The sequence below is a fragment of the Aeromicrobium camelliae genome, assembly GCF_003850045.1.
Classification (GTDB): Bacteria; Actinomycetota; Actinomycetes; order Propionibacteriales; family Nocardioidaceae; genus Aeromicrobium; species Aeromicrobium camelliae.
This window is the reverse complement of the sequence record NZ_RQJX01000003.1, coordinates 109,213-220,083: the sequence shown is the minus strand read 5'-3', so window position 1 is coordinate 220,083 and position 110,871 is coordinate 109,213. Positions and strand designations below refer to the sequence as shown.

114 protein-coding genes, 1 pseudogene and 1 riboswitch (2 of these 116 cut by a window edge) are annotated in these 110,871 nt (G+C 70.0%); of the genes and pseudogenes, 66 read left to right on the top strand and 49 right to left on the bottom strand.

Translation table 11 applies throughout. The features are described from left to right. Positions 1 to 1,628 carry the 3' portion of a transglycosylase domain-containing protein gene (locus EHW97_RS15480; RefSeq protein WP_208001865.1) on the top strand. Its footprint begins 508 nt before the window's first position, so the window shows 1,628 of its 2,136 coding nt (coding positions 509-2,136); the start codon falls outside the window, past its left edge; the stop codon is at positions 1,626 to 1,628. Between the two features lie 703 nt (positions 1,629 to 2,331). Here EHW97_RS15480 and EHW97_RS04055 read toward each other — a convergent pair. Both EHW97_RS04055 and EHW97_RS04050 read right to left on the bottom strand, forming a co-directional pair. Next, complete coding sequence (locus EHW97_RS04055) at positions 2,332 to 3,363, bottom strand: alanine racemase (protein WP_124235874.1); 1,032 nt, start codon at positions 3,361 to 3,363, stop codon at positions 2,332 to 2,334. Positions 3,364 to 3,374: 11 nt separating this feature from the next. Beyond that, the gene (locus tag EHW97_RS04050; protein WP_243696297.1) at positions 3,375 to 4,496 is read right to left on the bottom strand and encodes a lipid II:glycine glycyltransferase FemX; all 1,122 of its coding nucleotides are present in this window, start codon (positions 4,494 to 4,496) and stop codon (positions 3,375 to 3,377) included. Between the two features lie 92 nt (positions 4,497 to 4,588). Between EHW97_RS04050 and EHW97_RS04045 the strand changes: the two genes are divergently transcribed. Further along, the gene (locus tag EHW97_RS04045) at positions 4,589 to 5,482 is read left to right on the top strand and encodes a siderophore-interacting protein (RefSeq protein WP_124235873.1); all 894 of its coding nucleotides are present in this window, start codon (positions 4,589 to 4,591) and stop codon (positions 5,480 to 5,482) included. Here the strand turns inward: EHW97_RS04045 and EHW97_RS04040 are convergent. From EHW97_RS04040 to EHW97_RS04025, 4 genes are all read right to left on the bottom strand, one after another. After that, a complete protein-coding gene (locus tag EHW97_RS04040) occupies positions 5,461 to 6,423 on the bottom strand; it encodes a DUF368 domain-containing protein (RefSeq protein WP_124235872.1) in 963 nt (320 codons plus the stop codon). The two genes, EHW97_RS04045 and EHW97_RS04040, sit on opposite strands and share 22 nt — an antisense overlap. 93 nt (positions 6,424 to 6,516) lie before the next feature. Next, on the bottom strand, positions 6,517 to 9,129 hold the full coding sequence (locus tag EHW97_RS04035; protein WP_124235871.1) for an immunoglobulin-like domain-containing protein: 2,613 nt from the start codon (positions 9,127 to 9,129) through the stop codon (positions 6,517 to 6,519). A 118-nt stretch (positions 9,130 to 9,247) separates the two neighbouring features. Continuing rightward, positions 9,248 to 10,066 carry a siderophore-interacting protein gene (locus tag EHW97_RS04030; RefSeq protein WP_124235870.1) on the bottom strand — a complete coding sequence of 273 codons (819 nt, stop codon included), beginning with the start codon at positions 10,064 to 10,066 and terminating at the stop codon, positions 9,248 to 9,250. A gap of 51 nt (positions 10,067 to 10,117) precedes the next feature. Next, the gene (locus EHW97_RS04025) at positions 10,118 to 10,570 is read right to left on the bottom strand and encodes an HNH endonuclease (RefSeq protein ID WP_124235869.1); all 453 of its coding nucleotides are present in this window, start codon (positions 10,568 to 10,570) and stop codon (positions 10,118 to 10,120) included. A 129-nt stretch (positions 10,571 to 10,699) separates the two neighbouring features. On the opposite strand from EHW97_RS04025, the gene EHW97_RS04020 reads away from it, so the two are divergent. The 9 genes from EHW97_RS04020 to EHW97_RS03980 all read left to right on the top strand — a co-directional run bounded on the left by EHW97_RS04020 (position 10,700) and on the right by EHW97_RS03980 (position 19,850). After that, positions 10,700 to 11,776 (top strand): aldo/keto reductase, encoded by a 1,077-nt coding sequence (locus tag EHW97_RS04020; protein ID WP_124235868.1) that lies wholly within the window; start codon positions 10,700 to 10,702, stop codon positions 11,774 to 11,776. A 427-nt stretch (positions 11,777 to 12,203) separates the two neighbouring features. Beyond that, positions 12,204 to 12,968, top strand: a complete 765-nt coding sequence (locus EHW97_RS04015) for an ABC transporter ATP-binding protein (protein ID WP_124235867.1) — start codon at positions 12,204 to 12,206, stop codon at positions 12,966 to 12,968. Between the two features lies 1 nt (position 12,969). Then, positions 12,970 to 15,522 (top strand): ABC transporter permease, encoded by a 2,553-nt coding sequence (locus tag EHW97_RS04010; protein WP_124235866.1) that lies wholly within the window; start codon positions 12,970 to 12,972, stop codon positions 15,520 to 15,522. Positions 15,523 to 15,717: 195 nt separating this feature from the next. Next, a complete protein-coding gene (gene rpsF, locus EHW97_RS04005) occupies positions 15,718 to 16,008 on the top strand; it encodes a 30S ribosomal protein S6 (RefSeq protein WP_208001872.1) in 291 nt (96 codons plus the stop codon). 97 nt (positions 16,009 to 16,105) lie between these two features. Further along, the gene (locus EHW97_RS04000; RefSeq protein WP_124235864.1) at positions 16,106 to 16,636 is read left to right on the top strand and encodes a single-stranded DNA-binding protein; all 531 of its coding nucleotides are present in this window, start codon (positions 16,106 to 16,108) and stop codon (positions 16,634 to 16,636) included. Positions 16,637 to 16,672: 36 nt separating this feature from the next. Beyond that, on the top strand, positions 16,673 to 16,909 hold the full coding sequence (gene rpsR / locus EHW97_RS03995) for a 30S ribosomal protein S18 (protein WP_067861076.1): 237 nt from the start codon (positions 16,673 to 16,675) through the stop codon (positions 16,907 to 16,909). Between the two features lie 16 nt (positions 16,910 to 16,925). Continuing rightward, entirely contained in the window at positions 16,926 to 17,372 is a 447-nt protein-coding gene (gene rplI / locus EHW97_RS03990; protein WP_124235863.1) for a 50S ribosomal protein L9, read from the top strand. 55 nt (positions 17,373 to 17,427) lie between these two features. Beyond that, complete coding sequence (locus EHW97_RS03985) at positions 17,428 to 19,065, top strand: ABC transporter substrate-binding protein (RefSeq protein WP_124235862.1); 1,638 nt, start codon at positions 17,428 to 17,430, stop codon at positions 19,063 to 19,065. Next, a complete protein-coding gene (locus EHW97_RS03980; RefSeq protein ID WP_124235861.1) occupies positions 19,065 to 19,850 on the top strand; it encodes a siderophore-interacting protein in 786 nt (261 codons plus the stop codon). The genes EHW97_RS03985 and EHW97_RS03980 overlap by 1 nt, the downstream gene beginning before the upstream one ends. 198 nt (positions 19,851 to 20,048) lie before the next feature. On the opposite strand, the gene EHW97_RS03975 is transcribed toward EHW97_RS03980, so the two are convergent. Continuing rightward, complete coding sequence (locus tag EHW97_RS03975; protein WP_124235860.1) at positions 20,049 to 21,353, bottom strand: MATE family efflux transporter; 1,305 nt, start codon at positions 21,351 to 21,353, stop codon at positions 20,049 to 20,051. A gap of 442 nt (positions 21,354 to 21,795) precedes the next feature. Between EHW97_RS03975 and dnaB the strand changes: the two genes are divergently transcribed. Then, entirely contained in the window at positions 21,796 to 23,133 is a 1,338-nt protein-coding gene (dnaB, locus tag EHW97_RS03970; RefSeq protein ID WP_124235898.1) for a replicative DNA helicase, read from the top strand. 51 nt (positions 23,134 to 23,184) lie between these two features. Here dnaB and EHW97_RS15260 read toward each other — a convergent pair whose 3' ends face one another. Beyond that, entirely contained in the window at positions 23,185 to 23,358 is a 174-nt protein-coding gene (locus tag EHW97_RS15260; protein WP_166367381.1) for a hypothetical protein, read from the bottom strand. Positions 23,359 to 23,396: 38 nt separating this feature from the next. Between EHW97_RS15260 and EHW97_RS03965 the strand changes: the two genes are divergently transcribed. Beyond that, positions 23,397 to 24,254, top strand: coding sequence for a GlxA family transcriptional regulator (locus tag EHW97_RS03965; RefSeq protein ID WP_124235859.1), 858 nt, complete (start codon positions 23,397 to 23,399; stop codon positions 24,252 to 24,254). On the opposite strand, the gene EHW97_RS03960 is transcribed toward EHW97_RS03965, so the two are convergent. Beyond that, on the bottom strand, positions 24,251 to 24,865 hold the full coding sequence (locus EHW97_RS03960; protein ID WP_124235858.1) for a TetR/AcrR family transcriptional regulator: 615 nt from the start codon (positions 24,863 to 24,865) through the stop codon (positions 24,251 to 24,253). The two genes, EHW97_RS03965 and EHW97_RS03960, sit on opposite strands and share 4 nt — an antisense overlap. An 86-nt stretch (positions 24,866 to 24,951) precedes the next feature. On the opposite strand from EHW97_RS03960, the gene EHW97_RS03955 reads away from it, so the two are divergent. The 3 genes from EHW97_RS03955 (at position 24,952) to EHW97_RS03945 (ending at position 28,557) form a co-directional block, all read left to right on the top strand. Next, positions 24,952 to 27,288 carry an MMPL family transporter gene (locus EHW97_RS03955; protein ID WP_124235857.1) on the top strand — a complete coding sequence of 779 codons (2,337 nt, stop codon included), beginning with the start codon at positions 24,952 to 24,954 and terminating at the stop codon, positions 27,286 to 27,288. A 122-nt stretch (positions 27,289 to 27,410) separates the two neighbouring features. Continuing rightward, the gene (locus EHW97_RS03950; protein WP_124235856.1) at positions 27,411 to 28,043 is read left to right on the top strand and encodes a LysE family translocator; all 633 of its coding nucleotides are present in this window, start codon (positions 27,411 to 27,413) and stop codon (positions 28,041 to 28,043) included. 73 nt (positions 28,044 to 28,116) lie between these two features. After that, positions 28,117 to 28,557: a methyltransferase family protein gene (locus tag EHW97_RS03945; protein WP_208001864.1), complete on the top strand. Its 441-nt coding sequence runs from the start codon at positions 28,117 to 28,119 to the stop codon at positions 28,555 to 28,557. A gap of 100 nt (positions 28,558 to 28,657) precedes the next feature. Here EHW97_RS03945 and EHW97_RS15940 read toward each other — a convergent pair whose 3' ends face one another. After that, a complete protein-coding gene (locus EHW97_RS15940) occupies positions 28,658 to 28,774 on the bottom strand; it encodes an LPXTG cell wall anchor domain-containing protein (protein ID WP_366077192.1) in 117 nt (38 codons plus the stop codon). Here EHW97_RS15940 and EHW97_RS03940 point away from each other — a divergent pair. Next, positions 28,759 to 29,310 carry a DUF7507 domain-containing protein gene (locus tag EHW97_RS03940; protein WP_424922778.1) on the top strand — a complete coding sequence of 184 codons (552 nt, stop codon included), beginning with the start codon at positions 28,759 to 28,761 and terminating at the stop codon, positions 29,308 to 29,310. The two genes, EHW97_RS15940 and EHW97_RS03940, sit on opposite strands and share 16 nt — an antisense overlap. Positions 29,311 to 29,395: 85 nt before the next feature. On the opposite strand, the gene EHW97_RS15670 is transcribed toward EHW97_RS03940, so the two are convergent. Then, positions 29,396 to 30,178 carry a LuxR C-terminal-related transcriptional regulator gene (locus EHW97_RS15670; protein WP_243696295.1) on the bottom strand — a complete coding sequence of 261 codons (783 nt, stop codon included), beginning with the start codon at positions 30,176 to 30,178 and terminating at the stop codon, positions 29,396 to 29,398. A gap of 81 nt (positions 30,179 to 30,259) precedes the next feature. Between EHW97_RS15670 and EHW97_RS03930 the strand changes: the two genes are divergently transcribed. From EHW97_RS03930 to EHW97_RS03910, 5 genes are read left to right on the top strand one after another with little or no spacing between them, the layout of a single operon-like run. After that, positions 30,260 to 31,804: an AMP-binding protein gene (locus EHW97_RS03930; protein ID WP_124235853.1), complete on the top strand. Its 1,545-nt coding sequence runs from the start codon at positions 30,260 to 30,262 to the stop codon at positions 31,802 to 31,804. Positions 31,805 to 31,853: 49 nt separating this feature from the next. After that, the gene (locus EHW97_RS03925) at positions 31,854 to 33,944 is read left to right on the top strand and encodes a RecQ family ATP-dependent DNA helicase (protein ID WP_124235852.1); all 2,091 of its coding nucleotides are present in this window, start codon (positions 31,854 to 31,856) and stop codon (positions 33,942 to 33,944) included. Positions 33,945 to 33,950: 6 nt separating this feature from the next. Continuing rightward, positions 33,951 to 34,496, top strand: coding sequence for a hypothetical protein (locus EHW97_RS03920; RefSeq protein WP_124235851.1), 546 nt, complete (start codon positions 33,951 to 33,953; stop codon positions 34,494 to 34,496). A 7-nt stretch (positions 34,497 to 34,503) separates the two neighbouring features. After that, positions 34,504 to 35,109 (top strand): ABC transporter ATP-binding protein, encoded by a 606-nt coding sequence (locus tag EHW97_RS03915; protein WP_124235850.1) that lies wholly within the window; start codon positions 34,504 to 34,506, stop codon positions 35,107 to 35,109. Then, positions 35,106 to 36,491, top strand: coding sequence for a hypothetical protein (locus EHW97_RS03910; RefSeq protein ID WP_124235849.1), 1,386 nt, complete (start codon positions 35,106 to 35,108; stop codon positions 36,489 to 36,491). The genes EHW97_RS03915 and EHW97_RS03910 overlap by 4 nt, the downstream gene beginning before the upstream one ends. 1 nt (position 36,492) lies before the next feature. Here EHW97_RS03910 and EHW97_RS03905 read toward each other — a convergent pair whose 3' ends face one another. After that, complete coding sequence (locus EHW97_RS03905) at positions 36,493 to 37,092, bottom strand: TetR/AcrR family transcriptional regulator (RefSeq protein ID WP_124235848.1); 600 nt, start codon at positions 37,090 to 37,092, stop codon at positions 36,493 to 36,495. Positions 37,093 to 37,183: 91 nt separating this feature from the next. On the opposite strand from EHW97_RS03905, the gene EHW97_RS03900 reads away from it, so the two are divergent. Genes EHW97_RS03900 through EHW97_RS03890 form a run of 3 tightly spaced genes read left to right on the top strand, consistent with a single transcriptional unit; the run spans position 37,184 to position 40,666 of the window. Continuing rightward, positions 37,184 to 38,845 carry a class I adenylate-forming enzyme family protein gene (locus EHW97_RS03900; protein ID WP_208001863.1) on the top strand — a complete coding sequence of 554 codons (1,662 nt, stop codon included), beginning with the start codon at positions 37,184 to 37,186 and terminating at the stop codon, positions 38,843 to 38,845. 25 nt (positions 38,846 to 38,870) lie between these two features. Further along, positions 38,871 to 40,196 (top strand): MFS transporter, encoded by a 1,326-nt coding sequence (locus tag EHW97_RS03895; RefSeq protein ID WP_124235846.1) that lies wholly within the window; start codon positions 38,871 to 38,873, stop codon positions 40,194 to 40,196. Then, the gene (locus EHW97_RS03890; protein ID WP_243696294.1) at positions 40,193 to 40,666 is read left to right on the top strand and encodes an LbetaH domain-containing protein; all 474 of its coding nucleotides are present in this window, start codon (positions 40,193 to 40,195) and stop codon (positions 40,664 to 40,666) included. Before EHW97_RS03895 ends, EHW97_RS03890 begins: the two co-directional genes overlap by 4 nt. A 116-nt stretch (positions 40,667 to 40,782) precedes the next feature. Here EHW97_RS03890 and EHW97_RS03885 read toward each other — a convergent pair whose 3' ends face one another. The 3 genes from EHW97_RS03885 to EHW97_RS03875 are packed head-to-tail and all read right to left on the bottom strand — an operon-like array spanning position 40,783 to position 42,865. After that, positions 40,783 to 41,373 carry a DUF998 domain-containing protein gene (locus EHW97_RS03885; protein WP_124235845.1) on the bottom strand — a complete coding sequence of 197 codons (591 nt, stop codon included), beginning with the start codon at positions 41,371 to 41,373 and terminating at the stop codon, positions 40,783 to 40,785. Continuing rightward, a complete protein-coding gene (locus EHW97_RS03880; protein ID WP_124235844.1) occupies positions 41,364 to 42,134 on the bottom strand; it encodes an ABC transporter permease in 771 nt (256 codons plus the stop codon). The genes EHW97_RS03885 and EHW97_RS03880 overlap by 10 nt, the downstream gene beginning before the upstream one ends. After that, the gene (locus tag EHW97_RS03875; RefSeq protein WP_124235843.1) at positions 42,131 to 42,865 is read right to left on the bottom strand and encodes an ABC transporter ATP-binding protein; all 735 of its coding nucleotides are present in this window, start codon (positions 42,863 to 42,865) and stop codon (positions 42,131 to 42,133) included. The genes EHW97_RS03880 and EHW97_RS03875 overlap by 4 nt, the downstream gene beginning before the upstream one ends. Before the next feature lie 110 nt (positions 42,866 to 42,975). Between EHW97_RS03875 and EHW97_RS03870 the strand changes: the two genes are divergently transcribed. From EHW97_RS03870 to EHW97_RS03855, 4 genes are all read left to right on the top strand, one after another. Then, positions 42,976 to 44,073, top strand: coding sequence for a sensor histidine kinase (locus tag EHW97_RS03870; RefSeq protein ID WP_124235842.1), 1,098 nt, complete (start codon positions 42,976 to 42,978; stop codon positions 44,071 to 44,073). Then, positions 44,070 to 44,714, top strand: coding sequence for a response regulator (locus EHW97_RS03865; protein ID WP_124235841.1), 645 nt, complete (start codon positions 44,070 to 44,072; stop codon positions 44,712 to 44,714). The genes EHW97_RS03870 and EHW97_RS03865 overlap by 4 nt, the downstream gene beginning before the upstream one ends. A 135-nt stretch (positions 44,715 to 44,849) precedes the next feature. After that, on the top strand, positions 44,850 to 45,440 hold the full coding sequence (locus EHW97_RS03860; RefSeq protein WP_166367380.1) for a TetR/AcrR family transcriptional regulator: 591 nt from the start codon (positions 44,850 to 44,852) through the stop codon (positions 45,438 to 45,440). Between the two features lies 1 nt (position 45,441). Beyond that, positions 45,442 to 47,118 carry an FAD-binding dehydrogenase gene (locus EHW97_RS03855; protein WP_124235839.1) on the top strand — a complete coding sequence of 559 codons (1,677 nt, stop codon included), beginning with the start codon at positions 45,442 to 45,444 and terminating at the stop codon, positions 47,116 to 47,118. 107 nt (positions 47,119 to 47,225) lie between these two features. On the opposite strand, the gene EHW97_RS03850 is transcribed toward EHW97_RS03855, so the two are convergent. After that, positions 47,226 to 47,885, bottom strand: coding sequence for a PaaX family transcriptional regulator C-terminal domain-containing protein (locus tag EHW97_RS03850; protein WP_166367379.1), 660 nt, complete (start codon positions 47,883 to 47,885; stop codon positions 47,226 to 47,228). Between EHW97_RS03850 and EHW97_RS03845 the strand changes: the two genes are divergently transcribed. The 5 genes from EHW97_RS03845 (at position 47,884) to EHW97_RS03825 (ending at position 51,930) form a co-directional block, all read left to right on the top strand. After that, positions 47,884 to 48,282, top strand: coding sequence for an AMP-binding enzyme (locus EHW97_RS03845; protein ID WP_208001862.1), 399 nt, complete (start codon positions 47,884 to 47,886; stop codon positions 48,280 to 48,282). The genes EHW97_RS03850 and EHW97_RS03845 overlap by 2 nt on opposite strands. A 131-nt stretch (positions 48,283 to 48,413) precedes the next feature. Then, positions 48,414 to 48,920, top strand: a complete 507-nt coding sequence (locus EHW97_RS03840) for a hypothetical protein (RefSeq protein WP_124235836.1) — start codon at positions 48,414 to 48,416, stop codon at positions 48,918 to 48,920. A 72-nt stretch (positions 48,921 to 48,992) separates the two neighbouring features. Then, positions 48,993 to 49,682 (top strand): YcnI family copper-binding membrane protein, encoded by a 690-nt coding sequence (locus EHW97_RS03835; protein WP_124235835.1) that lies wholly within the window; start codon positions 48,993 to 48,995, stop codon positions 49,680 to 49,682. Beyond that, positions 49,679 to 51,301 carry a copper resistance CopC/CopD family protein gene (locus EHW97_RS03830; protein ID WP_124235834.1) on the top strand — a complete coding sequence of 541 codons (1,623 nt, stop codon included), beginning with the start codon at positions 49,679 to 49,681 and terminating at the stop codon, positions 51,299 to 51,301. The genes EHW97_RS03835 and EHW97_RS03830 overlap by 4 nt, the downstream gene beginning before the upstream one ends. Then, positions 51,298 to 51,930, top strand: a complete 633-nt coding sequence (locus EHW97_RS03825) for a DUF1775 domain-containing protein (protein WP_124235833.1) — start codon at positions 51,298 to 51,300, stop codon at positions 51,928 to 51,930. Before EHW97_RS03830 ends, EHW97_RS03825 begins: the two co-directional genes overlap by 4 nt. On the opposite strand, the gene EHW97_RS03820 is transcribed toward EHW97_RS03825, so the two are convergent. Then, positions 51,869 to 52,633 (bottom strand): MFS transporter, encoded by a 765-nt coding sequence (locus tag EHW97_RS03820; RefSeq protein ID WP_124235832.1) that lies wholly within the window; start codon positions 52,631 to 52,633, stop codon positions 51,869 to 51,871. The two genes, EHW97_RS03825 and EHW97_RS03820, sit on opposite strands and share 62 nt — an antisense overlap. Before the next feature lie 43 nt (positions 52,634 to 52,676). Here EHW97_RS03820 and EHW97_RS03815 point away from each other — a divergent pair, with 43 nt between their 5' ends. From EHW97_RS03815 to EHW97_RS03805, 3 genes are all read left to right on the top strand, one after another. Then, positions 52,677 to 53,495 carry a GTP pyrophosphokinase gene (locus EHW97_RS03815; RefSeq protein ID WP_243696293.1) on the top strand — a complete coding sequence of 273 codons (819 nt, stop codon included), beginning with the start codon at positions 52,677 to 52,679 and terminating at the stop codon, positions 53,493 to 53,495. Positions 53,496 to 53,650: 155 nt separating this feature from the next. Next, a complete protein-coding gene (locus EHW97_RS03810) occupies positions 53,651 to 54,193 on the top strand; it encodes a GNAT family N-acetyltransferase (RefSeq protein ID WP_124235831.1) in 543 nt (180 codons plus the stop codon). 39 nt (positions 54,194 to 54,232) lie between these two features. Continuing rightward, positions 54,233 to 54,892, top strand: coding sequence for a VOC family protein (locus EHW97_RS03805; protein ID WP_124235830.1), 660 nt, complete (start codon positions 54,233 to 54,235; stop codon positions 54,890 to 54,892). 4 nt (positions 54,893 to 54,896) lie between these two features. Here the strand turns inward: EHW97_RS03805 and EHW97_RS03800 are convergent, their stop codons facing one another. Continuing rightward, a complete protein-coding gene (locus EHW97_RS03800; protein WP_124235829.1) occupies positions 54,897 to 55,559 on the bottom strand; it encodes a type 1 glutamine amidotransferase domain-containing protein in 663 nt (220 codons plus the stop codon). A gap of 107 nt (positions 55,560 to 55,666) precedes the next feature. Between EHW97_RS03800 and EHW97_RS15250 the strand changes: the two genes are divergently transcribed. The 3 genes from EHW97_RS15250 to EHW97_RS03790 are packed head-to-tail and all read left to right on the top strand — an operon-like array spanning position 55,667 to position 57,887. Next, positions 55,667 to 55,840 (top strand): hypothetical protein, encoded by a 174-nt coding sequence (locus EHW97_RS15250; protein WP_166367378.1) that lies wholly within the window; start codon positions 55,667 to 55,669, stop codon positions 55,838 to 55,840. A gap of 38 nt (positions 55,841 to 55,878) precedes the next feature. Continuing rightward, positions 55,879 to 56,706, top strand: coding sequence for an alpha/beta fold hydrolase (locus EHW97_RS03795; protein WP_243696292.1), 828 nt, complete (start codon positions 55,879 to 55,881; stop codon positions 56,704 to 56,706). Further along, the gene (locus tag EHW97_RS03790; RefSeq protein ID WP_124235828.1) at positions 56,703 to 57,887 is read left to right on the top strand and encodes a PP2C family protein-serine/threonine phosphatase; all 1,185 of its coding nucleotides are present in this window, start codon (positions 56,703 to 56,705) and stop codon (positions 57,885 to 57,887) included. Before EHW97_RS03795 ends, EHW97_RS03790 begins: the two co-directional genes overlap by 4 nt. A 26-nt stretch (positions 57,888 to 57,913) precedes the next feature. On the opposite strand, the gene EHW97_RS03785 is transcribed toward EHW97_RS03790, so the two are convergent. Genes EHW97_RS03785 through EHW97_RS03770 form a run of 4 tightly spaced genes read right to left on the bottom strand, consistent with a single transcriptional unit; the run spans position 57,914 to position 61,759 of the window. After that, positions 57,914 to 59,413 (bottom strand): multicopper oxidase family protein, encoded by a 1,500-nt coding sequence (locus tag EHW97_RS03785; RefSeq protein WP_124235827.1) that lies wholly within the window; start codon positions 59,411 to 59,413, stop codon positions 57,914 to 57,916. Between the two features lie 40 nt (positions 59,414 to 59,453). Continuing rightward, positions 59,454 to 60,680 (bottom strand): MFS transporter, encoded by a 1,227-nt coding sequence (locus EHW97_RS03780; RefSeq protein WP_166367377.1) that lies wholly within the window; start codon positions 60,678 to 60,680, stop codon positions 59,454 to 59,456. Beyond that, positions 60,677 to 61,198 carry an ArsR/SmtB family transcription factor gene (locus EHW97_RS03775; protein ID WP_124235825.1) on the bottom strand — a complete coding sequence of 174 codons (522 nt, stop codon included), beginning with the start codon at positions 61,196 to 61,198 and terminating at the stop codon, positions 60,677 to 60,679. The genes EHW97_RS03780 and EHW97_RS03775 overlap by 4 nt, the downstream gene beginning before the upstream one ends. Positions 61,199 to 61,234: 36 nt before the next feature. After that, positions 61,235 to 61,759 carry a P-loop NTPase family protein gene (locus tag EHW97_RS03770; RefSeq protein WP_124235824.1) on the bottom strand — a complete coding sequence of 175 codons (525 nt, stop codon included), beginning with the start codon at positions 61,757 to 61,759 and terminating at the stop codon, positions 61,235 to 61,237. A 54-nt stretch (positions 61,760 to 61,813) separates the two neighbouring features. Between EHW97_RS03770 and EHW97_RS03765 the strand changes: the two genes are divergently transcribed. Next, the gene (locus EHW97_RS03765; protein WP_243696291.1) at positions 61,814 to 62,500 is read left to right on the top strand and encodes a DedA family protein; all 687 of its coding nucleotides are present in this window, start codon (positions 61,814 to 61,816) and stop codon (positions 62,498 to 62,500) included. A gap of 19 nt (positions 62,501 to 62,519) precedes the next feature. Here EHW97_RS03765 and EHW97_RS03760 read toward each other — a convergent pair whose 3' ends face one another. The 3 genes from EHW97_RS03760 to EHW97_RS03750 all read right to left on the bottom strand — a co-directional run bounded on the left by EHW97_RS03760 (position 62,520) and on the right by EHW97_RS03750 (position 65,697). Further along, positions 62,520 to 63,107 carry a TetR/AcrR family transcriptional regulator gene (locus tag EHW97_RS03760; RefSeq protein WP_208001860.1) on the bottom strand — a complete coding sequence of 196 codons (588 nt, stop codon included), beginning with the start codon at positions 63,105 to 63,107 and terminating at the stop codon, positions 62,520 to 62,522. 80 nt (positions 63,108 to 63,187) lie between these two features. Further along, positions 63,188 to 64,795, bottom strand: coding sequence for a class I adenylate-forming enzyme family protein (locus EHW97_RS03755; protein ID WP_124235823.1), 1,608 nt, complete (start codon positions 64,793 to 64,795; stop codon positions 63,188 to 63,190). Continuing rightward, positions 64,792 to 65,697, bottom strand: a complete 906-nt coding sequence (locus EHW97_RS03750; RefSeq protein ID WP_124235822.1) for a crotonase/enoyl-CoA hydratase family protein — start codon at positions 65,695 to 65,697, stop codon at positions 64,792 to 64,794. The genes EHW97_RS03755 and EHW97_RS03750 overlap by 4 nt, the downstream gene beginning before the upstream one ends. A gap of 144 nt (positions 65,698 to 65,841) precedes the next feature. Here EHW97_RS03750 and EHW97_RS03745 point away from each other — a divergent pair, with 144 nt between their 5' ends. Beyond that, positions 65,842 to 67,290, top strand: a complete 1,449-nt coding sequence (locus EHW97_RS03745) for an NAD-dependent succinate-semialdehyde dehydrogenase (protein ID WP_124235821.1) — start codon at positions 65,842 to 65,844, stop codon at positions 67,288 to 67,290. A gap of 6 nt (positions 67,291 to 67,296) precedes the next feature. Here EHW97_RS03745 and EHW97_RS03740 read toward each other — a convergent pair whose 3' ends face one another. From EHW97_RS03740 to EHW97_RS03730, 3 genes are read right to left on the bottom strand one after another with little or no spacing between them, the layout of a single operon-like run. Next, entirely contained in the window at positions 67,297 to 67,842 is a 546-nt protein-coding gene (locus tag EHW97_RS03740) for a dihydrofolate reductase family protein (RefSeq protein WP_124235820.1), read from the bottom strand. Positions 67,843 to 67,849: 7 nt separating this feature from the next. After that, positions 67,850 to 68,407, bottom strand: a complete 558-nt coding sequence (locus EHW97_RS03735) for an NYN domain-containing protein (RefSeq protein WP_124235819.1) — start codon at positions 68,405 to 68,407, stop codon at positions 67,850 to 67,852. 59 nt (positions 68,408 to 68,466) lie between these two features. After that, complete coding sequence (locus tag EHW97_RS03730; RefSeq protein WP_124235818.1) at positions 68,467 to 68,946, bottom strand: DUF6194 family protein; 480 nt, start codon at positions 68,944 to 68,946, stop codon at positions 68,467 to 68,469. A 41-nt stretch (positions 68,947 to 68,987) separates the two neighbouring features. Between EHW97_RS03730 and EHW97_RS03725 the strand changes: the two genes are divergently transcribed. Then, positions 68,988 to 69,755: a MerR family transcriptional regulator gene (locus EHW97_RS03725; protein ID WP_208001858.1), complete on the top strand. Its 768-nt coding sequence runs from the start codon at positions 68,988 to 68,990 to the stop codon at positions 69,753 to 69,755. Here the strand turns inward: EHW97_RS03725 and EHW97_RS03720 are convergent. The 6 genes from EHW97_RS03720 to EHW97_RS03695 all read right to left on the bottom strand — a co-directional run bounded on the left by EHW97_RS03720 (position 69,727) and on the right by EHW97_RS03695 (position 75,029). Next, positions 69,727 to 71,655, bottom strand: a complete 1,929-nt coding sequence (locus tag EHW97_RS03720; RefSeq protein ID WP_124235816.1) for an ABC transporter ATP-binding protein — start codon at positions 71,653 to 71,655, stop codon at positions 69,727 to 69,729. The two genes, EHW97_RS03725 and EHW97_RS03720, sit on opposite strands and share 29 nt — an antisense overlap. After that, entirely contained in the window at positions 71,652 to 71,870 is a 219-nt protein-coding gene (locus EHW97_RS03715) for a hypothetical protein (RefSeq protein ID WP_124235815.1), read from the bottom strand. The genes EHW97_RS03720 and EHW97_RS03715 overlap by 4 nt, the downstream gene beginning before the upstream one ends. Positions 71,871 to 71,910: 40 nt before the next feature. Then, the gene (locus EHW97_RS03710; RefSeq protein WP_124235814.1) at positions 71,911 to 72,222 is read right to left on the bottom strand and encodes a YbaY family lipoprotein; all 312 of its coding nucleotides are present in this window, start codon (positions 72,220 to 72,222) and stop codon (positions 71,911 to 71,913) included. Positions 72,223 to 72,284: 62 nt separating this feature from the next. Then, entirely contained in the window at positions 72,285 to 74,471 is a 2,187-nt protein-coding gene (locus tag EHW97_RS03705) for a heavy metal translocating P-type ATPase (RefSeq protein WP_124235813.1), read from the bottom strand. 5 nt (positions 74,472 to 74,476) lie between these two features. Then, on the bottom strand, positions 74,477 to 74,713 hold the full coding sequence (locus EHW97_RS03700) for a heavy-metal-associated domain-containing protein (protein ID WP_124235812.1): 237 nt from the start codon (positions 74,711 to 74,713) through the stop codon (positions 74,477 to 74,479). A 16-nt stretch (positions 74,714 to 74,729) separates the two neighbouring features. Then, complete coding sequence (locus tag EHW97_RS03695) at positions 74,730 to 75,029, bottom strand: metal-sensitive transcriptional regulator (RefSeq protein WP_121792571.1); 300 nt, start codon at positions 75,027 to 75,029, stop codon at positions 74,730 to 74,732. A gap of 78 nt (positions 75,030 to 75,107) precedes the next feature. On the opposite strand from EHW97_RS03695, the gene EHW97_RS03690 reads away from it, so the two are divergent. Both EHW97_RS03690 and serA read left to right on the top strand, forming a co-directional pair. Beyond that, positions 75,108 to 75,530, top strand: coding sequence for a PaaI family thioesterase (locus EHW97_RS03690; RefSeq protein WP_124235811.1), 423 nt, complete (start codon positions 75,108 to 75,110; stop codon positions 75,528 to 75,530). A gap of 141 nt (positions 75,531 to 75,671) precedes the next feature. Next, a riboswitch (ZMP/ZTP riboswitch) is annotated at positions 75,672 to 75,760 on the top strand. Between the two features lie 54 nt (positions 75,761 to 75,814). Then, positions 75,815 to 77,059 carry a phosphoglycerate dehydrogenase gene (serA, locus tag EHW97_RS03685; protein ID WP_243696290.1) on the top strand — a complete coding sequence of 415 codons (1,245 nt, stop codon included), beginning with the start codon at positions 75,815 to 75,817 and terminating at the stop codon, positions 77,057 to 77,059. A 212-nt stretch (positions 77,060 to 77,271) separates the two neighbouring features. On the opposite strand, the gene EHW97_RS03680 is transcribed toward serA, so the two are convergent. Next, the gene (locus EHW97_RS03680; protein WP_124235810.1) at positions 77,272 to 78,075 is read right to left on the bottom strand and encodes an NAD-dependent protein deacetylase; all 804 of its coding nucleotides are present in this window, start codon (positions 78,073 to 78,075) and stop codon (positions 77,272 to 77,274) included. A 22-nt stretch (positions 78,076 to 78,097) separates the two neighbouring features. After that, the gene (locus tag EHW97_RS03675) at positions 78,098 to 78,625 is read right to left on the bottom strand and encodes a DUF1697 domain-containing protein (RefSeq protein ID WP_124235809.1); all 528 of its coding nucleotides are present in this window, start codon (positions 78,623 to 78,625) and stop codon (positions 78,098 to 78,100) included. Between the two features lie 118 nt (positions 78,626 to 78,743). Here EHW97_RS03675 and EHW97_RS15245 point away from each other — a divergent pair, with 118 nt between their 5' ends. After that, complete coding sequence (locus EHW97_RS15245; protein WP_166367376.1) at positions 78,744 to 78,899, top strand: DUF6131 family protein; 156 nt, start codon at positions 78,744 to 78,746, stop codon at positions 78,897 to 78,899. Positions 78,900 to 78,967: 68 nt separating this feature from the next. On the opposite strand, the gene EHW97_RS03670 is transcribed toward EHW97_RS15245, so the two are convergent. Together EHW97_RS03670 and EHW97_RS03665 are read right to left on the bottom strand one after the other, a co-directional pair. Next, a complete protein-coding gene (locus EHW97_RS03670; protein ID WP_124235808.1) occupies positions 78,968 to 80,989 on the bottom strand; it encodes an NADPH-dependent 2,4-dienoyl-CoA reductase in 2,022 nt (673 codons plus the stop codon). Beyond that, complete coding sequence (locus EHW97_RS03665) at positions 80,986 to 81,399, bottom strand: nuclear transport factor 2 family protein (protein WP_124235807.1); 414 nt, start codon at positions 81,397 to 81,399, stop codon at positions 80,986 to 80,988. Before EHW97_RS03665 ends, EHW97_RS03670 begins: the two co-directional genes overlap by 4 nt. Positions 81,400 to 81,446: 47 nt before the next feature. Between EHW97_RS03665 and EHW97_RS03660 the strand changes: the two genes are divergently transcribed. Next, positions 81,447 to 81,689: an SCO4848 family membrane protein gene (locus tag EHW97_RS03660; RefSeq protein WP_208001857.1), complete on the top strand. Its 243-nt coding sequence runs from the start codon at positions 81,447 to 81,449 to the stop codon at positions 81,687 to 81,689. Here the strand turns inward: EHW97_RS03660 and EHW97_RS03655 are convergent. From EHW97_RS03655 to EHW97_RS03630, 7 genes and pseudogenes are all read right to left on the bottom strand, one after another. After that, a complete protein-coding gene (locus EHW97_RS03655; protein WP_124235805.1) occupies positions 81,662 to 82,201 on the bottom strand; it encodes a PadR family transcriptional regulator in 540 nt (179 codons plus the stop codon). The genes EHW97_RS03660 and EHW97_RS03655 overlap by 28 nt on opposite strands. A 91-nt stretch (positions 82,202 to 82,292) precedes the next feature. After that, a complete protein-coding gene (locus tag EHW97_RS03650; protein WP_124235804.1) occupies positions 82,293 to 83,030 on the bottom strand; it encodes an inositol monophosphatase family protein in 738 nt (245 codons plus the stop codon). Further along, positions 83,027 to 84,082, bottom strand: a complete 1,056-nt coding sequence (locus tag EHW97_RS03645) for an NAD(P)-binding domain-containing protein (protein ID WP_124235803.1) — start codon at positions 84,080 to 84,082, stop codon at positions 83,027 to 83,029. The genes EHW97_RS03650 and EHW97_RS03645 overlap by 4 nt, the downstream gene beginning before the upstream one ends. Positions 84,083 to 84,162: 80 nt before the next feature. Continuing rightward, positions 84,163 to 84,990 (bottom strand): alpha/beta fold hydrolase, encoded by an 828-nt coding sequence (locus EHW97_RS03640; protein ID WP_124235802.1) that lies wholly within the window; start codon positions 84,988 to 84,990, stop codon positions 84,163 to 84,165. Positions 84,991 to 85,049: 59 nt separating this feature from the next. Then, positions 85,050 to 85,409, bottom strand: a complete 360-nt coding sequence (locus tag EHW97_RS15665) for a hypothetical protein (RefSeq protein ID WP_243696289.1) — start codon at positions 85,407 to 85,409, stop codon at positions 85,050 to 85,052. A gap of 41 nt (positions 85,410 to 85,450) precedes the next feature. Beyond that, positions 85,451 to 85,897 (bottom strand): annotated as a pseudogene (locus EHW97_RS15935) (class I SAM-dependent methyltransferase); the annotation flags it as partial. Between the two features lie 111 nt (positions 85,898 to 86,008). Next, positions 86,009 to 86,590 carry a TetR/AcrR family transcriptional regulator gene (locus EHW97_RS03630; protein WP_166367375.1) on the bottom strand — a complete coding sequence of 194 codons (582 nt, stop codon included), beginning with the start codon at positions 86,588 to 86,590 and terminating at the stop codon, positions 86,009 to 86,011. A gap of 65 nt (positions 86,591 to 86,655) precedes the next feature. On the opposite strand from EHW97_RS03630, the gene EHW97_RS03625 reads away from it, so the two are divergent. The 5 genes from EHW97_RS03625 (at position 86,656) to EHW97_RS03605 (ending at position 91,613) form a co-directional block, all read left to right on the top strand. Further along, complete coding sequence (locus tag EHW97_RS03625) at positions 86,656 to 87,807, top strand: SGNH/GDSL hydrolase family protein (protein WP_124235799.1); 1,152 nt, start codon at positions 86,656 to 86,658, stop codon at positions 87,805 to 87,807. Between the two features lie 44 nt (positions 87,808 to 87,851). Further along, positions 87,852 to 89,018, top strand: coding sequence for a CaiB/BaiF CoA transferase family protein (locus tag EHW97_RS03620; RefSeq protein WP_124235798.1), 1,167 nt, complete (start codon positions 87,852 to 87,854; stop codon positions 89,016 to 89,018). Positions 89,019 to 89,028: 10 nt separating this feature from the next. After that, positions 89,029 to 90,171 carry an acyl-CoA dehydrogenase family protein gene (locus EHW97_RS03615; protein WP_124235797.1) on the top strand — a complete coding sequence of 381 codons (1,143 nt, stop codon included), beginning with the start codon at positions 89,029 to 89,031 and terminating at the stop codon, positions 90,169 to 90,171. A gap of 36 nt (positions 90,172 to 90,207) precedes the next feature. Next, positions 90,208 to 91,206 (top strand): alpha/beta hydrolase, encoded by a 999-nt coding sequence (locus EHW97_RS03610; protein WP_124235796.1) that lies wholly within the window; start codon positions 90,208 to 90,210, stop codon positions 91,204 to 91,206. Between the two features lie 74 nt (positions 91,207 to 91,280). Beyond that, positions 91,281 to 91,613: a hypothetical protein gene (locus EHW97_RS03605; protein WP_124235795.1), complete on the top strand. Its 333-nt coding sequence runs from the start codon at positions 91,281 to 91,283 to the stop codon at positions 91,611 to 91,613. A 2-nt stretch (positions 91,614 to 91,615) separates the two neighbouring features. Here the strand turns inward: EHW97_RS03605 and EHW97_RS03600 are convergent, their stop codons facing one another. Beyond that, positions 91,616 to 92,059: a MarR family winged helix-turn-helix transcriptional regulator gene (locus EHW97_RS03600; protein ID WP_124235794.1), complete on the bottom strand. Its 444-nt coding sequence runs from the start codon at positions 92,057 to 92,059 to the stop codon at positions 91,616 to 91,618. Between the two features lie 41 nt (positions 92,060 to 92,100). Beyond that, positions 92,101 to 93,408: a UDP-glucose dehydrogenase family protein gene (locus EHW97_RS03595; protein ID WP_124235793.1), complete on the bottom strand. Its 1,308-nt coding sequence runs from the start codon at positions 93,406 to 93,408 to the stop codon at positions 92,101 to 92,103. A 162-nt stretch (positions 93,409 to 93,570) separates the two neighbouring features. Between EHW97_RS03595 and EHW97_RS03590 the strand changes: the two genes are divergently transcribed. The 11 genes from EHW97_RS03590 to EHW97_RS03540 are packed head-to-tail and all read left to right on the top strand — an operon-like array spanning position 93,571 to position 104,507. After that, positions 93,571 to 94,557 carry a substrate-binding domain-containing protein gene (locus EHW97_RS03590; protein WP_124235792.1) on the top strand — a complete coding sequence of 329 codons (987 nt, stop codon included), beginning with the start codon at positions 93,571 to 93,573 and terminating at the stop codon, positions 94,555 to 94,557. Positions 94,558 to 94,602: 45 nt separating this feature from the next. After that, positions 94,603 to 96,108: a sugar ABC transporter ATP-binding protein gene (locus EHW97_RS03585; protein ID WP_124235791.1), complete on the top strand. Its 1,506-nt coding sequence runs from the start codon at positions 94,603 to 94,605 to the stop codon at positions 96,106 to 96,108. Positions 96,109 to 96,135: 27 nt separating this feature from the next. Continuing rightward, positions 96,136 to 97,137 carry an ABC transporter permease gene (locus EHW97_RS03580; RefSeq protein WP_124235790.1) on the top strand — a complete coding sequence of 334 codons (1,002 nt, stop codon included), beginning with the start codon at positions 96,136 to 96,138 and terminating at the stop codon, positions 97,135 to 97,137. A 20-nt stretch (positions 97,138 to 97,157) separates the two neighbouring features. Then, positions 97,158 to 98,231: a zinc-dependent alcohol dehydrogenase family protein gene (locus EHW97_RS03575; protein ID WP_124235789.1), complete on the top strand. Its 1,074-nt coding sequence runs from the start codon at positions 97,158 to 97,160 to the stop codon at positions 98,229 to 98,231. Continuing rightward, positions 98,228 to 99,460: a DUF4380 domain-containing protein gene (locus tag EHW97_RS03570; protein WP_208001856.1), complete on the top strand. Its 1,233-nt coding sequence runs from the start codon at positions 98,228 to 98,230 to the stop codon at positions 99,458 to 99,460. Before EHW97_RS03575 ends, EHW97_RS03570 begins: the two co-directional genes overlap by 4 nt. Continuing rightward, positions 99,457 to 100,188, top strand: coding sequence for an SDR family NAD(P)-dependent oxidoreductase (locus tag EHW97_RS03565; RefSeq protein WP_124235788.1), 732 nt, complete (start codon positions 99,457 to 99,459; stop codon positions 100,186 to 100,188). The genes EHW97_RS03570 and EHW97_RS03565 overlap by 4 nt, the downstream gene beginning before the upstream one ends. A 25-nt stretch (positions 100,189 to 100,213) precedes the next feature. Next, the gene (locus EHW97_RS03560) at positions 100,214 to 100,930 is read left to right on the top strand and encodes a FadR/GntR family transcriptional regulator (protein WP_243696288.1); all 717 of its coding nucleotides are present in this window, start codon (positions 100,214 to 100,216) and stop codon (positions 100,928 to 100,930) included. After that, positions 100,930 to 102,078, top strand: a complete 1,149-nt coding sequence (dgoD, locus tag EHW97_RS03555; protein WP_124235787.1) for a galactonate dehydratase — start codon at positions 100,930 to 100,932, stop codon at positions 102,076 to 102,078. Before EHW97_RS03560 ends, dgoD begins: the two co-directional genes overlap by 1 nt. Positions 102,079 to 102,106: 28 nt before the next feature. Beyond that, positions 102,107 to 102,727, top strand: a complete 621-nt coding sequence (locus tag EHW97_RS03550; protein ID WP_124235786.1) for a bifunctional 4-hydroxy-2-oxoglutarate aldolase/2-dehydro-3-deoxy-phosphogluconate aldolase — start codon at positions 102,107 to 102,109, stop codon at positions 102,725 to 102,727. Next, positions 102,724 to 103,650 (top strand): sugar kinase, encoded by a 927-nt coding sequence (locus tag EHW97_RS03545; protein WP_124235785.1) that lies wholly within the window; start codon positions 102,724 to 102,726, stop codon positions 103,648 to 103,650. Before EHW97_RS03550 ends, EHW97_RS03545 begins: the two co-directional genes overlap by 4 nt. Further along, positions 103,647 to 104,507 (top strand): SMP-30/gluconolactonase/LRE family protein, encoded by an 861-nt coding sequence (locus tag EHW97_RS03540; RefSeq protein WP_124235784.1) that lies wholly within the window; start codon positions 103,647 to 103,649, stop codon positions 104,505 to 104,507. Before EHW97_RS03545 ends, EHW97_RS03540 begins: the two co-directional genes overlap by 4 nt. Here the strand turns inward: EHW97_RS03540 and EHW97_RS03535 are convergent, their stop codons facing one another. Further along, the gene (locus EHW97_RS03535) at positions 104,508 to 105,809 is read right to left on the bottom strand and encodes a sugar nucleotide-binding protein (RefSeq protein ID WP_124235783.1); all 1,302 of its coding nucleotides are present in this window, start codon (positions 105,807 to 105,809) and stop codon (positions 104,508 to 104,510) included. It abuts the gene before it with no gap. Next, positions 105,809 to 106,807 carry a dTDP-glucose 4,6-dehydratase gene (rfbB, locus tag EHW97_RS03530; protein WP_124235782.1) on the bottom strand — a complete coding sequence of 333 codons (999 nt, stop codon included), beginning with the start codon at positions 106,805 to 106,807 and terminating at the stop codon, positions 105,809 to 105,811. The genes EHW97_RS03535 and rfbB overlap by 1 nt, the downstream gene beginning before the upstream one ends. Before the next feature lie 151 nt (positions 106,808 to 106,958). Here rfbB and rfbA point away from each other — a divergent pair, with 151 nt between their 5' ends. The 3 genes from rfbA to EHW97_RS03515 all read left to right on the top strand — a co-directional run. Beyond that, positions 106,959 to 107,819, top strand: a complete 861-nt coding sequence (gene rfbA, locus EHW97_RS03525) for a glucose-1-phosphate thymidylyltransferase RfbA (protein ID WP_124235781.1) — start codon at positions 106,959 to 106,961, stop codon at positions 107,817 to 107,819. A gap of 352 nt (positions 107,820 to 108,171) precedes the next feature. Further along, positions 108,172 to 110,109 carry a LuxR C-terminal-related transcriptional regulator gene (locus tag EHW97_RS03520; protein ID WP_166367374.1) on the top strand — a complete coding sequence of 646 codons (1,938 nt, stop codon included), beginning with the start codon at positions 108,172 to 108,174 and terminating at the stop codon, positions 110,107 to 110,109. A 173-nt stretch (positions 110,110 to 110,282) separates the two neighbouring features. After that, a protein-coding gene (locus tag EHW97_RS03515) for a TRAP transporter substrate-binding protein (RefSeq protein ID WP_124235779.1) crosses the window boundary here: on the top strand, positions 110,283 to 110,871 show its 5' portion. Its footprint extends 458 nt past the window's final position; 589 of the gene's 1,047 nt are visible here — the first part of the coding sequence; it begins with the start codon at positions 110,283 to 110,285; its stop codon lies off the right edge, out of view.

Below are 110,871 nucleotides of genomic sequence, written 5' to 3'. Positions count from 1 at the left end.
AGATCGACAACCAGCGCAGTAAGGAGGAGATCCTCGAGGGGTACCTCAACACGATCTACTTCGGCAACGGCGCCTACGGCGTCGAGGTCGCCGCCAACAACTACTTCAACAAGCCCGCCGCGGAGTTGACCGTGCAGGAGGCCGCGTACCTCGCCACGGTCATCAACAGCCCCTCCTACTACGACCCCTACACCGAGGGCGCGACCGAACGCATCCTCCCGCGCTACCAGTACGTCATCGACGGCATGGTCAAGGCGGGCTCGCTGTCTGCCGAGGAGGCCGCGCAGTACAAGGAGGCGCTGCCGGCGTTCGCACCCAAGCAGGACCAGAACAAGTTCCAGGGCCCCAACGGTTATCTGCTCGAGCTCGTGCAACGGCACATGGAGCAGTTGCAGTTCACCGACTACGAGATCAACGGTGGCGGTTTGAAGATCGTCACCACGTTCGACAAGTCGATGCAGGACGCCGCCATCGCAGCCGTCGACCAAGTCCGTCCCGCGGGACTCGATGAGCTGAACGAGGCTCTCGTGTCCGTCGAGCCGGGGACGGGTGCGGTCCGGGCGATGTACGGCGGCCCGGACTACCTGCAGAAGCAGTTCAACTGGGCTGTCCGGGGCACGCAGCCGGGCTCGACGTTCAAGGCGTTCGCGGTCGTCGCGGCGCTGGAGAACGGTTACAGCCTGCAGACCCGGCTCAACGGCAACTCGCCACTGCAGATCGGCAACGACACGATCGTCAACCAGGGTGACAGCGGTGGTCAGTCGTACGGCTACATCTCCCTGCGACAGGCGACGGCCAACTCGGTCAACACGGCGTTCGTGGACCTGACCGACCAGATGGAGGACGGCCCGCAGAAGATCCTCGACGCCGCCGGCCGCGCGGGCATCCCGCAGTCGACCCTCGACACGATCAACCCGGTCATCGGCGTGTCGCTCGGCTACGAGAACGTGGCACCTGTGGACATGGCGAACGGTTTCGCCACGCTCGCGGCCGGGGGTAAGCGTGCCGAGTGGTACGTGATCGAATCGGTGACCGATTCGAACGGCCAGCCGCAGCACCAGCACAGCCCGAACGTCAAGCAGACGATCGCGCCTGACGTCGCTGGTGACACCGTCGATGCCCTCCAGGCCGTCGTGCAGAACGGGTCGGGTACGCGTGCCCGTACCCAGTGCCCGACCGCCGGCAAGACGGGTACCGCGACTGCGACCGACGCGAACGGACAGAACGAGCGGGTGTCGTCCTCGTGGTTCATCGGCATGACACCGAAGCTCGTCACCGCGGTGATGTTCAACCGTGAGCCGGGCAACGGCCAGCTGCGCGGCTACCTGAACCCGTTCTTCGGTGGCACGTACCCGGCGCAGACGTTCCAGGCCTACCAGCGCCAGGTGATCGACCCCTCGGACTGCGGGGAGTTCCCCGAGCCGGGCAACATCCGGGCCGAGCTGGGAACGGTTTACACGCCGCCTCCGCCGCCCCCCGAGCCCGAGCCCGAACCCACCCCGGAGCCCGAGCCGACGCCCGAGCCGGAGCCGAGCCCGACGCCGGAACCGACTCAGCCGACTGAGCCGGACGAGCCGGAGGAGCCGACCGAGCCGACCGCGTCTCCTCCGACCGGGATCTTCGACTGACCCATAGGTGGTCGAGTAGGCCCGAGGGACGAGGGCCGTATCGAGACCAGTCGAGGTGACGTGGTCTCGATACGTCGGTCGTTGAGCGACCCCCTACTCGACCACCTATGGCGCGGTGAGCGACGTGGTCCCGCAATGTCTGCGGGAGCTCCGGCCTAGACCCGGGTCAGGTGGTCGAGCAGTGGCGAGCGCCTCATAGCTGGTCGAGTAGTGGCGAGTTCTGCGAGCCGCGTATCGAGACCAGGTGAGGTGGCGTGGTCTCGATACGTCGGTCGTTGAGCGACCTCCTACTCGACCACCTATGGCGCGGTGAGCGAGGTGGTCCCGCAATGTCTGCGGGAGCTCCGGCCTACACCCGGGTCAGGTGGTCGAGCAGTGGCGACGTGGTCTCGATACGTCGGTCGCTGAGCGACCTCCTACTCGACCATCTATGGCGCGGTGAGCGAGGTGGTCCCGCAGTGCCTGCGGGAGCTCCGGCCTAGACCCGGGTCAGGTGGTCGAGCAGTGGCGACCTCCTGCTCGACCACCTACGGCGGGTGGGCGACGTGGTTCCGAAATGTCTGCGGGAGCTGCGGCTGACACCTGGGTTAGGTGGTCGAGTAGGCCCGAGGAACGAGGGCCGTATCGAGACCAGTGACGTCACGTGGACTCGATACGGCTCCGCAGAGCTCCGCCTACTCGACCGCCTATCGCGTGAGGTGCGTCAGACGCGGAGGATGCGGTCGAAGCTGGCGATGGTGAAGCGGACCGCGACCGGGACCGTCTCGCCGACCTCGGGTGGCGTCACATCCGCGGGCAGGAACACCATGCTCGCCTGCATGTGCGGCGGTTCGGCGAACCAGCGCTGCTTGCCGGCGATCGTGAACGGCGACAGCGCGAGGCCCGCGGCGGCGAGGCCGCCCTTCGCGAGCGACTTGCCGCGCTCGACCGGGCTCGCGACCGCTCGCGGTGCCTCCAGGCCCACGCCATGACTCGTCCCGCCGGCGATGACCAGCACGTGGCCGTCGCGGGGCATCGGCCGCTGGCGGTAGCCGATCCGCTCACCGCGCACGACCGGGTGCCGGTCCAGCACGGTGGCGCGCACATCGAGGGCCCCGAGATCACCCAGCCACAGTGCGGTGCCGATGCGCGGCCGCACGCTCAGGTGCGGGCGGCGTTCGCGCAGGGTGACGAGTTCGGCCGGGGTGAGGTGCGAGACGTACAAGGTCAGCGTGTCGAGCTGCGACGTCTCGAGTACCGCGGCCCACTCCTCGGCCTCAGTCAGGTTGCCGCCGGCCATCGGCAAGTGGATCGCGAACCCCTCGAGCGTGAGATCGCCGAGAGCAGCGACGGCCGGCGCGAGCTCGTGTCGATCGAGTCCGTGCCGCGCCATCGAGGTCTCACCCTCGAGCACGATGCGCGTGCCCGGATGATCGGCAGCGAGGCGGGCGACGTCGTCGACCCGGCCGACGGTGTGGATGACGCGGGGGTCGTGGACGACGTCGGACGTGAACGGCCGCCACGGGGTCAGCACCATGACGTCGCCGTCGAAGCGGGCGAGAGCCTCAGGCACCTCGTCGTACGTGCCGACCGCGACGGTGTCGAGGTCGAGCGCGCGCGCCTCGCCGGCGAGGAGGTCACGCCCGAGGCCGTACCCGTTGCCCTTGATCACCGGGACGATGCCCGGTGTGGCATCGACGGTGCGGCGCACGTGGTCGAGCCAGCGGGAGCTGTGCAGATGCAGGTCGAATGCCATGGTCGCCTCCTTCAGCCGCGGCGCTTGAGGTAGGCCGTGAAACCGGCGTACAGCGCGCGATTCAGCGGCAGGTCCCACTCGCCGAGGTACTCCACAGCTTCCCCGCCCGTGCCGACCTTGAACCGGATGAGGCCGACATGCGGATCGTCCTCATCGAGGGTCTCGGTGATGCCGCGCATGTCGTAGACCGTGGCGCCTGCGTCCCGGGCGTCGCGCATCATCTGCCACTGCACGGCGTTGGACCCGCGCACCTCGCGCTTCGCCGAGGTGGACGCGCCGTAGGAGTACCAGGCGTGCGTCCCGACCTGGACGAGCGTGGTCGCCGCGACCAGGTCGCCCTCGTGATGAGCGAGGTACAGGCGCAGCCGCTCGGCGCCCTCGGCGGTCAGGGCGTCCCACATGGTCTCGAAGTAGCTCAGGGGGCGAGGAGTGAAGCCGTCGCGCTCGGCGGTCTCGCGGTACACCTCGTGGAAGGCGGCGAGGTCGTGGCGTTCACCGTGCGTGACGACGACGCCGGCCTTGTCGGCCTTGCGGATGTTGCGGCGCCACTGCTGGTTCATGGCGGCGAGCAGGTCGTCCTCGGATCGGCCGGCCAGGCGGATCTGGAAGTTGTACTTCGGCTGCCCGGCCGAGAATCCGCCGTCGGTCGACAGCTCACGCCAGCCGAGGGCGCGGAGCCGGTCGGCGACGGCGAGGGCGTCCGCGTCGCTGTGGTCTGCGGGCACGTCACCGAGGCGCGAGAGCACCGGGTCGGCCAGCGCCGACTTGATCGTGTCGGCGTTCCAGCGGCGGGTCACCACCGGCGGTCCCATGCGGATCCCGAAGGCGCCGGCGGACTTCAGGTGGGAGGCCATCGGCGTGAGCCACTGGTCGAGGTCGTCGCTCGTCCAGTCCAGGGACGGGCCCTCGGGCAGGTACGCCAGGTAGCGCCGCACCTTGGGCAGCTGCCGGTACAGCACCAGGCCGGCGCCGACGAGTTCATCACCGCGGAACCAGCCGAGGGATTCGCCGCGCCACTCGCTCTTGACGGTGGCCCAGGCGGGGGTCTGCAAGAAGCTGACGGAGTCACGCCCCGCCACGAAGGCGAGGTGCTCGGCGGTCGAGATCGGTCGGACCTGCAGGGGAGACTTCACCCGTCCGAGGCTACCGGCCCCTCGTGGCAGGCTGCCCCCGGAGCGAGACGCGCCCTTGAAGTCGCCAGGTGATGTCGCTTAGCCTTACCTAAGTGAGCTCCTATCGCGCGATCGTCCGCGGCCGACGCCAGCTGACCCCGCACCTCGTCACCGTGACCCTCGGGGGGCTGGACGGCTGGGCCTCGACCGGCATCCCTGACGAGTACGTGCGCATCTTCATCCCGCAGCCGGGCACCGAGCTCGTGCTGCCCGAGGTGAGTGAGAAGCGGGGCTGGACCTTCCCCGACGGTGTCGTGCCGCCGCAGCCGCGCGTCTACACGATCTCCGACCACCGGATCGTCGACGGCGACGTCCAGGTCGACCTCGACATCGCGCTGCATGAGGTCGGCATCGGATCGGACTGGGCGCGCACGTGCGAACCGGGCGATGAGGTCGGCATGATCGACCCGCACGGGTTGTACAAGCCGGCCGCCGAGGCTCGCCACCAACTGCTCGTCTGTGACATCACCGGCCTGCCGGCGCTCGCCCGGATCCTGCGCGGTCTCGACGAGGAATACCGCGTCGAGGCGCACGTCGTGCTCACCGACGGCGCCGACCGCATCGCACTGCCCAGTGCCGCCGACGTCTCGACGACGTGGGAGATCGTCGCCGACGAGACCCGGGTGGGTGACGCTCTGCGCCGTGCCGTCTGCGACCGCGACCTTCCCGCGTCCGCCGGCGACGCAGGCTTCTACGTCTGGTTCGCGGGCGAGGCGGCCGCGAGCCGTGCCGTCCGCAAGCGGCTGCGGCGCGATCTCGGCTGGCCGCAGAGCGACTTCTACACGTGCGGTTACTGGCAGTTCGACGCCGAGGCGTGGAACGCGCGCTACGCCGAGGTCGCCGAGACCGTGACCGCAGAGGCGATCGCCGCCTACGAGCGCGCCAACGGCGACGACGGCGTCTACCTCGACCAGCTCGAGGAGATCTACGAGCGCGTCGGGCTCTGATCCGGCTGCTCGGCCGCTGAGCCGGTGGGCAGCGACGCGGTCCCGGTCGCCAGCCGGCGGCGGACGAGCGCCGACTCGACCACGAGCAACACGAGGACGGCGAGTGCTCCCGCGGCGAACAGCATCAACGGCCGGGCTACGTCGGTCGGCGCTTCGAGTCCGCCGCTGTCGGACTGCCAGGGCCACAGCGCGCGCAGGGAGCCGGCCATGAGGCCGGTGGCCACGGCGAGGGTGATCCCGCGTCGGTGCCGCAGCAGCCAGCGCAGCACCTGGACGAAGGCACTCAACCCGAGCATCGCGCCGACCGCGAAGGTGGCCAGGTAGACCAGATCCCGCTCGTTCACCGCGTTCAGCGTGGGCTCGTACAGCCCGAGGGTGAGCAGAATGAAGGAACCGGAAACGCCGGGAAGCACGAGCGCGCAGATCGCCACCGCAGCCGCCGCCGCCACCATCCACAGTGCGGGGTCATCGTGTGAGAGCGAGGGGAGTCCGGTCAGGACGAACGCCACGATCGCCGCGACTGCGGCACGGATCCACTCCCTCGCTCCCCAGCGGTGGCCCACCATGCGTGCCGGCACCAGAAGCGAGACGAGAATCAGGCCGCTGAAGAACGCGCGGGACTCGACCGGGTGCTCGTCGACGAGCGGGGCGACGACCCGCGCAGCGGCCACCACAGCGATCACCATGCCGGCGCCGACCGGGAGCATCACGGACCAGGGGACCTGGGTGAAGTGGCGGCGAGCCTCCCCGGTGCCGCGGCCTCGGACCGGGTCGAGGACGAGGTGCATCAGACCGCGCACGACGTTGCCCGCGCCGTCGATCAACGTCTCGTACACCCCCACGATGAGCGCGATCGTTCCGCCGCTCACGCCGGGAATGATCTCGGCGATGCCGATGAGGGCGCCGCGGACAGCGTCGACGAGGCGGGGGATGGCACGCATAGAACGCGACGCTAGCAAGGCTGCGCGAGAGAGCGGCCGAACACGACGACGGGCGGTGGGTACGCGCACACGCACCCACCGCCCGTCCGAGCGTCAGGCCAGGCGACGGCCCGCGAGACGCGTCGCGCCCGCGGTCACCGCGCCGGCGAGCAGCAGTACGGCGCCGAGCGGGACGAGCGCGGACGACAGCTCCGCACCGGTGCTCGGAAGAGCGCCCTTCACGTTCGCCGCGGCACTCGCCGTCACGACCGTGATCCACTGCGCCCCGATGAGCTCACCGCGGCTGTCGTAGATCGCGAGCTGGTGACGACCGGCATCGACGTCCGCGGGGATCGTGACGCGGATCGTCCCGTCCGCCGCCACGAGATGCGTGCCCAGGTGGCGGGGAGCGGAGAACAGCCAGGCGTGGACTCGTTGGCCGGCGTACTGCTCGCCGACCTCGACGGTGATCGTCGAGCCGGCCACGACCGTCGCCGGCGCGGAGACCGAACCGCGCGGAGCGTCCGCACCCGGTGCGCTGGGAACCTGCGGGGCACCCGGCTCACCTCCGGGCGTTCCGGGCGGGGTCGGTCCGCCGCCGGGAGCCGGATCGGCGCCCGGCTCCACGACCTCGACGGTCCGCTCGACCGTCGCGACGTTGCCCGCCTCGTCGGCGGCCCGGTACGTGAGCCGGTAACTGCCGATCCGATCGGTGTCGACCTCGCCTTCGACCGTCACCGCATCCAGCGTGAGATCGTCGCACAGATCGCTGATCGTCACCCCGGCTATCGGATCGAACGCAGTGCCCACCTCGACCCGGTTCTCGCCGGGGAGACCGATCTCGGGCGCCTCGTCGTCCTTCACCAGCTCGACCGCGTCGATGACGGTGCCGTCGTCCACCCGCCGGGTCGTCGTGGTGAGGGAGCACTCCGCGACCGCGACGTTGGCGATGGTCGGGGTGCGGCTCTGGTCCCATGCGCTGACCCAGGACGCGTTCTGGTTGGGCGTCGCGTAGTACTTGCTGCCGCTGGAGGAGTTGCCCGTGATGTAGAGGACTTCGTCCTCGCTCGGGCGCACGACCTCGGCGCCGTCGGCGTTAGCCTCCTCGGCCTCCGGGACAGTCGGCGTCGTCCCGTTCATGAGGAAGCTGCGGGCGTAGCTGTGGTCGTGCCCGGCGAGCACCATGTCGATGTCGAGTTCGCTGATGATCGGCGCGAGCGCGGCACGTCGTTCCGCCAGACCCGAGCTGGTCGAGTGCGGGCCCACGCTGAAGATCGAGTGGTGGAACGTCAGGATCGTCCAGTGCGCACGCTCGCCCTGCGCGGCGATCGTCTCGCGGAGGAACCGCTCGTGCGTCGCGTAATCGGTGGAGTTGCTGTTGATGTTGAGGTGCAGCACACCGTTGTGCAGGAACCAGTAGTTGCCGCCGGCCGCGTCGAGGTCTGAGACATTCGGCAGGTTGAAGTGCTGGTGGTACAGCGGTGAACCGACGTCGTGGTTGCCGAGCGTGGTGGCGGTGGCCTGCGTGGACATCTGGGTGGGGGCGAGGAGGTGGCGGTACTCGTCGAGGTTGCTGGCGGTCTCGACCTGGTCGCCGGCCGAGAGCAGGAACTGCGACTCGGGGAAGAAGCGGTCGGCCGCGTCGAGTGCCTCCGCCCAGCCTTGGGCATCGCGCTCGGCGTTGCCCGACGATCCGATCTGCGGGTCACCCACGAAGGTGAACTCGTGCTCGAGGTCGTCGCTGTAGGTCTGGAACGTGCGGATCTCGGACCAGCCACCCGCTTCGCTGCCGACCCGGTAGCTGTAGGCCGTCGCCGGCGCGAGTTCGGTGAGGGTGGCGTGGAAGTACGCGTTCACACCGTCGAGCGAGACGCCCGTCTCGGTGGGTGTGACGACCCGAGCATCGGCGGGCATCGTGCCGTCCGACGACGCCGAGGCCGGCGCGATCTGGACGACCTCCGGCTGGCCGGTGTCGGAGAACCAGGACAGGTTGCGCTGGGTCTGATCACTGCCGACTCCGAGCATCACCGAGGTCGGGCCGGTCGCCTCGGGGGTCTCCTCGAGCGTGATCGACGGGACGTCGAGGTACAGGTCCGAGCTCGACGCGCGGCCGTTGTGCAGCTCGACCGCGATGGTGTTGCTGCCGGGCACGAGGACCGACGAGGGCGCGGTGAACTCGGCGAGGATCGGCGCGGCCTGGTTGGAGCCGCCGTACTGCATGTTCTCGGTGATGCCGTCGTCGTGGAAGCCGGCGACCCGCGTGCCGTTCACGTAGACCGTGGCGGCGTCGTCGTAGCGGACCGATCCGCGAAGGACACCCGCCTCGGCGAGGGTCTGGGCGTCGACGTCCACCGTCGTGCGGAAGAAGAAGGTCGGGACGTTCGTCGTCCCCTGACCTTCGATGTACTGGTTGAGCAGCACGTCGGGGAGGAATCCGCCGTCGAGCGGTACCCGCTCGCCGCCCTTGGCGCCGAAGCTGCCCGACCCGGTCTTCCAGGCGCTGTCATCGAAGCCGGGCGCGGCCCAGCTGGTGCGATCCGCGGTACCCGCGGCCGGATCGGTGTTGTCGTCCAGGTAGCGCCACTGGGTCGTACCGCTGCTGACGAGCGTGACGGGCTCGGCGGCAGCAGCGGCGGTCGTGGTCGCCGCGGTCAGCGCTGCGACGGCGGCCATGACCATCGCCGACGCCGACGCCAGCAGGCGCCGTCGAGGGGGGAGCGTTCTCATCGTGTCCGAAGTCCTTCGCTGGTGCGAACAGGGTCGCGAGCAACGTAGGAAGGCGACGCGACGGCACCGTGGCCGATGGGTCAACGGGGAGCGGCTCGACGGTGAATGAGCGGCGGACTCAGGCGACGCGGAGGTGCTTCGGCAGTTTCCAGTAGCTGCAGAAGCTGATGCGATCCGCCGGCGTCCCGCGGGAGACCAGATCGCGGCGCGCGCCGGACACGAGGCCCTGCTCGCCGGCGAGGAAGGCGTGACCCGTCGTCTCGGTTCCCAGCACCGTGCGCAACAGTGCATGACCGGGGATCTCGTGCTCGCCACGGACGACGTAACGGACCTCCACGCCGTCCGGGCCGTCGAGCTCGAGTCGGTCGTCCGGACCCGGCACCTCGCACCACGCGACGCCCCGTGCGTGCGCGGGGAGGGAGCCGAGGATGCCGCTGACGGCCGGGAGTCCGGTCTCGTCGGCGACGAGGAGGACGTCGTCGACCCCGCGTTCGGGGTTGAAACCGATGCCTTCGTCGATGATCGCCACGCGGTCGCCCGGGGAACAGTGGGTCGCCCAGGCGGCAGCCGACGACCGGGGATCGTCCGTCGGTCCGTGCACGACGAAGTCGATGTCGATCTCCGGGCCGGCAGCGCCTCCGGCGCGGTAGGCGCGCACGGTGTAGTTGCGCATGAGGGGGCGGTCGCTCATCGTCAGGAACCGCAGGTACCCGAGCGTCTCGTTGGCCTTCGGCGGAATCCGATCCAGTGCCGCGACATCACCGGTCGGGAGGAACAGCCGGAACCATTGGTCGAACCCCATCGGACGGAAACGGTCCGCATCGCGGCCCCCCAGGGTCACTCGCAGGAAATGAGGGCTGACGAGGTAGCTTCCACGCACCTCGAGGTGCAGCAGTTCGCGCTGTCGGGGTTTGACCATCGCGCTCGCGTGGGCCATGCCTGCCTCCTTCGGGTCGCTCCCGATCGTAGGTGAGGCTGCCCTAACTTGTCACCCCTGTGAGGTCATCGCCACGTTCGAGTGGCGCAGTGGTTCACGCGGCACGACGAGCAGCACCATGCCCGCCTCCTCCGGGGTACGGTCCGCCTTGCGGTGGTTACAGCGAAGGCAGGCGGCGACCGCGTTCTCCCAGGTCAGCGTGCCGCCTCGTGACCGGGGCACGATGTGATCGACCGTCTCAGCGCGTCCGCCGCAGTACGCGCAGCGTTGCTGATCGCGCGCCTTGATCGCGCTCTTGGTGCACAGCCGGCCAGGGCGGTGAAGCCATTTGGCCACGACGTACCGGACCAACCGCAGCACCCGTGGCCGGGGGAACGGACCGAAGCTGCCGTCGTCGGCTTCCTCGATGACGGCGACCTCGCGCACCAGCATCTTGATGGCGTGCCGCAGGGACACGCGTTGCAGCGGCTCATAACTCGCGTTGAGCACCAGGACATCGCCCATCTGCGTTCCCTTTCCGGTACGAAGCGTAGCCGCTTACACCACGAAACGGCTGCGATCGTGCGTAGAACAGGCGAACTACCCCGCTCGCGACCCGCGCGGGCGACCCGCGGGCGTCCTAGGCTCGGGGACATGAGCGATGAGGTCTGGTACTCCGATCCCGTTCCCGAGACGCACCGTCCGTGGCAGGCCGCCGAGGACCGGTACACCCGCTGGCCGTACCGGCGAGTGGGTCGATCGGGCTTGCTGCTGCCGCCCATCTCCCTCGGCCTCTGGTACAACTTCGGCGACAACCGCACCTTCGACGACCAGCGCGCCGTCCTGCGGCACGCCTTCGATCTGGGCATCACCCACTTCGACCTCGCCAACAACTACGGCCCGCCCTACGGCAGCGCGGAGGAGAACTTCGGCCGGATGATGCGCGGAGATTTCAAGCCGTACCGCGACGAGCTGGTGATCTCCACCAAGGCCGGCTGGGACATGTGGCCGGGTCCGTACGGATTCCTCGGCTCGCGCAAGTACCTGCTGTCCAGCCTCGACGCCTCGCTGCAGCGCATGAGCCTGGACTACGTCGACATCTTCTACTCCCACCGAGCCGACTCGGGCACCCCCGTCGAGGAGACCATCGGCGCGATCGACACCGCGATCCGTCAAGGCAAGGCGCTGTACGGCGGCATCTCGTCGTACTCGCCGGAACGCACCCGCCGCGCCGCGCAGATCGCCCGGGAACTCGGGACGCCGCTCGTCATCCACCAGCCCGCGTACTCGATGGTCAACCGCTGGGTCGAGGACGAACTGCTCGACACGCTCGAGGACGTGGGCATGGGGTCGATCGCCTTCACTGTGCTCGCTCAGGGGCTGCTCAGCGACCGGTACCTCGGCGATGACGCGGTGGAACGCGCCACGGAACGGCCGTCCTTCGACGAGAGCGTCGTCGAGCGGACGCAGGACCGGCTCCGCGGGCTGGCCGAGATCGCCCGCGACCGCGGCCAATCGCTCGCGCAGATGGCGATCTCCTGGGTGCTGCGACCAGGAGCGGCCACGTCCGCGCTCGTCGGCGCCTCACGCCCCGAGCAGCTGGACGAGAACGTCGCGGCCGTCGAGCGCACCGATTTCACCGACGACGAACTCGCGCGCATCGACGAGCTCGTCGGCCACGGCGGCGACGACGACATCGACCTCTGGAACACCTCCACCGTCATCGAGTGATCGGGAAAGGCGGTCGAGTAGGCGGAGCTCGCGGAGGCCGTGGAGCCATCGCAGGAGGGGCGTAGTCGCGTCGAGTCGTCGGTGGTCGAGTAGGCGGAGCTTGCGGAGCCGTATCGAGACCACGCTTGCGTGACGTGGTCTCGATACGCTCCCTCGTTCCTCGGTCGGTACTCGACCAGCTAAGCCCGCCGGGCTCGGCTCGGTTGCCGGGTGTAGGTGGTCGAGTAGGGAGGTCGCTCAGCGGAGGCCATGGAGCCATCGCAGGAGGGGCGTAGCCGCGATGGAGCGAGACCACGCTTGCGTGAGGTGGACTCGATACGCTCCCTCGTTCCTCGCCGCTAGTCGACCAGCTACCCGGTTCGCGTCAGGGGGTGATCAGGGATTCTCCTGAGTGACGGATGTCCCCTGGCATTCCTACGCTGAGAACATGACTGATGCCACCGTGGCCGCGCGCGCCCGTGACCTCGTGAAGACCTACGGCAAAGACGATGCCGAGGTCCATGCCCTTGATGGAGTCTCCCTCGACGTGATGGCGGGGGAGTTCACCGCCGTGATGGGCCCCTCGGGCTCGGGCAAGTCGACGCTCATGCACTGCATGGCCGCGCTCGACGCGCCCAGCGCCGGGTCCGTGGTCATCGGTGACACTGAGCTCGCGCAGCTCAAGGACAAGGAGCTCACGCGCCTGCGTCGCGACCGCGTCGGCTTCGTCTTCCAGGCCTTCAACCTCGTGCCGACCCTGACCGCCGAGGAGAACATCCTCCTGCCGCTCTCGATCGCCGGCCGCAAGCCCGACCCCGACTGGTACCAGCAGGTCATCGACGCGGTCGGCCTCGCCGACCGCCTCAAGCACCGGCCGAACGAGATGTCGGGTGGTCAGCAGCAGCGGGTGGCCTGCGCCCGTGCGCTCGTGGGACGCCCGTCGATCGTCTTCGCCGACGAGCCCACCGGCAACCTCGACAGCACGTCCGGCGCCGAGGTGCTGTCGTTCCTGCGCCGCAGCGTCGACGAGTTCGGTCAGACGATCGTCATGGTGACGCATGACCCGGTCGCCGCCTCCTACACCGACCGCGTCGTGTTCCTCGCCGACGGCAAGGTCGTCGACGAGCTGCGCAAGCCCACGGCCGAGACGGTCCTCGAGCACATGACCGCGCTGCAGCAGCGCGCCATGAGCACGTCCCCGCAGGAGCACTGAGATGCTCAAAGTCACGCTGCGGAACCTCGCGGCGCGGAAGCTGCGACTGATACTCAGCGCCTTCGCGATCGTCCTCGGCGTCGCGTTCGTCGCCGGGTCGCTCGTGTTCACCGACACGATGGGCAAGAGCTTCGACAACATCGTCTACGGCACCGTCTCGGACGCCAACGTGCGGTTCGAGTCGGACGGTCAGGCCGGGCTGGAGATGGAGTCGGTCAACCTCGACGCGCGCTCCCTGCCCGCCTCCCTCGTCGACGAGGTGGCGAACGTCGACGGCGTCGAGCGCGCCGACGGCAACGTCGAGGGTCAGGGGCTGTTCGTCGTCAAGGAGAACGGGTCGCTGCTCGGCGGGACCGGTGCGCCCACGCTGACGTTCAACTGGAACGACGCCCCCAACTCCGCCGGCGACCAGATCGCGACGATCAGCTCGGGCAAGATCCCGGAGGGACCCGACGAGGTCGTCATGGACGAGCGTTCGGCCGAGAACGCCGGCTACGAGGTTGGTGACACCGTCTCGATGCTGACCGCCGGACCGGAGCCGCAGCTCGAGGCGAAGCTCGTCGGCATCGTCGAATTCGCCGGCGGCGGTCTGGCCGGCGCCACCCTCGTCATGTTCGACACGCCGCGCACCCAGCAGCTCTTCCTCGGCGGCCAGGACGCCTACACGACGATCTCCGTGGCCGGCGAGCCCGGCGTCAGCGAACAGCAGCTCGTCGATCGCATCACGCCGCTGCTGCCGGACGGCGTCGAGGCCGTCACGGGGGCGAAGCTCGCCGAGGAGAGCAAGTCGCTCATCAACACCGTGCTCGGCTTCCTCAACACCTTCCTGCTGGTGTTCGCGGCGATCGCGCTGGTGGTGGGCACGTTCCTCATCGTCAACACGTTCTCGATCCTCGTCGCGCAGCGCAGCCGGGAACTGGCCCTCCTGCGTGCGATGGGCGCCTCCCGCCGACAGGTGACCCGCTCGGTGCTGACTGAGGCGTTCGTGGTCGGCGTGCTCGGCTCCACGCTCGGACTCGCGCTCGGGTTCGGGCTCGCGGCGGTGCTCAAGGCGATCTTCGGGCAGTTCGGTCTCGACCTGAGCGGGACGGCCCTCGTGTTCTCGCCGCGGACGGTGATCGTCTCCTACGTCGTCGGCATCCTCGTCACGATGGTCGCCGCGTGGTTCCCCGCCCGACGGGCCGCCAAGGTGCCACCGGTCGCGGCGATGCGTGACGAGGTCGCGCTGCCCGAGGGCACGATCCGTAAGCGGTTGGTCGTCGGCGTGGTGCTCGCGCTGCTAGGCGCGGCCCTGATGGCGATCGGTCTGTTCACGGACGTCGCGCGCGGCCCGGCCTGGTTGGGCGCCGGCATCTTCCTGGTGTTGATGGCCGTCGCGATGACCAGTCCGGTCACGGCGCTGCCGGTGCTCGCGCTCGCCGGCGTGATCAACCGGTCCCTCTTCGGCACCGTGGGCCAGCTCGCCACCGAGAACGCCCGGCGCAATCCGCGACGCACCGCGGCCACCGCGTCGGCGCTCATGATCGGACTCGCGCTGGTCACGACGATGTCGGTCCTCGGGTCCTCCATCAACCGTTCGATCGACGCCGGTGTGGACGAGCAGTTCACCACCGACTTCCTCGTCTCCAACGCGATCGGTCAGCCGTTCTCGACCACCGTCGCTGAGGAGGTGGCGAAGGTGCCGGGGGTCGAGGAGGTCTCGGTTGCGCAGACGGTCGTGTTCGGGGTCGAGGACCGCAACGTCTACGCCTCGGCGGTGAATCCCGCCACCCTGGCGCGGATCTTCGATCTGACCTACGAATCGGGACGCGCCCCGGAGTCGACCGCCGAGATCGCCTTCAACGAATCGATGGCAGAGCAGCTGGGTGTCAGCACGGGCGACGAGATCGAGCTGGAGTTCCCCGGCACCACACTGCCGGCGACGGTGAGCGGCGTCTACGCCGACACGTACGTCGTCGGACCGGCCACGGTGCTCGTGCAGCTCGTCGACGAAGCGGGCCTGAAGCGCGCTGACTCCTCCCTGGCGGTCAACGCTGAACCGGGCCGCGACCTCGACACCGTGGGAGCCGCCATCGAGGAGGCCATCGCGGACGTCCCGACCGTCACCGTGCAGAACAAGGCGGACTTCGCCGAGGCCCAGCGGGCGCAGGTCAACCAGCTGCTCTACCTCATCTACGCGCTGCTCGGCCTGGCGATCGTCATCGCGGTGCTCGGCATCGTGAATACGCTGTCGCTCAGCGTCATCGAGCGGACGCGCGAGGTCGGACTACTGCGCGCCGTGGGACTGTCGCGTCGCCAGCTGCGGCGGATGGTCCGGTTGGAGTCCATCGCCATCGCGATCCTCGGCGCCCTGCTAGGAATCGGCGCGGGCCTGCTGTTCGGGGTCTCGCTGCGCAGCGCCTTCAGCGAGGAGGGCATCACGCACCTGAGCATCCCGTGGGTGCAGCTGGTGGTGTTCGTCGCGATCGCAGCCGTCGTCGGCATCCTCGCGGCGGTCGCCCCGGCGTGGCGCGCCTCCCGGCTCAACGTCCTGAGGGCCATCGCCACCGAGTGAGACGAGTTCCGCCAGCGGCGCCCGGTCGGCATCACCCGACCGGTCGCCGCTGGCGTTCCGGCCGCCCGGAAACTGCCGGATTGGCCGTGGATTCGGCTCATCGGCTAGACTCAGGGGGTTGCCCACCGAGGGCGACGACTCTCCTGTTGCGGAAGGCCCGCAACCGCTCAGACCGAAGGAGACCCCGCAGTGGCACTGCGCAAGTACGAAGTCATGGTCATTCTCGACCCCGATCTGGATGAGCGCACCGTCGCTCCCAGCCTCGACACCTACCTCAACGTGGTCCGTCAGGACGGCGGCACGGTGGACAACGTCGACATCTGGGGCCGTCGCCGTCTCGCCTACGAGATCAACAAGAAGTCCGAGGGCATCTACGCCGTCGTCGACCTCAGCGCCGAGCCGGCCACGGTCAAGGAGCTCGACCGTCAGCTCTCGCTGAACGAGTCGGTCGTCCGCATCAAGGTCACGCGTCCCGACGCCAAGTGACCGGCTGAGCCGGCGGTGTGGATGATCGGGTACCGATCGTCGTCGCCGTACGGTTCACTGGAGTCAGACACCACTTCCTGCGAAAGGCTTGTGCCCCATGGCTGGCGAAACCGTCATCACCGTCATCGGCAACCTCACCGACGACCCCGAACTGAAGTTCACTCCGTCGGGGGCTGCCGTCGCCAACTTCACGGTGGCCTCGACGCCGCGCGTCTTCGATCGTCAGAGCAACGAGTGGAAGGACGGCGACGCGCTGTTCATCCGCTGCGCCGCGTGGCGCCAGCTCGGTGAGAACGTCGCGGGCTCGTTGCAGAAGGGTCAGCGCGTGATCGTCACCGGCGCGTTGCGGATCCGCAACTTCGAGCGCCAGGACGGCTCGCGCGGCACGAGCGTGGAGATCAACGTCGACGAGGTCGGTCCGTCGCTGCGGTACGCCACGGCGCAGGTCCAGCGCACGCAGCGCTCGGACAATGCCGGCGGCTTCGGTGGCGGCGGTGGCCAGGGTGGTTTCGGCGGCGCGCCCCAGCAGGGCGGCGGCCAGGCCAACCCGTGGGCCACGCAGCCCGGCCAGCAGGGTGGAGCTGACGCGTGGGGCGGTGGCCAGGCCACCGACGAGCCCCCCTTCTAATCCCTCACTCTCAGATCAGTTCATTTCAGGAGCATCATGGCTAAGCCAGTTGTCCGGAAGCCGAAGAAGAAGAGCAACCCGCTCGCGGCCGCCGGCGTCACCACCATCGATTACAAGGACACCGCGCTGCTGCGCAAGTTCATCTCGGACCGCGGCAAGATCCGCGCGCGCCGCGTCACCGGTGTCTCCGTCCAGGAGCAGCGTCAGATCGCCAAGGCCATCAAGAACGCCCGCGAGATGGCTCTCCTGCCCTACACGTCCAGCGGTCGCTGAGCGAAGGAGTAGCGAGATGAAGCTCATCCTCACGCACGAGGTCAGCAACCTCGGTGCCCCCGGCGACATCGTCGAGGTCAAGGGCGGGTACGCCCGTAACTTCCTGCTGCCGCGCAACTACGCCATCGTCTGGACCAAGGGCGCTGCCAAGCAGGTCGAGTCGATCAAGGCCGCCCGCGAGGCGCGCGCCGTCCACGACCTCGAGACCGCCCGTGGCATCAAGGGCACGCTCGAGGCCAAGCCGATCAACGTGCAGGTCAACGCCGGCCAGGGCGGGCGCCTCTTCGGCGCCGTCACCGTCTCCGACATCGCCGCGGCGATGGAGGCTGCCGGCGCGTCGGTCGACAAGCGTCGTATCGAGGTCGGCAACCCGATCAAGTCGCTCGGCACGCATCAGGTCACGGTCCGCGTTCACCCCGAGGTGACCGCGTCCGTCACGCTGAACGTCGTCGCCGCGAAGTGACCCATGACGCCGCCGTGACCTCCTGCGAGGTCACGGCGGCGTCGTCGTTTCCACCATGATCAAGCGTTCCTTCGCTCTCGTTCTCGCCACGGTCCTCCTCGCGGCGGGCTGCAGCACGCCCGAGCCCGAGCCCGTCCCGCGCCCTGACGGCGTACAGTTCAGCGACCTTCGCAGCGCCGACGCCGCAGAGCTGCGTGACGGAGGAACGCTCACCCTCGCCGCGGCCGGCTGGCCCACCTCGTTCAATCCGTGGACGAGCGAAGGAGCCGCCACCGACACCGCGGCCGACCTCCTCGCACCGACTCTCGGTTCGGCCGTTCGTCCCACCGAGGAGGGCGACTGGGAGACCGACCCTGACTACGCCGAGTCAGTGGAGATCGTCGCCGACGATCCGCTGACCGTCGAGGTGCGACTCAACCCCGACGCGGTATGGCAGGACGGCACGCCCATCGGCGCCGCCGATCTCGCAGCCTTCGTCGAGGCGGTCCGCAATCCCGCGACCGCGGCCGTCGCCCATCCGGCGTACGAGCTCGTGCAGGAGGTCCGACCCGGTGCCGACGACACGAGTTACCAGGTCGTCTTCTCTCGTCCGACCGCCGACTGGCCGGCGGCCGTCTACCCGCCGTTGCCCCAGTCGGTGAGCAAGGATCCGCAGCTGTTCGCCGGCGGTTTCGCGGAGACAGCCGTGCCGGCGAACGGTCCGTTCGTGGTCGACCGGATCGACCGGGCGACCGGCACGATCGAGCTGTCCCGGAACCCGCGCTGGTGGGGCCAGACCCCGCTGCTCGAGCGCATCGTATGGCGCGTGGCTGAGCCAGAGGTGCTCGCCGAGGCGTATGACGCTGACGAAGTCGACGGTTTGCTGCCCGAGGCCGCCATCGGCGCCGACGTCGACGACACCGACCGGCGTTATGCCGTCGACACCTCGTGGGTTCAGCTCACACTCAACGGCGGCCGCGGCCCCTTGAGCGATCCCGCAGTACGGCAAGCCGTCGCCGCGGCGGTGGATCGACCGGCGATCGCCGACGCGATGGCCGAGGCCAGCGGTGGTGCCACCGAGGCCATGGGCTCGACCGTGCTGCTCCCGGGCCAGCGCGGCGCCGCCGCCGCCGCGCCGAAGCGTGACGTGCAGCAGGCCGCGGCGCTGCTGGACGGTGCCGGCTGGGCGGAGGGTGAGGACGGTGTCCGCGCCCGCGACGGCCAGCAGCTGGAGTTGAGGTTCCCCGTACCCGAGGGCGACGTCGAGGGGGCGGACCGCGCCGATCTCGTCGCTGAGCAACTGGCGGAGGTCGGGATCTCGGTCCGAGTCGAGGACGTGCCGGCGGAGGACTTCCAGGAGTCCGTGGTGGTCCCGCTCGCCTTCGACATCGTCGGTTTCGCGTGGGACGCCTCGGCATTCCCGATCGAGGAGGCGACGGCGCGGCTCACGCCGGCCGATTCCAACCGCAACTTCACCGGGATCGCCACCGAGCCGGTCACCCGTGCGTTCGAGGCGGCCCGGGGCGAGCTGAACGACGAGCGCTTCATCGAGGCGGTGAACGCCGCCGACGCCGCAGCAGCCGAGCAGGCGTCCATCATCGCGCTCGCACCCGTCCCGGCGGTCATGGTCCTCGACCCTGCGGTCCGCAATCTCGGTCCGAGTACCTTCGCTCCCGTGGATTGGACGATCGTGGGCTTCGAGGCGGAGGACTGATGGCACGGACGCGGCGCGAAGCCGTGGGCTGGTCCACCGTGCTGCGCGAGTTGCGGGTCGTCCGGGTCAGCGACGTGAGCCCCGCGATGCGACGGGTGACCCTGACCGGTGAGCAGCTCGCCGGCTTCGAGGTCGAGGGCGGCCAGCTGCCCGAGTTCCGCAGCGAAGGGTTCGATGACCACGTCAAGCTGCTGGTACCGATCGAGGGCAGCGAGCGTCCGCCGCTGCCCGTCCAGGGTCCGGACCGGCTCGAATGGGGCGCCGCCGGCGGTCGTCCGGTCGCGAAGGACTACACCCCGCGCCGCTACGACCCCGCGACCCTCGAGCTCGATCTCGACTTCGTGCGGCACGGCGTCGGCTTCGCGTCCGGCTGGGCCGAGCGCGTCCGACCGGGTGACCCCGCCTGGATCGTGGGCCCGACTCGGTCGCTGCTGTTGCCGCAGGGTCAGGACTGGATGCTCGTCGCCGGCGACGAGACCGCGCTGCCGGCGATCGGCCGTCTCCTCGAGGAGTGGCCCGAGGGGTGGCGCGGCCAGGTCGTCGTGGAACTCACCGACCCCGCCCACGAGCAGGACCTCGTGCCACCGCCGGGTGTCGAGATCCAGTGGACCGTGGGGCCGGAGGCCTGGATCGAAGCGGTTCGCAAGCTCGACTGGTGGCCCGGCGAGGTGTTCTGCTGGGTGGCCGGCGAGACCCGCACGATCCGTCAGGTTCGCGACTTTCTCAAGAACGAGCGCGACGTCGCCCGCGACTGCCTCGACGTCACCGGCTACTGGCGCCGCTGACCCACCGATCGCCCGGCCCCGAACCCCCGTCCCGACAGAACCCCGCGTCCCGACAGCGCCCCTCACCGCGAGTGGCGCAGAATGGGGCCGATCCGGCCCGAAACGCCCCCATAGTGCGCCAGTCGATCACCACTTTGCGCCAGTCGGGGGAGTTCAGGGGGAGCCGGTGAAGCTCTCGCCCACTGATCGTCTGGAGCGTCAGCGGGCGCTGCCGAGGACCATCCACGCCTCGCCGCGCTGGCGCCACCACAGGGTCGCGCCGCGCGCGGCGATGAAGAGACCGTAGGCGAGCCACAGCCAGGTGAAGGAGACCCCGAGCCAGCCGACGACGAGGGCGGCGGGTGCGTAGAGCGCCAGCACGACCAGCCCGGCCCAGGCGAGGAACACGCCGTCACCGGCCCCGATCAGCACCCCGTCGAGCACGAACACGAGTCCGGACAACGGCTGGATCGCCGCGACGACGAGCAGCGTGGGAACGACCGTGGACAGCACCGCCTCGTCGGACGTGAAACCCCGGGCGACGAGCGGCGACGCCGCCGCGAGCACCAGGCCGAAGAGCGCGCCCGCGCCGACGCCCCACCCGATCATCCGCCGGGTCAGGGCACGCGTGCCGGCGGCATCGGACGCGCCGAGCGTACGGCCGGTGAGCGTCTGGCCGGCGATGGCGAGCGCGTCGAGAGCGAACGCGAGCAGCGAGACGACGGTCGTGGCGATCTGGTGTGCGGCGAGGGGTGCGTCGCCGAGGCTGGCGGCGACGACGGTCGCGAGCACGAGTGAGGCGCGCAGCGTCAGGGTGCGGACCAGCAACGGGACGCCGTCGGTGGCGGCAGTGATGACCTCGGCGAGCCGTGGCGCCACGGAGGCTTGCTGCGCCCGGGCCCGGCGGACGACGATCCCGCACAGCCAGATCGCGGCGAGCCACTGGGCGAGCACCAAGCCGAGTGCGGCACCGGCGAGCCCGGCGCCCATGCCGTACACGAAGGTCACCGTCAGCACGACATTGACGAGGTTCGCCACGATCATCGCGACGAGCGGGGTGCGAAGATCCAGCAGGCCGCGAAGGGCGCCGGTGGCGGCGAGTACGAGCAGCATCGCGGGGACCGAGGCTGCCGCGACGACGAGATACTCGTGGGCGAGGTCGGCCACCTCAGCCGAGCTGGAGAGCGCGGTCGCGAGCGGCCGCGCGGCGAGCGCGAGGACCGCGGTCAACGCCACGCCCAGCAGCGCCGCGAGCCACACACCTCCCACGGCGCTCTCGAGTGCGCGCCGGTCGTCGCCCGCGCCCTGATAGCGCGCGACGGTGGCGGTGCTGCCGTAGGCGAGGAAGATGCACAGGCCCACGACGGTGGTGAGGACGGTCGAGGCGGCCGCGAGTCCCGCGAGCTCGGCGCGGCCGAGGTGGCCGACGATCGCGGTGTCGGCGACCAGCATGAGCGGTTCGCTGACGAGCGCAGCGAAGGCCGGCACGGAGATGGCCACGATCCGGCGGTCGACGTCTTTCACAGGCAGCCGTCAACGATGGGGAAAACGCTCATCGTAGAGCAGTCTAGACCCCGCTGTCACGCGGTTTCGGACAACTGGTCCTGGGGATGAAATTCCTCGGTGACTTTCTTCGGTCCACATCGTGTGAGTCACGTTTGCGCAGGTCAGAGAGCACCTGTGGGGAAGCGCGGCCGGATGTCCACAGAGAAATCCACGGTGTGTGCACACGCTCCTCGGCGTTTCTCCACACATTCGGCCGGGTCGTCCACACCCCCTGTGGACAACGAGCTGGAACCGGGGTGCTCGCGGGGCCTAACGTGGCTCGCCGGAGGGTCGCGCCGAACTGACAGTAGGCATCCGTACGGTAGTCCGCGAGACCACGAGGAGGGAGTCACCGGTGAGCGTCGCCGACCTGTACGAGGAGCCGCAGCCCGAGGGGGCCGGCAGCGTTCCTCCACAGGACATGGCTGCCGAACAGAGCGTGCTCGGCGCGATGCTCATGAGCAAGAACGCGATCGACCCGGCGTCCGACGTCCTCGAGGCCCGCGACTTCTACCGGCCCGCCCACGAGCTCATCTTCGAGACGATCGTCGATCTCGCGAACCGGGGCGAACCGGCCGATGCCATCACCGTCGCCGCCGAGTTGCAACGCCGCGGCGAGATCGCCCGCGTGGGCGGAGCGACGTACCTGCACGACCTCGTGGCCTCGGTGCCGATCGCGGCCAATGTCGACTACTACGCGCAGATCGTCCACGAGAAGGCGGTGCTGCGCCGGCTCGTCGAGGTCGGTCAGCGCATCGCTCAGCTCGGCCACAGCGGCCAAGGCGAGCTGAGCGAGATCGTCGACCGCGCCCAGGCTGAGGTGCTCGACGTCGACGGCTCCACCAAGGGCGAGGACTACAACCTGCTCTCGGCCCTCATGACCGACACGATCGACGAGATCGAGCAGATCCAGAATCGCGACGGCGACGTCTCGGGCGTCCTCAGCGGTTTCCCCGACCTCGATCGCCTCACCACCGGTTTCCGCCCCGGCCAGATGATCGTCGTCGCGGCCCGGCCCGGTGTCGGCAAGTCCACGCTCGGGCTCGACTTCGTGCGTCAGGCCGCGATCCGCGACAACGTCCCGTGCGCCATCTTCTCGTTGGAGATGACGGGTGCCGAGATCGCCATGCGTCTGCTCTCGGCCGAGGCGAAGGTCGCCATCCACCATATGCGCGGTGGCGGCATGTCCAACCGCGACTGGGACGCCATCGGCCGCACCCTGCTGACCGTCCAGTCCGCGCCGATCGTCATCGACGACTCGCCCAACATGACGATGCCCGACATCCGCTCCAAGGCGCGCCGGATCAAGAAGGAGCACGGCCTCGGCCTCATCGTGCTCGACTACCTGCAGCTGATGACCTCGGGCAAGCGCGTCGAGAACCGTCAGGTGGAGGTCTCGGAGTTCAGCCGTCAGATCAAGCTGCTGGCCAAGGAGCTCGAGGTCCCGGTCATCGCGATCAGCCAGCTGAACCGTGGCTCGGAGCAGCGCACCGACAAGACGCCCCAGTTGTCCGACCTGCGTGAGTCCGGCTCGATCGAGCAGGACGCCGACATCGTCATGTTGCTCAACCGACCCGATGCGCACGGCGCTGGCGAGTCCGAGCGGCCGGGCGAGGCCGACATCATCGTGGCCAAGAACCGTTCCGGTCCGGTCAACAAGGTCGCTGTGTCGTTCCAGGGCCACTACTCGCGCTTCACGCCGATGGCTCGTGAGCCCGAGGCTCCCGCGGGCGGCGCCGCGGCGGGCGACTTCTTCTGAGCTACCGCTGCGGCGTCCTCCTGCCGGCCGGCGCCCCTCACTGCGCTGAGGTCAGGAAGCAGCGGCCTTGAGCTGCTCGACGAGCTTGTCGGCGGACTTGCGGTTCTTCTTGCCGTCCAGCAGTGCCTTGGGCCGCTCGGGTGCGGTATCCACGTGCAGTTCCACCTGCGAACCGGAGCCGCTGGGCGTGATCCTCACGCGGCCGTCGAGCTCCCAGCTGAGCATGGGCTTGCGGGTGAGGAACGCGATCTCGAGTCGACTTCATCACGTGTGCCGCCCGCCCGGGCCGCGTGCGAGGGACGAGCGGCTTCGACATCCTCGTCGAGCACTGCCTCGATGCGGCCGAGGGCGCCGATCTGGTTGCCGTGGCGGCGACGCAGGACTACCGCGAGGAACAGCCCGAGATCTCCGAGGCGTTGCGGGCCGCGCGCCGAGCCGGTGCCACGATTCTCGCCTCGTGCTCGGGGGCCTTCGCCCTCGGTCACGCCGGGCTGCTCGACGGCCGCCGCTGCACCACGCACTGGCGCTACGGTGACGAACTCGCCGCCCGGTTCCCCGAAGCCGAGGTCGACGTCTCGGTGCTCTACGTCGAGGACGACAACATCATCACCGGTGCCGGGTCGGCGGCGGGGATCGACGCCAACCTGCACGTGATGCGCCGCGAATTCGGCGCGGCGACCGCAGCGACGGCGGCTCGCCGCATCGTCATGCCACCGCACCGCGGCGGAGGACAGGCCCAGTTCGTCCCCAGCCCCATCCGCGCGGAGGACTGCGAGGCGCTCGGCGACGTGCTGCAGTGGGCGCGCGATCGTCTCGAGCAACCGCTCACCGTGGCCGAGCTCGCGCGCGTTGCGCAGATGTCTGAGCGCACCTTCGCCCGGCGATTCCGCGACGAGACCGGGACGACGCCGCTGCAGTGGCTGACCGCCGAGCGGATCGCCCGCGCCGAGCAGCTGCTCGAGCAGACCCGGCTCTCGGTCGAGGAGATCGCCCGGCGGTGCGGGTTCGGCCACGCCGCGACCCTGCGGCACCACTTCAGCGCGCTGCGAGGCACGAGCCCGGTGGCCTACCGCCGTCAGTTCACCTGCGTGCCCGAGCTGGCGAGCGAGCCGGTCGCCTAGCCCGACATCGGACCGCGGCGTTCCTCCGCGACACCGAACCGTTCGTAATCGTCACGCGTCAGTGGGGGCAGCGGAGGCCCCTCCGGTGTGAGTGATGGCATGACGAGTGCGAGGTACCGTCGCCGCACGGTGGGTGACGAGACCGGCGAGGTGAGCCCGAGCACCAGCATCCGCAGGACCCAGAACAAGTCGACCGGCTCGAGGTCGCGGCGCAGCACGCCCTCCTCCTGGCCGTCGCGAATCAGCTCCAAGAATCGCTCGGCGAGCGTTTCGAGTGCCTCGTCGGTGACTTGCGGAAGCTCGATCGCGGTGAACACCGCTGCGTACCGGCCGATGACGGCGATCAACTGTTCGGCCACGTCGACGAGATCGACCTGATCGGCCGCGGCGGCCCGGTCGATGATCGGCCCGATCTCGTCGTTGAAGATCTGCGTGAACGCAGCGCCTTCCAGTGCGGCCCGATTCGGGAAGTGCCGGTAGAGCGTCGCGATCCCCACGCCCGCGGTTGCGGCGATCTGCTCGAGGGAGGGGGCGCCCTGTCCCTTCCACAGCTGGCGCGTCGCCTCGACGATCCGCTCGGCGTTCGCGCGGCTATCGCGGCGCTGTGACATGACTCTCCTGCCGAAGACGTGAAGGTTCTTGCACCACCATTCTACGATGTGAGAGTTGTCTATCACTTCACCCTGAGGAGACGCTGGTGTCCACGCTCTTGTACCGGCTCGGCAAGTTCGCCTTCGCGCATCCGTTCCGTGTCATCGGGGCCTGGGTCCTGCTGCTCGCCGTGATCGGCGGATCGCTCGCCCTCAACACCCCGCGGATGAGTTCGGAGATGCGCATCAGCGATGTGCCGGCGCAGGACGTGATCGACCAGTTGGCCACCGACCTCCCCGAGGCCGCGGGCGGGCAGGGCGCGATCGTCTTCGAGGCACCCGAGGGCCGGAACTTCTACGACGACCAGCAGGCTGCAGCGGCGCTCGCCGAAGCGGCGATGAACGTGTACGACAACGATTCGGTCGTCGACCCCGCAGAACTGGCCGCGTCGGCCGACCCGCAGGCCGCGGCGGCGCAGGCGGCCGAGCAGGTGCAACAGGTGCAGCAGGCGCTCCAGGCTCGGGAAGCCGGGATGGAACTCGAGCAGCCGCTGCCGCTGGTCGCCGGCACGGGACCGCAGGCACAGCCCGTTCCGGGCATGGTGATCGCGCCCGACGGCTCCGTCGCGATGCTGCAGTTCCAGTTCACCGAGCAGACCTTCGACCTCCCCACCGGCACGATCGACGACGTCCTGGAGGCCGCGGAAGAACCCACGGAAGCGGCCGACATCAGCGTCCTGCCCGGCGGATCGCTGCAGGAGCTTCCCGAGGTCGTCGGCATCGGTGAGGTCATCGGCCTCGGCGTCGCGGCCGTCGTCCTCTTCGTGACCCTCGGATCGCTCGTGGCCGCCGGTCTGCCGCTGCTCACCGCGATCGTCGGTGTCGGCACCGGCGTCGGTGGTGCCTTCGCGCTCGCGCACTTCTACCAGCTCAACTCGATCTCCCTCGTGCTCGGCCTCATGCTCGGCCTCGCGGTGGGAATCGACTACGCCCTCTTCATCGTCAACCGCCAACGGCATCTGGTGATGCGCTCAGGACTGAGCGCCCACGAGGCCGCCGGTCGTGCGGTCGGCACTGCCGGCAGCGCCGTGTTCTTCGCCGGCACCACTGTCGTCATCGCGTTGCTCGCGCTGCTCGTCATCGGCATCAGCTTGCTGGGCAGCATGGCGGTCATCGCGGCCGCGACCGTCGCCATCGCGGTGCTCGTCGCGCTGACACTCCTGCCGGCGCTGCTCGGACTCGTCGGCGAGCGCATCGTGTCCAGCAAGGCGCGCGAGCGGTACTCGGTGAACATGGCCGACGAGAACGATCACAAGACCGCTCGCCGCTGGGCCGGTTTCGTCACCAAGAACCGCTTCGTCGTCGCGCTCGGCGTCGTCGCCATCACCCTCGTCGCCGCGATCCCCGCGCTCGACATGCGCCTCGGCCTGCCGTCGGGCGAGAACTACAACGAGGGCACGGTGCAGCGCGAGAGCTACGAGGCGACGGCCGACGCGTTCGGCGAGGGCTCGAACGGCCCGCTGCTCGTGGTGCTCTCCTCGACCGGCGAGGCACCCGTCGACCAGCAGGCCGTCGGCGCGGTGCTGCAGGACATCAGCGGCAACGAGGACGTCGCCTCGGCGGCGGCCGCGGGGATGAGCGAGGACGGCCGGACCGTCATCGTCTCGGTCGTGCCCGAGGGCGGACCGACCGACCCGAGCACCGAGACGCTCGTCCACGACCTGCGCGACGCCTCGCAGAGCTACGCCGACCAGTACGGCCTCGACCTCGGCATCACCGGTCAGACCGCCATGGGCATCGACATCGCGGAGAAGATGTCCGACGTCATGCCGATCTACCTCGCGATCGTGCTCGTGCTGTCGATCATCGTGCTCACCCTCGTGTTCCGCTCGATCCTCGTGCCGCTCAAGGCCACGGCCGGCTTCCTGCTGACGATTCTCGCCACGCTGGGTGTGACGACCGCGGTGTTCCAGTGGGGGTGGGTCAACCAGCTCTTCGGTCTCGACTCCACCGGTCCGGTCCTCGCGCTCGCCCCGATCCTGGTGACCGGCATCGCCTACGGTCTCGCGATGGACTACCAGGTGTTCCTGGTGTCGTCGATGCGCGAGTCGTGGGTGCACGGCCACCGCGGCACCGACTCGGTCGTCGACGGCTTCTCGCACTCCAGCCGTGTGGTGGTCGCGGCGGCGATCATCATGATCTCGGTGTTCGGCGGGTTCATCTTCAATGGCGACCCGATGATCAAGCAGCTCGGCTTCGCCCTCGCGATCGCCATCGCGATCGACGCCTTCCTGGTCCGCATGACGTTGGTGCCGGCGTTGATGGCGATGTTCGGTGATCGCGCCTGGCGTCTTCCGCGGTGGCTCGACCGGCTGCTGCCCGACCTCGACGTCGAGGGCGACAAGCTCCTTCAGCGCCTCGGCGAGAAGCAGTCCCAGCAGTGATGACGAGACTGCCCCCGCTCGGCCTTCCGAGCGGGGGCAGTCCCGCTTCCTGGCGGCGACGCCTGGGCGACGGTGCGCACGATCCGGTGACGCCGCAGGGATGAGCGGCGTATCGTCGGCGCATGATCCCGGTCGACAACCTGCTGGCGTTCGCGCTCGCCTCGGTGCTCCTCATCGTGATCCCCGGGCCGAGTGTCCTCTTCGTCGTCGGGCGTTCCCTGGCCTACGGGCGGCGGGCCGCCGTGCTCAGCGTCGTCGGCAACGCCCTGGGCACCGTGCCCGCGGTCGTCGCGGTGGCGTGCGGGGTCGGCGCCGTCGTCGCCTCGTCCGTCGTCGCCTTCACGATCATCAAGATCGCCGGAGCGGTGTATCTGGTGTGGCTCGGCATCCAGGCGATCCGTTCGCGCGAGGCTCACCTGCCGTCGGTGGAGCGAGCGCCCGCGTCCGACTGGGCGTTGCTCCGACAGGGGATGATCGTCGGCCTGACCAACCCGAAGATCATCGCGTTCTTCGTGGCCGTCCTTCCGCAGTTCGTCGAACCGTCAGCGGGGCCGGTGTGGGCGCAGTTGTTGCTGCTCGGGCTGGTCTTCCAGGTCATCGCGCTCGTCTGCGACAGCACGTGGGGCCTGGCGGCGGGCACCGCCCGGCTCTGGTTCGCTCGCTCGCCGCATCGCCTCAGCACCCTGTCCGGCGCGGGTGGCGTCATGATGATCGGCCTCGGCGGCACTCTCGCCCTGTCGGGCTCGAAGAGCTGAGCACCCTCCGGCGCCCCGCCGCGGCCGGCCTCCCGGACTACCGTGAAGGCACCCCTACCGATAGAGGTGACTCGTGACTCGACCGATTCCCCCCGCCGCTCTCGCCGCGGGTGCTGCCGCCGCCCAGGCGCTGATGACACGGGGCCGCGCCACCACACGCGGTTCGCGAGTGCTGGGTGCGGCCATCGCCGCACCGTCGGTGTACTTCCTCGCCGGAGCGGTTCAGCGTTTTCGACGCGCCGGTACCACCGTCGACCCGCGCGCCGGGGCTCGCGCCAACTCCCTCGTGACGACCGGCCCGAGCGCCCGATCGCGCCATCCCATGTACGTCGGGATGACCGGCCTTCTCCTCGCTCACGCCGCAGCACGCCGGTCGGCTGCCGCGGTACTTCCGGCGGCAATGTTCGTGGCCTGGGTCGATCGGGTGCAGATCCCGATGGAGGAGGGGCACCTCGCCGACCGGTTCGGGCACGAGTTCGAGGCGTACGCGAGTTCGGTCCGGTGCTGGATCTGACCAGTCAGCGGCTGTCGCCTCGGCCGTCCGCTGCCCCGGAACGGGACTGCCCCCGCTCTCAAGGGGGAGAGAGCGGGGGCAGTCGGTGGGGTGAGGTGGGTTAGACCTCGTTCTCTTCGCGGCGTCGTGCCAGGACCAGGGCGGTCAGGCCGGCGGCGACCAGGAGCGCAGCTCCGAGGCCGACGATCGGTCCGACCGGCGATCCGGTCTTGGGCAGGTCGCCCTTGGCGAGCCAGGCGAACGGGGCGCAGGCGGTCGCCTCGGCCGTCAGGGGTCGGTCAGGTGGCGACCTACTCGTTCGAGGTGCGCAACACCGGCAACGTGACCATCACGGACGCCACCGTGGAGGAGGTCGAGTTCTCCGGTGCCGGGGACCTCTCGCAGGTCACCTGCCCGACCTCGGCCGAGTCTCTGCTCCCGGGTGACTCCGTGGTCTGCACCGCCACCTACACCGTGGTCGCCGAGGATCTCGCCTCCGGCGAGCTGAGCAACACCGCCACGGCCACCGGCGGACTGCCCGGTGGTGGAACGGTCACCTCGGACCCGTCGACGGCATCGGTGGACACCAACCCGCCGGCGCCGGTCCCGGCCCCGGGCGACGACCAGGGCACCGACACCCCGGCCGCGGCGGCGAAGGGTGATCTTCCGGACACCGGCTCGCATGCCGGAGCCATCGTCGCGCTCGGCGCCGCCCTGATGGCCGCCGCCGGATTGACGATGCTCGTCGCGACACGACGCCGCGAAGAGGTCTGACCCACCTCAGCGTCACTGCCCCCGTTCTCCCTCCTCGCGAGGGAGGGCGGGGGCAGCGTCGTCTCGTGGCAGGAGGGGAGGGGGGTCAGGGCAGGAGGCCGGCGCGACGAGCCTGCACGACGACCTCGAAGCGGCTCGACGCATCCAGTTTGGCGAGCAGGCTCTTGACGTGGTCCTTGACCGTGTAGACGCCGATGTCGAGCCTCTCGGCGATGGCGCGGTTGCTCAGGCCGCCGGCCAGCAGCGCGAGGACGTCCTGTTCGCGGCCGGTCAGGTGCACCGGCACGGTGTCATCCGGGGCTTGCTCGGTGAGCAGGTCGGCCGCCCGCAGGACGGCGGACCGCAGTTCCTCGTCGTCGAGCCGGGCGGCGAGCAGCCGCAGCTCGGCGTGCGCGTCACGCGCCTTCGACCGCCAGGTCTGCTCCGCGTCCTCGCTCACGAGCTCCTGCTCCAAGGCGCGAGCCTCGTGCGTCACTGCATCGAGCACGCGGTCCATCTGCGACTGCGCCGTCCGCAGCGCCGCGTACAGCACCGCGACCGGCCGGCGACCGACGATGACCGGGACCGCCGCCATGGCGCGCAGGCCCTCGGCCCGGATGATGGCATCGTATTTGTGGGTGATCAGCGGCGTGCGCACGTAGTCGTGGAACGCCAACGACCGCTGTTGCGCGACCACGCGGCCGCCGAGCCCGTGCCCGAGGTCCAACCGCACTCCGCGCAGCGGACCGACGACGCCCCCGTCGAAGTGACGCAGTGTCACTCCCGCCTCGTGCACCCTGCCGCCGAACGCCAAGCTCACATCGGTCGCGCGGCGCACGCGCGACAGCGCCGCGTCGACGCGCGGCGCGATCGGGTCCGCGGACGTCACCCCCCTCATCGGAGGGTGGCCGGAGGAGTGTGTCACAGAGCACAGTGTGACCGACCCGTCCACGCCGCTCAAGGAGCATCGATGACCACGACCACCGTCGACGCGACGATCGAACGATGGCTCGCCACGTACGACGCACCCGACGCCGACGTCGCCTTCCTCCTGTGCGACCGGCACGACCCGCAGACGGTCGCCTTCACGTTCGTCGCGCCCGACCTCAGCACCCGCGACATGACCTACGGCGAACTCGCGGAGCAGTCCCGTCGCCTCGCCACCGTCCTCGCCGAGCGCGGGGTGCGCGAGGGCGACCGTGTGCCCGTCCTCATGGGCAAACGTCCCGAACTCGTCGTCACGCTCATGGCCATCTGGCGTCTCGGCGCCGTGCACGTGCCGCTGTTCACCGCCTTCGCCACCGGCGCCATCGAGATGCGCGTGGCCGGGGCGAAGGCGCGGCTCGTCGTCACCGAGCCCGACCAGCGCGCCAAGCTCGATCCGATCGAGGGCATCGACGTGGTCGAGACCGGCGCGGAGTTCGACCGGCTCATCGCCGACGCCGAACCGCTCGCCGAGACGGTGGCCGTCGGCGGCGAGGGCATCTTTCTGCAGCTCTACACGAGCGGCACCACCGGCAAGCCGAAGGGCGTCCCGGTGCCGGTCCGCGCGCTGGCCGCCTTCCACTCCTACCTGCACTACGGCCTCGACGTGCGCGAGGACGACGTGTTCTGGAACGCCGCCGACCCCGGCTGGGCGTACGGCCTCTACTACGGCATCGTCGCTCCGCTCGTCGCCGGCCGCCGCAACCTGCTGCTCGCGTCGGGCTTCACGCCCGAGTCCACCGTCGCGGTGCTTCGCGAACTGGGCGTCACCAACTTCGCGGGCGCACCGACCATGTACCGCGCGCTGAGCAAGAGCGGTCTGGTGAGCGGTGTCCGGCTCCGCCGAGCCTCCTCGGCGGGCGAGCCGCTCACGCCTGATGTCGTCGAGTGGGCCGAGGACGCGCTCGGCGTCGAGGTCCGCGACCACTACGGGCAGACCGAGCTGGGCATGGTCATCTGCAACAACTGGCACGAGGACGTCGCGCAGCCGCTCAAGGACGCGTCGATGGGCCAGCCGCTGCCCGGGTATGCCGCCGGCGTGCTCGACGGGCAGATCGCCATCGACGTGCCGGGCAGCCCGTTGCTCTGGTTCACCGGGTACCACGAGGAGCCCGCCAAGTCGGCGGAGCGCTTCACGCCCGACCGCCGCTGGTACCTGTCCGCCGACACCGGCCGCGTGGACGAGGACGGGTACTACTTCTTCACCGCCCGCGACGACGACGTCATCCTGGCGGCGGGCTACCGCATCGGCCCCTTCGATGTCGAAAGCGTGCTGGTGACGCACCCCGCCGTGGTCGACGTCGCCGTGGTCGGACGGCCCGACCCCGAAGGCATCCGCGGTGAGGTCGTCGAGGCGTTCGTGGTCCTCGCCGAGGGCGTGGACGGCAGCGCCGAGCTCGCGCGCGAACTGCAGGAACTCGTGCGGGACGGCTACTCCAAGCATGCGTACCCGCGAGCGGTGCATTTCGTCGAGGCTCTGCCCAAGACGCCGAGCGGCAAGGTTCAGCGTTATCTGCTGCGGCAGGCCTAGCTGTGGACGAGCCGGCCGCGGTGTCGTGAGCACCTGACACGATCGGGGCATGAGCACACACCAGGAGGCCGTCGAGCTTCTGCGCCGGCTGACCGGGCGGCCGGATGCGCAGTTCCACGAGGGGCAGTTCGAGGCGGTCAGCGCGCTCGTCGACGACCGTCGTCGCGCCCTCGTGGTGCAGCGCACCGGCTGGGGCAAGTCGGCGGTCTACTTCGTCGCCACGGCGCTGCTCCGCCAGCGCGGGGCGGGGCCCACGGTGCTCATCTCCCCGTTGCTGGCGCTCATGCGTGATCAGGTGGCCGCCGCCGAGCGCGCGGGAGTGCGCGCCGCGGCGATCAACTCGGCCACGGTCGACGAGTGGGAGAGCATCTCCGCCCAGCTCGCCGCCGACGAGATCGACGTCCTGCTGGTGTCGCCCGAACGCCTCAACAACCCGCAGTTCCGTGAGCACCAGCTTCCGGGACTGCTGGCGCGGATGGGCCTGCTCGTCGTCGACGAGGCGCACTGCATCTCCGACTGGGGCCACGACTTCCGGCCCGACTACCGCCGGATCGCCACGGTGCTGGACGAGCTCGATCGCGACATCCCCGTGCTCGCCACGACCGCGACCGCCAACGCCCGCGTCGTCGCCGATGTCGCCGATCAGCTCGGTGACGACGTCCTGACCCTGCGCGGTTCCCTCGCGCGAGCGTCATTGCGGCTCGGCTGCCTGACGCTGCCGTCGGCGCGGGAGCGGTTGGCGTGGCTCGTCGCCCACCTTGGCGACCTGCCCGGCAGCGGCATCGTCTACGCCCTCACCGTCTCCGGCGCCGAGGACACCGCACGGCTGTTGCGCGACGCCGGGCATCCGGTCGCCGCCTACACCGGACGCACCGACCCCGAGGAGCGCGAACGGCTGGAGGCTGCGCTCAAGGGCAACGAGGTCAAGGCGCTCGTGGCCACCAGCGCACTCGGGATGGGCTTCGACAAACCCGACCTCGGTTTCGTCGTCCACCTCGGCGCTCCGTCGTCGCCGGTCGCCTACTACCAGCAGGTGGGCCGAGCCGGGCGCGCCACGGAGCACGCCGACGTACTGCTGCTTCCCGGTCCGGAGGACCCGGACATCTGGCAGTACTTCGCCACGGTCTCGATGCCGGACCCGGAGCGCGTCGAGAAGGTCCTCGCCGAACTGGGCCCCGAGCCGCTGTCGACTCCGGCGCTCGAGGCGCTGGTCGACGTCCGGCGCACACAACTCGAGCTCCTGCTCAAGGTGCTCGACGTCGACGGCGCGGTGCGCCGGGTGCGCGGCGGGTGGGTCTCCACCGGCATGCCGTGGCAGTACGACGCCGACCGCTATGCGCGGATCGCCGCTGCCCGCGAGGCGGAGCAACGGGCGATGCTCACGTACGAGCGCGGCGAGGTCTGCCGGATGGAACTGCTCCAGCGCGAGTTGGACGATCCCACCGCCGCCCCGTGCGGACGTTGCGACGTGTGCGCCGGCCCGTGGTACCCGTCCGACGTGCCCGCGGCCGCGGCGGAGCGGGCGTCGGGACAGTTGCAGCGAGTCGGAGTGCCGATCGAGCCGCGTGGCCAGTGGCCTACGGGCGCGGACCGGCGCGGCCTCGAGGTGCGCGGGCGCATCGCCGTCGACGAGCGGCCCGAATCCGGCAGAGCCGTGGCCCGGCTGACCGATCTGGGGTGGGGCGGCGTCCTGCGCGAGGTGTTCGCCGCGGGTGCCCCCGATGCCCCGATCGACGAGCGGCTGCTCGACGGTGTCGTCGCCACGTTGCGCGACTGGCCCTGGGATCAGCGACCCGTCGGCGTGGTCGCGATGCCGTCTCTGACCCGGCCGCAGCTGGTCGCGAGCACAGCGGCCGCGATCGCCCAGCGTGGACGGCTGCCTCTGCTCGGCACCCTCGACGTCGATCCGAACGTCCCGCACGTCGGCCCCGGCGGCAACAGCGCGTTCCGCCTGGCGTCGGTGTGGAACCGATTCCGCGTGGGTCCGGAGCTCGCCGCCGCGGTCGCGCAAGCGCCCGGTCCGCTGCTGCTCGTCGACGATCTCGTCGACAGCCGATGGACCTTCACGGTCGCCGCCCGGGAGCTGCGACGCGCGGGAGCGCCAGGCGTCCTCCCGTTCGCCCTCGCGTCGGTAGGCTGACCGCCGATGGCGGACCGAGAACAGCTGAAGCCCTTCGGCGGCTGGGACGTGCTGTGGCGCGGTGTGTACGAACACGGCGAGCTCGCGGTGGACGTCGACTTCTTCGACTTCGACGAGAAGATCCGGCTGTACCGTGACGGGCGGCTGATCGACGAGAAGCGGTCGCCCGCCCGGTTCGAGCTCGACGAGGGAGTGCGGGTCGAGGCGGCGATGTCCCTCATGGGCATGAAGTACGTCCGGCTGATCGACCCCGCCGGCGACCGCACGAGGTTCCAGCCGGCCGCGGGCACGGGCGAGGAGCGCCGCGCCCGCTTCGAGCGCTCGCATCCCACCGCGAGCCGGGTCATCGCCGCGCTCGCGTGGACGGTTCTCGTCGCCGCACTCGTCACCCAGATCCCCGAGCTACTGAACCTGCTCGGCCACCTCACGGGGTGGAGCGTCCCCACCTTCGACCTCCCCACCTGGCTCAACACGACGCTCGGCATCGGCGGCCTCCTCGCCGCCCTCGACCGGGCCCTGCGGATGAAGTACAACCCGTGGCTCGACGACTAGGAGCACGATGCTGACCGCCATCGAGGTCACCGCCCGCATCGACGACCAGGTTCTCCTTCCACCCGCCAGCCTCGAGGTCGCCGAGGGTGAGTGCGTCGCGATCACGGGGCCGAACGGTTCGGGCAAGACCACGCTGCTGCGCATCATCACCGGCCGGCTCGCGCCCACCGAAGGGGAGGCGCTGTTGGACGGAGAACCTGTCGACGAACGATCCGCCGCCACCCGCGCGTCGATCGCGGCCCTGCTCGGCGTGCCCGCCATGTACCCCGACCTCACGATCGGCGATCACCTCGAACTCGTGCACGCCACGTGGCAGCTGGAGGCCGCCGACGTCGACGCCGACCTCGATCGCTTCTCCATCGCCGCGCTGCGCGACCGGTTCGTGCATGAGCTGTCGTCGGGGCAGCAGCAGCTCTTCTCGCTCGCGCTGACCTTCGCCCGACCGGCGCGGCTCATCGTCCTCGACGAGCCCGAGCAACGGCTCGACGCACACCGCACAGGCCTGCTCGCCGAGGCGGTGGAGGCCGCCGTCGCCGAGGGGCAGGCCGTCGTGATGGCCTGCCACGACCACGGACTCGTCGAGCGCGCGGCTCAACGACGCGTCGAGCTGTGAGGGCTCCGGACCGGCTCCTTCGCGAGCTTCGCGAGCGGCCCAGCACCAGTGATCGGGCGACCGACATCTACATCGCCGTACTCGCCGTTCTCGTCTTCGTCGTTCCGCTTGCGCGGTGGGCCACGTTGCAGCTGGCACCGGCGATGGCCCGGGACGTGGGCCCCGTCCACGTCGCGATCGTGACCGCAGCGCTCGGCGTCGCCGCCGTCGGTGCGGGCCGCACACGCGGGCCGGTCGCCCCGACGGCCCCGTACGTCGACTGGGTGGTCAGTGGACCCGATGACCTCGCCCGCGTGCTGCGCCCGTTCTGGTGGCGCAGCCTCGGCGGCGTGACCGCGGTGGCGGTCGTCGCCGGCCTCGTGGTCGTGGCGTCCCGCGACACCTGGCCCGACCCGCTCGCCGCGGTCGTCCTCGCCGTCGTCGTCCTCGCGTTCGGCCTCCTCCTCGCGGTGGCCTGGTTGGCCGGTCAGTCCAGATTGCGGCTGTCGGCGCTCGCACTCGCACTGCTGAGTGCGGCCGCCGGCTGGCCCCTTCACGACGCCTGGGCCGGGCTGGGGACGCAGCCGCGGTGGTGGGTGATGGTCGTGCCGGTGGTTGCGGTCGTCGCGATGCTGTCGGCGCGACGCATGGTGGTCGCGCTGCTGCCGTCGCGGCTCCGCACGCAGGCGTTGCGCTGGAGCCAGGTCGAGAGTTTCGCGATCACCGCGGATCTTGCGTCCGCCGCGGACGTGCTTCGTGGCCGGACCCGGCGGGGACGCGGGTGGCGGCCGACGTTCGGCGCACCGGCTCTCGTACGGCGAGACCTGATCGGGTTGCTGCGCTCGCCGGGACGCGCCGCGGCCGGCATCGCCCTGGCGGGCCTGAGCGGTCTGCTGCTGAGTCCGGCCCAGGATGCTCCCACGCCGATCATCGCGATCGCCGCGGTGGCGCTGAGCTACGCGGCCGCCTGCTACCTCAGTGACGGGTTGCGGTTCTCGGCGGCCAACCGCTCCCGGCCGCCGGTCTTCGGACTCACCCCGGCGCGGACGGCGCTGCAGCACCTCGTGGTGCCCACCGTCCTGCTCGTCGTGGTCATCAGCGCCGCCGCAGCCGTCGGGGGAGTAGCGGCGTCAGGGTGCGGGCTGGCGTTGCTGGCCGTGGCCTGCCGGGCCGCGTCGGCGTTCAAGGGTCTGTTGCCGATCGAGTACCTGACGCCCATCGTGACGCCCGTGGGCGAGATGTCGTCGCTGCGCGTGCTGTTCTGGGTCGCCGACGCCTTCCTCGTCTGCGTGCTGGTCGGGGCCACGATCCTGTTCCAGACGGACCTCTGGACCGGTGCGGGCCTCCTGCTCCTGGCGGCGGTCCTCGTCGGCTTCTGGGCCCGCAGTCGCTGGGCGCGCTGACTCAGCCGCGAGCGCCGATCGTCATCCGGGCGATCACCAGGTAGCGGTCCACGAGCTCGTCGGGCGTCAGCGGTCCGTCCATCCGGTACCACTGCGCGACCGAGGTGCACATCGTGACGATGGCGCGGCTCGCCTCGGTGGGATGGGGGGTGCTGAACTCACCGGCGGCGACTCCGGCTTCGATGACCTGGTCCATGAGTCGCTGCTGAGCGTCGCGGCGGGCGATGTGCTCGCGCCGGGCCTCCTCGTCGAGGCTGCGGATCTCGCTGTAGGCGATGAACGCCGGGGCGCGCTCGAAGGCGTGGAACCGCACGAGGCACCCGACGAGGGCGTTGAACTGCGCCAGAGGATCGCTCGCCGCCGCGGCGAGGGCGTCCTCGCTCTGGCGGTACAGCGAGGTCATCGCATGCTTCATGAGGTCCTGCAGCATCTGCTGCTTGGACCGGTAATGGTGGTACAGGCCGGGCACGGACAGGCCGGCGCGCGCGGCGATCACCCGGATCGATGTGCCGTGGTAGCCCTGCTCGACGAAGCACTCCTGGGCGGCCTCGAGGATCGGCGACAGCGGAGTCAGGGCCGACGGGGTCGTGTCGATCGCCATCGTGGTCCACCTCACATTCTGGGCTTGACATAGGTCACATTGCCACACACACTCTAAACCGAGCGATCGCTCGGTCGGAAGAGAGGCAATGGTGGTGAGCGGAACCGAGAAGCCGTGGCTGGCGCTGTACCCGTCGGGGGTCGACGAGGACGTCGAAGCGGAATACGCGACGTTGGTCGAGGCGTGGATTTCGCGCCTGTCCCGGCAGCCGGACGCGCCCGCGCTCGCCTACTTCGACCGGCAGTACTCGGTGCGCGAGACCGACGCGATGGCCGAAGCGCTCGCCAGCGCTCTCGCCGAGCGGGGGGTCGGACGCGGCGACCACGTCGGCGTCTACCTGCAGAACATCCCGCAGTACGCCCTCGTGCTCCTCGCGCTGTGGAAGCTGGGTGCGGCGGCGCTCATCCTCAACCCCATGTACCGCGGCGAGGAGCTGCGCCGCCTGATCGTCGACGCCGAGGCCGTCGGCATCATCTGCGAGGACGACGGCATCGAGGCGGCGACCGACGCCACGGCGGGCACGACCGTGCGATGGGTGATCAGTACGTCCGCGCGCGATCTGCAGTCCCGCGACGACGCCCGGGTGTTCGGCGAGCACCCGCAGCGCCCCGAGCCCGCGCCCGGCGGCGATCTGCTCACCCTCGTCGAGGAGCACCGCGGCCGTACCGTGCCTCCGCTGGACCTCACGTCCGAGGACGTCGCGCTGCTGACCTACACCTCCGGCACGACCGGTCCGCCGAAGGGCGCGATGAACAGCCACGGCGCCGTGTTGCACGTGGCGACGTCGTACGCCCGCTGGACCGACCTGCGCTCCGGTGACGTCGTCTTCGCCATCGCCCCGCTGTTCCACATCACCGGTGCGGTGGTCAACGCGACGATGGCGCTGGTCCACGACACGCTCCTGGTCTTCGCCCACCGGTTCCGCGCCGAGGTCGTGCTGGATGCCTTCGCCGAGTACCAGGTGACGACCACCGTCGGGTCGATCACGGCGTTCAACGCGCTCGCCGAGGTGCCCGGATCGAGCCGTGAGCACTTCGCGAGCCTGCGCGCCCTCTACTCGGGAGGGGCGCCCATCCCGCCGGCCACCGTGCGGCGGTTCGTCGACCGCTTCGGCGTCTACATCCACAACGTCTACGGCATGACGGAGACCAGCTCGGCCGTCATCGGCGTACCCCTCGGAGCGGAGGCGCCCGTGCACGAACCGAGCGGCACCCTGTCGATCGGCGTGCCGCTGCCGGGCCTGACCGCGCGCATCATCGACGCCGAGGGACAGCCGCTCCCGCCGGGGGAGCAGGGCGAGCTCGAGCTCACCGGCCCGCAGCTGATGACCGGCTACTGGCGCAAGCCCGACGTCACCGAGCAGACGATGCCCGGCGGCCGCCTCCGCACCGGCGACGTCGCGATCATGGACGAGCAGGGCTGGGTCTACCTCGTCGACCGGCTCAAGGACCAGATCAACGTGTCCGGGTACAAGGTGTGGCCGCGCGAGGTCGAGGACGCGCTGTACGAGCACCCGGCCGTCCTCGAAGCCGCCGTCGTCGGCCGCCCCGACGAGTACCAGGGCGAGTCCGTGGTGGCGTACGTGTCGCTGGCGGCCGGGCAGTCCGTCGAGCCCGCGACCCTGCGCTCGTTCGTCAAGGAACGGCTCGCCGCGTACAAGGTGCCTCGCGACGTCCACGTCGTCGCGGGGCTTCCCAAAACCGCGACCGGCAAGATCCGCCGCAACGTGCTGCGCGATCGCACCGACGCCTGAGAACCACCCAGCACAAGGAGACGTCATGGCAGGAACGATTGAGCCCGATGCGGTGAGCGCGCCGACGAGCAAGCGGCGTTCGCTCGTCGCCAGCACCGTCGGCAACGTCCTGGAGTGGTACGAGTGGAGCGCCTACGCGGTGTTCGCTCCGTTCATCGCCGCGGTGATGTTCAGTCAGGACGACCCGGTGTCGGCGCTGTTGTCGACCTTCGCGGTGTTCGCCGTCGGCTTCCTGATGCGGCCCCTCGGCGGCATCGTCTTCGGTCGGCTCGCCGACCGCCGCGGACGCAAGTTCGTCCTCATCACGACGATGCTGATGATGGCCGGCGGCAGCTTCGCCATCGGCATCATGCCCACGTACGAGTCCATCGGTGCTCTCGCCTCGCTCCTGCTCCTGCTCGCCCGCATGGTGCAGGGCTTCGCCCACGGCGGCGAGTCCGCGACGGCCAACACCTACGTCGCGGAGATCGCGCCCGCCGACCGTCGCGGCATGTGGGGCAGCATCGTGTTCGTCGCGATTTTCGGCGGTTCGGTGCTGGCGTACACGGTGGGCGGCGCGATCACCGCGTCGATCAGCGAGAGCGCGGTCGGCGAGTGGGGCTGGCGCATCCCGTTCCTCCTCGGCGGCGTCGCGGCGCTCGTGGTTCTCGTGCTGCGGCGCGGCATGGAGGAGAGCGAGGTGTTCACCGACGACACCACCCCGGCGGAGGAGAGTGCTCCCGCCGTCGAGGTTCCGCGGTCGCAGGTCGTGCGCGGCATCCTGCTCGTCATCGCGATGACCAGTGGCATCACGGCCGCCCACTACACGTGGACCTCGTACGTCTCCACCTACGCGATCGCTGAGCAGGGGATGGCGGCCAGTTCCGCCTACTGGATGTCGGTCATCGCTCAGGCGCTCGCCCTGGCCTCCCTCCCGCTGTGGGGGCGGTTCTCCGATCGCATCGGCCGCCGGCCCGTGCTGCTGGCGTTCGCGGTCGCGATGATCGTGCTCCAGTTCCCGCTCATGGGGCTCATCAGTGACAAGCCGTGGACATTGCTCGTGGCGGCGACGCTCGCCCTCGTGGTGGTCGCGATGCCCGGAGCGTTGCTGTCCTCGACGATGTCGGAGGTGTTCCCGACCCGGGTGCGCACGCAGGCCATCGGTTTCGCCTATTCGATCTCGGTCGCCGTGTTCGGCGGCAGCGCGCCGTACCTCAACCAGTTGCTCAACAATCTCGGCATCGGGTGGGCGTCCAGCCTCTACATCGTGGTGCTCTGCGTCGCGACGGGCGTCGCGGTCTGGCTCCTGCCGGAGACCAAGGGGATCGACCTTGCGGCCGCAGGCTCCACGCCTCGCCGGGTTCGCCGTTGATCGAGAAGCCCTCGTCCTCGCGCGACGATGACGAGATGCCCGGCGACCTCCTCATGCGCATCCACAGCCCCGAGTTCACGGCCATGTCCGAGCGGGTGCTGCGGGTCACCGAACTCACCTCGCGACTCAACGTCCTGCCGTTCGACGACGAGGACGCTAAAGCGAAGCTGTTCGAGCAGATCCTCGGTCGGCCGCTCCCGCCGCGGGTGACAATCTATCCGCCGTTCTATACCGATCACGGCCTGCGCCTGGAGCTAGGAGAACGCGTTTTCATCAATCAGGGCTGCACGTTCCTGGACTACGCCGGCATCCGGCTGGGCGACCGGGTCATGGTGGCACCGAAGGTCACGTTCATCACGGTGGGCCATCCCGTCGACACCGAGGATCGCCGCATCTGGCTGACGGGCGGACCGATCGACGTGAGGGAGAACGTGTGGATCGGCGCAGGCGCGACGATCCTCCCGGGGTGAGCATCGGCCGCGACGCGGTGATCGCGGCGGGCGCGGTGGTGGCCGATGACGTTCCGCCGCAGAGCCTCGTGACCGGGAGTAAGGCGACGGTCAGCCGCACATGGTGAGCCCGTCGATCAGGCCGCGACGACGAAGAGGACGGTGAGCCAGCTCCAGCCGGCGACGATGAGCAGGCGCTGCCAGGCTCCGGCGTTGGGGGTGTCGCGCTCCCACGCCGTGCCGAACACTCCGAGCAGGATCGCGGTCACGACGGCGGTGACCACGGAGTACCAGCGCAACGACGGGTCCACGTCCGCGAACGCGGTGAGCAGTGCGGCGACCGGTAGGGCCCCGAACACGCCCATGCCCGCCACGTCGTGAATGCGGTGCGAGGCGGACGTCTCGGATAGCGGCACGTGGGCAGGCGCCCCGGGCGGGTAGCCGCGCATCGGGTCCATGCGCCAGATGCCCGAGGCGATGAGCGCCAGACCGGCGGCCGCGACGGCGAGGGCGGTCCAGACGCTCACCGTCCGGAGCCCGAAGGCGGCGATGAACGTCAGTACTCCGCAGACGACGAAGTTGGCGGTCTGCAGCCAGCCTCGCGGTCCGAGCGCGAGCGCACTGACGGGGTGCCGGCGGGCGCTGAACCCCGGACGCGTCCAGCCGTCGACGGTGAAGACGAGCAGGAACCCCACGGACGCCGCCGCCCCGAGCATCGTCAGTCCCATCGGAAGAACATAGCCGCGATGACGGCACCCAGCACGGCCGAGACGGCGAGGCTCAGCAGGTGAACGGCCTCGACCGGTTGCCCCGCCCACGCGTTCGACAGTGCCTCGACCGACGCCCCGAACGGCAACCACTCGCCGAGTGTGGCGAGCGGGTCGGGCAGTGAGTCCCGGCCGCCGAACAGGCCGCCCAACGCTCCGAGTCCGAAGAAGCCGACCAACCCGATCGCGACGGCCGAATTAGGCGTCGGTGCCAGAGCGGCGACCACCATGCCGAGGGCGTACATCGCCGCGATCGACACCACGACGATGCCCACGGCGGAACCCACATCCACCGGCGGGTGTGCGCCGAACGCGAGGACCGCGACGGCGAACGCGAGCCCGATACCGAGGATCGCCTGGACCAGACTGACGACGACCTGCGCGACGAGCACCATCGCCGGCGATGCGGGCGTGACCGCCAGGCGGCGGAGGATGCCGCTGCGCCGGTAGTAGGCGAGAAAGCTCGGCATGTTGATGATCCCGATGGTGGCGGTGACGATCGTGAACACCAGCGGGAGGATGTAGAGGTCGAGAGCCGTGCGACCCGCGGTGATCTCCTCGTCACCCGCCGCCGACGCGTTCATGACGAGGATCAGCAGCGGCAGGCCGATCGGCACCACGAGCCCGGCGGTGTCGCGGACGACCATCTTGGCCTCGCACCGGATCATCGTCAGCCAGGAGTGCAGGCCCGGGCGGTGGGCGGCGGCTGTGGCGGTGGTCATGCGGATTCCTCCTCGATCTCGAGTTCCTTGCCGGTGAGCACGACGAACGCCTCGTCGAGATCGGCCGCGCCCGACTGGGCGACGAGGTCGGCCGGCGTCCCGGAGGCGATGACGCGACCGCCGTCGATGAGCGCCACCCGGTCGCACAGGCGCTCGACTTCCTCCATGGCGTGGCTGACGAGGATGACGGTCTCCTCGCGCAGGCTCTCCACCGCCGCCCACATCCGACGGCGAGCGCGCGGGTCGAGGCCGGTGGTGAGCTCGTCGAGGATCACGACCTGCGGGCGGCCGGCGAGCGCCAGGGCGATGGACAGCCGCTGCTGCTGGCCGCCGGAGAGTTTCTCGAAGCGTGTCCGCCGCTGCTTGGTCAGCTCGACGAGCTCGAGCAGTTCATCGGTGCTGCGCGGGTCCGGATAGAAGCTGCGGTACAGCCCGAGCAGTTCCTCGACGGTCAGGGCGCCGTGCAGGTAGGCGTGCTGCAGCTGGACACCGAGCACCTGACGCAGGGCCGCGCGATCACGGCGCGGATCGAGTCCGAGCACGCGCACGCTCCCGCTGTCGGGGGCTCGGAGCCCGGCGATCAGTTCAACGGTCGTGGTCTTGCCGGCGCCGTTGGTGCCGAGAATGCCCCACGTCTCGCCGCGCTCCACGCGCAGGCTGATGTCGTCCACCGCGACGGTGTCGCCGTAGCGCTTGTGCAGTCCCTCGGCGAGGATGGCGGGTTCGCTCATGCCTCGACGCTAGAAGCGTGAGCAGGTCTCGCGCGTGTGCCGAAGGTCAGCATCCCGGCGCATGACTTTCGGCACCTCTACGCGGGGACCGAACCGCCTACGCTGGGGTCATGCGACGCCTGGGACCCGACGGATGGTCCGGGCTCGTCATGCTCGTCGTCTCCGCGGGAGTCGGTCTTCCGGTGCTGCTCGGGCTGGTCGACCCGAGGATCAGCATGGTGGCCTGGACGAGCGCGTTCGTCGCCGTCTTCGCCGCGATCCTCGTGACGGTCTTCAGCCCCCGGCGCAAGATCCGGCTCACCGCGTACGCCGCAGCGGTCCTGCTCTCCTGGGTGGTCCTGCTCGGAGCGTCCGGCGCCGGTCTGCTGCCGATCCTGCTCGTCGTGATCGCGGCGCTGGGGCCCGAGTTCATCCGGCTGCCCGCCAACCTGGTGGTCGTCGCGCTCAACACGCTCGTCATCGGACTGCACACGATCGGTGACGGCTGGCTGGAGCCGCTCATCATGGCCGGCTTCTACGCGCTCATCCAGATCGCGTCGGTGCTGAGCGTGCAGGCGATCCTGCGCGAGCAGCGACTGCGGCGCGAGCTCGCCGAGGCGCACGTCGATCTGCAGGCGGCGACCGTCCTCCTCGAGTCGACGGCGCGGACGGCCGAGCGTCTCCGCATCTCGCGCGAGCTGCACGACCTCGTGGGTCACCAGCTGACGGTGCTGACCTTGGAACTCGAAGCCGCCCGTCACCGCGAGGGTCCTGCGGCGCGTCCCCACGTGGAGCGCGCGGGCGAGGTCGCGCGGAGCCTGCTCTCGGACGTGCGCGCGACGGTGGGGCAGATGCGTGAGCAGCCGGCCACCGACCTGCGGGCCGCGTTGGAACGCGTTGCTCGCGACGTCCCCGGGCTCGACGTCGACCTCGTCGTCGACGACGACCTCACCGTGGACGACGACCAGGCCGCCGCCCTCGTGCGGGCGGTACAGGAGGTGGTCACCAACGCGCTGCGGCACGCGGAGGCACAGGAGCTGTGGGTGCGGGTCGAGCGCGACGGCACGCGGGTGCACCTGAGCGCGGCGGACGACGGCCGAGGCGCTCCGGAGATCTCGCCGGGCAACGGGTTGCGGGGACTGGCCGAACGGTTCGAGGCGCTCGGCGGGGGCGTGGAGTACGACGGGACACGCGGGTTCCGCGTCCGTGCGTGGGTGCCCGCCCGATGACGCGGGTCGTGGTCGTCGACGATCAGACGCTCGTGCGGCAGGGCATCCGCAGCCTGCTCGAACTCGCCGAGATCGACGTGGTGGGGGAGGCCGACGATGGCGAGGTGGCGCTCGAGGTGGTGGCCACCGCGGCGCCGGATGTCGTGCTCCTGGACCTGCGGATGCCGCGCCGGGACGGCATCTGGACGCTGGAGCGGTTGCGCGACCGCGGAGTCGACATCCCCGTCCTCGTCCTCACCACGTTCGACGACGACGCTCTCGTCCTGGAGGCGCTGCGTGCTGGAGCTCGCGGCTATCTGCTCAAGGACGTCACATTGGCGCAGCTCGCCCACGCGGTCCGCACCCTCGCCGACGGCGGCACCCTCATCGCCCCGTCCATCACCGACCGCCTGCTTCGTGCGATCCGCTCCGGCCCATCGCCGGTAGGACCCGACGCGCCACCCGCGCAGGAACTGACTGAACGCGAACTCGACGTCCTGCGGCTCGTGGCCAGCGGGTACAGCAACCGCCAGATCGCCGAGGCGTTGTTCCTCGCCGAGGGGACGGTCAAGAACCACGTCTCGACGATCCTGCTCAAGCTCGGCGCCCGGGACCGCACGAACGCGGTGCTCCGCGCGCTCCACGAGGGCATTCTGCGCTGAACGGATCCGTATCCGCCCGTGCTTCGGGTGGGCGGGGTGAGGAAGCGCCTATCTGAGGCAGCGAAAGAACGCGATGCGAACCGCAAAAGCGAGTGATCGCTATCTTTTTGCAGCGCCCTGTGCGATCCTCCTGAAGTGCCCACTCAGACGGAGCGCCGTGAGCAGACGATCGCTCGGTTGCTCGACGCGACGATCGCCTCGCTCGACGAGGCGGGGTACGCCGGCACCAGCACGGCGGCGGTCTGCGCACGAGCCGGGGTCAGCCAGGGCGCGCTGTTCCGCCACTTCCCGAGCCGACGCGCGGTGCTGGCCGCGGCGGCAGCAGAAGTCGCGAGGCGACAGGGGGAGGCGTTCACCCGTCGCGTGCGCGGACCGGTGACCTCGCAGGCCGAACTGCGGTCGGTGCTGGCCGAGCTCGTGACGTTGGGTGCCTCGCCGGAGAACCGGACCTGGCACGAGCTCATGCTCGCGGCCCGCACCGACGACGCTCTGCGGGCCGAACTGCAACCCGCGACCGAGGCCTACCACCGCGTCCTCATGAGCGGCGCCGCCGCGCTGTACGCCGGATTCGACCTCGACCCGGTGCGGCTGCGGGCGCTGCTGCGGGTCGTCATCAGCGTCGTCGACGGCTTGGCGATCGCGATCCCGTTGACCCACACCGCGGAGGACGTCGCCGCCGCGGTCGACCAGTTGGCCGCACTGATGTGGCCCGTCCTCCAGGAGTGACATGCACGATCCCGATGTCATCGTCGTCGGCGCCGGTCTCGCCGGACTCGTCGCCACCTACGAGCTGAGCCGCGCCGGCAAACGCGTGCTCGTCCTCGATCAGGAGAGCCGAGACAACCTGGGCGGCCAGGCGTGGTGGTCGCTCGGCGGCCTGTACCTCGTCGACTCGCCAGAGCAGCGGCGGATGGGGATCCGCGACTCGTTCGAACTCGCGTGGCAGGACTGGCAGGGCTCGGCGGGCTTCGACCGGCTCGACGACGAAGACGTCTGGGCGCGTCAGTGGGCTGAGGCGTACGTGCGCTTCGCGGCGGGTGAGAAGCGCGAATACCTGCGGGCCCTGGGGCTCAAGGTGCTGCCCATCGTCGGCTGGGCCGAACGCGGCCGCGGCGACGCCCTGGGGCACGGCAACTCCGTCCCCCGCTTCCATTTGACGTGGGGAACCGGCCCGGAGGTCGTGCGCGTGTTCGCCGAACCGGTGCTCGACGCCGAGCGCCGGGGCCTGGTCGAGTTCGGCTTCCGGCACCGGGTCGATGACCTCTTCGTCGAGGACGGCGCGGTGGTCGGCGTGCGCGGCATGCAGCTGGCACCGGACCACGCACCCCGCGGCGTCGCCTCCAACCGCGTCGAGGTCGACGGGTTCGAGCTCCGCGCCCCGGCCGTCGTGGTCACCTCGGGCGGCATCGGCCACAACCACGACCTGATCCGGGCGAACTGGCCCACCGACCGTCTCGGCCCGGCGCCGCGGCACATGATCTCCGGCGTTCCGGCGCACGTGGACGGCCGGATGCTCGCGATCACCGAGCAGGCCGGCGGCCGGATCGTCAACCGCGACCGCATGTGGCACTACACCGAGGGCATCCACAACTGGAACCCCGTGTGGGCCGACCACGCCATCCGCATCATCCCCGGTCCGAGCTCGATGTGGTTCGACGCGACCGGGCAGCGTTTCCCCGCGCCGAACTACCCCGGCTTCGACAGCCTCGGCACGCTGCGCGCGATCCTCGAGACCGGATACGACTACTCCTGGTTCGTGCTCACGCAGTCGATCATCGAGAAGGAGTTCGCGCTGTCGGGCTCGGAGCAGAACCCGGACATCACGAGCAAGGACCTGAAGTTCATGCTCAAGAGCCGGCTGGCCAAGGGGGCGCCGGGACCGGTCGAGGCGTTCAAGGAGCACGGCATCGACTTCGTCGTCGCCGACACCGTCGCCGAGCTGGTCGCCGGCATGAACAAGATCGTCGCCAGCGACGAGACGCCGCGCGGCCCGCAGCTGGACGCCGGGCTCGTCGAACGGCAGATCCTCGCCCGCGACGCCGAGCTGACCAACGGGTTCTCGAAGGACTTCCAGCTCATGGCCATCGCGAACGCCCGACGCTCGCGCACCGACAAGCTGCTGCGGGTCGCCCCGCCGCACCGCTTCACCGACCCCGACCACGGCCCGCTCATCGCGGTCCGACTCAACATCCTGACGCGCAAGACTCTGGGCGGTCTGCAGACGACCCTCGACTCCCAGGTCGTCGGCCGCGACGGCAGCCCCGTCCCCGGGCTGTACGCCGCGGGCGAGGTGGCCGGCTTCGGTGGCGGCGGGGTGCACGGCTACAACGCGCTCGAAGGCACCTTCCTCGGCGGATGCATCTTCTCCGGCCGCGCCGCCGGCCGGGCGCTGGCCAGGGCCTGAACCCGCGTCGCCCGCGTCCACCGCCCGCCGAGCGGTGAGTGAGCGTCCATCCGATCAGGGTGAATGGACGCTGAGACACCGCCCCATCTCGGGAGAACGCCCGCGGCTCAGTCCGGGGCGGTGCCTTCGTCCCATAGCAGCGCAGCCCAGGTGTCCTGCGCCCGGTCCTGGTAGTCGGCGGTGTCGGCGATCAGGGCGGAGAGCGGATCAGGTGAGCACAGTTCCCCGGGAAGGAGCGGATCGCGGACGATTGCCGCAATCGCACGGCTGCCGAGAAGGAGGGACTCACGAGCAAACGCTCGCGAGTCGACGTGTGCGCTCTCGTCCACACTGGCGCGGAGCTCGGCGCGCAGGCGTGCGTACTGTTCGGCCAGCGCAGCGCAATCCCACAGGGACCGGGCCGCGGCCTCGTCGTCCTCGTGGAGTTCGCTCACCGCGAACACCGCCAGCTCCGACGGAAGGCGGTGACGGAGCTGGTCGACGCCTCCGCGCAGATTGTCGGGGCGGAGCGAGATGGTGCCCCGCCACGGCGCCATGCCGGCGAGCCGCAGTTCACGCTCGACCCTTCGGCGCGTGGTGCGATCGGCGCGCGGGACCTTCGAGAGGTCCGCACCGACCCAGCGGCCGTTCCACGCGACCGTCTGATGCGTTCGGGTACGCCAATGCTCGACATGCCCGAAGGTCGACAGGTGCTCGGCATGGAGGCGGTAGGCTCCCCGGCCGGTGCGACGCACGATGCCCTCATCTGCCAGGTGCGTGGCTGCCATGCGCACGCTCGCCTCACTGAGCCCGACCACCTCGGCCGCGCGGCACAGCGCCGTCATCGTGAACACCGTCGTCGGCCGAGCAGTGACCAACGTGTATCCGCGGGAGGTGGAGGATGTACTGCTCGATCACCCGCTGGTGCGGGAGGCCGCGGTCGTGGGATTGCCCGACCCCACCTGGGTCGAGGCGGTGACCGCGGTGGTGGTGCTCTCGCCCGGTGTCGAGCCTGACGAGTCCGTCCGCGACGAGCTGACCAGCCACGTCGCCCAGCGGCTGGCGGCGTACAAGAAACCGCGTCTGGTGGTCTTCTCGGAGACGATTCCCAAGACGGCGGTCGGCAAGCTGGACCGCAAGCGACTGCGCGCCGATCTTGAGAGCCGCGCCGTGACCGAGGCCTAGCCTCCCGCCTGGCGGTGAGTGAGCGTCCATCGCCGACCCTGAGCGGTGGGTGAGCGTCCATTCGACCAGGATGAATGGACGCTGAGACACCGCCCCGCTGCGGTGGGGCTGAGCCACCGTACGATGGCGCCATGATCGCACCGACTGCTCCGCTTGCGCGGGGTCTTCGGGCGACCGCGGTCGGTTCCGCCGTCACCGCCGTCGCCGTCGGTGCGCACGTCGTCGGACACGGCACCCCGCCTCCGCTGGTGGCTCTCGTGCCCGTCGCCCTCGCCGTCGGCGCGATCGTGCTGATCTTCTCCGGATCGCGCTGGAGCGCGCCCGCGCTCCTCGCCGTGATCGGTGCGGCACAGCTCGCCGTGCACGGGTTGAGCGTCTACCTCACCGGTCACGAGCACGTCACCGCCGCGATGCTCGCGGCCCACCTCGTCGCGACGACGGGAACGGCTGCGGCGCTGGCCTACGGCGAGACGTTGTGGTGGCGCCTCTGGCGCTGGGTGACGCGAGCGTTGACCGTGCTCGAGGACGCCGCCGCGCTGCCTGCGACGCGTCTGCCGCGACTCGATCTCACCGACCGGGTCGTCCCGGTCGGCTGCCCGCCGCGGGTCCTGCCGCGACGCGGGCCCCCTGCTTGCTGAGCCTTCCGTCCCACCGGTCCTCGGACCGACGTTCCGCCTGCCCGCGCAGGCCTCACCTCAGCAAGGATTCTCATGCGTACCCTTCGTTCCCGTGCTGCCCTCGTCGGCGGCACCACCCTCGCCCTCCTCGTCGCCGGAGCGGGCGCCGCGTCCGCGCACGTGACGGTCACGCCGTCCACGACGGCGGCGGGCTCGTACTCGGTCCTCACGTTCGCCTTCGGACACGGATGCGGCGAGTCGCCCACGACCCAGGTCGCGATCGACATCCCCGACGAGATCGTCACCGTGACCCCCACGATCAACCCCAACTGGGACGTGGAGAAGGTCATGGAGACGCTCGACGAGCCCGTCGACGACGGCCACGGCGGCCAGTACACCGAGCGCGTGGACCAGGTCGTCTACACCGCCAAGAGCCCCGTCCCCGACGGTCTTCGCGACACCCTCGCCCTGTCGCTGCAGCTGCCGGGGGAGGAGGGCGACAAGCTCGTCTTCCCCGTCATCCAGAGCTGCGAGGAAGGCGAGAACGCCTGGATTCAGACGTACGAGGACGGCGAGCCGGAACCCGACAGCCCGGCTCCGTTCATCGAGCTGACCGCCTCCGAAGGCGACGGCCACGGCGGTGAGTCCGCGGACGACGCCGCCGCTGACCCGGAGGACGGCTCCGACACCTCCGGCGTCGCGGGCTGGATCGGAGTCGTGCTCGGCGCGCTCGGCCTCGCCGCCGGCGGCACCGCACTCGTCCGGACGCGGCGCTCCTCGTGACCGCGCAGCTGGCCCGGCGAGGACTCCTCGCCGGGCTGGTCGCGTGGCTGTTCCTGGTGCTCACCCCCGCACCGGTGCAGGCCCACGCGAACCTCGTGGAGACCGACCCGGCCGACGGCCAGGTCGTGGCGACCGCGCCGGAGACGATCACCGCGCGCTTCGACGAGCCGGTCTCGCTTGCCGCGGCTGGGAATCAGTTGTTCGACGCGCAAGGTGACCCCGTCGACGCCGAGTTCGTGGTCCGCGATGACGCGCTGGAGATCACCCCCGGCGAGGAACTCGGCGACGGCACCTACGTGCTGAGCTGGCGCGTGATCTCCGCCGACAGCCACCCGGTCACGGGCGGCATCACGTTCTCGGTCGGCGCGCCCAGCGAGAACGTCGTGACCGTGCCGGTAGTGCAGGCCGAGCGGGAGGTGACCCTGCTCAAGGGGATCGCCGAGTTCGTGCGGTACGCCGGGGTGTTGCTGTTCGCCGGGCTCGCGGTGTTCGTCGCGGTCCTCGCGACACCGGTCACCCGGCGCGACGACGCGCTGCGCGGTCGGCTCCTGCGCGGAACGCTGATCGCCGGTCTCGCGGCCGTGGTCGGGGCCATCGCCCTCGTCCCGCTCACCGCCCTGTGGGAGTCCGGAGAGGGGCTGTCGGCGGCCGCCTCCGCGTTCACACGGTCCGGACCGGCCGTCGCGGCCGCCAGCCTGGTGGCGCTCGGCGTCGCGATCGGCTGGTTCGCCCTTCGGCTGCGGCACGCCCCGCTGACGGGCGGCGCGATCGGGTTGACCCTCGGGTCGCTCATCATCGTCGGGCACACCCGCAGCTACGGACCTTTCTGGCTGGTGCTCGCCGCCGACCTCCTCCACGTCGCCGCAGCAGCGACCTGGATCGGCGGCGTCATCGGCCTGTTGATCGTGCTGCGCTCACGCCCGCGAACCACCGATGCGGCCGAGACGGTGAGCCGGTTCTCGTCGCTCGCCGCCTGGGCGGTCCTCCTGCTGGGCCTGACGGCGGCCGCCTTGTACTGGCGGATCGCGGGCTCGATCGAGGGCCTGTGGGAGACGGCGTACGGCCGACTGGTGCTCGCCAAGCTCGCCGCGACGGTGATCGTGGCGGCGATCGGCGGCTGGAACCGGCGCACCTTGGTGCCGCGGGTCGAGCAGAGCAAGGACGCCGCGCGCACCCTGCGGCGGACCTTGGCGGCCGAAGCCGCGCTCCTGGCCGTCGTTGTGGGGCTGACGAGCGCTCTCGTGGGGGCGGCGCCGCCGGTGTCGACTCCTTCGGCAGCCGCGGACGAACCCGAACCGACGGCGCTCGTGCTCGACGTGGGGGAGGACGCGACCGCCGAGATCCGGGTGACCCCGGGCGAGCGCGGTGTGAACGCCGTCGAGGTCGCGCTCACCGACGCGGACGGGCAGCCGCTCGACCTCGAGGAGGCGCCGCAGCTGTCGGTGGCCCTCGAGGCCTCGGACATCGGGCCGTTCGACCGTCCGTTGTCCTCGACCAGGCCGGGGAGGTACGAGGCCACGGCCGACTTCCCACTCTCGGGAACGTGGACGCTCCGGTTGTCGGTGCGTCTGAGCCAGTTCGAAGCACCGGTCGTCAGCGGAGAGGTGGAGATCCCATGAGACGACTCGTCATCATCGGCGCGCTGAGCGCCGCACTCACCCTCGTCGCCGCGCCGGCGTCTGCGCACGTGCTGGTCGACGCGGTCGAACCCGAAGGCGACGGCAGCGTCACGGTCACCTTCTCCTTCGACCACGGCTGCGACGGATCGCCGACGACGGCGCTCGCCGTCTCGATGCCGGAGGGCGCCCAGATCGTCGGCGACGAGTTCGGGGCTCCGGACGGTTGGATGGCGACCGCCGACGACGGCACCATCCGGTGGTCGGGTCCGGGCATCGCCGACGGCGACACCGCGCAGTTCACCGCCCAGCTGAGGCTCTCCGGGGCGCCCGGCACCACCCTGCTGTTCCCCAGCGAGCAGGAGTGCGAGAACGGCGAGGGATACGCGTGGACCGGGTCCGCGGACGACGACCCCGAGCCCGCGCCGCGCTTCGTGGCGACCGCCGCGACGCTCGATCCCGACCTCGCGCCGGCGAGCCAGACGCCCGCCGAGACGTCAGGGGCGGGCACGCTCGCGGTGGCCGGGGCGGTGGTCATCGCCACGGTCGCGGGGGCAGCGGCCCTCCAGGTCAGCGGCGGGTCAGGGCGAAAGCCTGGACCGCGAGGACGGCGGCCAGCGTCGCGACGGTGAGGGCGACGAGGACCGTCGACCCTCCCCATGCGGTGACGAGCACGCCCACGAACGCCCACAACAGAGTGAGCGCGTACGTGGGCGTGCTCGCGCCGACCTTCGCGGTGATCGCCAGCGCGACCAGCGCCGTGACGACGAGGACCGCCAACTGCCAACCGAGGGCGTTCGGGTCCGCAGCGTCGAGATAAGTCGCGGCCGCCGACGCCAGGTTGAGGAACACCGCGACCGTGACCCAGGCGGCGTAGATCCCGACCGTCACCCGCGCGAGCACGGTCACCCAGCCCGGACCGTCGTCCGCGCTCACGGGCCGGGCGACCACGAGGACGGCGTCGACGAGCAGCACGGTCATGACCACGAGCACCAGTGCCGTGGCCCAGCTGATGTCCGCAGCCGACACCGCGATCCACAGCGCAGCGCCGAGGTAGCCGCCGAGCAGGTCGCGCTGCAGACGCGCCGGCGCAGCCGTCCCGGTGGTCCGCTTCGTCACCACGACGACGGCGTAGACGATCGAGAGCAGGTAGATGAGGCTCCAGATGCTGAACGCGTAGCCGGCCGGCACGATCCGCAGGTCGGTACCGGAGCCCGCGGGCGTCTCACCGGCGCCGGCGAACGGCACGATCGGGGCTGCCGCCTGAACGACGGAGGCGGCGAGGACGGCCCAGGGGAGGGCCCGCTGGGAACCAGTGCGTGTCGTCGTGGCCATCTCACGACCGTAATGAGAAAGTCCGGTTTCGGCAGTCCGAGCGTTGGGCACCATCGCTAAGCTCGCCGTGGCGCCGTCGGGGTGGCCGACGGCCCTGCAGATAGAGAAGGACACCGTGAACGAGGCCGAACCCCAGTACGAGGCGCTCCCGGAGACGCTGCCGACACTGCGGGGCCTTCCCGAGCGGATCACCGAGGACGCGCGGTCGGCGCTTCGGGACCTGCAGACGCGGCTCGTCGCGTTCCAGCTGAAGTATCAGTTCGCCCTGGACCAGCTCGAGACCAAGATCAACATCCTCCGCGAGGAGTTCGAGCACACCCACGAGTACAGCCCGATCGAGCACGTGCGGACGCGGCTGAAGTCGATGGACAGCCTGCTGGCGAAGATCGAGCGCACCAACTGCCCCCGCGACCTGGACTCGGTCGGCGAGCGCATCCGCGATATCGCGGGAGTGCGCATCACCTGCTCGTTCGTCGCGGATGCGTACTGGATCGCCGACATGTTGACCAGCCAGCCCGACGTGACGGTCGCGGAGGTCAAGGACTACATCGTCGAGCCCAAGCCGAACGGTTACCAGAGCCTGCACCTCATCGTGCAGGTGCCGGTCTATCTGTCCGACCGCACCGAGCTCGTGTACGTCGAGGTGCAGATCCGCACCATCGCGATGGACTTCTGGGCCAGCCTCGAGCACAAGATCTACTACAAGTACGAGGGCGAGATCCCGGCGGGGCTCCGCGACGAGCTGCGGCAGGCGGCGATCGTCGCCGACCATCTCGACCGCACGATGGCCCGCCTGCACGACGAGGTCTCACATCTGGACGGACGCCACGACGTCGTCCGCCACCAGCGCCGCCGCGACTGACTGCGGCCGGCCAGTGAGGGCGGCGCCGCCACGCAGCGAGACGACGTGGCGGACGCGTCGGCTCGATACGGCTCGCAAGCTCCGCCAACTCGACCACCTACGGGGCGCGGGATGTGGCAGCGGTGCCCCGGATGTGCCCGTCCTACACTCGCCGCATGGTGTTTCCCATCGCGCTCCAGGACGGGGTCGTGCTGCGCGTGGTCGAACCGACCGACGCCGCTGCCCTGGCCGACGCCGCCGAGCGCAACCGCGAACACCTGGCGCCCTACGAGCCGGATCGCGACCCCTCCCACTACACAGAGGAAGGGCAGCTCGACGCGATCGAGAAGGCGCTCACCGCGATGGCCCAAGGCCGCCGCATTCCACTCGTGCTCGCACACCGGGATGGCATCGTCGGCGGGCTCAACCTCAACGACATCGTCCGCGGTGCCTTCGACAACGGCCATGTCGGTTACTGGACCGACGCGAACTACCAGGGACGCGGCCTCATGAGCACGGCGGTCGAGCACCTCGCGGCCTATGCCCGTGACGGCCTCGGCCTGCACCGGCTCCAGGCCGCGACGCTGCCCGAGAACGAGCGCTCGCAGCGGGTGCTCGCGCGGGCCGGATTCGAGCGCATCGGTTACGCCCGCGAGTACCTCAACATCGCCGGGCGCTGGCAGGACCACGTCCTCTTCCAGCGCATCCTGTCGCGCTGAACCGCTGCGCTGCCGGGGACGGCGTGCGACGCTCGGACCATGGACGGAGCAGCGCTCGACCCTGCGGTCGTCGAGGAACAGGTGGACGGACGGCACTGGCGGGTGGTGGACCGTGTCCTTCACGCGCGATTCGCCACCGACGGCTTCACGACGGGATCGCGTCTGGTCGAAGCGGTGGGCGAGGCAGCCGATGCGGCCCGCCACCATCCCGACATCGATCTGCGCGCCCGCACCGTGCACGTCCGCCTCGTCTCTCGCGACGTCGGCAGGCTCACCGAGCGCGACGTCGCGCTCGCCGACGAGATCACCCGCATCGCCGACGACCTCGGACTCGAGACCGATGGCGTCGTGCCGCAGTGGATCACGATCGGCATCGACGCCATGGACGCGAACCGGCTGCGGCCCTTCTGGAAAGCGGTGCTCGCCTACGAGGACGATCCCGACGACGAGAACGACCTCGTCGACCCGGCCCGATCCGGTCCGACGGTGTGGTTCCAGCAGATGGACGAACCGCGGCCGCAGCGCAACCGGATACACCTCGACGTCTACGTCCCCGTCGACCATGCGGAGCGTCGCGTGGCCGCCGCGCTGCAGGCCGGCGGCACGCTGGTGACCGACCGGTACGCGCCCTCGTGGTGGGTGCTCGCGGACGCGGAGGGCAACGAGGTGTGCGTCTGCACCTCGCAGATCTCCGAGTGAGGACTCAGCCCCCGACGACCGCCAGCGTCTCGCGGGCGACTCCCGCGGCCGACTGCGGGTTCTGCCCCGTCACCAGTCGCCCGTCCACCACGACGTTCTCGGTGAAGTTGGGGCCAGGCACGTGCGTGGCGCCGATGCTCTCGAGCTTGTCGGCGAGGAGGAACGGCACCGCCTCGGTCAGACCGACCGCGGCCTCCTCGTCGTTGGCGAAGCCGGCGACCCGCTTCCCCGACGCGAGCGGGGTGCCGTCCTCGAGGCGGATGTTCGCGAGAGCCGCCGGACCGTGGCAGACGGCCGCGACCACACCGCCCGCGTGGTAGACCGCGCGGGCGATGTCGTCGACCGCGGGCGAGGTCGGGAAGTCCCACATCGCCCCGTGTCCGCCGACGAAGTAGACGGCGTCGTAGTCGGCGGGGTCGACGTCCGACAGCTTCGGCGTGTCGACGAGCTCGTCGGCGGTCATGGCGAGGAACTCCGTCTGGATCGGGTCGTCCTCGTCGCGGCCGTCCTGCGGCGGTTCTCCGCCCTCGATCGACGCGAGGTCGACCTGCCAGCCGGCGTCGCGGAACACCTTCCACGGGTGCGCGGCCTCGCCGACGAAGTAGCCCGTGTCGCGGACCCCGCCGAGGTCGTCATGACTGGTCATCACGAGGAGTGCGCGTGTCATGCGTCGACGCTAACTCGCGCTCTCGGACCGTGCAGGGGACCGCAACACACCTTCGCGCCTCCCCGATCTGTCGGTGGAGGCTCCTAGCCTGGAAACAGGAGGTTCTTATGGCTCACGCATTGGTCACCGTCGAGGTCTACGAGACCGCGAGTGAATCGGCACGCTGCCCGCTCTGTGAGCGGCCCGGTGCCCTGTTCGAGACGATGAACCCCGACTATCTGGGCGTGGAGTGCCACTGGTGCGACTTCGCCGACCTGGAGGAGCTCGCCGCGCTGGTCTGAGCGCCGACCACGGTGCCGTGCTCGTCTAGGGTGGGCCCGTGGACCTTCATCAGCGCCATCACCTGCGTCTCAGCGGCCGTCGCGACGGCCAGCCGATGATGTTCGCCCACGGGTTCGGCTGCGACCAGAACATGTGGCGTCATGTCGCGCCGGCCTTCGAGGACGACTTCCGGGTGGTGCTGTTCGATCACGTGGGCGCAGGCAACTCCGACTCCTCCGCGTACGACTTCGACCGTTACGCGTCGCTGAGCGCCTACGCCGAGGACATCGTCCGCATCGTCACCGAGCTCGACCTCCACGACGTCGTGTTCGTCGGGCACTCGGTCTCCGCCATGATCGGCGTGCTCGCGGAGCGGATGGTGCCCGAGCGCTTCGCCAAGCTCGTGCTCGTCGGCCCCTCGCCCCGTTACATCGACGACGAGGGGTACGTGGGCGGGTTCGCCGAGCAGGACATCCACGAACTGCTCGACTCGCTCGACAGCAACTACCTCGGGTGGTCCGCCGCCATGGCGCCCACCATCATGGGGAACCCCGATCGGCCGGCGCTGGGACAGGAGCTCACCGAGAGCTTCTGCCGCACCGACCCTGACATCGCGCGCGCGTTCGCGCGCGTCACCTTCCTGTCGGACAACCGCGCCGACCTCGCTCTGGTCCGCACCCCGACCCTCGTGCTGCAGTGCAGCAACGACGTCATCGCGCCGGTTGCGGTCGGACGCTTCGTCGCCGATCGCATCCCCGACAGCACCTTCGTCCTGCTCGACGCGACGGGGCACTGCCCCAACCTCAGCGCGCCGGAGGAGACGACGGCGGCCCTCGCGGCGTTCGTGCGGGCCGCTGAAACCGAGGGAGCGTCGATAGCCCGGTGACTCAACACGAGTTCGCTCGGGAGGCGTTCCTCGACGCCCTCCTCGACGACGATCCGGAGAAGCTCTACGACCGCGCGCCGTGCGGTTACCTCTCGACCTCTCCGGACGGGCGGATCGTCAAGGTCAATCAGACGTTCCTGACGTGGACCGGCTACGAACGCGATGAGCTGCTGCGGCGGTCGTTCGTCGAGCTGCTGACCCCTGGCGGCCGGCTCTACCACGAGACGCACTACGCGCCGATGCTGCGCTTGCAGGCCGCTGTCCGCGAGCTCGCCCTCGACGTGGTGCGCGCCGACGGGCAACGGATCCCGGTCCTGGTGAACGCCAACCTGGAGGTCGACGACGCGGGCGAACCCGTCGTGGTCCGGATCGCCCTGTTCGACGCGACCGAACGGCGCGGCTACGAACGGGAGCTGTTGCGCGCCCGCCAGCAGGCGGAGGCCTCGGAACGCCAGGCGCGCGAGCTTGCGCAGACCCTGCAGCGGACGCTTCTCCCGCCCAAGGAACCGGCCATTCCCGGGCTGGACGTCGCCGCGACCTTCCAGCCGGCGGGGGACACGCTCGAGATCGGCGGGGACTTCTACGACGTCTTCCAGGTCGCCGAGGGCGACTGGGTCGCGATCATCGGCGACGTGTGCGGCAAGGGCGTGGAGGCGGCCATCCTCACGGCACTGATCCGCGACACGCTCCGCGCGGTGGTGGTCGGCATGCACGAGCCCAGCAAGGCGCTGTCGGCACTCAACGAGGTGCTGCTGCACCACGAGACGGACCGGTTCTGCACGCTCGTGATGGTGCGGATGCAGCACGGGCCCGAGGGGTGGACGGCGGCGATCAGCAGCGGCGGGCATCCGCGCCCGCTGCTCATCGGGCCGGACCGGAACCGCGATGAGGTCGGGGGACCGGGGCCGCTGGTCGGCGTGCTCGACGCGCCCGAGTTCCGCGACGAACGGGTCGCACTGCGCGCCGGCGACGCGCTGGTGCTCTTCACCGATGGTGTCACCGAGAGCCGCGACGGCGCCGGTTTCTACGGCGACGCCCGGCTGCGCGACGTCGTAGGGCGCCCGCTCGAGTCGGCCAGGAGCGTCGTCGACGCGGTCTTCCAGGACGTCGTCACCTACTCCGGCGGCCCGACGCGCGATGACGTCGCGGTGGTCGTCCTGCGCGTCCCCGAAAAGTCCTGACCGGCGAGCCGCGGCCGCCCGGCGGGTCAGTGGTGGTGCTCGTGGCTCCCTCCGGCGAGCGGTCCGGGCGTCTCACCGGGCTCCACGACCACGAACTGCCCCATCATGCCGCTGTCCTCGTGCCGCAGGGTGTGGCAGTGGAACATGTAGGGCCATTCGGTGCTCGTGTAGTCGGTGAACCGCATGATCAGCCGCACACGCTCACCGTGCCGCAGCCAGACCGTGTCCTTCCAACCGCCGAGCCACGGCGGCGGTTCGCGTCCGTCGATGTCGAGCACCTGGAACTGCACGTCGTGGACGTGGAAGTTGTGGGACCCGCCGTCGGCGTTCGTGACCGTCCAGATCTCGGTGTCGCCGACCGTGACCACCTCGTCGATGCGGCTCATGTCCATCGGTCGTCCGTTGATGGTCGAGCCGGCCAGGCTGAAGCTGCGCTCGGTCGCGGCGTCGCTGGGGTCGAGCCGCGGTACCTCGGCGAGTTTCGCCGGAACGGCGGGGGCAGGATCGAGCTGGTCGGCTGCGCGGAACTGCATGATGTCCAACCGGTCGCGGCCGCCGGCGAAGGTCGTGCGGGTGTCACTGTTCTCACTGCGCAGCACCACGCGCTCACCCGGTGAGAACCGTACGACGACCTCGGCCCGCTCGCCGGGGGAGAGCTGAAGTGAGGTCAGCCGGACGGGGGCCGGCAGCAGACCGCCGTCGGTCGCGATGAGGTCGAACGTCCGGCCGTCGTCGAAGGTGAAGGTGAACGGGCGCGCGTTCGCGCCGTTGAGCAGGCGAAGCCGCACCGCCTCGGTCGTGACGTCGGCGTAGGGGCCGGGCGTGCCGTTGACCAGGACGGTGTCGCCGATGATCCCGGCGGATTCGAACAGCGACGTCGACAGGTCGAGCTCTCCGTCGTCGTCGAACGACTTGTCCTGCACGATCAGCGGAAGGTCGTCGACGCCGTAGTCGCGGGGGAGGTCCAGCGCCGCCTCCTCGGGATCGTCGATGAGGAACATGCCGGCGACACCGCGGTACACGTGCTCGGCGGTCGACCCGTGCAGGTGCGGGTGGTACCAGAGCGTCGCCGCCGGCTGATCGATCGTCCACGACGGCGTCCACGTCTCGCCGGGTTCCACCAGTTGGTGGGGCCCGCCGTCCATCTCCGCCGGCAGATGCATGCCGTGCCAGTGGAGCGTCGAGGTCTCGGGCAGCCGGTTCTCCACCCGGAGCTCCACTCGCTCACCGCGCTGCGCCCGCACGGTCGGGCCCAGCAGATCGCCGTTGACGCCCCACGTCGGCGTCGGGGTCCCTCGGCCGAGGTCGGTGGTCCCCGTCTGCAGGGTGAGGTCGAAGCGCCGCGTGCCGTCCTCGACGGTCGAGGCGGCGAGCGGAGGGATGGCGAGCGGACGGTCGAACTCGACCTTGCCGATGGTGTCGAGGGGCGCGGTCATCGCTGCGATGCCCGCCCACGCGCCGAAGCCGGCAGCCGTGACGAACCCGAGTCCGAGGATGCCGACGACGCCTTTGGTCCTGGTGCGCATGCCCCTACCGTTTCGCCGAAAGACCTGCGATTCCAGAGTCTTACGGGCGATCTGGGGGAGCGATCAGGGTCGCCCCGGAGCGTTGCCGTCCGGCCACGGCGACGAGGCAGGTGGTGACAGTGAGGGCGAGTGCTCCCGCGGCGAGTGCCGCCGAGGGCGAGACGGCGTCGGAGAGGGCGCCGAGCCCGATGCCGCCGGCTGCGCCGGCGCCGAGGAACGCCATCGACGTCACCGACAGCGCCGTGGCCCGGTGCGCGTCGTCGACCCGGTCGTGCACGAGCGAGTTGAAGGAGGCGCCGAATCCCAGGTGCACCGCGTAGGCGGCCCAGAAGGCGCCGACGAGGAGCGGTGGAGTCCCGGCGAGCGCCATACCCAGCAGCGCGACGGCCTGCATCGCCACGAGAGCGGTCGCGACGGAAGCGGCCGGACGATGGCGCAGAACGCGGGCGACCTCAGCCGATCCCGCGCCGCCGACCGCCCACGCGACCGCCGAGATGGGCCCCATCGCGACGCCCGCAGCGGCGGTGTCGGCGCTGAACTCGTCGAGCCGCACCGGCAGGCACATCTCGAGGGCGCTGACGCCGATCCCGCTGAACATCATGGCGATGGCGAACCACCGCAGCGCGGGCCCGGACACCAAGCCGACGCCCTCGGCGAGGGTGCGAGCCCAACCCTTCTGGTCGGGCCGATCGGTGGACGGAACCCGGTCCATCAACACGAGCGCCGCCACGATCTGCGCGAGGGTGACCACCATGGCGGCGACGTACGGCACGGCGAGCGCGACGTCCGACTCGTCGGCGACGAACACCAAGCCGCCGGAGGCCAGCGAGCCCGCGGCGATCGCGACACCCATGACCGCGCCGGCGTGGGCGAGCCCGCGGGGAACCTCGTCGGCCGCACCGCGCGCCCGTTCCGCGTCGACGAACCATGCTTCGAGCGGACCGCTGTCGAGCGCTCGGAAGACCCCCATCACCGCCCATGACGCCGCGAAGGCGAGGACGTCCTGCGCGCTGATCGCGATGACGTAGGCCGTCACGGCGACGAGTGCCGAGACGATGAGGACCTGCCGCCGCCCCCAACTGTCGCTGAGCGCGCCGCTGGGGATCTCGAGCACGAGCACCACGACGCCCTGCGCGGCAGTCACCAGACCGATCTCGGCGACCGACAGTCCGCGCGACAACGGCAGCAGCAGGGAGACCGGGATGATCAGTCCTGTGGCCAGCCAGCGCAGCGCCAGGATCGTGAGGAAGCGCGCCCGCAGGCTCACGACTCCTCCGCGGGAAGGGCCATGAGATGCACGGCGATCTCGTGGGAACCAGTGCGGTCGGCGTACCGGACGACGACCTCGTGCAGCTCGCCCATCAGCTGCTCGACGTCGGCCGGGTCCAGGCGGAGAAAATAGTCGGAGTGCTCGAACGGCCCGCCCGGGTTCTGCTCGGCGGCGGCCAACTGTCGAGCGAGGTGCTCCTGTTGCACGTTCTTGATGACGCCGACGGCGGCCCGGCCCTCCGGGGTCTCCTGCAACGCCTCGGGCAGCGACGTGACGTCGTGAGCGGCTCGCCACCGGCGTTCGCGTCCATCCCGCGAGGCGTCGTCGACGACGAATCCGTACCGCTCGAGCTGGCGGAGGTGGTAGGAGAGGGAACCGCTCGACTCGCCGATCGCGCGAGCGAGCTCGCTGGCGGTCGCCGGACCGTGCTTGCGCAACTCACCGAGCACGGTCACCCGCAAGGGATGGGCCAGGGCCTTGAGCGTTTCGAGATCACTGACGACGTGCGCGCGCATGTTTGCAAAGATAGCTTTGCAAAGAGCTCTTTGCAATCAGAGGGACGCGAGCCAGCGCTCTACGTCGCGCTGTGAGCGCAGCTGCACGAGCCGCACGCTCGGGTGAGCGGCGAGCGTCGCGGGCACCTGCTCGCGCAGCCGGTGCCGCGTGCGCCATCCCCAGCGGATCACGTGGTCGCGGTCGGTGAGGAACGTGCGCAGCGGAGGTTCGACGTTGCCGTTCCACAGTTCCTCGCGTCGCCACCGCCGCCGTAAAGTGCGGCGCACCAGTCGGCTCATCTGCTGGGGGACCGGCAGGTCGAGCCAGACGAGGAGCTCGGCCCGCTCGGCGATAAGCGGACGCGCCGCGCTGTACTGCCACTCCGTGACCCAGGAATCCTGCGCGACCATGGCGCGCACGTCGTCGAGGAACTGCGGCCGCGGCTCCCATCCGGGACCGTGGTGAAGGGCGTCGATCTCGGTGTGCGGCAGCCCGAGCAGGGCTGCGATCCGGCCGGCGAGCGTCGTCTTGCCCGCGCCGGACGTACCGGCCACCGCGATGCGGCGAGGTGCGCTGGTCATGACTCCATTCTCGGCATGGCGAGCGGCTCGGCCGCGCCCGTTATGCTCGCCGACGTGATCGCCACCCACGTACTGGCCGCGGCTTCGGACGCCACCTCCAGTCAGGACATCGACGGCCTGGCCGGATTCATGGTCGATCTCATGGAGCGCCTCGGCCTCGTGGGTGCCGCCATCGCAGTGGGCCTGGACAACCTGTTCCCGCCCATCCCCAGCGAGATCGTACTCCCGATGGCCGGGTTCGCCGCGAGCCTCGGCACCTTCTCCTTGGCCGGCGCCCTGTTCGCGACGACCGCCGGCTCGGTGATCGGCGCCTGCATCCTCTACTGGCTCGGGCGGCTGTTCGGCCGCGACCGCACCGCGTGGGTGTTCGTGCACACACCGCTGCTCAAGCTGAGCGATCTGGAGAAGACCGAGCAGTGGTTCGCCAAGCACGGCGCCAAGGCGGTGTTCTTCGGGCGGATGGTGCCGATCTTCCGCAGCCTCATCTCGTTGCCGGCAGGCGTCGAGCAGATGCGGTTCTGGCTGTTCTTCGTCCTCACCACGATCGGCAGCCTGATCTGGAACTCGATCTTCGTGCTCGCGGGCTACTCGCTCGGTGAGCAGTGGCACCGGATCGAGCCCTATGCGGACTGGTTCCAGCGGCTCGTCATCCTCGCGGTGCTCATCGTGGTGGTGTGGTTCGTGGTCTCCCGCGTGCTGGAGATCCGCCGTGATCGTCGCGAGGTCGACCCAGCCGATTGACGCCGGCACCGCTCCGTCGTCAGGCGCGCAGAGCCTCCACGCGCCGGAACCAGTCGTCGATCACGCGGTCCGCGACCGCACTGTCCGCGCGCATGTTGCGGGTCAGCTCGAGGCCGCGAACGAGCGCCATCAGTGATTCGAAGGCGAGTGATGCCGCGGCCGGATCGGCGATGCCCGCGTGTCGGGCGAACAGCTCACGCAGCGCGGCGCCGAGTCGGCGTTCTGCCGGAAGCAGCGCCTCGCGCAACTGCTCGTCGGTGCGGGACGCAGCCCAGAGCTCGAGCGCGGCCTGGAACGGCGGACCGGCCATGATCTCGCGAATCGCGTCGACCATGCGCCGCAGCGCTTCGGGGCTGTCGTCGAGGTCGGCGACCTCACGCGTGAAGGTCTCGAGCCGGATGGCGGCGATGTGGTGGATGGCGGCGACGAGGAGTTCGGACTTCGAGCCGAAGTGATGGAGCAGCGCCCCGCGCGACACCCCCGCCGCGTCCTGGATGCGCTGCGTCGTGGTGCCGGCGTACCCGTGGACGACGAGACACTCCATGGTGGCGTCGAGGAGCCGCTCGCGCGTCCGCGCGAGCTGTTCCTTGCGAGTCAGGCGGGTCACGCCGCTCACGTTACTGTCATCGCCGCCGACACCCGCGACCGCTGAGGGGCCCAGCGTGACCGGGCCCCTCAGCCGCGCGGTCACAGAGGTGCGAGGTCGCCGGCGATGATCTGATCCCTCACCCGGAACTTCTGCAGCTTCCCCATGGCGTTGGTGGGCAAGGCGTCCGCGACGTACCAGGACTTGGGCGTCTTGTGCGGTGCGAGGCGCTCGCGCACGAAGTCGTGCAGCTCCTCGCTGGTCGGTGACGGCTGCTCGGGATCCAGCTGAACCACCGCCGCCACCGATTCGCCCCACGCAGGGTCCTGGACACCGACGACGACGGCCCCGGTGACGGCCGGGTGCTGCAGCAGCTCCTCCTCGATCTCGCGCGGATAGATGTTCTCGCCTCCGCGGATGATGAGGTCCTTGATGCGGCCGGTGACGGTCACGAATCCGCGCGCATCCATCCGTCCGAGGTCGCCGGTATGCAGCCATCCCTCGGCGTCGATCGTCCGCGCGGTCTCCTCAGGCATGTCGAGATAGCCGAGCATGGTCTGGTAGCCGCGAGCGCAGATCTCGCCCTCATGGTCGATGGGCAGCGCCTCCCCGGACTGCGGATCGAGAATCGCCACGTCGACGTTCGGCAGGGGCTGGCCCGCGGTGAAGAGGTTGTCGTCGCGGGCGTCGTCGGGCCGCGTCTGACAGATGATCGGGCTCAGCTCGGTCTGTCCGTACACCGCCGTGAACGCGGCTCCGCAGAGCTCCGCCCAGCCGTCGGCGAGCGCGGGCGGCACGGCATCCCCGCCGGACATGACGACGTCCAGCGAACTCAGATCGAACTCGGCCAGCTGGGGGTGGGCGAGCATCGCGTGCAGCATCGCCGGAACGCCTGCGAGCGTCTGAACGCGATGCTCCTCGATCGAGCGCAGCACCAATGTCGGGTCGAAGACCTCGGCAAGGACGAACGTGCCCCGTTGGTAGAAGGTGCCCATCCCCGCGAGCCCGCAACCGGCGGTGTGGAACAGCGGGAGCGCGGTCCCGAAGACCGAGCCCTCGGGCGCTCCGCAGCGCCGACGCACGTAGATGGCGTTGTTCACCATGGCCGCGTGCTTGAGGACCGCGGCCTTCGGCCGCCCGGTGGTGCCGGAGGTGAACTGGATCTGGGTGGGGCTTTCCGGATCGACGGTGGGAAGTGCGCGGTGGCGAGTCGTCGATCGGATCGCGTCCAACCAGCCCTCGAGCGGCGTCGCCTCACGGACCTCCGGCGCCTCCGGCAGCACGCTCCGCACGATCGACGCCATGTCGGTGCCGCGGAAACTCTCGACGTAGAACACCCCGGCGGCATGGGAGCGCTCCAGCGCGTACTGCAGTTCGGCGCCGCGCAACGCCGGGTTCGCGGTGACGAGGACGAGGCCGGCCAGCGCGGCACCGTACTGGAGGACGATCCACTCGGGAACGTTGGGAGCCCAGACCGCGATGTGCTCGCCGGGCTCGTACCGCTCGAGCAGCCATGCGGCCGCGTGCTCGGCGTCCGCGAGCAACTCGGCGTATGACCACGTCTGCGCCGGGCGCTCGGGGGCGACCGAGATCAACGCCGTCGTGTCGGCCGCATCGGCTGCTGCGTCCCGCAGGAGCTGTCCGACGGTGAGCGGCAGGATCGGCTCGCTGGCGTCGGCCGACCACCACGACGTGGCGAGGGCGCTCATCGCGCGGCCTCCGCATCGAGCTCGCCGTTCATCGCGGCGACGTCCGCGGGATCGGGGATCGGTCCGCCGCCGTCGGGGATGAACCGGCCGGTGTCGCGCCAGCGGACGGCCGCGCCGAACCCGTGTTCCTGCGCGAAGTCGACGAACCAGCGTCCCTCGGGGGAGTGGCGGGTGATGCCGTCGAACAGGATCGCCATGTTCTGCGTGCTCTGCAGGCCCATGTTGTCGAACGCTTGGTTGATCATCATCTTCTGCATGACGAGCTGGTTGATCGGCACGCCGGCCATGCGGTCGACCAGGGCCTCGACCGCGTCATCCAGCTCGTCGGCGGGGACGGCGTCGATCACCAGTCCCCATTCCTTCGCCTGAACGCCGTCGATGGTGTCGCCGGTCAACAGCATGCGCTTGGCCCGCTCGGCGCCGAGCCGGTAGACCCACATGGCCGTGGTGGGGCAGCCCCAGACGCGGGCAGGCATGTACCCGATGCGGGCGTCCTCAGCCATGACGACCAGATCGCAGGAGAGTGCGATGTCGCTGCCCCCGGCGACGGCGTGCCCCTGGACCTTGGCGATCGTGGGCTTGGCGGACCGCCACAGGGTGAAGAAGTGATCCGTATTCGACTTCATCATGCGGAAGTCCTTGATGGGATCCCACACCTGTCCCTGATGGTCGAGGCCCTCCTCGGCGTAGACCTTGAGGTCGTAGCCGGAGCAGAACGAGCGCCCCTCTCCCTGCAGCACGATGACGCGCACCGCGTCGTCGGCGTTCGCCTCCTCCACGGCGGCGGCGATCTCCCTCGCCATCTCGGCGGTGATCGCGTTCAGGCGCTCGGGGCGGTTGAGCGTGATGTAGGCGCGATGGTCGCGCGCCTCGTAACGGACGGTCGTCCCGCTGAAAGCCATGGTGACTCCTCGATGACTCGTGATGACGACCGTCACCGTTTCACAGGCCGACTGGACTGTCAATGACGTGCACGGGGCATGGCGGCTCGCGTGTCACCCGCATGGGGACGGCGCACCGCCTGAGGGCGACCTAGAGTGGGCGGTGTGACTGCTGCACTGCCTTCCACGCCCACCCAGCTCTTCATCGCCGGGGAGTGGCGCGACGCCGAGGGCGCCGCGACGTTCCCGGTCGAGAACCCCGCCACCGGTGACGTCCTCGCTTCGGTGGCGGATGCGTCCGTCGCCGACGGCAAAGCGGCTCTCGATGCCGCGGTCGCCGCGCAACCCGACTGGGCCGCGACCGCGCCGCGCGATCGCGGCGAGATCCTGCGGCGGGCGTTCGACATCATCACCGAGCGGACGGACGAACTCGCCCTCCTCATGACGCTCGAGATGGGCAAGCCGCTGTCGGAGAGCAAGGCGGAGATCGCCTACGGTGCGGAGTTCTTCCGCTGGTTCTCCGAAGAGGCGGTGCGCATCGCCGGCCGATACTCGGTCGCGCCGAACGGCGCGACCCGGCTGCTGACGATGAAGCAGCCGGTCGGGCCCTGCCTCATGATCACGCCCTGGAACTTCCCACTCGCGATGGGCACCCGCAAGATCGGCCCGGCGGTCGCGGCCGGCTGCACGATGGTCGTCAAGCCGGCAGGGCTCACGCCGCTGACCATGCTGTGGCTCGCCGACGTCCTGGCCGAGGCAGGACTGCCCGCCGGCGTGCTCAACGTCGTCACCACGTCGAGCACGAGCAAGGTCATGGAGCCGATCATCCGCGACCCGCGGCTTCGCAAGCTCACCTTCACGGGCTCCACCGAGGTCGGTCGCAAGCTCATCGAGCAGAGCGCCGACGGCGTCTTGCGCGTCTCGATGGAGCTCGGCGGCAACGCGCCGTTCCTGGTCTTCGAGGACGCCGACCTGGACAAGGCCGTCGACGGTGCGATGCTCGCCAAGATGCGCAACGTCGGTGAGGCGTGCACGGCCGCGAACCGCTTCCTCGTCCACGAGTCGGTGGCCGACGAGTTCAGCCGTCGGCTCGCCGAGCGGATGAACGCCCTCAAGGTCGGCGACGGCACCGAGGACGGCGTCGACGTCGGGCCCCTGGTCGAGGAGAAGCAGCGCACCAAGGTCGCGAGCCTCGTCGACGACGCGAAGGCCAAGGGCGCGGAGGTGCTCGCCGGCGGTGAGGTGCCCGAGGGCACCGGATGGTTCTACCCGCCGACGGTGCTGACCGAGGTCCCGAAGGAGGCCGATCTCTGGCGCGAGGAGATCTTCGGTCCGGTCGCCCCGGTGTTCACGTTCACCGACGACGAGGAGGCCATCGCGATGGCCAACGCCACCGAGTTCGGTCTCGTCGCCTACCTTTTCTCCGAGAACCTGTCGCGCGCGATGACGGTCGCGGAGCGGCTGGAGACCGGCATGGTCGGGGTCAACCAGGGCATCGTCTCCAACCCGTCGGCACCGTTCGGCGGCGTCAAGGCCTCGGGCTTCGGCCGCGAGGGCGGCGAAGAGGGCATCGAGGAGTACCTCGAAACCAAGTACGTCGGCCTCGCGCTCTAGACCCCGCTACCGCTTCGGCACATACCGCAGCAGCACCGCGCCGGACGGGAGTTCGTCGCGATGCGCGAGGTCCAGCTCGAGCGGATGCGCCACGCCCTCGAATAGTCGGGGGCCGTGGCCGGCGACGTTCGGATGCACCAGGAACTCGTACTCGTCGATCAGACCGAGCTCGGCGAGGCGGCGGGGGAACGTCACCCCGCAGGCCAGCAGACCCTCGCCGGGTGGATCCTTGAGTCGCTGGACGGCTTCGGTGAGGTCGCCGCGCAGGAGTTCTGCATTCCAATCGACCTCGTCCAGAGTGCTCGACAGCACGTACTTCCTCGCGCGGTGCATCGTCCGGGCGAAGGGCTGCGTCCACTCGGGCATCGCCTCGGAGGCGGGAGGTCGCCACGCGTCCTGCATCATCTCGTAGGTCACGCGACCGAACAGCAGGGCGTCGGCCCGGGCGATGGTCTCCATCGCGTGCCGATGGGTGTCGAGGTCGGGAGTGACCGCGCGATGGTCGACACAGCCGTCGAGCGTGACGTTGATGAAGTAGCGCAGCGGTCGCATGGCGACGTCAGAGGAAGTCGAGCGGGTCGAACTCGTCGATCGGGATGATCCGCAGCCTCGGCAGCTCGACGTTGAACGCCTCGACGTCGTACTCGAGGTCGATCAGTTCCAGGCCGCGCTGTTTGAGGGCCGCGAACCCGCCGTTGCGGAACTCGTCGAACCCGATGACGCCGACCCGGCGCCGGCCGTGCACGAGTGTGTCGATCTGCGGCAGGAAGTCGCCGTCGTTGCTCGCCAGCATGACGTGGTCACTGCGCTGCGCGATGGCCTCGAGCGTGCGCTGGATGGCGATGTCGACGACCTTGTCGTCCGGCCCGCCCGACAGCGGCACCGGCCGGTATCCGAGCGAGGTCAGGGCCTGCACGAACGGCATCGGCAGTTCGCCGTTGACCGCGAGGAAGAACAGGCTCTTGACCGGCTGACCCCAGTGGTCCTCCGCGAACCGGATCAGCCGGTCCCAGCGCGGTCGCTCCTGCGGCTGCGGCCGGCGACCGAAGATCGACTGGCCGAGTGTCGCGTCGATGTTCTCGCCGTCGACCAGCAGATAGGTCACCTCGTCGCTCATGACTGCAGCCTAGCCCCGCGCGGACGCCTCGCGCCGCCCTCGCGTCATCGCGACCACGGTCAGACCGACCCGCTGGTGTCGCCGCGACGGCGCTCGGCGCGACGTTGCGCGGCGGCGTGCGCCTCTTGAACCAAGGCCAGCGCGATCTCGGACGTCCGGGGTCCCGAGTTGACGATCGCGACCCAGCCCTGGGCCCGATAGACCGGATGGGGAAGCAGGACGTCGACGGTGCCGAAGTCCGTCCGCGCCGAGTCGTCGCCGGGCTCTTGGCCGACGAGCTCGGTGAGCCGTGCCCGCCCGACGTGCACGTTGAGGCGCCAGCGGCCCTCCCCGTCGAGTCGCGACGCGGTGTCGTCGGGGTAGTCCTTCGTCACGATGGTCGCGAATGGTTGCTCGCGCTCCGGGAGTTCCCCATCCGGTGCGAAGTAGAAGAAGTAGTCACCCCAGGCCAGCTCCGGAAACGCGTCGACGGGTTGGGGTGCGAGTTCGAGGACGCCGTCGAGCGCACGGGCCGCGGCACGAATCTGTTCGATCGTCATACTTGAAGTGTGAGATTGAAGTATTGATGGAGGGTTGTGATGTGGCCGAGCCCGTGAGTGCAGGGCTGAGCACGGCCTCGGTCTCCGCCGAGACCGGATACTCGGTGCAACAGATCCGCGACCTCGAAGCGATCGGTGTGATCGGACCCGCCGTCCGCGCGAGCAACGGCTACCGCCGTTTCACTCAACTCCACGTCCGCGACCTGCGGGCCTACCGAGAGCTCGCCCACGCGATCGGTCCCGTACCCGCGCGTCGGGCGATGCGGGATATCCGCCGTCTCGAGCCCGATGACGCGGTAGCCCTCGTGCGTTCCTTCCATGCGCTGCTCGACGCCGAACGCGATCGGGCGCTCGCTGCGCGGAGGGCGTTGCAGGCCATCAGCGACGAAGCCGGCAACGAGGCTCCCGCCACCACGGAGGACGCGCTGACCATCACCGAGCTCGCCGCCGCCCTCGACGTGCGCCCCTCCACGCTGCGCTTCTGGGAGAAGTGCGATCTGGTCCGGCCGCACCGCGTCACGACGGCGTCGGGGTCGGCGCGGCGCTACGCGGTGGCGGTCGTGCGCGAGGCGAGGATCGTCGCGGCCCTCCGAGAAGCCGGGTACCGGATTCCCGACGTGCAGCACGCGATCGGCGCCATCCGCGAGCTCGAGGAGATCGACGCGTCGCTCGACGCTCTCGACGCCAGGATTCGCGACATCACCCAGCGCACTCTCGCGCTCCTCAAAGCCGGCGGCGTGATGGCGGAGATCATCGAGTCCGGAACGGTCGTGGCCGGAGCTAGCGCACCGGGGCCGAGCGGCGGGTGAACTGCTCGCGGTACAGCCGGGCGTAAAGCCCTTCGGCCTCCAGCAGTTCGGCGTGCGTGCCGCGCTCCACGATCACGCCGTCCTCGAGGCCGAAGATCACATCGGCATTGTGAATGGTCGAGAGCCGGTGCGCGATCGCGATCGTGGTGCGGTTGTGGGTGGCGCGGTCCAACGCTTCCTGAACGAGCCGCTCCGTCTCCGTGTCCAGGGCCGAGGTCGCCTCGTCGAGGATGAGGATCTGCGGGTCCATCAGCAGTACGCGGGCGATGGCGAGGCGCTGCTTCTCACCGCCGGAAAGGCGGTAGCCGCGCTCACCGGTGATGGTCTCGTAGCCATCGGGGAACGACAGGATGCGGTCGTGGATGTTGGCGTCGCGAGCGGCCTGTTCGATCTCCTCGGCGCTGGCGTCGGGTTTGGCGTAGGCGATGTTGTCGCGGATCGTGCCGTGGAACAGGTACGGCTCCTGGGTGACCATGCCGATCACGGCGGTCAATGACGCCTGCGTGACCTCACGGACGTCGTGGCCGTCCACCAGCACCGCCCCGCGGGTGACGTCATAGAAGCGCGGAACGAGGTAGGTCGTCGTGGTCTTGCCGGAGCCCGAGGGACCGACGATCGCCGCGAGCTGCCCGGGCTCCACCGTGAAGCTCACGCCGGCGAGAGCCCACTGTTCGTGCCGCTCGTCGTCCTCGCCGTCGACCGGACGGTCGATGCGCACGCCGCTGTCGCCGAACCGATCGCCCACCGTGTCGCCGGAGAGCCTGCGGGGTTCGGGGTAGCGGAACCACACGTCGCGGAACTCGATGCGCCCCTCGACGTCGGACAGCGGTCGGGCGTCGGGACGATCGACGATCGCGGGGGTGAGGTCGAGGTACTCGAAGATCCGCCGGAACAGCGCCAGCGACGTCTGCACGTCGAGGGTCACCCGCATGAGCGACAGCAACGGCATCTGCAGCCGCGCCTGCACGGTCGTGAAGGCGACCAGCGTCCCGGCCGTGAGGCCACCGGTCCCGCCGGCGATCATCAGGCCAGCGGCCAAATAGATCAGGGCCGGCGTGATCGCAAAGAACGTCTGCACGGTGGCGAAGAACGTGCGACCGGTCATCGCCTGCTGAACCTGCAGGCGGGTCTGCTGTCGGTTCGCCTCGCGATACCGCTGCACCTCCGCGTCCCCGCGGCTGAACACCTTCGACAGCAGGATCCCCGAGACGCTCAGCGCCTCCTCGGTGATCGCCGTCATCTCCGACAACGACTCCTGAGTCTTGCGCGCGAGCACTTGGCGCCGTCGTCCCACCTTGAGCTGCAGCCAGATGAACAACGGCATCAGGATCAGCGTGAGGATCGTCAGCTCCCACGACAGGATCACCATCGAGATGAACGCGGCGGTGACAGTGACCGAGTTCTGCAGGATCGAGGTCGCCGTGTCGGTGAGCACGGTTCGGACGCCCGCGACGTCATTCGCCAGCCGCGACTGGATCGCACCGGTCTTCGTCGCGGTGAAGAACGCCAGCTCCATCTTCTGCAGGTGCGCGAACAGGTCGCTGCGCAGGTCCGCCATCGCGGAGTTGCCGATGGTGGAAGTGAGCCAGTTCTGACCGATGCCGAGTAGCGCGGTGATGAGAGGCAGCGCACACATCGCCGCCACCAGCCAGGCCAGCAGAGTCAGGTGCGGACCGGTGTCGTCGGCGGGGAACAGAGCGTCGTCGAAGACCGCCCGGGTGAGAAAGGGCACGAGCGAGGTGAGCACTGCGGCGAGGACGACGAGCGACGCCACCGCGGCGATCTTGCCGCGGTACGGACGCAGCACGCCGGCGATCCTCCCCAGGACCGGGCCGGCGTCGACGTTACGCACCTCGGCCGGGTCGAGATGGGTGACCCGGGTGCCAGGACCGGGCCTCACGACTCACCCGTGCCCGAGTAGAGGATCTGCGGTGCCGTCACGCCATAGGCGGTCGAGTAGCCGGCGAGCTCTGCGAGCGGGCGGGTCGAGACCACGTTGCGTGGGCTGGTCTCGATACGCTCCCTCGTTCCTCGGTCGCTACTCGACCACCTAGCCGTCGCGTCGGTGGTCGCGAAGCCCGCGTTCTCAGGCGACATCTCGCGGTCACGACTCACACCACGAGCCTAGGACAGCCGTTCCACCCCAGCGCGCTGGTCAGGCCGCAGGGATCCGGCTGAGGGCGAGAACGGTGTGGTCCTCGCTGACCCGAGCGAGCTCCAACGTGCCCCACCCGTCCTTGCCGACCCGGACCAGCGCCCAGAGGAAGAGTCGATCGGGCCGCGGTACGGCCGCCGCGTCCACGGTGAGCGCGAACGACACCGGAACCTCGGTCGCCTGGAAGGCCGTCGCGGCCAGAACCTCACCGTCGGAATCAGCGAGTTTGACGGTGGCGACCGCCGCCGGATCGAAGCTCGACTCTCCCTCGATCTCGAGGGTCCCTGTGATCTCCACGACGCCCGGTTCCATGTGATGAGCCTAACCAGCGGTCAAGGGCCCGTCCCGCGATGACGGTAGCGCTGGCGTTCGGATCAGCCGAACCGGCGAAGGCGCAGCGAGTTGCTCACGACGAAGAGCGAGCTGAGCGCCATCGCTGCTCCCGCCACGAGCGGGTTGAGGAACCCGAGCGCCGCGAGCGGGATGGCGGCGACGTTGTAGGCGAACGCCCAGAACAGATTGCCCTTGATCGTCCGCAACGTCGCTCGGGCGAGCCGCACTGCGTCGACCGCGGTGGCGAGATCGCCGCGGACCAGTGTCAGGTCCGAGGCTGCCATCGCGACGTCCGTGCCCGTGCCCATCGCGACCCCGAGGTCGGCGCCGGCGAGCGCGGCGGCGTCGTTGATGCCGTCGCCCACCATCGCCACGACACGTCCCTCGCGCTGCAATGACTGCACCACGTCGAGCTTGTCGGCAGGCGTCACCTCGGCCACGACGCGGTCGATACCGACCTCCGCCGCCACCGACTCCGCCACCCGCCGGTTGTCGCCGGTCAGGAGGACCGGCTCCAAGCCCAGGCGGCGCAACTGCGCGACGGCGTCACGAGACGTCGGCTTGATCGTGTCGGCCACCGTCAGCGTCCCCAGCACCGCGCCGTCGGCGGCGACCGCCACCGTGGTGCCGACCGTGTCCGGAACGTCGATGCTGACGCCGAGCTGCTCGGCGACCCAGGCCGGCCGCCCGACGACGACGCGGCGCCCGTCCACGACCCCGCTCACGCCGAAGCCCTCGTGGTTCTCGAAGTCGACCACGGGACGCGGTGCGGCGAGCCCGGCGATGGCTTGGGCGACCGGATGCTCCGAGGCGTTTTCCACCGAGGCGGCCAGGCTGCGCAGCTGCGTCTCGTCGCCGAGCGCGTCGACGGACACGACCGTCATGGCCCCTGTGGTCACGGTGCCGGTCTTGTCGAGCACGACAGTGTCGATCCGCCGCGTCGACTCCAGGACCTGCGGGCCGCGGATGAGGATGCCCAGCTGCGCGCCCCGGCCGGTGCCGACCATCAGCGCCGTCGGCGTCGCCAGCCCGAGCGCGCACGGGCACGCGATGATGAGCACGGCGATCGCCGCCGCGAAGGCGGTCGCCGAGACTCCGGCGACCGCGAACCACACGAGCAGCGTGCCCAGCGCGAGCACGAGGACGGCCGGCACGAACCAGGCGGACACACGGTCGGCGAGCCGCTGTACGTCGGCCTTGCCCTCCTGCGCCTCCTCCACGAGTCGGGCCATCTGCGCCAGCTGGGTGTCGCCGCCGACCGCGGTCGCTTCGACGATGAGACGTCCGGACCGGTTGACGGTCGCGCCGGTGACCTGGCGTCCCGGCTCGACCTCCACCGGCACCGACTCGCCGGTCAGCATCGACTCGTCGACGGCGCTGCGACCCTCGACCACGAGGCCGTCGGTGGCGATCTTCTCGCCCGGGCGCACCACGAATCGGTCACCGACGCCGAGCAGGTCGACGTCGATCCGCTCCTCGCGTCCGTCACGCAGCACGGTCACCTGCTTGGCGCCCAGATCCATGAGGGCCCGCAGCGCAGCACTCGACCGGGCCTTGGCGTTCGCCTCGAGGTACTTGCCGGCCAGGATGAACACCGTGACGGCCGAGGCGACCTCGAGGTAGATCTCGTCCATGCCGCTGCCCTGGCTGATCCAGGTCCAGTGCATCCGCATGGCCGGGTCGCCGGCGTGACCGAACAGCATCGCCCACAGCGACCATGCGTAGGCCGCCGTGACGCCGATGCTGATGAGCGTGTCCATGGTCGCCGCGCCGTGACGGGCGTTGACCACGGCCGACCAGTGGAAGGGGTAGGCGCCCCACGCCACCACGGGAGTGGCGAGGACGAGCATCACCCATTGCCAGTAGTCGAACTGCAGCGCCGGGATCATCGACACGAGCAGGACGGGGACGGTGAGTGCGGCCGACACGATGAGCCGTCGCCGGATCGATCGCGCCGAATGCAGACCGGTGTCGTCGAGCGACGCGTCGCGGCCGGCCTTGGGATCGTGGACGACGGCGGTGTAGCCGGTCTTCTCCACGACCTGCACGAGCAGTTGCGGATCGAGCCCGGCAGTGACGTCCACGACCGCCTTCTCCGTCGCGTAGTTCACGGCGGCGTGAACACCGTCGAGCTTGTTGAGCTTCTTCTCGATCCGGGTGGCGCACGAGGCGCAGCTCATGCCGCCGATGTCGAGCCGGTACTGCTCCTGGGTGGGAGTCGTCGACATCGTGCTCACGCCAACGGCAGGTCGCGCGGACCTGCCAGTGCGTAGCCTGCCTCGTCGACAGCCTCGGCGACGGCCGCGTCGTCGAGCGGCTGGTCGCTCGCGACCGTGACGGTGGACGTGCCACCGGCGACGAGGTCGACCGTGACGTCGGTGACGCCGTCGAGGGCCTGGAGCTCCTCGGTGACGGCGGCGACGCAATGGCCGCAGGTCATGCCGGTGACGCGGTAGGTGGATGTGGTCATGAGTGGATTCCTCTCGTCAGCTACGGACCAGCCGAGCGATCGCGTCGCTGGCCTCTTTGACTTTGGTGTCCGCCTCGGGACCACCAGCCCGTGCGGCGTCGACGACGCAGTGGCTCAGATGCTCCTCCAGGAGCACGAGCGCGACGGCTTGGAGAGCCTTCGTCGTGGCGCTGACCTGAGTGAGGACGTCGATGCAGTAGGTGTCGTTCTCCACCATCTTGGTGATCCCGCGCACCTGGCCCTCGATGCGGGCGAGCCGCTTGAGCACCTTCTGCTTGTCCTCGCTGTAGCCGGGGTGGGAGGCATGGTCGGTCATAGCGCCACCATACCCCCAGGGGGTATCAAATCCAACCCCGGCGATGTGTCGTCGGTCGCACGTCCTACAGTCGCGGTCATGAGCGAGATTCCCGGCCTGGACGGTCTGCTCGGCGTCGAGCACGTGGAGACCGGACCCGACAAGGTCGTCGCACGGTTCACCATCGGCGACCACCACCTCCAGCCTTTCGGCATCCCCCACGGGGGTATCTACTGCTCCGTGCACGAATCGACCGCCAGCGTGGCCGGCCAGATCTGGCTGGGCACCAAGGGCGTCGTGGTCGGCACGAACAACTCGACCGACTTCCTGCGGCAGGCGAAGGTCGGCGACACGATCACGGTGACCGCCACGCCGATCCACCGCGGCCGCACGCAGCAGCTGTGGCGCCTGGAGTCGGTGAACCAGGACGGCAAACTGATCGCCCAGGGCCAGGTCCGCCTGGCGAACCTCGACCAGGAGATCCCCGCCGACGCCCTCGCCCGCTTCACCGGCGGTCAGTGACCGATTACCAGGTTCAGTAGGAGAACTCTCCCCTGCGGGGAGTCCTGCTGCCGCTCCGTGACTGCGAAACTCCCCGTACCAGGTCCGCGTCCAGCTCGCGAGCAGGAATTGGGTGTCCTCACCCCAATCGCTACGATGGAACAGCCTGGTCGCGACTGGCGTTGAGGTGGGTGACCACCAGGGAGCGATGAGGCTGCTCGACATCGGGACCGTACGCCTGGGCCCCGCGTCAGCCCATCGACCGCTGACCCGGAGGCACGACTGAAATGACGATGATGACGACCATGAACGCTGCGACCCGCGAGCCCCTCACCACGATCGACGACACCGACGTGCGCGTCCTGCTGCTGGAGAACATCCACGCCGACGGCGCCGACTTCCTGCGCGGCAAGGGCTACCAGGTGGAGACCCTCGACCGCGCGCTCGGCGAAGACGAGCTGATCGAGGCCATCAAGGGCGTGCATCTGCTCGGCATCCGCTCCACGACGTACATCACCGAGAAGGTCCTGCAGAGCGCTCCCGACCTCATGGCGATCGGCGCGTTCTGCATCGGCACCAACCAGATCGACCTCGCGGCCACCAACCGGCACGGCGTCGCGGTCTTCAACGCCCCGTACTCCAACACTCGCAGCGTCGTCGAGCTCGCGGTCGCCGAGATCATCTCGCTCGCCCGCCGTCTGCACGAGAAGTCCACGGCGATGCACAACGGCGTCTGGAACAAGTCCGCCGCCGGCAGCCACGAGGTCCGCGGCCGCACCCTCGGCATCGTCGGCTACGGCAACATCGGCAGCCAGCTCTCCGTCGTCGCCGAGGCGCTCGGCATGTCCGTCATCTTCTACGACATCGACGACAAGCTCGCCCTCGGCAACGCCAAGCGCTGCTCGACGCTCGAGGAACTGCTCGACACCGCCGACGTCGTCACGCTGCACGTCGACGGCCGCCCGGGCAACGCCGGACTGTTCGGCGACGCCGAGATGCGCCGCATGAAGCCGCGTTCGCTGTTCCTCAACCTGTCGCGCGGCATCGCGGTCGACACCGCCGCTCTGCGCGAGCACATCGAGTCCGGCCACATCGCCGGCGCCGCGATCGACGTGTTCCCGGTGGAGCCCAAGCGTCAGGGCGACCCGTTCGAGAGCGACCTGCGCGGGCTCCCCAACGTCATCCTCACTCCGCACGTCGGTGGTTCGACGGAGGAGGCGCAGCAGGACATCGGCCGCTTCGTGGCCTCCAAGCTGCGCGCGTACGCCGCATTCGGCACCACCTCGCTGAGCGTGACGTTCCCCGAGCTCAACCCGCCCGCCGACCCGGAGAAGCACCGCCTCGCGCACGTGCACCGCAACGCTCCGGGCGTGCTCGCGTCGATCAACGCGATCCTCGGCGACCACGGCGTCAACATCGAGGGCCAGCAGCTCGCCACTCGCGGCGAGCTGGGCTACGTCGTCACAGACGTGTCGGCGGCGGTCTCGTCCGAGGTGCTCACGGCGTTGGCGGAGCTGCCCGAGACGGTGCGCCTGCGCCAGCTCTCCTGAGCTGCCTCCCGCAGGGCTTCAGGTCGCGGTCTGAGCTCGCTCAGCGATGATGCCGAGGCCGGTAGCGTGCCCACCGCCGCGACAGGGAGCTGGAGGCCGTAGGGGACGATGAACTCCCCACCGGGCACCTGCCGATGCTGCAGTGCCCGCAGCAGACAGCGGACACGATTCGGCGGTTCATCGAGGCGTGAGTCAGCGTCCGCAGTCGGCCGCTAGCTCGCCAGGGCGAGCGCCGCGAGCGTCTCGGCCGCGCCGCCGTCGATCTTGACGTCGGCGAGGTCGTCGCCGCGGGTCGTCCCGCGGTTGATGATGACGACCGTGGTGCCGTCCTTGGCGGCACGACGCACGAATCGCAGTCCGCTCATCACCTGCAGCGACGAGCCGATGACCACGAAGGCCGCGTCCTCCTGGCGCGCCTGCTCGACGAGGTCGAAGCACCGGGCGACTCGCGGCTTCGGCACCGTCTCGCCGAAGAACACGACGTCCGGCTTGAGTCGTCCGCCGCAGTTCTCGCACGGCGCGACGACGAAGTCCTCGGTGTCGTCGATGAGCACGTCGCCGTCGGGAGCGACCTCGGCCTCGCGGTCCTCCCATCCGGGATTGAGGGCGACGAGTCGGTGATGCAGTCGGCGGCGGCTCGTCAGCTCCCCGCAGTCCAGACAGATGACGCGGTCGATACGTCCGTGGAGGTCGATGACGTCGCGGTGGCCGGCCTTCTCGTGGAGCCCGTCGACGTTCTGGGTGATGAGACCGAGGAGCTGGCCCTCGCGCTGACGACGGGCGAGATCGAGGTGCGTGGCGTTCGGTTCGGCTTCTCGCATGTGCGACCACCCGACGTGCGCACGAGCCCAGTACCGCTGGCGCGCCCGCTCCGAGGCGATGAACTCCTGATACGTCATCGGGGAGCGCGGAGGAGCGTCGGGACCGCGGTAGTCCGGGATGCCGGAGTCGGTCGACACCCCGGCGCCGGTGAGCACGAGCCAACGGCGTCCGGTCCAGTCGGGGAAGGAGGTCACCCTTCCAGTATGGGCACGCCGATCACGTGCTCGCCTTCTCGACGAGCGCTGCGATCGTGCGGAGGTTGCGGGCCGTTCCGGGCGTGCCGAGCACGCGCGCGACGAACGGTGCGGTCAGCGGCGAGGACGCGACCCCGTCGGCGAAACGCACGTGCAGGTCGCGACCGATGACGCGGGCGAGGTCGGGGCCGAGATCGCGTGCGGCGAGATCCGCCACCGCCTCGGGCGACGGCGTGGCCGCGAGGAAGTAGATGTGCGCGAGCTTCGGTTCGAGGACCTCGAACGGGTAGGCGTCGAGCGCCTGCCGAAGCTCGTCCGGAGTCCGGCTGATCGCCTCGCGGAAGAAGCCGAGCTCGGCCTCGATGCGTGCTTCGAGTGCGCGGTCGAAGTCGGCCGGATCGCCTGGCGGGGTGCACAGCAGGTTGCCCGACGCGATGTAGGTGCTGACGTCGCGCGCGCCGAGCTCGTCGGCGATCGCGCGCAAGCGTTCCATCGGCAACTTGGCGCCGCCCACGTTGACAGCGCGCAGCAGCACGACACGTTCGGCCATGCCCCGAGTATGGACTGCGATGCCGACAGTCGCGGCCGCTCACCGAGCGGAAGTGCCGAAGCTGTCCTAGCGTGAGGGACGCGGCGGGAACGTCGTGACTCAAACGAAGGGATTTCTCATGATCATCCTCGGAGCCATCCTCGCCATCTTGGGCGCCGTCCTGGACGTCCCCATCCTCTACACGATCGGCGGCATCCTGCTCGTCGTCGGGGTCATCCTCTGGATCCTCGGTGCCACGGGTCGCGCGGTCGGAGGCCGCAAACACTGGTTCTGACCTCGGTACCAGCACGATCGGGGGCGGGCAGCGCGATGGCGTTGCCCGCCCCCGATCGTCTGTTCGCGTCAGAGCCGCGCGGCCAGCTCCGTGGCCTGCTTGATCGCGCGCTTGGCATCGAGTTCGGCGGCGACGTCCGCACCGCCGATGACATGGACGGCGACGCCGGCCTCCTCGAGCGGGGCGACCAGGTCGCGCACCGACTCCTGGCCGGTGCACAGCACGATCGTGTCCACCTCGAGGACCCGTTCCTCGCGGGCGTCATCGCCGGCCGCGACGGTGATGTGCAGCCCGTCGTCGTCGATCCGCTCGTAGGTCACGCCGGGCACCATCTCGACTCCCGAGTCCTTGAGCGTCGTGCGGTGGACCCAGCCGGTGGTCTTACCGAGACCCTTGCCGAGACTCGTCGTCTTGCGCTGGAGCAACGTGACCTGGCGACGCGGCGGCGCCAGGGTCTTGGTGGTGAGGCCGCCGCGCTCGAGCTCCGGGTCGGTCACCCCCCAGCGGGCGTTCCAGTGCTCGAGGGACTCGTGCGAGTCGTGCAGGAGGAACTCGCTCACATCGAAGCCGATGCCGCCGGCACCCATGACCGCGACGCGTTCGCCGACCGGCGCTCCGTCCTCGATGACCTGTTGATAGGTCACGACCTTCGGGTGGTCGATGCCGGGGAGATCGGGGACCCGCGGCTCGACCCCGCTCGCCAGCACGACCTCGTCGAAGTCGGACAGGTCCGCGACCGACGCGCGCCGGTTGAGGTGAAGCTTCACTCCGGTCTTCTCCAGCCGCACGGTGTAGTAGCGCAGGGTCTCCGCGAACTCCTCCTTGCCGGGGATCTGCATCGCGAGTCGGAACTGGCCGCCGATGGCGTCGCGCGCCTCGAACAGCTCGACGTCGTGGCCGCGTTCGGCGAGCTCGGTGGCCGCGGCGAGTCCCGCCGGGCCGGCGCCGACGACGGCGATGCGCTTGGTGCGGCGGGTGGGCAGCAGCACGAGTTCGGTCTCGTGGCAGGCTCGCGGGTTGACCAGGCAGCTCGCGCGCTTGTTGGAGAACGTGTGGTCGAGACACGCCTGGTTGCAGGCGATGCACGTGTTGATCTCGTCGGCGCGCCCCTCGGCGGCCTTGGCCACGAAGTGCGGGTCAGCGAGCAGCGGCCGCGCCATCGAGACCAGATCGGCCTGGCCGGAGGCGAGGATCTCCTCCGCGACGTCCGGCGTGTTGATGCGGTTCGATGCGACGAGTGGCACGTCCACCTCGGCCTTGAGCTTGGCGGTCACCCAGGCGAAGGCGGCTCTCGGCACGGACGTGACGATCGTGGGAATGCGGGCCTCGTGCCAGCCGATGCCGGTGTTGATGATGTCGACGCCCTCGGCCTCCAGCGCCTTGGCGAGAACGACCGTCTCCTCCCAGGACTGCGCATTGTCGACGAGGTCCAACAGACTCATCCGGTACTGGACGATGAAGTCGTCGCCCACGAGCTCGCGGGTGCGCTTGACGACCTCGATCGGGAACCGCATGCGCTTCTCGGCGGTACCGCCCCAGCGGTCGGTGCGGGTATTGGTGCGGGCCGTGAGGAACTGGTTGATGAGATAGCCCTCCGAGCCCATGATCTCCACGCCGTCATAGCCGGCGCGGCGGGCGAGAACGGCCGACTTGGCGAAGTCGGTGGCGGTGCGGTCGACCTCGCGGGTGCTCATCGGCGAGACCTTGAACGGCGTGATCGGGCTCTTGATCCGCGAGACGCCCTTCTTGAACGGCGAGTAGCCGTAGCGCCCGGCGTGGAGGATCTGCAGCGCGATCTTGCCCTCGTGCTCATGGACGGCGTCGGTGACGAGGCGGTGGCGGTCGGCGAGCCGACGACTCGTCATCGTCGAGCCGAACGGCAGCAGCCAGCCGCGCCAGTGCGGCGCGAATCCGCCCGTGATGGACAGCGCGACACCGCCTTTCGCGCGCTCGGCGAAGTATGCCGCGAGCTCGGGCAGATGCGTGACGCGGTCCTCGAGGCCGGTGTGCATCGAGCCCATGATCACGCGGTTGCGCAGCGTCGTGTGGCCCAGATCGAGGGGGCTCAGCAGATGCGGGTAACTGGTCATCGGGTGCCTTCCGTCGCGGCGGCCGCCTCGGCCTGGATGCGCTCGAACTGATCACCCATGGCCGCGGCGAGCGCATTCGCCGCGGACAGGGGCCGCACCATCACCGTCAGTTCGGTGATGAGTCCGTCGTCGTCGGTCGTGATGAAGTCGCAGCCGTGGACCGCGATGTCACCGACCTTCGTCTCGAACACCAGCGCGCTGTGCCGGCCGTCCTCGATGACGTTGACGTAGCGGAAGTCGGAGAAGACCCGACTCACGCCGTGCAGGATCGCGGTGGTGATCGCCTTGCCGCGGTAGGGCGTGAAGGCGACGGGACTGCGGAACACCACGTCGTCGGCCAGCAGGTCGTCGACACCGCGCAGCTCGCCCGTGGCGACCTGGCGCTCGACGAGCTCTCGGAATGCCTTCATGACACGGTCCTCTCGGGGGTGTGGTGCCGCGTTGGCACACTGGGGTGGTGATCGGACGAGCGAGTGCGTGGCTGCTGACGGCGGCCGGCGTCTTCAACATCGTGATCTGGCCGCGGTTCGCGAAGGCCATCGTCGATGACGACCGCGCGTGGGCCGGGGAGGCGTGGGCGAGCGCTCCGACGGGCTTCTTCTGGGTGCACGCGGTGCTGATCGTCACAGCGATGACGTTCGGAGTGATCGTGCTGGTGATCGGGCTGCGGGCTCATCGGTCGCTCCGCGTCTCGAGTTGATCGAGGATCTCGTCGCACCAGGCGATGCCCATGCGCTCGCTGAGGATGCCGCCGCGGAGCGCCAAGTAGGCGCCGCGCTCGCGCTCCTCGACGGCATCGGGATCGGGGTAGTGGCGCTTGGCGCTGGCCTCGTAGCGGTCGAGCCGCTCGACGTGATCGGCGCGCCGGCGCCGCGTGTCCTCGACGATCGCGGTGACGTCGGCCAGTCCGCGCAGCTTGACGGCGAAATCGCTGCGCAACGCCTCGCGCGGTGACGGCTCGGCGGTGAAGCGGGTCAGCTCCTCGCGGCCAGCATCGGTGATCGCGTACGTCTTCTTGTCGGCCGTGCCCTCGCGAGGTTCGATCGTCGCGCTGACCCAGCCGTCGGCCTCCATCCGCGCGAGCGTCTTGTAGATCTGCTGGTGACTGGCCCGCCAGAAGTACCCGATGGACGCATCGAACCGCCGGGCGAGGTCGTAGCCGGTCGCCGCCTGCTCTGTCAGCGAGACGAGGATCGCGTGTTCGAGCGCCATGCCCGGAGCGTACCCATGCAACTAGTTGCATGGCAAGGGGTTCGGCCGGACGTCGCATGCTTGGCGAGTGGTGCGGGGCGGGGAAGCGAGGTCAGTGGGCGGCGAGAAGGGCGGTGAGGCCGCGAAGCGAACCGGGAACGCCGGTGATCGTGAAGCCGCCGACGCGAGTGTCGACAGCTCCAGCCTCGCGGGCGACCAGGCTGCCCGGGGCGACGTCCCAGGGCTCGCCGCGCAGCACGACCGCCGCGTCGATCCCGCCCTCGGCCAGGAGTGCCCAGTCACGAGCGGGGGCACCGGTGCGCAGGACCCGGTGGGTCGAGCGTTCGAGAGTGTGGAGCGCGGCCTGCCGAAGCGGATCGTCCGCCGCGACCTCGCTGCCCTCGATCCACGCGACCGTGAGCTGCGTCGCCGGACGGGCCGCGGCGACCGAGAGCCGTCGTCCCTCCTGCCAGGCGCCCCGCCCGGCGATGGCCGAGGTGGAACGGCCGGATGCGGAGTCGTGCACGACCGCGACCTGCGGATGATCGTCGAGCAGGACGGCGAAGGTGACGCCGTAGAGGTCGAGACCGACGCGGTAGTTGTCGGCACCGTTGAGGGGGTCGACGAGCCACCGCACCCGGGCGTCGTCCGGCCCGTGGTCGCCGGACTCGCGGCTGAGAACGCCGTGCTCGCGATACCGGGCGGCGAGGTGGTGCACGATCCGGCGATCGATGTCGGCGACGCTGCCGAAGCCCTCTGCGGCGAACCGCCGTGCGAGTTCGCCGGCGCCGCGTGCGAGATCGAGCGCGGTCGCGTGCACGGCGTCGAGATCCAGGACCGACTCGCTCATCCGGCGAGCGTAGCCGCCTCGTCGGCCAGCCACCGCACGACGCCGAGGGCGGCACTGCGACCCGCCCGGTTCGCACCGATGGTGCTCGCGCTCGGGCCGTACCCGACGAGCTGGATACGCGGGTCGGCGACCGCCGTGGTGCCGTCGAGCTGGATGCCGCCGCGCGGACTGCGCAGGTGCAGGGGTGCGAGGTGGTCGATGGCGTGGCGGAACCCGGTCGCCCAGAGGATCACGTCGACGGGCTCGAAACTCCCGTCGGTCCAGCGCACCCCGCGCGGCTCGATCCGACTGAACATCGGCCGCCGTTCGTACGCTCCGAGGCGACGGGCCTCCTCCTCCTGCGGTCGCAGCAGCAGGCCGGTCACGCTCACGACGCTGCGAGGTGGAAGTCCCTGACGTACGCGGTCCTCGACGAGCGCGACAGCGGCGCGGCCGGCCTCGGGGGTGAACTCCTCGGTCCGCCAGCGCGGCTCGTGGCGGGTCACCCAGAGGGTGTCGGTGACGGGGGCGAGCTGGCCGAGGAACTGGACCGCCGACTGCCCGCCGCCGACGACGAGCACTCGCTGCCCGCGGAACTCCTCGGGGCGGGTGAAGTCGACCGTGTGCAGCTGGCGGCCGGCGAAGGTCTCGATGCCGGGGTAGTAGGGGATGAACGGCCGCGTCCAGGTGCCGGTGGCGTTGACGAGGGTGCGGGTCCGCCAGGCCCGCTCGCCCGACCTCACGACGAGAATGCCGTCGTCGTCGGTCACCGCGTCCACCTCGACGGGGCGCACGACGGGCAGATCGAAGGTCTGCTCGTAGCTCCGGAAGTACGCGGGAACGGCCTCGCGTGCCGCCGCGGCTCCGTCGTCCTCAGCGCGCTCGAGCCCCGGGAGGTCCGCGACACCATGGACGTCGTGCATGGAGAGCGTCGGCCATCGATGCTGCCACGCTCCACCGGGATGCGCGTTGGCGTCGAGGACGAGGTGCTCGATCCCGCGGCGCTTCAGGTGATACGACGCTGACAGGCCGGCCTGGCCACCGCCGATGACGATCGAGTCGTGGAGTTCCACGTCCTCGTCAACGCCGAACGCTCCTCGGAGCTTCCCGGGTTCGTGGGAGGGTGCCAGCCGTGGTTCCGCGGACGCAGAGATCAGGCGGTCGCGGAGAGCGGTGCGCTGCCGGCCGCCTCGTCTCCGCGCTTGACCGTCTCGTGCACGATGCGGGCGATCTCGTCGGGGCAGTCGCCCATCGGGACGTGCCCCGCGCCGACGAGCGGGACGTGGGTGGCGCGGGGCAGCTGACGTCGGGCTTGCGCGGCCTGCTTGGGGTTGAGCAGCCGGTCCTTCGTGCCCCAGGCGATCGTGGTGGGGACGCGCACGCCGCCGCGGAAACGGAAGTTGACCGCCTGCAGGAGGGTGGGCCAGAACGCCGGGCTGCGTTTGAGTGACAGGGCGTCACCGAGCACCCGGTCGGCGTCGTACCGCTCCGGGTGCGCGTACAAGAGGAAGCCGACGAGTCGACGGCCCACGGCCGAGCGCGAGACCCGGCGCAGTACCGCGTCGGGGGCGTAGGCGGCGAGCTTGATCGCGAGCAGGGCGGCGACCGCCTGCACGCGGCCCCCAGGCCCGAAGAACCCGGCGGGACTCAATGCGACGACGCTGCGGGCCAGCCCGTGGTCGCCGAGGTAGAGCGCGACGGCTCCACCCAGCGAGTTGCCGACGACGTGCGGCCGGTCGATGCCCCATTCCTCGAAGTTCTCGCGGATGGCCTGCAGGACGTTCTCCATGCTCGCCGAGACGCCGGCCTCGCTCAGTGCGGGGGAGGCCCCGAAGCCGGGCAGGTCGAGAGCGATCACGTCGAAGTGCTCCGACAGCTGCTCGATCACGGGCTCCCAAGCTTGCCAGCGGTGCCCGATCCCGTGGATCAGGACGAGCGGTTCCCCGCCCCCGGTGCGCGAGTACGCGAGCTTCGACAGCATGGCCGCTCCTTGTCCGATGAACGTGACATCGGCAGTGTGACATGACCGGTGGCGTTGTGTCACGCCCGCCGACGCGACGCGTGGACGAGGCGGATGAGTTTCATCGGCTTCAGGTGATCGGCTCGTCCCCAGAACCCCGAGGGCGCACCGTCCTCCTCGTCGCGATCATCGTGCACGTGCCAACCGGCGGAGGCGAGCCAGCCATGAAGGGTGGTCGGAGCGGCCGAACAGCGCGACGGCTCGCCCGCCTCGCCCGCCATGGCGGCGACAGCCGCAGAGTACTCAGCGCCCCGAGCATCGCGAAGCTCGTGGGGGAGGACGTAGTCGAAGATGAGCGACGACTCCGGGTGCACGTCGGCGACCGACGCGAAGAAGCGCTCGCAGCTCGCCGGCGGCAGATAATGCTGACGCCCAGCCATAGGAACGCGATCGGGCGTTGGAGGTCGACGCCCGAGGCCTCGAGTAACTGCGGGTCGAGGCCATGCGTGAGGTCGGCTCCGACCAGCTCCGCGGGGTCGTCGAGCCCCGCCGACGCCAAGAGGTGCGAGCGCCACGCGAGGACGCCTGGTCGACCGACGAGCCATACGCGTTCGTCGTGTGGCGCCGGGAGGCGCGACGCGATGGTGTCGAGGCCCGCGCCCACCACCACGATCTGATCGATGCCCGAGGCAGCCACGAACTGATCGGCGTACAGGGAGCGCACGGCTGCGGAGAAGCGGGCAGCGGCGAGGATCGGTGCGCCGGGCTGAGCGAGCTGGTAGTCCAACGGCGAGGGGGACAGCTTCTCGCACAGTCGCTGAGCGATCTCGTCGTGGAGCAGGTGTGGCTCATCATCAACGAGCGGATGGGCCGCTCGCGCGGCAGCCGAGAAGAGGGCGGTCGGGCTGGGAAGGAAATCGTCCGTCACTTCAACTCACTATCAAGAACCAGGCCCGCGGTGGGGGAGGCGCGCCGTACAGCGTCTGAATCGGACATCCCGGCGCGGGCGCTCAGGTCGTGGCATGCGTGCGGTGTCGGTTCACGCCTCCGTGGTCTCGCGCGGCCAGCTTCGCAGCGCTCGGTCGATGGCGTCGAGACATTGCGTCCAGGAGGTGTCGAGGTCGACGGGTCGATGGCCGAAGGACCCGGCCTCGGTCAGCGTCACGAAACCGTTGACGGTCGAACCGACGAACCGGGTCGCGTGGATCGCCGCGTCGTCGGTCAGTCCGTACCCGCGGAGCACGGCGAGCGCGAGCCCGGCGACCTGCCCCGCCTCGGGGGACGCCGCGATCTCGGCGCTCGCGGGGCGTTGCACCGCCTGCCACAGCCCCGGGTGCCCCTCGGCGAATCGGCGGTGAGCCGTGGCGAACCCCTCGAGTGCGTCCCAGCCGGACCGGCCCGCGACGGCGTCGGCGATGAGGCGGCCTAGTTCGGCCAGCCCACGGCGATGCAGGTCGTCGAGGAGCGCCCCGATGTTCCTCACGTGGGCGTACATGCTCGCCGGTCGAATTCCCAGCCGCCGAGCGACAGCGGAGATCGTGACGGCGTCGAGGCCGTCGGCATCGGCGAGGTCGACCGCCGCGTCGTGCACCGCGGAAGCGGTCAAGCCGAGTCGGGCCACGATGACTCCTTGCAGAGGGTAACTACGGTAAGTAGGGCGATTCCTACAAGGTGTAGGTTAGCGGCATGCGTTCCACGCCGTTCTCGCCTGCACTGCTACGCGGCTTCGTCGCGGAGCTGGAGTCGACCATCCGGGGGCTGCGGGTGCACCGGCTCCCCGCCTGGGTGCGGTCACAGTTCCCCGACGGGCAACTCCTCGCGATGGAGCAGCAGCCGTCCGGGGTCCGGGTCGCGCTGCGCACCTCTGCCACGAGGATCGAACTCGAGACTCACTCGACGCGGATCGGGTTCCGCGGCGCTGAACGCCCTCGCGGCCGGATCGACGTCTGGATCGACGGTGAACTCGCGCTGAGCGACCCTCTCACCGGCGGCGACCTCCTCGAGACCGACCTCCTGACCGGCGAGAGCGCCATGCACGGCGGACCTGCACATGTCACGACGCTGTCCGGCCTTCCGTCGCGTTCGAAGTGCGTGGAGCTGTGGCTTCCGCACAACGAGTCGATCGAACTGGTCGACCTGCGTACGGATGCGCCGGTCGCTCCGCTCGAGGCCGACGGCGTGCCGGTGTGGGTGCACTACGGCAGTTCCATCAGCCAGGGTTCCAACGCGGCAACTCCGAGCCGGATCTGGCCGGCAGTGGCGGCGCGGCGCCTCGGCGTCTCGCTCCACAACCTCGGTCTCGGCGGCAGCGCGATGGTCGACCCGTTCATCGCGCGGACCATCCGCGACGCGACAGCGGACCTCATCAGCCTCAAACTCGGCATCAACGTCGTCAATCTCGACGCGATGCGACTGCGGACGTTCGTGCCCGCGGTCCACGGCTTCCTGGACACGATCCGCGACGGCCACCCCACGACGCCGCTCTACCTGGTCTCGCCCGTCTTCTGCGGGATCCACGAGACCACTCCGGGGCCGGGTTCGGTCGACGTCGCCACCCTCGGGTCCGACCAAGTGAAGTTCACCGCCACCGGGCAGGAGGGCGACACGGCGCTCGGGCGACTCTCCCTCACCGTCGTCCGCGACGCTCTGGCGGAGATCGTCGACCGTCGACGTGACGACCCGCAGCTGCACTACGTCGACGGGCTCGCGCTCTACGGCGAGGTGGACGCGGTGGAGCACCCGCTGCCGGACGCGCTGCACCCGGACACGGCGACGCACGAGCTGATCGGCAACCGCTTCGCCGACGAGGTGCTCCGGAGGGGCGCGCCCGCGAAGTGACGCGGCCCTCGGCTTTCGATAGTGACAGTGTTACTGTCACTATCGTGACCGTGACCTCGACCACGCCTTCCGGGCCTCTCCACGGCGTCCGCGTCGTCGAGCTCGTCGGCATCGGACCGGGCCCGTTCGCCGCCATGATGCTCGCCGATCTCGGCGCCGACGTGGTGCGCATCGACCGGCCCGGCGGAGGAGCGCTGCAAGTCGCGCCTCCCGAGCGCGACATCCTCGGCCGAGGCCGTCCGAGCGTGGCGCTGGATCTCAAGTCCGAGCGCGGTCGCGACACCGTGCTGCGGCTCGTGGAGCGGGCGGACATCCTCATCGAGGGTTTCCGGCCCGGCGTCGCCGAGCGGCTCGGGATCGGGCCCGAGCAGTGCCATGCGCGCAACCCCCGCCTCGTCTACGGACGCATGACCGGCTGGGGACAGGAGGGGCCGCTCGCGTCCACCGCCGGGCACGACATCAACTACATCGCGGTCGCCGGTGGACTCGATCCGATCGGCCGAGCCGGCGGCCCGCCGCAGGTGCCGCTCAACCTGCTCGGGGACTTCGGCGGCGGGGCGCTGTACCTCGTCGCGGGCGTCCTCGCCGGGCTCACCCACGCGCGAAGCACGGGCGAGGGACAGGTCGTCGACGCCGCCATCACCGACGGTGTCGCGCATCTGCTGTCGATGATCGTGTCGATGCAGCAGTCGGGAGGTTGGAGCAGTCCGCGCGGCACCAACCTGCTCGACACCGGCGCCCCGTTCTACGACGTCTACGAGACCGCCGACGGACGCTGGATGAGCGTGGGTGGCTTGGAACCGCAGTTCTGGGCCGCAATGGAGGCCACGCTCGCCGAACACGGGGTCGACGGCCTGCCGGACCGCAACGACATCGCGCAGTGGGGAGCGCTGCGCGAGCGACTCGCGGCCGTGTTCGTCACCAAGACACAAGCCGAATGGACCGAGATCTTCGCGCCCACGGACGCCTGCGTCGCGCCCGTGCTGCCGCTCGACGAGGCGCCGCAGCACCCGCACAACGCGGCGCGCGGCACGTACGTCGAACACGAGGGGCTCATGCAGCCCGCCCCGGCACCGCGGTTCTCCGCCACGCCGGCCACCTTGACCACGCCTCCGGCCCGCCCGGGAGCACAGACCCGCGAGGCGCTCGCCGCGTGGGGCATCGACGACGTCGACGAGCTGATCGCAGACGGCATCGCCGTCCAGAACTGAGGACACCGCCATGGAACGCACCATCTTCGAGGCCGAGCACGACGACTTCCGGGCCACCGTCCGGGCCTTCTGCGAGAAGGAGATCGCGCCGTATCACGCACAGTGGGAGGCCGACTCGATCGTGCCGCGCGAGCTCTGGCTCAAAGCCGGCGAGCTCGGGCTGCTGGGCTTCATGATGCCCGAGGAGTACGGGGGCGGCGGCGTCCGCGACTTCCGCTACAACGCGATCCTCCAGGAGGAACTGACCCGGGTCGGGGCCAGCGGCGTCGGCTTCGCCCTGCACACCGACCTCGTCTCGACGTACCTGCTGAGCTACGCGAGCGATGAGCAGAAGGCTCGCTGGCTTCCCCAGTTCTGCAGCGGCGAGCTCATCACCGCCATCGCGATGTCCGAACCGGTCGCCGGCTCCGATCTCCAGGGCATCAAGACCACCGCGAAGCTCGATGGCGACCACTACGTGCTCAATGGCTCGAAGACGTTCATCTCCAATGGCATCCTCGCCGACCTCGTCCTCGTCGCCTGCAAGACCGACCCGGACGCCGGTGCCATGGGCGTCTCGCTCATCGCGGTCGAGCGGGGGATGGAGGGCTTCGAGCGGGGCCGCAATCTCGACAAGATCGGCCTCAAGGCCCAGGACACGGCGGAGCTGTTCTTCGACAACGTGCGCGTCCCGCGCGAGAACCTGCTCGGCCAGGAGGGGCACGGCTTCATCTATCTCATGGAGAAGCTGCCGCAGGAGCGGTTGACGATCTCCGTGGTGGCCGCCGCCGCGTGCCGGTCGATGCTCGACATGACGCTCGACTACGTCAAGAACCGCGACGCGTTCGGTCGTCCCATCGGCACGTTCCAGAACACGCGATTCCTCATGGCCGAGCTCGAGACCGAGCAGCAGATCGCCCAGGTCTTCGTCGACCGCTCGATCGAACTGCTCAACGCGGGCAAGCTCACCGTCGAGGACGCGGCGATGGGCAAGTGGTGGACCACCGAACTGCAGACCAAGACAGCCGACCGGTGTCTGCAGCTGCACGGCGGCTACGGCTACATGTCCGAGTACCCCATCTCGAAGGCGTTCCTCGACTCGCGCATCCAGACGATCTACGGCGGCACCACCGAGATCATGAAGGAGATCGTGGGGCGCGGTCTGGGGCTCTGAGCTTTCGGACTCTTCTGACCGCTACGCTCACCTGCCATGAGCGTGCTGCGCGTCGTCGGACGCTGGATTCTGCGGTTCCTGATCGCTGTCCTGGCGCTGATCGTCGCCGTCGTGATCTGGGCTCAGTTCAGTCCTCGCCCCAGCGTCATCGCGATCGACCTGCTGTTCCGGATGTCGTCGGTCGGCAAGGTCGACGAGAAGCATGCTGCGGAGGCGGATAAGGAGTCCACCGGCCGCACCGACCTCGCCTACGGCGAGGGTGACGACGAGACGCTCGACGTCTGGACCCCGCGCGAGCGCGGTTCCGAGCCGTTGCCGGTCATCGTGTGGGTCCACGGCGGCGGTTGGATCGGGGGCGACAAGTCGGACATCGCTCCCTACCTCAAGCTGCTCGCCGCGAAGGGGTATGCGGCCGTCGGGATCGACTACTCCTTGGGCCCGGATACGCACTATCCGGTCCCGCTGCGCCAGACCGACAAGGCCATCGTGTGGCTGGAGAAGAACGCCGACGATCTCGGCCTCGACACCGACCGGATCGTGCTCGCGGGGGACTCGGCCGGCGCCCAGATCGCCGCGCAGTATGTCGCCATGCTCGGCGACGCGCGCTACGCGAAGGAGGTCGGTGTCGAGCCGAGCATCTCACCGGACCAGGTCGTGGGCGCGCTCCTGCACAGCGGTCCCTACGATCCACGGAAGGCGCTCAAGGCGTCCGGCGCGATGGGGTGGTTCGTCCGCACCGTCGGCTGGGCGTACCTGGGCACCAAGGACTTCGATGATCCGCGCGTCGAGCAGGCCACGGTGACCACGCATCTGACCGACGGTTTTCCGTCCACCCTGGTGACAGCTGGCGACGATGATCCGCTTACGGCTCAGGGCAAGGAGTTCGCGGCCACGCTGAAGAAACTCGGCGTCGAGGTGAAGCCGTACTGGGCGAAGGGGCTCTTCCACGAGTTCCAGTTCGATCTCTCCGACGCCCAAGCGCAGCAGGTCCTGACCGAGAGCTACAGCTTCCTCGCGAAGGTCACCGCACCCTGAGCCCGAGCGTGCGGCGCCGACCTGATTGGTGATGCTTGGTACGCTAAGCATCAGTCGACCCCGAGGATGGCAGCATGGCCGAGGACCCCGTCGAGGTGTCCGTCACCGACGAACTCGAATCGCTCGACCGGGTCCGGCGCCGGGTCACCGCTGTCGGCTTCCTGGCGATCGCCGTTCACGGCGTGATCGCGCTCCCGCTCCTCGCGCAGTACGTCGCGGAGGACGGCAAGAACCCCGAAGCGGTCCTCATGCTCGTCCTGACCGCGTTCGCAGGCCTGCTGACCGCCGCCATCACCCGCGTGATCCTGGGTCGCTCACCGTTCTCGGTGGTGTGGCTCGCCGTCGGCCTGCTGCCCACGGCGATCGGCATCTACCTCACCTGGTGGGCGCCCTTCACTCTCCACTGAGGTCAGTTCGCGTGCTGCGCGCCGTCGATGATCGAGCGCAACACCGCGTTGGTCCGCTCAAGATCCTCGAGGGTCATGCCGAGCCGTTCCAGCATCGTCGGCGGGACACTCAACGCCTGCTCCCGCAGAGCGCGGCCCTGCTCCGTCAGCGTGATCTCAAGGGACCGCGCGTCGTTCGCAGAGCGCAGCCGCTCGACGTAACCCCTCTGCTCGAGCCGCTTGATCAGCGGTGAGGCGGTCCCGGGATCGAGCGCCAGGGTGCTGCTCAGTTCGGTGAGTCCTAGCCGGTCGTGCTGCCACAGCGCGAGCATCACGAGGTACTGCGGATGTGTGAGCCCGAGCGGTTCGAGGACCGGCTTGTAGGCCGCGACGACGCTGCGGGACGCCACGGCGAGCGCGAAGCACACCTGCGCTTCGAGCGCGAGCGGATCGGAGTCGTCGGCCACCGGGCGAGTCTATCCGGGCGGTAGGAGTCTGAGGCGCTCCGTCAGTGTCGGCCCAGCGCGCGGTAGGTCCAGCCGGCGTCCCGCCACCGCGCCGGGTCGAGCACGTTGCGGCCGTCCAGAATCCGCTTGTCGGCGACGAGTCCGGCGAGGTAGTCCGGGTCGAGCGACACGTACTGCTCCCACTCGGTGAGCAGCAGCACCAGCTCGGCCCCCTCGACCGCCGCTTCGAGCGTGTCGGCGTAGTGCAGGTGCGGTGCCTTCTCCTTGGCGTTCGTGACGGCCTCGGGGTCGGTCACCGTGACGACCGCGCCCTGCAAGTGCATCTGCTCGGCGACGTTGAGCGCCGGGGAGTCGCGGATGTCGTCGCTGTTGGGCTTGAAGGCCGCGCCCAGGACGGCGACGCGCCGGCCGACGATCGACCCGCCGCACTCCTCGCGGGCGAGGTCGACCATGCGCACGCGGCGGCGGAGGTTGATCGCGTCGACCTCACGCAGGAACGAGAGCGCCTGGTCGACGCCCAGCTCGCCCGCGCGGGCCATGAAGGCGCGGATGTCCTTGGGCAGGCACCCGCCGCCGAAGCCGAGGCCGGCGTTGAGGAACCGGCGGCCGATACGGGCGTCGTGCCCGATCGCGTCGGCCAGGGCCGTGACGTCGGCGCCGGTGGCCTCGCACAGCTCGGCCATGGCGTTGATGAACGAGATCTTGGTGGCGAGGAAGCTGTTCGCGGCGACCTTCACCAGCTGCGCGGTCGCGTAGTCGGTGACGATGCGCGGCGTGCCTTCGGCGAGCGGCGCGGCGTACACCTCGTCGAGCAGGGCCGCAGCGCGCTGTCCGGCGTCCGACTCCGGGATGCCGTAGACGACACGGTCAGGGTGGAGCGTGTCCTTGACCGCGAAGCCCTCGCGCAGGAACTCCGGGTTCCAGACGAGCGTGGCTCCCGTGGGCTCGAGGTCGGCGGCGAGTCGCTCTGCGGTGCCGACGGGAACGGTGGACTTGCCGACCACCACGTCACCCGGCGCGAGGTGCGCGAGGAGCGAGCTGAAAGCCGCGTCCACGTAGGTCAGATCGGCGGCGAACTCGCCCTGCTTCTGCGGCGTGCCGACGCACACGAAGTGCACCGCCGCACCCGCGACCTCACTGAGGTCGGTCGTGAAGGTGAGGCGGCCGCTCGCCATCGCCTCGTCGAGGATCTCGGGAAGTCCCGGTTCGAAGAACGGCGCCTCGCCGCGCGTCAGCGACGCGATCTTGCGGTCGTCGACGTCGACGCCCACGACTTCGTGCCCGAGCTTCGCCATGCACGCAGCGTGCACAGCACCCAGGTACCCGCATCCGATCACCGAGATCTTCATGGCACCGAGTCTAGAGAGGGGTCCCGCTCGCTGGTATCGCGGGCGATCCTCCCGCAGCCGTCGTGGAACAAAACATTAATTAGTAATTAATATTGACAGCGCGTCGTGTCCACGGTCACACTGGACCGGCGTACGAAGCACCGGGTGACACGACGAGGACACATGCGCGCAACCATGAAGAAGACCTTCACCGCAGGATTCGCCCTGCTCTCGCTGACGCTGCTCGCGGCGTGCGGTCAGCAAGTGGGCGCCGACGGCCGGATCGGCGTCGTGTACCTCAACGCGGAGGGTTATTACGCGGGCGTCCAGCGCGGTCTCGAGGCGACCTTCGCCGACGGGGCGCGCGAGCCGCAGCTCATCGCGACGAACATCCAGTCCGACGCCTCCCGGGAGAGCACGTTCGTCGACACCATCTCCTCGGTGCAGGCCGACGCGCTGATCCTGTCGCCGGCTTCGGCCACCGCGTCCATCCCCGCGATCCGGCTCGCTCATGAGAACGGCGTGCCCGTGATCTGCTACAACACCTGCATCGAGGACGAGGCCGCCGAACAGTACGTCTCCGGCTACATCCTCGGCGACCCCACGGAGTTCGGTGCCGCGTCCGGCCGCCAGATGGGGGACTACTTCCTGGAGCAGGGGATCGCCGACCCGAAGGTGGCGGTCATCAACTGCGAGCAGTTCGAGGTCTGCATCCAGCGCCGCGAGGGATTCGAGGCGGCTCTGCTGGAGCGGGTGCCCGGTGCGCAGATCGTCGCCAACCAGGAGGGCCTGACGCTCGATGCCGCGGTGGAGCGTGCCGAGCAGATCATCACCGCGCATCCCGATGTCGACGCGTTCTACGGCGAAGCCGGATCTCAGATGATCGGCGCCGTGCGCGCGATCCGCTCGCGAGGCCTGGAGGGCCAGACCGTGGTGTTCGGCGGTGACATGAGCACGCAGGCCGCGCAGATGCTCGAGGACAACGCGATCCTCAAGGGCGTCACCGACATCTCGGGCATCAAGGTCGGAGAGCTCGCCGCCCAGACCGCCATGCAGATCCTCGCGGGCGAGGAGCCGGACGAACTCGTGATCCCGGCGCCCATCGACGAATACGCGACGGCCGCATCGGGTGCGGACTGGATCGAGACCCACCCGGACGGGATCCCGTGATGACCAGCGGCTCACCCACCCGTTCCCACACGCGAGGAAGATGACGTGCAGACACAGACCGACACCGTGGTCGCGGACGTCCGCGGACTCACGAAGCACTACGCCGGGGTGAAGGCGCTGACCGACGCGGACGTCACGATCCGCGGCGGCGAGGTCCGCGCCCTGCTCGGCCGCAACGGCGCCGGCAAGTCGACGCTGATCCGGCTGCTCGCCGGCGTCGAGACCGCCGACCGCGGCACCGTGCAGATCGCCGGGCAGCCGCTCGACGGCGGGGTTCGTCGCGCGGCGGAACTCGGCGTCGAGACGGTGCACCAGGAACTGAGCCTCGTCCCGCAGATGACCGTGGCCGAGAACATGTTCCTGGGCGCCTGGCCCATGACGGGCGGCCGCGTCGACTTCGCGGCCATGCGGCGCGGCGCCGCCGAAGTGCTGAGCGAACTCGATCTCGCGATCGATCCCGACGCGCTCGTGGAGGACCTGCCGATCGCGGAGCAGCAGCTCGTGGAGATCTGCCGGGCCGTACGCCGGGCACCACGGCTGCTCATCCTCGACGAGCCGACCAGTGCGTTGGCCGCCGGTGAGGTGGCGGTCGTACTCGCGACGGTGCGGCGGGTCGCCGAGACCGGCGTCGCCGTCATCTACGTCAGCCACCGTCTCGACGAGATCCGGCAGGTGGCGACGAGCGCCACGGTCATGCGCGACGGCCGCGTCATCGAGACGGTCGACCTGGAGGACGTCTCCACGCGTCGGGTCGTCGAACTCATGCTCGGTGACGCGGTGCAGGAGCAGGACCGGCCGGCGACCCGCAGCGTCGACCGCGACGCGACGCCCCGCCTCAGCGTCCGCAACCTCGCGGCCGGTCGCAAGGTCGAGGACGTGAGCTTCGACGTGTACCCCGGTGAGGTCGTGGGACTCGCCGGGCTGATGGGTTCGGGCCGCAGCGAGACGCTGCGCGCGATCGCCGGTTTCGACCCGATCGACTCCGGAGAAGTGTGGGTCGACGGTACGCCGATCACCTCGGTCACGCCGCGCGGCATGAAGAGTCTCGGCATCGGCATGACCCCGGAGGATCGCAAGAGCAGCGCGATCGTCCCGCTGCTCGGGGTGGACGAGAACCTCGCCCTCGCCGACTACCGCCAGGTCAGCGACGGACCCACCATCCGCTGGGAGCGTCTGCGCGCGGCGGCCGCGCGACTCATCGACCGGTTGTCGATCGCGACCGCGCGTTCGACGACCCCCATCGTCAACCTCAGCGGAGGGAACCAGCAGAAGGCCGTGATCGGCCGGTGGCTGCACGCCGGCAGCCGGGTGCTGCTCCTGGACGAGCCCACTCGCGGCGTCGACGTCCAGGCCAAGGAGGAGATCTACCGGCTCATCCGGGAGCTGGCCGACGACGGCGCCGCCGTGGTGTTCGTGTCCGGCGAGCTCGAGGAGCTGCCGCTCGTCTGCGACCGCGTCGTCGTCGTGCGGCACGGCCGGGTCACCGGCGAGATGGTCGGCGAGCAGATCACGACCGACGCGGTCGTCGCGGCCGCGATGACCACCGACTGAATCGTCACGAGACACGAGAGAGCAGACATGACTACCACCACTGACACGGCTGCGCCGGCCCGCGATCGCGGGGCGTGGCTCCGCGGAACCCGGCTCAACGAGATCGGTCTCGTCGTGGCCATCGCCGTCCTGTACATCGTGCTGGGCTCCACCGCCGCGGGCTTCCTCAACGCCGGCAACCAGCTCGGCATGCTCCGTGACGCGGCCACCATCGGCATCGCCGCCTGGGGCGTCACGCTCGTCATCATCGCCGGTGAGATCGACATCAGCATCGGCCCCGCCGTCGCGTTCGCGTCCGTGCTCGTGGCCATGGGCAGCGCCGACTGGGGACTCGGGGTCGTGGGGGCCATCGTCCTCACGCTCGTCCTCGGCACGGCGTGGGGCGCGCTGGCCGGCTGGCTGCGCGCGCAGTTCGGCGTCCCGTCGTTCATCGCGACTCTCGGCCTGTGGAGCGTGCTCGGAGGACTCGGCCTCTACCTCACCAACGCGCTTCCGGTCGTCCTGCCGCAGAGCGGTCTGCTCGACGTCCTCGGTGGCTCGATCCTGGGAATCCCGACGGCCGCGATCGTCATGCTCGTCCTGTTCGCCGTGTTCGTCTACGTCGCCAAGTACACCGCGTACGGCCGGGCGGTGTACGCCGTCGGCGGCAACCCGGCGGCGGCGATGCTCGCGGGTATCAATCTCTCCCGCGTCCGGATCGTGCTGTTCGCCACGACGGGTCTGCTGTCGGCCATCACCGGAATCCTCCTGGCCGCGCGGTTGGGCGCGGGGTCGGGTAGCGCGGCCAGCGGGCTGGAATTCGACGTCATCGCGGCGGTCGTCATCGGCGGCACCGCGCTCGCGGGCGGCCGCGGCTCGCTGCTCGGCACGCTGCTGGGCGTCGTCTTCATCACCGTCATCGGCAACGGCCTCGTGCTGCTGGGCGTGGACTCCTTCCTCCAGGACGTCATCCGCGGCGTCATCATCGTCGGAGCAGTCCTCATCAACGTCTGGGCGGGACGCCGCGGCACCGCCACCCGCACGAGCTGAGAGCAGAGAGGATCGTCGTCATGACCACCACCATCCCCAGCACGATGACGGGTGTGTACCTGCCCGGCACCTCCAGCACCGAGCGCCGCGAGCTTCCGGTGCCCACGCCCGGACCGGGGCAGGTCCTCGTGCAGGTCGGCGCCTCGGGCATCTGCGGCAGCGACATCGGCTACATCTACCGCGGCTACAAGACGCACAAGGGGGTCGACGGGCCTGCCTACCGCGGCGTCGTCAGCGGCCACGAACCGTCCGGGCGCATCGTCGCGGTCGGTGAGGGTGCGTCGCGTTTCGGCGTCGGCGACCGGGTCATCGTCTACCACATCGCCGGGTGCGGTCTGTGCGACAACTGCCGTCGGGGCTTCTACATCTCGTGCAGCGCGCCGTCGCGTGCGTCGTACGGATGGCAGCGCGATGGCGGCAACGCCCCCTACGTGCTCGCCGAGGAGCGGACCCTCGTGCCGCTGCCCGACGAGCTCTCGTACGTCGACGGCGCGCTGATCGCGTGCGGCTTCGGCACCGCGTACGAAGGTCTGCGACGCATCCGGGTGAGCGGCGAGGGAGACCTGCTCGTCGTCGGCCTCGGCCCGGTCGGGCTGGCCGCCGGGATGATCGGTCGCGGGATGGGCGCGCGCCGCGTGATCGGCATCGAGCCGAGCGAGGGCCGGCGCCGCTGGGCCGATCAGCTCGGCGTGTTCGACGCGACCTTCCACCCCGACGAGATCGGCGCGGCGCTCGACCTGACCGGCGGCGCGGGCTTCGCCTTCACGATCGACGCGTCGGGCACGGCGCCGGGTCGTTCCACGGCGCTCGAGGCTGCGGCCGAATGGGGCGACGTGTCTCTTGTGGGCGAGGGCGGCGAGTTGCGCACGGAGGTCTCCGACACGCTGCTGCACAAGCAACTGACGCTGCACGCCTCCTGGGTGACCTCCTTGCCCGCGATGGCCGAACTCGCGGAGAACCTCGTCGCCTGGGGGTTGCGTCCCGAGGCGATCGTGAGCGACCGCTTCACGCTGAACGAGTCCGACGAGGCGTTCGCTCTTGCCGCCGGAGCCAGTGACGGCAAGGTCGTCTTCGTCGCGGAAGGAGACGTGTGACGGTCGCCGTACTTCCCGCCGTCGAGGTCGACCAGGAGCCGGGCCGGCCCGCCGTGGTGTGGCTCGACAACGGCATCCTCCGGCTCGGCTTCCTCCCGGCCGCGGGCGGTCGCCTGCTGAGCGTGGTGCTGCGCGGGCAGGAGACCTTGTGGCGCAACTCCGCGCTGCTCGACGCCGCGTTGCATCCGGTGTCAGGCCAGCGCATCGAGCCGCACGACGGACCGATGAGCGCCTGGTCGAACTACGGAGGGGACAAGACCTGGCCCGCTCCGCAGGGGTGGTCCGGTCCAGGAGAGTGGGCCGGCCCTCCCGATCCGGTGCTGGACTCCGGCCCCTACCGCTGGGAGACCCGGCGTGACCCGAGCGGTGCGGCGGTCATCACGCTCACCAGCGCCGACGACCCCCGCTCCGGGCTGCGTATCGAGCGCGAGTTCACCGTGTCGCCCGGTGAGTCCGCGTACCGAGTGCGGCTCGTCGCCACCAACACCGGTGCCGAGCCCGTCAGGTGGGCGCTGTGGAACGTCACGCAACGAGCCGCGGGGGACCCAGGCGGCGGGGGAGTGTGGGTCGGCGTCGACCCGGCCGACCCGCGGACCGTCGAATTGGCGGTGGGCACGGGCGCCCCGACCTACGACCTTGCCGGCGCCGGCGTCATCGCCGTCCCGCACCAGGACGTCGTCGGAAAACTCGGATTCCCGACCGCGAGCGGTTGGCTCGCCCACGCGGCGGGCGGGTCGACCACGACCCAAGTCGTCGAGGTCGATCCCGCGGGGGAGTACCCCGATGAGGGATCGCGCGTCGAGGTCTGGATGGAGTACCCGTTGGACCACCCGCTGCCGCATCTCGACGACCTGCAGCCGTCGTCGCGCATCGTCGAGGTGGAGGTGCTCGGACCGCTGGTCGACCTGGCTCCCGGGGAGGCGACCGAGCTGACCTTCCGCTGCGCCACAGCGCGGGGCGAGTCGCCGGTCCGAGCCGTCGCTGAGGCGGGCCATTGGAGCGCTGTGACACCCCACGGCACTGGAGGAGTCACCGCGTCCTTCCACGCTTATGTCGACGGTGTGCTCCTGCTCGCCGACGATGAACAGATCCTCGGTGAGACCCGCGCCGGCGAGCCCACCGAACTCGTGGTCTCGCGCGCGCTGCTGGGGCGTCCCGTCGTCGTGCGCGAGCACGTGACGGCACGGAACGTCCCCGCCGGCCGGCTGCCCCAGGAGGAGCCCGCATGACCGCGACCGCGATCATCACCGGCGCAGCACGCGGCATCGGCGCGGCGACCGCCCGCCGACTGACGGAGGACGGCTGGAAGGTCGCGCTGCTCGACCGCGACGCGCTCGTCGAGTCGACAGCCGCCGAGCTGGGCGCGAACGCTCGCGGTTACGTCGGCGACGTCGCCTCGGCTGACGACTGGGAACGCATCGTGGCTGCGGTGCGCGAGGAGTTCGGACCGATCGACGGCCTCGTCTCCAACGCCCTCGTGACGGATCCGACGCCCTTGCACGAGATGGACGTCTCCTCCTGGCAGCGGCAGCTCGACGTCAACCTGACCGGGACGTTCCACGCCGTTCGCGCCTGCTTGCCCGACCTGCGCCGGGCGCGCGACGGGCGCGTCGTGGTGGTGTCCTCGGTGCACGCGTCCTTCGGCTTGCCGGACGTTCCCGGTTACGCGACGACCAAGGCGGGACTGACGGGCCTCACGCGACAGCTCGCCGTGCAGTACGGCGATGAGGTGCGGGTGAACTGCGTCGTTCCCGGGCCCATCCGCACAGCGCAATGGGACCGTCTCTCGGAGGAGGATCTGCGACAGAGTGCGCGCGAGACGGTGCTCGGTCGGCTCGGAAGGCCCGAGGAGGTCGCCGGCGTCATCGCCTTCCTGCTCGGCGACGACGCCTCCTTCATGACCGGCTCCACGGTCACCGTCGACGGCGGCTGGAGCATTACGAAGAACTCGTCGTGATGGTGCGGCGCGAACAGGAGGACACGTGGTGAGCGGATATCGGGGGCGCGGAGTCCACGGCAGCACGGTCGAGGTGCTCGGCGCCAGGATCGTGGACGGCACGCTCGCGCCGGGCGAGGTGCTGGATCTCAACGCGATCGGCGCTGAACTCGACGTCTCGCTGACCGCTCTGCGCGAGGCGATCAAGGTCCTGACGGCCAAGGGCCTGCTCGACGCGCGGCAGAAGCGGGGCACCTTCGTCCGTCCGCGGGCGGAGTGGAACGTCCTGGACAGTGACGTCATCCGCTGGCGCCAGGAGTCGGGCGACGCCGGCGCGGTGCTGCGCGACCTCGCCGAGGTCCGCAGCGCGATCGAGCCGACGGCGGCCGCCCTCGCCGCCCAGCGCCGCGACGAGGACGACATCGCTGCTCTCCGGGCGGCGCTCGCCGCGATGGAGGCGGCGCGCGACGGACTGGCCCGCGACGCAGCCGACGCCGACCTGCAGTTCCACCAGGCGTTGCTCGACGCCACCCACAACGAGCTGTTCGCCCAGATGAGCGTCTTCGTCGAACCGGCGCTCTACGTCCGTGACGAACTCGTGCACGACCACACCGTGAGTGACCCGGTGCCGAGCCACCAGCGCGTCGTGGAGGCCATCGTCGCGGGTGATGTCGACGAGGCGAGGGCGGCAGCGCTCGCCCTCTTGGAACAGAGCGTCGCCGACGTGTCGCGTGTGCTCGCCGAGGAACAGGGAGAGCGCTGATGAAGATCACCCGGATCGAGACGTTCGCGGTACCGCCGCGCTGGGTGTTCTGCCGAGTCGAGACCGACGAGGGCCTGGTCGGATGGGGCGAGCCGGTCGTCGAGGGACGAGCCGAGACGGTGCGGACGGCGGTGAGTGAGCTCTCCGAACTGCTGATCGGAGAGGACCCGCGCCGGATCGAGCACCACTGGCAGCGCCTCAGCAAGGGCGGTTTCTACCGCGGCGGCCCGGTGCTCTCCAGTGCAGTCGCCGGACTCGACCAGGCATTGTGGGACATCCTCGGGAAGTGGCTCGGGGTCCCGGTGCACGCGCTGCTCGGCGGAGCGGTTCGCGACCGTGTCCGGGTGTACGGATGGATCGGCGGCGACGACCCCCACGAGGTGGCGGACGCCGCGCGGCAGCAGTCGGCAGCCGGACTGACCGCCTTGAAGATGAACGCGACGGGCCGCTGGGACCGACTGGCCACGGCTGCCGGCGTGCGCGAGGTCGTCCGGCGAGTGGAGGAAGTCCGCGACGCCGTCGGCGACCAGGTCGACATCGCCGTCGACTTCCACGGCCGCGTGGGACCTGCGGACGCTCGTCGTCTTCTGAGTGCGATCGAGCCGCTGACGCCGATCTTCGTCGAGGAGCCGGTGCTGCCGGAATTCTCGATGCGGCTTCGCGACATCGTCGCCGGCACGACGATCCCGATCGCGACGGGGGAGCGACTGTTCGATCGGGCGAGTTTCCTGCCGGTCCTGGATGCAGGGGTCGCCGTGCTTCAGCCCGACCTCTCGCACGCCGGCGGAATCTCCGAGGTCCGCAGAATCGCGGCGCTCGGCGAGACGCACGGTGCGCTCCTCGCCCCGCATTGCCCGCTGGGCCCGATCGCCCTCGCCTCGAGCCTGCAGGTCGCCTTCGCCACCCCCAACTTCCTGTTGCAGGAGCAGTCCATCGGCATCCACTACAACGCCGGTTCGGCCGAGTTGCTCGACTACGTCATCGGCCGCGAGCCGCTGGCGTTCCCCGCCGGTCACATCGAGCGATGGGACGCCCCGGGCCTCGGCATCGAGGTGGACGAGGACGCGGTGCGCGCGGCCGACGCCGTCGGTCATCGCTGGCGCAGTCCGGTGTGGGAACACCCCGACGGTTCGTTCGCGGAGTGGTGAGGATGCGGCTCACCGAGAGGAGAACAGCATGGAGTTCGTAGAGCGGCTCGCCGATCACCGGCTGCTCGGCATCATCCGCGGGACGGATCCCGCGGCGAGCCTCGCGACGGCACTGACGCTCGTCGAGGAGGGGGTCCGGCTGTTCGAGGTCTCCCTGACGAGCGCGGACGCGCTCGCGGTGATGCAGCAGATCGCAGGGGCGGTCGGTTCCGACGTCGAACTCGGTGCCGGCACCGTCCTCACGGAAGAGCAGGTCGACGCCGCACTCGATCACGGAGCGACGTACATCGTCACGCCCGCGGTCGCGCCATCGGTCCCCTACGCCGTGGAGCGGGGCGTGCCGGTCGTCTGCGGCGCTCTGACGCCCACCGAGATCGTCGCAGCCGTGGGCCATGGCGTCGACGCCGTGAAGATCTTCCCCGCCAGCACGATGGGGCCTGGGTACCTCAAGGACCTGCGGGCTCCGTTCCCGGACGTGCCCTTCGTCCCGGTCGGCGGCGTGGGAGCGGCGGAGGTGCCGCAGTACCTCGGGCACGGGGCCGTCGCCGTCGGCGTGGCCAGCCCCCTCTGCGGTGACGCCCCCGACGGCGGCGACCTCCACGCGTTGCGTCTTCGGGCGCGTGACTTCCTGGCGCAGGTGGCGCGATGAGTGTCGACGTGCTGACCGTCGGCGAGACGATGACCGCGGTGCGCTGCGACGGTCTGCTGCGTCTCGGCGGACGAGCGAGCCTCTCCATCGCCGGTGCGGAGAGCAACCTGGCCATCGCCATGGCCCGCCTCGGCCATCGGGTCGCATGGTCCGGCCGGGTGGGGGCCGACGAGTCCGGTGAACTCGTCCGGCGCACGCTGGCAGCCGAAGGAGTGGACGCCTCGACCGTGGTCCGCGACCCCGACGCGCCGACCGGACTGCTCGTGTTCGAGCAGCGCCTTCCCGACCTGACTCGGGTGGAGTACCACCGTCGTCACTCCGCCGGCTCGCGCTGGTGCCGCGACGACGTGCAGGCCGCCCTGGACCTGCGCCCCCGCGTGGTGCACGTGACCGGAGTGACGGCAGCGTTGTCGGAGTCAGCCCGAGAGGCGCTGACGACGTTGGTCGATGAGTCCCGAGCGCGGGGCGCGCTCGTCAGCTTCGACGTGAACTTCCGTTCTCGGCTGTGGTCGGCGGCGGACGCGGCGCCCGTGCTCGCGTCGCTCGCGCGCCGGGCCGACGTCGTCATCGCCTCGCCCGATGAGCTCGACCTCGTGGCCGACGAACCGGGCAGCCTGTTGCAGGCGGGCGTCCGGGAGGTCGTCATCAAGCGCGGAGCCGACGGCGCCACCGTGCTGACGAGTGACGGCGAAGTCAGCGCCCCCGCCCGTCGCGTGCGCGTCGTGGACTCGATCGGTGCCGGTGACGCCTTCGGCGCCGGTTACCTGTCCGCGCTCGTCGATGGCGGCGACGTCACAGAGCGGCTCCGTCGCGGCGTCGTGCTCGGAGCCTTCGCCGTGGCGAGTTCGGGAGACTGGGAGGGCCTCCCCACGCGGGAGGAGCTGGCCCTGATCGACGTGGAGGAAGGACAGGCGATCCGATGAGCGTGCTGCAGGGGGACTGGGAAGCGGTCGACGACCGGCGCTGCGAACTCGGTGAAGGCGCACGCTTTCTCGGCGATCAGGGATTCGTCCTGGTCGACCTGCTCGACGGGCGGCTCTACTCGACCTCAGGGCAGCCCCGTGCGGGGATGCGTCTCGAGCACCACCTCGACGTCCCCCTCGGCGCTGTGGCGCCGTCGGGTGACGGCTGGATCGCCGCCGCGGGCGAGGGCGTCGCGGTGCTCAGCGACGACGGGCCGCGCTGGTTGGCCGAACCGGCGGCCGGGCGTTCGGTCCCGATGCGGATGAACGACGGCGTGGCCGATCCGGCAGGCCGCTTCTGGGCGGGCGCGATGCCCTACGACGACGTGCCGGGAGCGGGATTCCTGCTGCGGGTGGACCGCGACGGCTCAGTGGACGTCGTTCTCGAAGGACTCACCATCCCCAACGGGCCGGCCATCTCGCCGGACGGCCGGCGCCTGTACCTGTCGGACACTCCGACCGGACGTATCCGGGTGCACGCGTTGGACCCGCAGACCGGCGAACTCGGAGCGGCCAGCGACTTCGCGCACGTGGAGGACGGGGGACCCGACGGTATGACCGTGGACGCCGAGGGCTGCCTGTGGTCCGCCATCTGGGGTGCAGGGCGGCTTCATCGGTACGCTCCGGACGGGACGCTGGTGGAGCAGATCCCCGTTCCCGTTCGGCAGCCCACGAGTATCGCGCTGAGCGACGCGGCGCCCTACCGGGTCATCGTGACCTCGGCGACGCACGGACTCGACGAGCCGGCCGACCACGACGGGCGGGTGATCACCGCGCCGGTCGCCGTCGCCGGTCTGCGGGCCTGCTCCTTCGGCTGATCAGCCCTGGGCGAGCGCCGAGTGGCGCGGCCGCGGCGCGGTGAGCTTTCCGGCGGCGTACTCCTCGGTGCTGACGCCGGTCACGTCGGCCGGATCGCGTCCCTCCTCGACGAACACCTCACGCGCGATGTCGGCCCACGATTTGGGGTCGCCGCCGCCCGTCACGTGGTGCACCCCGTACGGCGCCGAGGTCTCCAACAGGCGGAGGATGCCGGCGGCGAGCTCGTCGGCGTGGGTGAGCCGCCCGATCTGGTCGTTCACGACCGAGGGGCTGACGCCGTCGCGCGCGAGCCGGCGCATCGTGTCGACGAAGTTCTTGCCCTCGCCGATGACCCAGCTCGTCCGCACGATGTAGTGGCGCGGCACCGTGGACGTCACCGCCTCGCCGGCGGCCTTGGTCTGCCCGTAGACGCCGAGCGGCGAGAGTGGCTCGTCGAGCGGGTGCTCCTCGACCGTGCCGTCGAAGACGTAGTCGCTGGAGACGTTGACGAGGGTGAGGCCCTTCTCGATCGCGATGCGCGCCAGCGCCGCCACGCCGGTGACGTTGACCGCCCAGGCGTCGCGTCGTCCGTCGGGAGTCTCAGCGCCGTCGACGTTCGTGTACGCCGCCGCGTTGATGATCGTCTGGACGTCGTCCCACGGCACGGCGTCGAGGGTGGCCGGGTCGGCGAGGTCGACCGTGCTGCGGTCGTAGAACAGGAAGTCGGGGCGCGCCTTGCGCAGCGCGCGGCCCAGCTGGCCGTTCGCGCCGAGCACCACCGTCTGCTTGGGCGCCATCGGCGTGACGTCGGCCAGCATCGGGTGGTTCTTGTCCTTGTCGGACATCTCGGTGATCTCGACAGGCCAGGGGATCGCGAGTTCAGGATCGAGCAGGTTGACGTTCGTGTAGGTCGCGTCGGCACGCCAGTGAGCGTTGACGAGATAGGAGTACGCGGTGTCGTCCTCCATGACCTGGAACGAGTTGGCCACTCCGCGCGGCACGAAGACGGCCGTCTCGGGGTTCAGCTCGGTCCAGAAGGTCTGACCGAAGCTCTCGCCCTCGCGCAGGTCCACCCACGCGCCGAAGGCCCGGCCCGCAGCCACGGAGACGAACTTGTCCCACGGCTCGGCGTGGATGCCGCGGATGGTGCCGGCGGTGCCGTTGAACGAGACGTTGTTCTGCACGGGGCCGAAGTCGGGCAGCCCGAGGGCCGTCATCTTCTCGCGCTGCCAGTTCTCCTTGAACCAGCCGCGGTTGTCGCCGTGGACGTCGAGGTGGACGACGAGCAGGCCCGGGATGGCGGTGGTGTCGACGCTGACCATCACTGCCCCAATGCGGCGTACTTGGCTTCGACCTCGGCCTTCTTGGGCCGCCACCAGGCTTCGTGGTCGCGGTACCACTGGACGGTGTCCTCGAGGCCGGCGGCGAAGTCGGTGAACCGCGGGGTCCAGCCCAGCTCGTTGCGCAGCTTCGTGGAGTCGATCGCGTAGCGCAGGTCGTGGCCGGCGCGGTCGGTGACGTGGTCGAAGTCGTCGGCGGGACGGCCGAAGAGCTGCAGCAGCATCTCGACGACCTCCTTGTTGGTCTTCTCACCGTCAGCACCGATGAGGTAGGTCTCGCCGATGCGGCCCTTCTCCAGGATCGTCATGACGGCACTGGAGTGGTCCTCGGCGTGGATCCAGTCGCGCACGTTGCGGCCGTCGCCGTAGACGCGCGGGCGGATGCCGTCGATGAGGCCGGTGATCTGGCGCGGGATGAACTTCTCGATGTGCTGCCACGGCCCGTAGTTGTTCGAGCAGTTGGAGATCGTGGCCTGCACCCCGAACGACCGGACCCAGGCGCGGACGAGCAGGTCGGAGCCGGCCTTGGTGGAGGAGTAGGGGCTCGACGGGTTGTACGGCGTCGACTCGGTGAACCGGTTCGGGTCGTCGAACTCGAGGTCGCCGTAGACCTCGTCGGTGGAGATGTGGTGGAAGCGGGTGCCGTGCTTGCGGACCGCCTCCAGCAGCGTGTACGTCCCGATGATGTTGGTGTCGAGGAACGGCCGCGGTCCCTGCAGCGAGTTGTCGTTGTGCGACTCGGCGGCGAAGTGCACGATGGCGTCGTGCGAGGCCGCGAGGCCGTCGACGAGTTCGGCGTCGGCGATGTCGCCCACCACGAGCTCCACCCGGTCGGCCGGCAAGGCCTCCAGGCTCTCGCGGTTGCCCGCGTAGGTCAGCTTGTCGAGGACCGTCACGAACAGGTCGGTCTCGCGCACCACATGGTGCACGAAGTTGGACCCGATGAAGCCGGCGCCGCCGGTGACCACGATGCGTTGCATGAGGACGACGCTATCAATCGCGGCGTGATCGGCTCCGCTCCGTTCGCACTGCCGCACGAGGCGCGACGCGGTGCGCCCGCGGAGTCCGGGCTGGGTCGCACTGCGGCGAACTCGCGGCGCTGCGGCACCGGCGAGCCGCTATGTTCGTTCCATGCGCGGAATCATCCTGGCCGGCGGCACCGGCTCCCGGCTGCACCCGATCACCCTCGGCGTCAGCAAGCAGCTCGTGCCCGTGTACGACAAGCCGATGATCTACTACCCGCTGTCGACTCTCATGACGGCCGGCATCCGAGACATCCTCGTCATCACGACCCCGCACGACGCGGAGCAGTTCCAACGGCTGCTCGGTGACGGCTCGCATCTGGGGGTGAACCTCACCTACGCGCAGCAGCCGAGCCCGGACGGGCTGGCTCAGGCCTTCATCATCGGCGAGCAGCACGTCGGCGACGAGGGCGTCGCCCTGGTCCTCGGCGACAACATCTTCTACGGCGCGGGCGTCGGCACGAGCCTGCACCGCTTCGACGACACCGAGGGCGCCGCGGTCTTCGGCTACTGGGTCGCCGATCCAACGGCCTACGGCGTCGTCGAGTTCGACGACAACGGCATCGCCGTCTCCCTGGAGGAGAAGCCGGCGCAGCCCAAGAGCAACTATGCGGTGCCGGGGCTGTACTTCTACGACAACTCGGTCGTCGAGCGCGCCAAGGGACTCGAGCCGTCTGCCCGTGGTGAGCTCGAGATCACCGACCTCAACCGCCTCTATCTCGAGGACGGCACCCTCCAGGTCGAGGTGCTGCCGCGCGGAACGGCCTGGCTCGACACCGGCACGTTCGACGACCTCGCCGACGCGGGCGCCTTCGTCCGCACGATCGAGAAGCGCCAGGGCCTCAAAATCGCCTGCCCCGAGGAGATCGCCTGGCGTCAGGGGTGGCTGAGCGACGAGGAGCTGCGCGAGCGAGCGACCCCGCTCGTCAAGAGCGGGTACGGCCAGTACCTGCTCGACCTGCTCGGCTGAGGACGACCGGGTCGCCGCGCGTCAGCGATGCCGCGCGCGGGGCCGGTCCCGTTTATCCTCGGGGTGATGCATAGCTCCCGCTGGCTCGACCGGGCCGACCTCGTCGCCCATCTCGATGCGCCGGCGCAGGTGGCCGGTGTGGTGGGCCTTCGGGGGACCGGCAAGTCGACGCTCCTGCGGCAGTGGTCCGCCGGACAGTCGGATGCGGTGTGGTGGCGCGAACCGGCCGAGCTTCCCGATGAGGGTGTGGTCCTCGTCGGTGACGCGGGTGCGCTCTCTCCCGAGGACGTCGAGGAGCTCACTGCATGGCTGGAGTCCGGCGGCGACCGGCGCCTCCGGTTCGCCGCCTGCGATGTCGACGCCGTGGCGGACGAGCGCGGCGCCGGCCGCGCTCTCGGAGGCCGAGACCGTCGCACTGTTGGGACAGTTCGAGAGCCTCGCCGACCCGCGACTCGTGCATGTCCTGACCCGCGGTGTCCTCGCCGCCGTCGTGCTCGTCGGGCGGCACGGCGCCGTCTCGGCGGCCGACATCATCGATGCGCTGAGCCGAGGTGACGCGGTGGCCGGTCCGCTCGCGGAGCTGGCCGCCCTCGAGCACGTTCCGCGCGTCATGCTCGACGAGCTGGATCTTCTCGACGAGGCCCATCGGCTGATCCGCAGCGGGCTCGCCGAGTGGAACCTCGGGCGCCGCGCGATGCGATGGTCGCCGATCGCCCGGTGGAGCACGCTGCAGGGAAAGCCCCGCGACGATGACCGGGAACGTGCCCTGAACCAGGACGCGGCCGTCACGCTCCTTCGCGACGACCAGCCGTACGAGGCGCTCGTCCAAGCCGCCCACGCGGGCCGGCTCGACCTCGTCGACCCGGCGTTGAAGCTCGGCGGGATGCCCTTGGTCACGGGCCACGGCTACGAGATCCGGGTCCTCGTCGGGGAGGTGCCCGTCTGGAGGCTGCGCAAGTACCCGGTGCTGTGTCTGGCCCTCGGCATCATCTTCAACGCGCGCCGCGAGTTCCGGCTTCGAGCCGTCGAGCTCCTCGGCGTGGCGGTGGTCGCGGCCCGGCTGGCGCCCCGACGTTCGGCTGACCGTGCGCTGCTGCGCGCTGTCGAAAGCGTCGGACTGCGGATCACCCAATCCGGCGACGGAGGTTCTCGCGCGGCGCTCGCCGCCGTCGACCTGCTGGATTCGCTGCCGGCCCGGTCGCGCGACGAGATCGCCGCGCTCGAGTCCGACCTTCGCGTGCATCTGGGCATCAGCCTGCTCTACGGCGGGAAACTCGACGACGCCTGCGCACAGTTCGAGCAGGCTCGTCTGCTCGCCGCACGGCCGATGATCGAGTTGATGAGTCTCGGTGGCCTCGCGCTGGTCGAGGCGCTGCGCGGTGACGTCCCCTCTACCGCGACCCGGATCGAGGCCGCGCATGTCCGGGACTGGCCTTCGGAGAAGTTGGACGAGTACCAGGGCAGCATGCTCCGGATCGCCGAGGCGGTGCACGCCGTCGAACGTCAGGACTTCGCGCAAGCGCAGGAACGGATCGACGCCCTGTGGCCGATCATCGAGACCATCGAGCACTGGTCCCTGCTCGCGCGGGCGCAAGCGCTCGTCGATATCGGGACGGCTCGGGCGCGACCAGGGTTGATCGCCTTCCGGGCCTTGCGAGAACGGCGCGGCTCTGCGGTGAGCCCGCACGACGCCGACCTGCTCGACGTCGCCGAGCAGTGGCTGATGCTGGCCTCGGGGGAGGTCGGTTCGGCTCAACGGCTGCGGCTGCGGAGTCGCAGCGGGCCGGCGTTGCGCTTGGAGGTCGCTCGCGGCGCCGTGCTGCGCGGTGACGGCCAACGGGCCTGGACCATCATCGGTGCGGTCCGCACCGATGCGCCTGCCCTGCGGCTGACGCGGCTGCTGCTGACGGCAGCGACCCATCTCGCGGGCGGGCAGCGGGATGCCGCCGAGGAGTCGGCCGCGCAAGCGGCCGGCGTGGCCGCGGCGTTCGAGCTTCGCACGCCGCTGTGGTTCGCGCCGCAGAACGTGCTCGCGTTGGCGCCGCTGGCTCCCCTCGGCGTGACGTCGGTCCTGCCGCGGCGCCCCGAGGGCGAACCCCTTACGCCCCGTGAGCTGGTCATCTTGCATGAACTGGTCGCGACCGCCAACATCGAGCAGATCGCCGAGCGTCTGCATGTCTCGGCCAATACGGTGCGCACGCAGCGGCAATCGCTGTACCGGAAGTTGAAGGCCACATCGCGCGACGAGGCCATCGGCCGCGCCATCGCGATGGGGCTGCTCGACGACTGACCCGTCGTCGCCCGGACATTGTCAGCGCACCAAATCGCTTGGAATTCCAAGGGCTGTGTGACGCACGCCTCGTTAATGACCCACCCCCTGTGCCGACGGTCACAGCGGGGTGTGCATAGTATCTCTCACTAGATAGAACGTGATTCCGGTCACCGGAATATGAGAGGTTAGCTATGACCACACACCCCCGACGCGCGGCTCTGGCCATCACGGCTGTCGCTTCCGCGGCCCTCGTTTCCGCGTGCAGCTTCGGAACGGGTGCCGCCTCCGACGGCCCCGTCACCCTCAAGCTCGCCCACGTCTTCCCCGAATCCTCGGCCGTCCACACGGCCGCGACCGCTCTCGCTGAGCGCGCTCCCGAAGTCACCGACGGCCGGGTCAAGTTCGACGTCTACCCCGGTAGCCAGCTCGGTGGTGACGAGGAGCTCGGCGCCGGCCTCGCAAGCGGCGACGTCGAATGTGCGTTCTTCGCGGCGACCGCCTCCGGCCTGGATGACCGCCTCCAGCTCTCGCTGCTGCCCTTCATTGCTACGACCTACGAGGCGGTCGACGAGATCTTCTTCGACCCGGAGGGCGTGCTGCAGACCAACGAGCGCGAGGCACTGGAGGAGACCGGTATCACCGCCCTCGGCTTCTACGAGAACGACTTCCGCGGACTGACCAACAACAGCCGCCCGATCGAGACTCCCGAGGACATGGCCGGCATGAGCTTCCGTGTTCCAGGGCTCTCGATGTACACCAAGCTGTTCGAGGCCTGGGACG

Bases quoted from the DNA above. Each gene is read 5' to 3' on its own strand.
- EHW97_RS04055 (WP_124235874.1), bottom strand. From the start codon at position 3,363: ATGGCATTCGACCTGCATCTGCACAGCTCCCGCTGGCTCGACCACGTG.
- EHW97_RS04040 (WP_124235872.1), bottom strand. From the start codon at position 6,423: ATGCGTGCCATCCCCCGCCTCGTCGACGCTGTCCGCGGCGCCCTCATC.
- EHW97_RS04035 (WP_124235871.1), bottom strand. From the start codon at position 9,129: ATGAGAACGCTCCCCCCTCGACGGCGCCTGCTGGCGTCGGCGTCGGCG.
- EHW97_RS04030 (WP_124235870.1), bottom strand. From the start codon at position 10,066: ATGGCCCACGCGAGCGCGATGGTCAAACCCCGACAGCGCGAACTGCTG.
- EHW97_RS04025 (WP_124235869.1), bottom strand. From the start codon at position 10,570: ATGGGCGATGTCCTGGTGCTCAACGCGAGTTATGAGCCGCTGCAACGC.
- EHW97_RS04020 (WP_124235868.1), top strand. From the start codon at position 10,700: ATGAGCGATGAGGTCTGGTACTCCGATCCCGTTCCCGAGACGCACCGT.
- EHW97_RS04015 (WP_124235867.1), top strand. From the start codon at position 12,204: ATGACTGATGCCACCGTGGCCGCGCGCGCCCGTGACCTCGTGAAGACC.
- EHW97_RS04010 (WP_124235866.1), top strand. From the start codon at position 12,970: ATGCTCAAAGTCACGCTGCGGAACCTCGCGGCGCGGAAGCTGCGACTG.
- EHW97_RS04000 (WP_124235864.1), top strand. From the start codon at position 16,106: ATGGCTGGCGAAACCGTCATCACCGTCATCGGCAACCTCACCGACGAC.
- rpsR (WP_067861076.1), top strand. From the start codon at position 16,673: ATGGCTAAGCCAGTTGTCCGGAAGCCGAAGAAGAAGAGCAACCCGCTC.
- rplI (WP_124235863.1), top strand. From the start codon at position 16,926: ATGAAGCTCATCCTCACGCACGAGGTCAGCAACCTCGGTGCCCCCGGC.
- EHW97_RS03985 (WP_124235862.1), top strand. From the start codon at position 17,428: ATGATCAAGCGTTCCTTCGCTCTCGTTCTCGCCACGGTCCTCCTCGCG.
- EHW97_RS03980 (WP_124235861.1), top strand. From the start codon at position 19,065: ATGGCACGGACGCGGCGCGAAGCCGTGGGCTGGTCCACCGTGCTGCGC.
- dnaB (WP_124235898.1), top strand. From the start codon at position 21,796: ATGGCTGCCGAACAGAGCGTGCTCGGCGCGATGCTCATGAGCAAGAAC.
- EHW97_RS15260 (WP_166367381.1), bottom strand. From the start codon at position 23,358: ATGCTCAGCTGGGAGCTCGACGGCCGCGTGAGGATCACGCCCAGCGGC.
- EHW97_RS03960 (WP_124235858.1), bottom strand. From the start codon at position 24,865: ATGTCACAGCGCCGCGATAGCCGCGCGAACGCCGAGCGGATCGTCGAG.
- EHW97_RS03950 (WP_124235856.1), top strand. From the start codon at position 27,411: ATGATCCCGGTCGACAACCTGCTGGCGTTCGCGCTCGCCTCGGTGCTC.
- EHW97_RS03930 (WP_124235853.1), top strand. From the start codon at position 30,260: ATGACCACGACCACCGTCGACGCGACGATCGAACGATGGCTCGCCACG.
- EHW97_RS03925 (WP_124235852.1), top strand. From the start codon at position 31,854: ATGAGCACACACCAGGAGGCCGTCGAGCTTCTGCGCCGGCTGACCGGG.
- EHW97_RS03920 (WP_124235851.1), top strand. From the start codon at position 33,951: ATGGCGGACCGAGAACAGCTGAAGCCCTTCGGCGGCTGGGACGTGCTG.
- EHW97_RS03915 (WP_124235850.1), top strand. From the start codon at position 34,504: ATGCTGACCGCCATCGAGGTCACCGCCCGCATCGACGACCAGGTTCTC.
- EHW97_RS03905 (WP_124235848.1), bottom strand. From the start codon at position 37,092: ATGGCGATCGACACGACCCCGTCGGCCCTGACTCCGCTGTCGCCGATC.
- EHW97_RS03895 (WP_124235846.1), top strand. From the start codon at position 38,871: ATGGCAGGAACGATTGAGCCCGATGCGGTGAGCGCGCCGACGAGCAAG.
- EHW97_RS03885 (WP_124235845.1), bottom strand. From the start codon at position 41,373: ATGGGACTGACGATGCTCGGGGCGGCGGCGTCCGTGGGGTTCCTGCTC.
- EHW97_RS03880 (WP_124235844.1), bottom strand. From the start codon at position 42,134: ATGACCACCGCCACAGCCGCCGCCCACCGCCCGGGCCTGCACTCCTGG.
- EHW97_RS03875 (WP_124235843.1), bottom strand. From the start codon at position 42,865: ATGAGCGAACCCGCCATCCTCGCCGAGGGACTGCACAAGCGCTACGGC.
- EHW97_RS03870 (WP_124235842.1), top strand. From the start codon at position 42,976: ATGCGACGCCTGGGACCCGACGGATGGTCCGGGCTCGTCATGCTCGTC.
- EHW97_RS03865 (WP_124235841.1), top strand. From the start codon at position 44,070: ATGACGCGGGTCGTGGTCGTCGACGATCAGACGCTCGTGCGGCAGGGC.
- EHW97_RS03855 (WP_124235839.1), top strand. From the start codon at position 45,442: ATGCACGATCCCGATGTCATCGTCGTCGGCGCCGGTCTCGCCGGACTC.
- EHW97_RS03845 (WP_208001862.1), top strand. From the start codon at position 47,884: ATGCGCACGCTCGCCTCACTGAGCCCGACCACCTCGGCCGCGCGGCAC.
- EHW97_RS03850 (WP_166367379.1), bottom strand. From the start codon at position 47,885: ATGGCAGCCACGCACCTGGCAGATGAGGGCATCGTGCGTCGCACCGGC.
- EHW97_RS03840 (WP_124235836.1), top strand. From the start codon at position 48,414: ATGATCGCACCGACTGCTCCGCTTGCGCGGGGTCTTCGGGCGACCGCG.
- EHW97_RS03835 (WP_124235835.1), top strand. From the start codon at position 48,993: ATGCGTACCCTTCGTTCCCGTGCTGCCCTCGTCGGCGGCACCACCCTC.
- EHW97_RS03825 (WP_124235833.1), top strand. From the start codon at position 51,298: ATGAGACGACTCGTCATCATCGGCGCGCTGAGCGCCGCACTCACCCTC.
- EHW97_RS03820 (WP_124235832.1), bottom strand. From the start codon at position 52,633: ATGGCCACGACGACACGCACTGGTTCCCAGCGGGCCCTCCCCTGGGCC.
- EHW97_RS03810 (WP_124235831.1), top strand. From the start codon at position 53,651: ATGGTGTTTCCCATCGCGCTCCAGGACGGGGTCGTGCTGCGCGTGGTC.
- EHW97_RS03805 (WP_124235830.1), top strand. From the start codon at position 54,233: ATGGACGGAGCAGCGCTCGACCCTGCGGTCGTCGAGGAACAGGTGGAC.
- EHW97_RS03800 (WP_124235829.1), bottom strand. From the start codon at position 55,559: ATGACACGCGCACTCCTCGTGATGACCAGTCATGACGACCTCGGCGGG.
- EHW97_RS15250 (WP_166367378.1), top strand. From the start codon at position 55,667: ATGGCTCACGCATTGGTCACCGTCGAGGTCTACGAGACCGCGAGTGAA.
- EHW97_RS03785 (WP_124235827.1), bottom strand. From the start codon at position 59,413: ATGCGCACCAGGACCAAAGGCGTCGTCGGCATCCTCGGACTCGGGTTC.
- EHW97_RS03775 (WP_124235825.1), bottom strand. From the start codon at position 61,198: ATGCGCGCGCACGTCGTCAGTGATCTCGAAACGCTCAAGGCCCTGGCC.
- EHW97_RS03770 (WP_124235824.1), bottom strand. From the start codon at position 61,759: ATGACCAGCGCACCTCGCCGCATCGCGGTGGCCGGTACGTCCGGCGCG.
- EHW97_RS03755 (WP_124235823.1), bottom strand. From the start codon at position 64,795: ATGAGCGCCCTCGCCACGTCGTGGTGGTCGGCCGACGCCAGCGAGCCG.
- EHW97_RS03750 (WP_124235822.1), bottom strand. From the start codon at position 65,697: ATGGCTTTCAGCGGGACGACCGTCCGTTACGAGGCGCGCGACCATCGC.
- EHW97_RS03740 (WP_124235820.1), bottom strand. From the start codon at position 67,842: ATGCGACCGCTGCGCTACTTCATCAACGTCACGCTCGACGGCTGTGTC.
- EHW97_RS03735 (WP_124235819.1), bottom strand. From the start codon at position 68,407: ATGAGCGACGAGGTGACCTATCTGCTGGTCGACGGCGAGAACATCGAC.
- EHW97_RS03730 (WP_124235818.1), bottom strand. From the start codon at position 68,946: ATGACGATCGAACAGATTCGTGCCGCGGCCCGTGCGCTCGACGGCGTC.
- EHW97_RS03710 (WP_124235814.1), bottom strand. From the start codon at position 72,222: ATGGAACCGGGCGTCGTGGAGATCACAGGGACCCTCGAGATCGAGGGA.
- EHW97_RS03705 (WP_124235813.1), bottom strand. From the start codon at position 74,471: ATGTCGACGACTCCCACCCAGGAGCAGTACCGGCTCGACATCGGCGGC.
- EHW97_RS03700 (WP_124235812.1), bottom strand. From the start codon at position 74,713: ATGACCACATCCACCTACCGCGTCACCGGCATGACCTGCGGCCATTGC.
- EHW97_RS03695 (WP_121792571.1), bottom strand. From the start codon at position 75,029: ATGACCGACCATGCCTCCCACCCCGGCTACAGCGAGGACAAGCAGAAG.
- EHW97_RS03690 (WP_124235811.1), top strand. From the start codon at position 75,108: ATGAGCGAGATTCCCGGCCTGGACGGTCTGCTCGGCGTCGAGCACGTG.
- serA (WP_243696290.1), top strand. From the start codon at position 75,815: ATGAACGCTGCGACCCGCGAGCCCCTCACCACGATCGACGACACCGAC.
- EHW97_RS03675 (WP_124235809.1), bottom strand. From the start codon at position 78,625: ATGGCCGAACGTGTCGTGCTGCTGCGCGCTGTCAACGTGGGCGGCGCC.
- EHW97_RS15245 (WP_166367376.1), top strand. From the start codon at position 78,744: ATGATCATCCTCGGAGCCATCCTCGCCATCTTGGGCGCCGTCCTGGAC.
- EHW97_RS03670 (WP_124235808.1), bottom strand. From the start codon at position 80,989: ATGACCAGTTACCCGCATCTGCTGAGCCCCCTCGATCTGGGCCACACG.
- EHW97_RS03665 (WP_124235807.1), bottom strand. From the start codon at position 81,399: ATGAAGGCATTCCGAGAGCTCGTCGAGCGCCAGGTCGCCACGGGCGAG.
- EHW97_RS03655 (WP_124235805.1), bottom strand. From the start codon at position 82,201: ATGGCGCTCGAACACGCGATCCTCGTCTCGCTGACAGAGCAGGCGGCG.
- EHW97_RS03650 (WP_124235804.1), bottom strand. From the start codon at position 83,030: ATGAGCGAGTCGGTCCTGGATCTCGACGCCGTGCACGCGACCGCGCTC.
- EHW97_RS03640 (WP_124235802.1), bottom strand. From the start codon at position 84,990: ATGCTGTCGAAGCTCGCGTACTCGCGCACCGGGGGCGGGGAACCGCTC.
- EHW97_RS15665 (WP_243696289.1), bottom strand. From the start codon at position 85,409: ATGGCTGGGCGTCAGCATTATCTGCCGCCGGCGAGCTGCGAGCGCTTC.
- EHW97_RS03625 (WP_124235799.1), top strand. From the start codon at position 86,656: ATGCGTTCCACGCCGTTCTCGCCTGCACTGCTACGCGGCTTCGTCGCG.
- EHW97_RS03615 (WP_124235797.1), top strand. From the start codon at position 89,029: ATGGAACGCACCATCTTCGAGGCCGAGCACGACGACTTCCGGGCCACC.
- EHW97_RS03610 (WP_124235796.1), top strand. From the start codon at position 90,208: ATGAGCGTGCTGCGCGTCGTCGGACGCTGGATTCTGCGGTTCCTGATC.
- EHW97_RS03605 (WP_124235795.1), top strand. From the start codon at position 91,281: ATGGCCGAGGACCCCGTCGAGGTGTCCGTCACCGACGAACTCGAATCG.
- EHW97_RS03595 (WP_124235793.1), bottom strand. From the start codon at position 93,408: ATGAAGATCTCGGTGATCGGATGCGGGTACCTGGGTGCTGTGCACGCT.
- EHW97_RS03590 (WP_124235792.1), top strand. From the start codon at position 93,571: ATGCGCGCAACCATGAAGAAGACCTTCACCGCAGGATTCGCCCTGCTC.
- EHW97_RS03580 (WP_124235790.1), top strand. From the start codon at position 96,136: ATGACTACCACCACTGACACGGCTGCGCCGGCCCGCGATCGCGGGGCG.
- EHW97_RS03575 (WP_124235789.1), top strand. From the start codon at position 97,158: ATGACCACCACCATCCCCAGCACGATGACGGGTGTGTACCTGCCCGGC.
- EHW97_RS03565 (WP_124235788.1), top strand. From the start codon at position 99,457: ATGACCGCGACCGCGATCATCACCGGCGCAGCACGCGGCATCGGCGCG.
- dgoD (WP_124235787.1), top strand. From the start codon at position 100,930: ATGAAGATCACCCGGATCGAGACGTTCGCGGTACCGCCGCGCTGGGTG.
- EHW97_RS03550 (WP_124235786.1), top strand. From the start codon at position 102,107: ATGGAGTTCGTAGAGCGGCTCGCCGATCACCGGCTGCTCGGCATCATC.
- EHW97_RS03545 (WP_124235785.1), top strand. From the start codon at position 102,724: ATGAGTGTCGACGTGCTGACCGTCGGCGAGACGATGACCGCGGTGCGC.
- EHW97_RS03540 (WP_124235784.1), top strand. From the start codon at position 103,647: ATGAGCGTGCTGCAGGGGGACTGGGAAGCGGTCGACGACCGGCGCTGC.
- EHW97_RS03535 (WP_124235783.1), bottom strand. From the start codon at position 105,809: ATGGTCAGCGTCGACACCACCGCCATCCCGGGCCTGCTCGTCGTCCAC.
- rfbB (WP_124235782.1), bottom strand. From the start codon at position 106,807: ATGCAACGCATCGTGGTCACCGGCGGCGCCGGCTTCATCGGGTCCAAC.
- rfbA (WP_124235781.1), top strand. From the start codon at position 106,959: ATGCGCGGAATCATCCTGGCCGGCGGCACCGGCTCCCGGCTGCACCCG.
- EHW97_RS03520 (WP_166367374.1), top strand. From the start codon at position 108,172: ATGTCGACGCCGTGGCGGACGAGCGCGGCGCCGGCCGCGCTCTCGGAG.